The organism is Kutzneria buriramensis (genome assembly GCF_003387475.1).
GTDB lineage: Bacteria > Actinomycetota > Actinomycetes > Mycobacteriales > Pseudonocardiaceae > Kutzneria > Kutzneria buriramensis.
Genome location: NZ_QUNO01000003.1, coordinates 568,109 through 683,451, shown reverse-complemented (window position 1 = coordinate 683,451; position 115,343 = coordinate 568,109). Strand labels below are relative to the sequence as shown.

95 protein-coding genes (1 of these 95 cut by a window edge) are annotated in these 115,343 nt (G+C 71.1%); 60 read left to right on the top strand and 35 right to left on the bottom strand.

The genetic code is table 11. The annotated features are described in order from the left end of the window. From thpR to BCF44_RS11500, 7 genes are all read left to right on the top strand, one after another. Nucleotides 1-461, top strand: the 3' portion of a protein-coding gene (gene thpR, locus BCF44_RS11530) for an RNA 2',3'-cyclic phosphodiesterase (RefSeq protein WP_170217479.1). The gene continues 43 nt to the left of window position 1, outside the view; only the last 461 of its 504 coding nucleotides appear in the window; the start codon falls outside the window, past its left edge; its stop codon occupies nt 459-461. Between the two features lie 115 nt (nt 462-576). Next, the gene (rpsO, locus tag BCF44_RS11525; protein WP_116174156.1) at nt 577-846 is read left to right on the top strand and encodes a 30S ribosomal protein S15; all 270 of its coding nucleotides are present in this window, start codon (nt 577-579) and stop codon (nt 844-846) included. A gap of 210 nt (nt 847-1,056) precedes the next feature. After that, entirely contained in the window at nt 1,057-3,297 is a 2,241-nt protein-coding gene (locus BCF44_RS11520; protein ID WP_116174155.1) for a polyribonucleotide nucleotidyltransferase, read from the top strand. Continuing rightward, the gene (locus BCF44_RS11515; RefSeq protein ID WP_116174154.1) at nt 3,294-4,679 is read left to right on the top strand and encodes a M16 family metallopeptidase; all 1,386 of its coding nucleotides are present in this window, start codon (nt 3,294-3,296) and stop codon (nt 4,677-4,679) included. Before BCF44_RS11520 ends, BCF44_RS11515 begins: the two co-directional genes overlap by 4 nt. A 76-nt stretch (nt 4,680-4,755) precedes the next feature. Continuing rightward, nucleotides 4,756-5,523 carry a 4-hydroxy-tetrahydrodipicolinate reductase gene (gene dapB, locus BCF44_RS11510; RefSeq protein WP_281283097.1) on the top strand — a complete coding sequence of 256 codons (768 nt, stop codon included), beginning with the start codon at nt 4,756-4,758 and terminating at the stop codon, nt 5,521-5,523. Beyond that, on the top strand, nt 5,520-5,957 hold the full coding sequence (locus tag BCF44_RS11505; protein ID WP_116174153.1) for a tetratricopeptide repeat protein: 438 nt from the start codon (nt 5,520-5,522) through the stop codon (nt 5,955-5,957). The genes dapB and BCF44_RS11505 overlap by 4 nt, the downstream gene beginning before the upstream one ends. 52 nt (nt 5,958-6,009) lie before the next feature. After that, a complete protein-coding gene (locus BCF44_RS11500; protein ID WP_116174152.1) occupies nt 6,010-6,819 on the top strand; it encodes an SAM-dependent methyltransferase in 810 nt (269 codons plus the stop codon). A 128-nt stretch (nt 6,820-6,947) separates the two neighbouring features. On the opposite strand, the gene BCF44_RS11495 is transcribed toward BCF44_RS11500, so the two are convergent. Beyond that, nucleotides 6,948-8,315, bottom strand: a complete 1,368-nt coding sequence (locus tag BCF44_RS11495) for a glycoside hydrolase family 27 protein (protein WP_116174151.1) — start codon at nt 8,313-8,315, stop codon at nt 6,948-6,950. Nucleotides 8,316-8,439: 124 nt separating this feature from the next. Between BCF44_RS11495 and BCF44_RS11490 the strand changes: the two genes are divergently transcribed. Further along, on the top strand, nt 8,440-9,582 hold the full coding sequence (locus BCF44_RS11490) for an ROK family transcriptional regulator (protein ID WP_246014949.1): 1,143 nt from the start codon (nt 8,440-8,442) through the stop codon (nt 9,580-9,582). Here BCF44_RS11490 and BCF44_RS11485 read toward each other — a convergent pair. The 3 genes from BCF44_RS11485 to BCF44_RS11475 all read right to left on the bottom strand — a co-directional run bounded on the left by BCF44_RS11485 (nt 9,524) and on the right by BCF44_RS11475 (nt 12,411). After that, nucleotides 9,524-10,072 carry a hypothetical protein gene (locus BCF44_RS11485; protein WP_246014948.1) on the bottom strand — a complete coding sequence of 183 codons (549 nt, stop codon included), beginning with the start codon at nt 10,070-10,072 and terminating at the stop codon, nt 9,524-9,526. The genes BCF44_RS11490 and BCF44_RS11485 overlap by 59 nt on opposite strands. 86 nt (nt 10,073-10,158) lie before the next feature. After that, a complete protein-coding gene (locus BCF44_RS11480; protein WP_116174149.1) occupies nt 10,159-11,784 on the bottom strand; it encodes a transglycosylase domain-containing protein in 1,626 nt (541 codons plus the stop codon). 72 nt (nt 11,785-11,856) lie between these two features. Continuing rightward, complete coding sequence (locus BCF44_RS11475) at nt 11,857-12,411, bottom strand: GNAT family N-acetyltransferase (protein WP_116174148.1); 555 nt, start codon at nt 12,409-12,411, stop codon at nt 11,857-11,859. 244 nt (nt 12,412-12,655) lie between these two features. Between BCF44_RS11475 and BCF44_RS11470 the strand changes: the two genes are divergently transcribed. Beyond that, nucleotides 12,656-13,864, top strand: coding sequence for a winged helix-turn-helix domain-containing protein (locus BCF44_RS11470; RefSeq protein ID WP_116174316.1), 1,209 nt, complete (start codon nt 12,656-12,658; stop codon nt 13,862-13,864). 214 nt (nt 13,865-14,078) lie between these two features. Here the strand turns inward: BCF44_RS11470 and BCF44_RS11465 are convergent, their stop codons facing one another. Continuing rightward, nucleotides 14,079-14,984, bottom strand: coding sequence for a DUF4097 family beta strand repeat-containing protein (locus BCF44_RS11465; RefSeq protein WP_116174315.1), 906 nt, complete (start codon nt 14,982-14,984; stop codon nt 14,079-14,081). A 12-nt stretch (nt 14,985-14,996) separates the two neighbouring features. Then, nucleotides 14,997-15,605: a toxin-antitoxin system HicB family antitoxin gene (locus tag BCF44_RS11460; protein ID WP_116174147.1), complete on the bottom strand. Its 609-nt coding sequence runs from the start codon at nt 15,603-15,605 to the stop codon at nt 14,997-14,999. A 129-nt stretch (nt 15,606-15,734) separates the two neighbouring features. On the opposite strand from BCF44_RS11460, the gene thyX reads away from it, so the two are divergent. The 4 genes from thyX (at nt 15,735) to BCF44_RS11440 (ending at nt 19,951) form a co-directional block, all read left to right on the top strand. Continuing rightward, nucleotides 15,735-16,487 (top strand): FAD-dependent thymidylate synthase, encoded by a 753-nt coding sequence (gene thyX, locus BCF44_RS11455; RefSeq protein ID WP_116174146.1) that lies wholly within the window; start codon nt 15,735-15,737, stop codon nt 16,485-16,487. A gap of 3 nt (nt 16,488-16,490) precedes the next feature. Continuing rightward, nucleotides 16,491-17,117 carry a TIGR03085 family metal-binding protein gene (locus BCF44_RS11450; protein ID WP_116174145.1) on the top strand — a complete coding sequence of 209 codons (627 nt, stop codon included), beginning with the start codon at nt 16,491-16,493 and terminating at the stop codon, nt 17,115-17,117. Between the two features lie 228 nt (nt 17,118-17,345). After that, nucleotides 17,346-18,257 carry a 4-hydroxy-tetrahydrodipicolinate synthase gene (dapA, locus tag BCF44_RS11445; protein ID WP_116174144.1) on the top strand — a complete coding sequence of 304 codons (912 nt, stop codon included), beginning with the start codon at nt 17,346-17,348 and terminating at the stop codon, nt 18,255-18,257. Continuing rightward, nucleotides 18,254-19,951: a ribonuclease J gene (locus BCF44_RS11440; protein ID WP_116174143.1), complete on the top strand. Its 1,698-nt coding sequence runs from the start codon at nt 18,254-18,256 to the stop codon at nt 19,949-19,951. The genes dapA and BCF44_RS11440 overlap by 4 nt, the downstream gene beginning before the upstream one ends. 4 nt (nt 19,952-19,955) lie before the next feature. On the opposite strand, the gene BCF44_RS11435 is transcribed toward BCF44_RS11440, so the two are convergent. Next, nucleotides 19,956-20,870, bottom strand: coding sequence for an EamA family transporter (locus BCF44_RS11435; protein ID WP_116174142.1), 915 nt, complete (start codon nt 20,868-20,870; stop codon nt 19,956-19,958). A gap of 72 nt (nt 20,871-20,942) precedes the next feature. Between BCF44_RS11435 and BCF44_RS11430 the strand changes: the two genes are divergently transcribed. Further along, nucleotides 20,943-23,378 (top strand): FtsK/SpoIIIE family DNA translocase, encoded by a 2,436-nt coding sequence (locus tag BCF44_RS11430; protein ID WP_116174141.1) that lies wholly within the window; start codon nt 20,943-20,945, stop codon nt 23,376-23,378. 3 nt (nt 23,379-23,381) lie between these two features. Here BCF44_RS11430 and BCF44_RS54715 read toward each other — a convergent pair whose 3' ends face one another. The 4 genes from BCF44_RS54715 to BCF44_RS11410 are packed head-to-tail and all read right to left on the bottom strand — an operon-like array spanning nt 23,382 to nt 28,179. Continuing rightward, nucleotides 23,382-24,476, bottom strand: a complete 1,095-nt coding sequence (locus BCF44_RS54715; RefSeq protein WP_147328465.1) for a wHTH domain-containing protein — start codon at nt 24,474-24,476, stop codon at nt 23,382-23,384. A 39-nt stretch (nt 24,477-24,515) separates the two neighbouring features. Beyond that, a complete protein-coding gene (locus BCF44_RS11420) occupies nt 24,516-26,765 on the bottom strand; it encodes an HD domain-containing protein (protein ID WP_116174139.1) in 2,250 nt (749 codons plus the stop codon). 56 nt (nt 26,766-26,821) lie between these two features. Continuing rightward, nucleotides 26,822-27,622, bottom strand: coding sequence for a MerR family transcriptional regulator (locus tag BCF44_RS11415; protein ID WP_246014947.1), 801 nt, complete (start codon nt 27,620-27,622; stop codon nt 26,822-26,824). Nucleotides 27,623-27,675: 53 nt separating this feature from the next. Next, nucleotides 27,676-28,179 carry an amino-acid N-acetyltransferase gene (locus BCF44_RS11410; protein ID WP_116174137.1) on the bottom strand — a complete coding sequence of 168 codons (504 nt, stop codon included), beginning with the start codon at nt 28,177-28,179 and terminating at the stop codon, nt 27,676-27,678. Nucleotides 28,180-28,275: 96 nt separating this feature from the next. Here BCF44_RS11410 and BCF44_RS11405 point away from each other — a divergent pair, with 96 nt between their 5' ends. From BCF44_RS11405 to BCF44_RS11370, 8 genes are all read left to right on the top strand, one after another. After that, entirely contained in the window at nt 28,276-33,156 is a 4,881-nt protein-coding gene (locus BCF44_RS11405; protein WP_116174136.1) for an AAA family ATPase, read from the top strand. Next, complete coding sequence (locus tag BCF44_RS11400; RefSeq protein WP_116174135.1) at nt 33,153-33,911, top strand: S41 family peptidase; 759 nt, start codon at nt 33,153-33,155, stop codon at nt 33,909-33,911. Before BCF44_RS11405 ends, BCF44_RS11400 begins: the two co-directional genes overlap by 4 nt. Nucleotides 33,912-34,034: 123 nt before the next feature. After that, nucleotides 34,035-37,211: a S8 family serine peptidase gene (locus BCF44_RS11395; protein ID WP_379798204.1), complete on the top strand. Its 3,177-nt coding sequence runs from the start codon at nt 34,035-34,037 to the stop codon at nt 37,209-37,211. A 16-nt stretch (nt 37,212-37,227) separates the two neighbouring features. Next, complete coding sequence (locus tag BCF44_RS11390; protein ID WP_116174133.1) at nt 37,228-38,352, top strand: winged helix DNA-binding domain-containing protein; 1,125 nt, start codon at nt 37,228-37,230, stop codon at nt 38,350-38,352. Then, nucleotides 38,349-38,639, top strand: coding sequence for a nuclear transport factor 2 family protein (locus BCF44_RS11385; RefSeq protein WP_116174132.1), 291 nt, complete (start codon nt 38,349-38,351; stop codon nt 38,637-38,639). The genes BCF44_RS11390 and BCF44_RS11385 overlap by 4 nt, the downstream gene beginning before the upstream one ends. An 18-nt stretch (nt 38,640-38,657) precedes the next feature. Continuing rightward, complete coding sequence (rimO, locus tag BCF44_RS11380; RefSeq protein ID WP_116174131.1) at nt 38,658-40,079, top strand: 30S ribosomal protein S12 methylthiotransferase RimO; 1,422 nt, start codon at nt 38,658-38,660, stop codon at nt 40,077-40,079. Further along, complete coding sequence (gene pgsA, locus BCF44_RS11375) at nt 40,076-40,669, top strand: CDP-diacylglycerol--glycerol-3-phosphate 3-phosphatidyltransferase (protein WP_116174130.1); 594 nt, start codon at nt 40,076-40,078, stop codon at nt 40,667-40,669. The genes rimO and pgsA overlap by 4 nt, the downstream gene beginning before the upstream one ends. Continuing rightward, nucleotides 40,666-41,133 carry a CinA family protein gene (locus BCF44_RS11370; protein WP_246014945.1) on the top strand — a complete coding sequence of 156 codons (468 nt, stop codon included), beginning with the start codon at nt 40,666-40,668 and terminating at the stop codon, nt 41,131-41,133. The genes pgsA and BCF44_RS11370 overlap by 4 nt, the downstream gene beginning before the upstream one ends. Here the strand turns inward: BCF44_RS11370 and BCF44_RS11365 are convergent. Further along, a complete protein-coding gene (locus BCF44_RS11365; protein WP_170217477.1) occupies nt 41,123-41,554 on the bottom strand; it encodes a GtrA family protein in 432 nt (143 codons plus the stop codon). The two genes, BCF44_RS11370 and BCF44_RS11365, sit on opposite strands and share 11 nt — an antisense overlap. Nucleotides 41,555-41,564: 10 nt before the next feature. Continuing rightward, a complete protein-coding gene (locus BCF44_RS11360; protein WP_116174128.1) occupies nt 41,565-43,103 on the bottom strand; it encodes a DUF2142 domain-containing protein in 1,539 nt (512 codons plus the stop codon). Nucleotides 43,104-43,486: 383 nt separating this feature from the next. Here BCF44_RS11360 and BCF44_RS11355 point away from each other — a divergent pair, with 383 nt between their 5' ends. The 6 genes from BCF44_RS11355 to BCF44_RS11330 all read left to right on the top strand — a co-directional run bounded on the left by BCF44_RS11355 (nt 43,487) and on the right by BCF44_RS11330 (nt 49,970). Continuing rightward, the gene (locus tag BCF44_RS11355; RefSeq protein ID WP_116174127.1) at nt 43,487-43,915 is read left to right on the top strand and encodes a helix-turn-helix domain-containing protein; all 429 of its coding nucleotides are present in this window, start codon (nt 43,487-43,489) and stop codon (nt 43,913-43,915) included. A 39-nt stretch (nt 43,916-43,954) separates the two neighbouring features. Further along, on the top strand, nt 43,955-44,515 hold the full coding sequence (locus BCF44_RS11350) for a hypothetical protein (protein ID WP_116174126.1): 561 nt from the start codon (nt 43,955-43,957) through the stop codon (nt 44,513-44,515). A gap of 127 nt (nt 44,516-44,642) precedes the next feature. After that, the gene (locus tag BCF44_RS11345) at nt 44,643-45,479 is read left to right on the top strand and encodes a PspA/IM30 family protein (protein ID WP_116174125.1); all 837 of its coding nucleotides are present in this window, start codon (nt 44,643-44,645) and stop codon (nt 45,477-45,479) included. A 24-nt stretch (nt 45,480-45,503) separates the two neighbouring features. Beyond that, entirely contained in the window at nt 45,504-46,322 is an 819-nt protein-coding gene (gene pspM, locus BCF44_RS11340) for a phage shock envelope stress response protein PspM (RefSeq protein ID WP_116174124.1), read from the top strand. 229 nt (nt 46,323-46,551) lie between these two features. Beyond that, nucleotides 46,552-47,805, top strand: a complete 1,254-nt coding sequence (locus BCF44_RS11335; RefSeq protein ID WP_116174123.1) for a uracil-xanthine permease family protein — start codon at nt 46,552-46,554, stop codon at nt 47,803-47,805. A gap of 179 nt (nt 47,806-47,984) precedes the next feature. Continuing rightward, on the top strand, nt 47,985-49,970 hold the full coding sequence (locus tag BCF44_RS11330; RefSeq protein WP_170217475.1) for a S53 family peptidase: 1,986 nt from the start codon (nt 47,985-47,987) through the stop codon (nt 49,968-49,970). Nucleotides 49,971-50,030: 60 nt separating this feature from the next. Here the strand turns inward: BCF44_RS11330 and BCF44_RS11325 are convergent, their stop codons facing one another. Next, nucleotides 50,031-51,050, bottom strand: coding sequence for a quinone-dependent dihydroorotate dehydrogenase (locus BCF44_RS11325; protein WP_116174121.1), 1,020 nt, complete (start codon nt 51,048-51,050; stop codon nt 50,031-50,033). Between the two features lie 115 nt (nt 51,051-51,165). Between BCF44_RS11325 and BCF44_RS11320 the strand changes: the two genes are divergently transcribed. After that, nucleotides 51,166-52,359: a tetratricopeptide repeat protein gene (locus tag BCF44_RS11320; protein ID WP_116174120.1), complete on the top strand. Its 1,194-nt coding sequence runs from the start codon at nt 51,166-51,168 to the stop codon at nt 52,357-52,359. Here the strand turns inward: BCF44_RS11320 and BCF44_RS11315 are convergent. From BCF44_RS11315 to BCF44_RS11300, 4 genes are all read right to left on the bottom strand, one after another. After that, nucleotides 52,344-52,757: a hypothetical protein gene (locus BCF44_RS11315; protein WP_116174119.1), complete on the bottom strand. Its 414-nt coding sequence runs from the start codon at nt 52,755-52,757 to the stop codon at nt 52,344-52,346. The genes BCF44_RS11320 and BCF44_RS11315 overlap by 16 nt on opposite strands. A 184-nt stretch (nt 52,758-52,941) precedes the next feature. Then, nucleotides 52,942-54,417: a peroxidase family protein gene (locus BCF44_RS11310; protein ID WP_211352977.1), complete on the bottom strand. Its 1,476-nt coding sequence runs from the start codon at nt 54,415-54,417 to the stop codon at nt 52,942-52,944. A gap of 264 nt (nt 54,418-54,681) precedes the next feature. Continuing rightward, nucleotides 54,682-55,479: an Fpg/Nei family DNA glycosylase gene (locus BCF44_RS11305; RefSeq protein ID WP_116174118.1), complete on the bottom strand. Its 798-nt coding sequence runs from the start codon at nt 55,477-55,479 to the stop codon at nt 54,682-54,684. A gap of 1 nt (nt 55,480) precedes the next feature. Beyond that, nucleotides 55,481-56,416 carry a ParA family protein gene (locus tag BCF44_RS11300; protein WP_116174117.1) on the bottom strand — a complete coding sequence of 312 codons (936 nt, stop codon included), beginning with the start codon at nt 56,414-56,416 and terminating at the stop codon, nt 55,481-55,483. A gap of 68 nt (nt 56,417-56,484) precedes the next feature. Here BCF44_RS11300 and BCF44_RS11295 point away from each other — a divergent pair, with 68 nt between their 5' ends. After that, the gene (locus BCF44_RS11295) at nt 56,485-57,204 is read left to right on the top strand and encodes a class I SAM-dependent methyltransferase (RefSeq protein WP_116174116.1); all 720 of its coding nucleotides are present in this window, start codon (nt 56,485-56,487) and stop codon (nt 57,202-57,204) included. 22 nt (nt 57,205-57,226) lie between these two features. On the opposite strand, the gene BCF44_RS11290 is transcribed toward BCF44_RS11295, so the two are convergent. Further along, nucleotides 57,227-58,471 (bottom strand): S53 family peptidase, encoded by a 1,245-nt coding sequence (locus BCF44_RS11290; protein ID WP_116174115.1) that lies wholly within the window; start codon nt 58,469-58,471, stop codon nt 57,227-57,229. A gap of 176 nt (nt 58,472-58,647) precedes the next feature. Between BCF44_RS11290 and BCF44_RS11285 the strand changes: the two genes are divergently transcribed. After that, nucleotides 58,648-59,907, top strand: a complete 1,260-nt coding sequence (locus BCF44_RS11285; RefSeq protein WP_116174114.1) for a DNA polymerase IV — start codon at nt 58,648-58,650, stop codon at nt 59,905-59,907. 9 nt (nt 59,908-59,916) lie between these two features. Here the strand turns inward: BCF44_RS11285 and BCF44_RS58495 are convergent, their stop codons facing one another. Next, nucleotides 59,917-60,048, bottom strand: a complete 132-nt coding sequence (locus tag BCF44_RS58495) for a hypothetical protein (protein WP_281283096.1) — start codon at nt 60,046-60,048, stop codon at nt 59,917-59,919. 196 nt (nt 60,049-60,244) lie between these two features. On the opposite strand from BCF44_RS58495, the gene BCF44_RS11280 reads away from it, so the two are divergent. Further along, nucleotides 60,245-62,938, top strand: a complete 2,694-nt coding sequence (locus BCF44_RS11280) for an ATP-binding protein (RefSeq protein WP_116174113.1) — start codon at nt 60,245-60,247, stop codon at nt 62,936-62,938. 144 nt (nt 62,939-63,082) lie between these two features. Here the strand turns inward: BCF44_RS11280 and BCF44_RS11275 are convergent, their stop codons facing one another. The 6 genes from BCF44_RS11275 to BCF44_RS11250 form a co-directional block, all read right to left on the bottom strand. Further along, entirely contained in the window at nt 63,083-63,742 is a 660-nt protein-coding gene (locus BCF44_RS11275; protein ID WP_246014944.1) for a DUF6328 family protein, read from the bottom strand. Between the two features lie 270 nt (nt 63,743-64,012). Beyond that, the gene (locus BCF44_RS11270; protein WP_116174112.1) at nt 64,013-65,515 is read right to left on the bottom strand and encodes a sugar ABC transporter ATP-binding protein; all 1,503 of its coding nucleotides are present in this window, start codon (nt 65,513-65,515) and stop codon (nt 64,013-64,015) included. Continuing rightward, nucleotides 65,512-66,468, bottom strand: coding sequence for an ABC transporter permease (locus BCF44_RS11265; RefSeq protein ID WP_116174111.1), 957 nt, complete (start codon nt 66,466-66,468; stop codon nt 65,512-65,514). Before BCF44_RS11265 ends, BCF44_RS11270 begins: the two co-directional genes overlap by 4 nt. Then, the gene (locus BCF44_RS11260; protein WP_116174110.1) at nt 66,465-67,511 is read right to left on the bottom strand and encodes an ABC transporter permease; all 1,047 of its coding nucleotides are present in this window, start codon (nt 67,509-67,511) and stop codon (nt 66,465-66,467) included. Before BCF44_RS11260 ends, BCF44_RS11265 begins: the two co-directional genes overlap by 4 nt. Before the next feature lie 2 nt (nt 67,512-67,513). After that, on the bottom strand, nt 67,514-68,551 hold the full coding sequence (locus tag BCF44_RS11255) for a sugar ABC transporter substrate-binding protein (protein WP_116174109.1): 1,038 nt from the start codon (nt 68,549-68,551) through the stop codon (nt 67,514-67,516). A 24-nt stretch (nt 68,552-68,575) separates the two neighbouring features. Beyond that, nucleotides 68,576-69,667, bottom strand: a complete 1,092-nt coding sequence (locus BCF44_RS11250; RefSeq protein WP_116174312.1) for an enolase C-terminal domain-like protein — start codon at nt 69,665-69,667, stop codon at nt 68,576-68,578. A 78-nt stretch (nt 69,668-69,745) separates the two neighbouring features. On the opposite strand from BCF44_RS11250, the gene BCF44_RS11245 reads away from it, so the two are divergent. The 3 genes from BCF44_RS11245 to BCF44_RS11235 all read left to right on the top strand — a co-directional run bounded on the left by BCF44_RS11245 (nt 69,746) and on the right by BCF44_RS11235 (nt 76,593). Next, nucleotides 69,746-70,486, top strand: a complete 741-nt coding sequence (locus BCF44_RS11245) for a FadR/GntR family transcriptional regulator (RefSeq protein WP_116174108.1) — start codon at nt 69,746-69,748, stop codon at nt 70,484-70,486. Nucleotides 70,487-70,614: 128 nt separating this feature from the next. Then, a complete protein-coding gene (locus BCF44_RS11240) occupies nt 70,615-73,587 on the top strand; it encodes a glycosyl hydrolase family 95 catalytic domain-containing protein (protein WP_147328464.1) in 2,973 nt (990 codons plus the stop codon). Nucleotides 73,588-73,704: 117 nt separating this feature from the next. Next, complete coding sequence (locus BCF44_RS11235) at nt 73,705-76,593, top strand: CARDB domain-containing protein (RefSeq protein WP_116174106.1); 2,889 nt, start codon at nt 73,705-73,707, stop codon at nt 76,591-76,593. Between the two features lie 35 nt (nt 76,594-76,628). Here the strand turns inward: BCF44_RS11235 and BCF44_RS11230 are convergent, their stop codons facing one another. The 4 genes from BCF44_RS11230 to BCF44_RS55410 all read right to left on the bottom strand — a co-directional run bounded on the left by BCF44_RS11230 (nt 76,629) and on the right by BCF44_RS55410 (nt 80,169). Next, nucleotides 76,629-77,708, bottom strand: coding sequence for a sensor histidine kinase (locus BCF44_RS11230; protein WP_116174105.1), 1,080 nt, complete (start codon nt 77,706-77,708; stop codon nt 76,629-76,631). Next, nucleotides 77,701-78,372, bottom strand: coding sequence for a response regulator transcription factor (locus BCF44_RS11225; protein WP_116174104.1), 672 nt, complete (start codon nt 78,370-78,372; stop codon nt 77,701-77,703). The genes BCF44_RS11230 and BCF44_RS11225 overlap by 8 nt, the downstream gene beginning before the upstream one ends. A gap of 43 nt (nt 78,373-78,415) precedes the next feature. After that, nucleotides 78,416-79,123, bottom strand: coding sequence for a hypothetical protein (locus BCF44_RS11220; protein ID WP_147328463.1), 708 nt, complete (start codon nt 79,121-79,123; stop codon nt 78,416-78,418). 86 nt (nt 79,124-79,209) lie between these two features. Continuing rightward, nucleotides 79,210-80,169: a helix-turn-helix transcriptional regulator gene (locus tag BCF44_RS55410; RefSeq protein WP_170217473.1), complete on the bottom strand. Its 960-nt coding sequence runs from the start codon at nt 80,167-80,169 to the stop codon at nt 79,210-79,212. Nucleotides 80,170-80,397: 228 nt separating this feature from the next. Here BCF44_RS55410 and BCF44_RS11210 point away from each other — a divergent pair, with 228 nt between their 5' ends. Together BCF44_RS11210 and BCF44_RS11205 are read left to right on the top strand one after the other, a co-directional pair. Continuing rightward, a complete protein-coding gene (locus BCF44_RS11210) occupies nt 80,398-80,736 on the top strand; it encodes a hypothetical protein (protein ID WP_116174102.1) in 339 nt (112 codons plus the stop codon). A 209-nt stretch (nt 80,737-80,945) separates the two neighbouring features. Further along, nucleotides 80,946-81,329, top strand: a complete 384-nt coding sequence (locus tag BCF44_RS11205) for a DUF3040 domain-containing protein (protein WP_116174101.1) — start codon at nt 80,946-80,948, stop codon at nt 81,327-81,329. Between the two features lie 403 nt (nt 81,330-81,732). On the opposite strand, the gene BCF44_RS11200 is transcribed toward BCF44_RS11205, so the two are convergent. From BCF44_RS11200 to BCF44_RS11190, 3 genes are read right to left on the bottom strand one after another with little or no spacing between them, the layout of a single operon-like run. Then, entirely contained in the window at nt 81,733-84,153 is a 2,421-nt protein-coding gene (locus BCF44_RS11200) for a transglutaminase TgpA family protein (RefSeq protein WP_147328462.1), read from the bottom strand. A 5-nt stretch (nt 84,154-84,158) separates the two neighbouring features. Then, complete coding sequence (locus BCF44_RS11195) at nt 84,159-85,433, bottom strand: DUF58 domain-containing protein (RefSeq protein WP_116174099.1); 1,275 nt, start codon at nt 85,431-85,433, stop codon at nt 84,159-84,161. Beyond that, nucleotides 85,430-86,497, bottom strand: coding sequence for an AAA family ATPase (locus BCF44_RS11190; protein WP_116174098.1), 1,068 nt, complete (start codon nt 86,495-86,497; stop codon nt 85,430-85,432). Before BCF44_RS11190 ends, BCF44_RS11195 begins: the two co-directional genes overlap by 4 nt. Nucleotides 86,498-86,899: 402 nt before the next feature. Here BCF44_RS11190 and mraZ point away from each other — a divergent pair, with 402 nt between their 5' ends. From mraZ to BCF44_RS11160, 6 genes are all read left to right on the top strand, one after another. Further along, nucleotides 86,900-87,331, top strand: coding sequence for a division/cell wall cluster transcriptional repressor MraZ (mraZ, locus tag BCF44_RS11185; protein WP_116174097.1), 432 nt, complete (start codon nt 86,900-86,902; stop codon nt 87,329-87,331). 197 nt (nt 87,332-87,528) lie between these two features. Continuing rightward, nucleotides 87,529-88,488: a 16S rRNA (cytosine(1402)-N(4))-methyltransferase RsmH gene (rsmH, locus tag BCF44_RS11180; protein ID WP_116174311.1), complete on the top strand. Its 960-nt coding sequence runs from the start codon at nt 87,529-87,531 to the stop codon at nt 88,486-88,488. Continuing rightward, complete coding sequence (gene ftsL, locus BCF44_RS11175; protein ID WP_147328461.1) at nt 88,485-89,141, top strand: cell division protein FtsL; 657 nt, start codon at nt 88,485-88,487, stop codon at nt 89,139-89,141. Before rsmH ends, ftsL begins: the two co-directional genes overlap by 4 nt. Beyond that, nucleotides 89,142-91,094, top strand: a complete 1,953-nt coding sequence (locus tag BCF44_RS11170; RefSeq protein ID WP_116174095.1) for a peptidoglycan D,D-transpeptidase FtsI family protein — start codon at nt 89,142-89,144, stop codon at nt 91,092-91,094. 29 nt (nt 91,095-91,123) lie between these two features. Next, nucleotides 91,124-91,516, top strand: coding sequence for a hypothetical protein (locus BCF44_RS11165; RefSeq protein WP_116174094.1), 393 nt, complete (start codon nt 91,124-91,126; stop codon nt 91,514-91,516). Further along, nucleotides 91,494-93,515, top strand: a complete 2,022-nt coding sequence (locus BCF44_RS11160) for an ATP-binding protein (protein WP_147328460.1) — start codon at nt 91,494-91,496, stop codon at nt 93,513-93,515. Before BCF44_RS11165 ends, BCF44_RS11160 begins: the two co-directional genes overlap by 23 nt. On the opposite strand, the gene BCF44_RS11155 is transcribed toward BCF44_RS11160, so the two are convergent. After that, nucleotides 93,503-94,636: a Fic family protein gene (locus BCF44_RS11155; RefSeq protein WP_116174092.1), complete on the bottom strand. Its 1,134-nt coding sequence runs from the start codon at nt 94,634-94,636 to the stop codon at nt 93,503-93,505. The genes BCF44_RS11160 and BCF44_RS11155 overlap by 13 nt on opposite strands. 120 nt (nt 94,637-94,756) lie before the next feature. Between BCF44_RS11155 and BCF44_RS11150 the strand changes: the two genes are divergently transcribed. The 10 genes from BCF44_RS11150 (at nt 94,757) to BCF44_RS55405 (ending at nt 108,083) form a co-directional block, all read left to right on the top strand. Continuing rightward, a complete protein-coding gene (locus tag BCF44_RS11150) occupies nt 94,757-95,980 on the top strand; it encodes an MFS transporter (protein WP_116174091.1) in 1,224 nt (407 codons plus the stop codon). A 116-nt stretch (nt 95,981-96,096) separates the two neighbouring features. Further along, on the top strand, nt 96,097-97,470 hold the full coding sequence (locus BCF44_RS11145; RefSeq protein WP_116174090.1) for an FAD-binding oxidoreductase: 1,374 nt from the start codon (nt 96,097-96,099) through the stop codon (nt 97,468-97,470). 94 nt (nt 97,471-97,564) lie between these two features. After that, complete coding sequence (locus BCF44_RS11140) at nt 97,565-99,187, top strand: UDP-N-acetylmuramoyl-L-alanyl-D-glutamate--2,6-diaminopimelate ligase (RefSeq protein ID WP_116174089.1); 1,623 nt, start codon at nt 97,565-97,567, stop codon at nt 99,185-99,187. Continuing rightward, nucleotides 99,184-100,635 carry a UDP-N-acetylmuramoyl-tripeptide--D-alanyl-D-alanine ligase gene (locus BCF44_RS11135; protein WP_116174088.1) on the top strand — a complete coding sequence of 484 codons (1,452 nt, stop codon included), beginning with the start codon at nt 99,184-99,186 and terminating at the stop codon, nt 100,633-100,635. The genes BCF44_RS11140 and BCF44_RS11135 overlap by 4 nt, the downstream gene beginning before the upstream one ends. After that, nucleotides 100,632-101,723 (top strand): phospho-N-acetylmuramoyl-pentapeptide-transferase, encoded by a 1,092-nt coding sequence (mraY, locus tag BCF44_RS11130; protein ID WP_116174087.1) that lies wholly within the window; start codon nt 100,632-100,634, stop codon nt 101,721-101,723. Before BCF44_RS11135 ends, mraY begins: the two co-directional genes overlap by 4 nt. Next, complete coding sequence (gene murD, locus BCF44_RS11125) at nt 101,720-103,090, top strand: UDP-N-acetylmuramoyl-L-alanine--D-glutamate ligase (RefSeq protein WP_116174086.1); 1,371 nt, start codon at nt 101,720-101,722, stop codon at nt 103,088-103,090. Before mraY ends, murD begins: the two co-directional genes overlap by 4 nt. Beyond that, the gene (locus BCF44_RS11120) at nt 103,087-104,532 is read left to right on the top strand and encodes an FtsW/RodA/SpoVE family cell cycle protein (RefSeq protein WP_116174085.1); all 1,446 of its coding nucleotides are present in this window, start codon (nt 103,087-103,089) and stop codon (nt 104,530-104,532) included. The genes murD and BCF44_RS11120 overlap by 4 nt, the downstream gene beginning before the upstream one ends. Nucleotides 104,533-104,546: 14 nt before the next feature. Then, a complete protein-coding gene (gene murG, locus BCF44_RS11115) occupies nt 104,547-105,629 on the top strand; it encodes an undecaprenyldiphospho-muramoylpentapeptide beta-N-acetylglucosaminyltransferase (RefSeq protein WP_116174084.1) in 1,083 nt (360 codons plus the stop codon). Then, nucleotides 105,626-106,984 carry a UDP-N-acetylmuramate--L-alanine ligase gene (murC, locus tag BCF44_RS11110; RefSeq protein WP_281283095.1) on the top strand — a complete coding sequence of 453 codons (1,359 nt, stop codon included), beginning with the start codon at nt 105,626-105,628 and terminating at the stop codon, nt 106,982-106,984. Before murG ends, murC begins: the two co-directional genes overlap by 4 nt. A 394-nt stretch (nt 106,985-107,378) precedes the next feature. Next, nucleotides 107,379-108,083, top strand: a complete 705-nt coding sequence (locus BCF44_RS55405) for a cell division protein FtsQ/DivIB (protein ID WP_170217471.1) — start codon at nt 107,379-107,381, stop codon at nt 108,081-108,083. Between the two features lie 121 nt (nt 108,084-108,204). Here BCF44_RS55405 and BCF44_RS11100 read toward each other — a convergent pair whose 3' ends face one another. Further along, nucleotides 108,205-109,293: a pyridoxal-phosphate dependent enzyme gene (locus BCF44_RS11100; protein ID WP_211352976.1), complete on the bottom strand. Its 1,089-nt coding sequence runs from the start codon at nt 109,291-109,293 to the stop codon at nt 108,205-108,207. 439 nt (nt 109,294-109,732) lie between these two features. Between BCF44_RS11100 and ftsZ the strand changes: the two genes are divergently transcribed. From ftsZ to BCF44_RS11065, 7 genes are all read left to right on the top strand, one after another. Then, complete coding sequence (gene ftsZ, locus BCF44_RS11095; RefSeq protein ID WP_116174082.1) at nt 109,733-111,061, top strand: cell division protein FtsZ; 1,329 nt, start codon at nt 109,733-109,735, stop codon at nt 111,059-111,061. 77 nt (nt 111,062-111,138) lie between these two features. Further along, the gene (gene pgeF, locus BCF44_RS11090; RefSeq protein WP_116174081.1) at nt 111,139-111,843 is read left to right on the top strand and encodes a peptidoglycan editing factor PgeF; all 705 of its coding nucleotides are present in this window, start codon (nt 111,139-111,141) and stop codon (nt 111,841-111,843) included. Next, a complete protein-coding gene (locus tag BCF44_RS11085; protein WP_116174080.1) occupies nt 111,840-112,568 on the top strand; it encodes a YggS family pyridoxal phosphate-dependent enzyme in 729 nt (242 codons plus the stop codon). Before pgeF ends, BCF44_RS11085 begins: the two co-directional genes overlap by 4 nt. Nucleotides 112,569-112,634: 66 nt before the next feature. Beyond that, nucleotides 112,635-113,294, top strand: a complete 660-nt coding sequence (locus BCF44_RS11080) for a cell division protein SepF (protein WP_116174079.1) — start codon at nt 112,635-112,637, stop codon at nt 113,292-113,294. A gap of 19 nt (nt 113,295-113,313) precedes the next feature. Then, nucleotides 113,314-113,598, top strand: a complete 285-nt coding sequence (locus BCF44_RS11075; protein WP_116174078.1) for a YggT family protein — start codon at nt 113,314-113,316, stop codon at nt 113,596-113,598. A gap of 45 nt (nt 113,599-113,643) precedes the next feature. After that, on the top strand, nt 113,644-114,447 hold the full coding sequence (gene wag31, locus BCF44_RS11070; RefSeq protein ID WP_043723091.1) for a DivIVA-like cell division protein Wag31: 804 nt from the start codon (nt 113,644-113,646) through the stop codon (nt 114,445-114,447). A 120-nt stretch (nt 114,448-114,567) separates the two neighbouring features. After that, nucleotides 114,568-115,227 carry a hypothetical protein gene (locus BCF44_RS11065; RefSeq protein WP_342775586.1) on the top strand — a complete coding sequence of 220 codons (660 nt, stop codon included), beginning with the start codon at nt 114,568-114,570 and terminating at the stop codon, nt 115,225-115,227. Nucleotides 115,228-115,343 lie beyond the last annotated feature (116 nt).

The following is a 115,343-nucleotide window of genomic DNA, read 5'->3' as shown; positions in this document are numbered from 1 at the left end:
ACCACCTGGCGGCGGCACTGGCCACAGTCGACGGTCCTCAGTGGATCGCCCGGGACAAGTGGCACATCACCCTCTGCTTCCACGGGGACGGCGACGACCCGGCGGCCCGCGCCGCCTGGCTGCGGGAACGGGCCGCCGACCTGCGGCCCATCCGGCTCCGGCTGGCCTCGGCCGGCACCTTCCCCGGGGTGCTGTGGATCGGCGTCGAGGCCGACGACGGGCTGGCCGCGGCGGCGGCGGCCGTCCGGGACCACACCTCCGTCCACGTCGAGCGGCACGAGTTCGTGCCGCACCTCACCGTCGCCCGGTCGCCCCGCAAATCGCTCGACGCCATCCCCCTTGTGGGTTACAAAGGACCTTGGTGGACGTCGAGCGAGCTGGTGCTCATGCGAAGCGAGCGGACCCCGGACGGGTACCGCTATTCGGCCCTCGACGCGGTGCTGCTGCGCGGCCTCCCGTGAACACCTGCTAACCTCGGTGTTTGGGTCCGGCTGCGGTCCGTGGCGGCCGGTACCGACAACCCCCTTCGCGAAGGGGGCCCCACGGGACGACCGCAACAGAGATGAGAGCGAACAAGTGGCACTGTCCACCGAGCAGAAGAAGACCATCCTCGCCGAGTACGGCTTGAAGGACGGGGACACCGGATCTCCCGAGGCCCAGATCGCGCTGCTGAGCAAGCGCATCAGCGACCTCACCGAGCACCTGCGTTTCCACAAGCACGACCACCACTCGCGTCGTGGCCTGCTGCTGATGGTCGGCCGCCGCCGCCGGCTGTTGAACTACCTGACCAAGACCGACATCGAGCGTTACCGGTCGCTGATCCAGCGGCTCGGCCTGCGTCGATGAGCAGCGAGGGGGAGCGGCCACCGGCCGCTCCCCCTCTCCGCACGTAACCACAACAAACGAACATCGGGACACGCGCCAGCGGCGCACGGCGAGTACGGGTACGCCGGTCCTCGGTAGTGGTCCCCGGGAGCATCCCGTGGACTTCGATCGAAGACCGGCCTCGTCGCCAGGGACCGCGGGCGTCTCCCTGTGACGAGGAGAACCAACTACATGACCGATTTCGAGGTCCACGAGACCACCGCCGTCATCGACAACGGCGCGTTCGGCAAGCGCGCCGTCCGCTTCGAGACGGGCCGGCTGGCCCGCCAGGCCGCCGGCAGCGTCGTCGCCTACCTGGACGACGAGACCATGCTGCTGAGCGCCACCACGGCGTCCAAGCACCCGAAGGACCAGTTCGACTTCTTCCCGCTGACGGTGGACGTCGAGGAGCGGATGTACGCCGTCGGCCGCATCCCGGGCGCCTTCTTCCGCCGCGAGGGCCGGCCGTCCACGGACGCGATCCTCACCTGCCGCCTGATCGACCGCCCGCTGCGCCCGTCCTTCGTGGACGGCCTGCGCAACGAGATCCAGGTCGTCATCACCGTGCAGAGCCTGAACCCGGCCGACCTGTACGACGTGGTCGCGATCAACGCCGCGTCCGCCTCCACCCAGCTGGCCGGCCTGCCGTTCTCCGGCCCGATCGGCGGCGTCCGCGTCGCCCTGATCGACGGCCAGTGGGTCGCCTTCCCGACCTACGAGCTGCTGGAGCGGGCCACCTTCGACATGGTGGTCGCCGGCCGCATCGTCGGTGACGACGTCGCGATCATGATGGTCGAGGCCGAGGCCACCGAGAACGTGATCGACCTGATCGCGGGCGGCGCCGGCGCGCCGAACGAGCAGGTCGTCGCCTCCGGCCTGGAGGCCGCCAAGCCGTTCATCCGCGCCCTGTGCGTGGCCCAGCAGGAGCTGGCCGAGAAGGCCGCCAAGCCGACCGGCGAGTTCCCGCAGTACCTGGCCTACCAGCCGGACGCCTTCGAGGCCGTCGAGGCCGCGGTGAGCGGCGAGCTGGCCCAGGCGCTGACCATCGCCGGCAAGCAGGAGCGCGAGTCCCGGCTGGACGAGATCAAGGCCGCGGCGCTGGAGAAGCTGGCCGACCAGTTCGAGGGTCGCGAGAAGGAGATCGGCGCCGCGTTCCGGTCGCTGACCAAGAAGCTGGTCCGCCAGCGCGTGCTGCGCGACAAGATCCGCATCGACGGCCGCGGCCTGACCGACATCCGGCAGCTGTCCGCCGAGGTGGCCCTCGTGCCGCGGGCGCACGGCTCGGCGCTGTTCGAGCGTGGCGAGACCCAGATCCTGGGCGTCACCACGCTGAACATGCTGCGCATGGAGCAGCAGATCGACTCGCTGTCCCCGGAGACGCACAAGCGCTACCTGCACCACTACAACTTCCCGCCCTTCTCCACCGGTGAGACCGGCCGGGTCGGCTCGCCCAAGCGGCGCGAGATCGGCCACGGCGCGCTGGCCGAGCGGGCGCTGGTGCCGGTGCTGCCGAAGCGGGACGAGTTCCCGTACGCGATCCGCCAGGTCTCCGAGGCGCTGGGCTCCAACGGCTCCACCTCGATGGGCTCGGTCTGCGCCTCCACCATGTCGCTGCTCAACGCCGGTGTGCCGCTGAAGGCCCCGGTCGCCGGCATCGCCATGGGCCTGGTGTCCGACGAGGTCGACGGCGAGACCCGCTACGTCGCGCTGACCGACATCCTGGGCGCCGAGGACGCGTTCGGCGACATGGACTTCAAGGTCGCCGGCACCAAGGAGTTCGTGACCGCGCTCCAGCTGGACACCAAGCTGGACGGCATCCCGTCCGAGGTGCTGGCCATGGCGCTGGGCCAGGCCCGCGACGCCCGGCTGACCATCCTCGAGGTCATCGAGGAGGCCATCGACCGGCCGGACGAGATGTCCCCGTTCGCGCCGCGCGTCACCGCGATCAACATCCCGGTCGACAAGATCGGCGAGGTGATCGGCCCCAAGGGCAAGATGATCAACTCGATCACCGAGCAGACCGGCGCCGACATCTCCATCGAGGACGACGGCACGATCTACGTCGGCGCGGCCGACGGCCCGTCGGCCGAGGCGGCCATCGGCCTGATCAACGCGATCGCCAACCCGCAGCTGCCCAAGGTGGGCGAGCGCTTCCTGGGCACGGTCGTGAAGACCGCCGCCTTCGGCGCGTTCGTGTCGCTGCTGCCCGGCCGCGACGGCCTGGTGCACATCTCCAAGCTGGGCAACGGCAAGCGCATCGCCAAGGTCGAGGACGTGGTCAAGGTCGGCGACAAGCTCCGCGTGGAGATCGCCGACATCGACAACCGCGGCAAGATCAGCCTGATCCTCGTGAACGAGGACGAGGCCGCCGCGGCGGACGCCCCCAAGACCGACGGTGTCCCCTCTGGGCAGCCGGAGCCGGCCGCCCAGTGAGTTCCAGCAACTCGAGGACGGCCGCGGGGGTTTCCCGCGGCCGTCCTGGCTATCGGCAACGTCCGGGCAGCACGCTGACCCTGGAGCGCACCGCCGGCGGCGGCGCGGTCCGGCGCAGCCTGCTGCCGGGTGGCCTGCGCGTGGTCACCGAGCAGATCCCCGGAGTGCGGTCGGCGTCGGTGGGCATCTGGGTCAACGTCGGCTCCCGGGACGAGCTGCCGCCGGTCGCCGGCGCCGCGCACTACCTGGAGCACCTGCTGTTCAAGGGCACCGACCGGCGCACCTCGGCGGGCATCTCCGAGGAGATCGACGCGGTGGGCGGCGAGCTGAACGCGTTCACCTCCAAGGAGCACACCTGCTTCTACGCGCACGTGCTGGACCAGGACCTGCCGCTGGCGCTGGACCTGGTCAGCGACGTCGTGTTCCACGCCGTCTGCGCCGAGAAGGACATGGAGACCGAGCGCAGCGTCGTCCTCGAAGAGATCGCCATGCGCGACGACGACCCCGAGGACCTGCTGCACGAGGCGTTCTGCGAGGCCCTGATGGGCGATCACCCGCTGGGCCGGCCGGTGCTGGGCACCGAGCAGTCCATCGGGGCGATGAGCCGGGACGCGCTGTTCAACTTCTACAAGCGGCGCTACACGCTGCCGCGCATGGTGTTGGCAGTGGCCGGCAACGTCGAGCACACCCAGGTGCTGCGGCTGACCCGCAAGCTGCTGGGCGACCGGCTCAAGGGCGAGGTCGCGCCGGTCGCGCCGCGTGCCGGCCGGGCCCGCATGGGGGTGCGGCGTGAGTTGGTGCTGTGCCCCGACGACACCGAGCAGGCGCACCTGATGCTGGGCATGCGCGGCCTCGACCGGCACGACGACCGCCGGTTCGTGCTGGGTGTGCTCAACGCGGCGCTGGGCGGCGGCATGAGCTCGCGGCTGTTCCAGGAGGTCCGGGAGCGCCGGGGCCTGGCCTACCAGGTGTATTCGTCGACGGCCGCGTACGCCGACACCGGCAACCTGTGCGTGTACGCGGGCTGCACGCCGGACAAGCTCGGCGAGGTGGCCGGCGTGATCCGGGGCGTGCTGGACGACGTGGCGCGGCACGGGCTGTCGGCGGCGGAGGTGGCCCGGGGCAAGGGCCAGCTGCGCGGCGGCCTGGTGCTGGGGCTGGAGGACACCAGCTCCCGGATGTCGCGGATCGGCAAGGGCGAGCTGAACTACGGCGACCACCTCACCGTGGAGCAGACGCTGGCGCGGATCGACGCCGTCACCGACGAGGAGGTCGCCACGCTGGCCAGGGAGCTGCTGCGACGCCCCGTCTCGGGCTCCGTGGTCGGACCCTACGATCACCGTGACGACCTGCCTTCCGAGGTGCACGAGGTGATTCAGTGAGGGAGCTTGCGACCTCACCATTCAACACAGCGACGTTCGGACTCTCGCTTCCTCCGAGCGTCAGCGAGGAGGAAGCGTGAGTCGCGACTACGCCACCGAGCCGCTGCGCGTCGGGGTGCTCGGCGCCAAGGGCAAGATGGGCGCCGAGGTCTGCAACGCCGTCGAGCACGCCGACGACACGGTGCTGGTGTCGGCCATCGACCAGGGCGACCCGCTGTCGGCGCTGACCGACGCGGGCGCCGAGGTCGTCGTCGACTTCACCCACCCCGATGTGGTGATGGGCAACCTCGAGTTCGCCGTGAACAGCGGCATCCACTGCGTTGTCGGCACCACCGGCTTCACCGAGGACCGGCTGGCCACGCTGCGCGGCTGGCTCGACGTGTCGCCCGGCCTCGGCGTGCTGATCGCCCCGAACTTCGCCATCGGCGCCGTGCTGACGATGAAGTTCTCCGCGATCGCGGCCAAGTACTACGAGTCCGTCGAGGTCATCGAGCTGCACCACCCGCGCAAGGCGGACGCCCCGTCCGGCACCGCCGCGCGCACCGCGCAGATGATCGCCGCCGCGCGGGCCGAGGCCGGCCTGCCGGCCAGCCCGGACGCCACCAGTCAGGAACTGGACGGCGCCCGTGGCGCGCTCGTCGACGACGTGCGGGTGCACTCGATCCGGTTGTCCGGGCTGATCGCGCACCAGGAGGTGCTGTTCGGCACCGAGGGCGAGACGCTGTCCATCCGGCACGACTCGATGGACCGCAAGTCGTTCATGCCGGGGGTGCTGCTGGCCGTGCGCACCGTGCCGACGCTGCCCGGCCTGACCGTCGGCCTGGACTCGCTGCTCGGGCTATGAAGGCACTGTGGACCTCGGTCCTGCTGACGGCCGCGCTGGTCGTCTATCTCGTGCTGCTCACCGACCGGGCCGTGCTGCTGATCCAGTCCGGCAGCGCGGTCGGTCTGGGGCTCGGGATCGCCGTGCTGGCGCTGCCGCTGATCGGCGTGTGGTTCGTGGTGGCGCAGTGGCGTAACGGGATCCGCGTCGCCCGGCTGGCCAAGCGGCTGGCCGCGGAGGGCGGTCTGCCCGACACGTCCGACCTGCCGCGCCGGCCGTCCGGGCGGGTCGACCGGGACGCCGCCGACCAGTGGTTCGCGCAGCGGCGGGTCGAGGTGGAGGAGTCGCCCGGGGACTGGCGGGCGTGGTTCCGGCTGGCCCACGCCTACGACGTGGCCGGCGACCGGGGACGGGCGCGGGAGGCCATGCGGAAGGCGATCGAGCTCGGTGGCTGATCGGCCGATCTCCGGTAAGGTCTACGCGGGGGCAGAGAGTCGTGGGGCCACTGTGGGATTACGGAGTTGGGTACCGGCCGAGGTCGACACCACCAAGCCGAGTGCCGCGCGCGTGTACGACGCTTACCTGGGCGGCGGCCACAACTTCGCCGCCGACCGCGAGTTCGCCCGGCGGGCCGAGGAGGTCCTGCCCGGCGTGACCGCGGCCAGCAGAGCCAACCGCAAGTTCCTGCGCCGGGTCGTCGGCTTCGCCGCCGAGCGGGGCATCCGGCAGTTCCTGGACATCGGCTCGGGCATTCCGACCGCGGGCAACGTGCACGAGATCGCGTTGCAGGCGAGCAAGGACAGCCGCACCGTCTATGTGGACAACGAGGCCGTCGCCGTGGCCCACAGCGAGCTGATGCTCGCGGACGTGCCCCAGGCCGCCGTGATCGACGTCGACCTCCGGTCGCCCGGCGAGGTGTTCAGCCACGCCGTCACCCGCGAGATGCTCGACTTCGACCGCCCCGTCCTGCTCCTCATGCTGGCCGTCCTGCACTTCGTCCCCGAACCCGCCGACCTCGGGCCGCTGATCTCCAAGTACCGCAACAAGCTGGCCCCCGGCAGCATGCTCGCCATCAGCCACGCCACCGGCGACCACCGGCCGCGCGCCGAGGAGGAGGGGCTGGTCAACCTGTACGCGACCAGCACCAACACCGCCGTAGGCCGGTCCCGCAAACAGATCACCGCCCTCTTCGGCGATTTCGACCTGGTCGCCCCCGGCGCCGTCTACGTCCCCGAGTGGCGTCCCGATGACGGCGAGGCCGAGGAACACCCCGAGCGCTACCTCTTCTTCGGCGGCGTAGCCGTGAAGACCCCCTGACACCCCCGCGAGTCGCGCTCTCAAGCACACCGAATGTAAGTCTCAGGCACATGCCTGAGACTTACATTCGGTGTGTCCCAGAGCGCGACTCGCGGGGGTTCAGCGCCAGGGCGGGCCGCTGGGGGTGGTCATCGCCAGACCTTGATCAGCTTCGCCGAGTGCGGGGCGAGGTTCACGCTGTATGAGTTGGTGAACTTGCCGACCTGCTGGTGTGACCACATGTCTCGCACCTCGGCCTTGCCGTGGAAGCCGAAGTCGGACCAGTTGGCGGTCACCGTCGCCGGCGAGGTGTCCAGGTTGAACAGTGCCACCGTGTACGAACCGTCGGCGTTGCGCACCCACCAGGTCTGCTGCGGGGTGTGCGCGACAACGGGCTTGGCCACGCGACCGGCCTGGTCCTGGGCGATGACCTCGTCGTTGGTGAGCAGGGACAGACCGTACGAGTCGAGCTTGGTCAGGTCGTCGCCGGTGTAGAGCGGCGCGGCCTCGATCGCCCACAACGTCATGTACAGCTGGCGCTCGTCGTTGCTGAGGCCGTCCATGGAGCCGACGCCGACGTCCAGCGAGTCGAGGTTGTTCCAGCCGCCGGGGCCGGCGTCGCCGACCCACGGCACGACGTCGTCGAACCGCTTGACCAGCGAGTTCTGCCACGTCACGAGCGTGCCGCAGTAGCACTCGACGTCGGTGTCGACCCGCCAGCCGTTGCTGTACCGCTGCCACGTGCTGACGTAGTTGTGGTCCAGCGACCAGGAGAGCAGGAACTGGATGTCGCGGCCGGTCTGCACCAGGGCCTTGGACCAGGCGGCGACGTCGGCGGTGTTGTCGTAGTTGGGGCCGGACTTGTCCGAGCCCGGACCGACGCCGTCCAGCTTGAGGAAGTCCACGCCCCACTTGGCGAACATCTGCGCGATGGAGCCGATCCACTTGGCGGCGCAGGGGTTGTCGAAGTTCAGCTTGTACGAGCTGTCCCAGCCGTTGGTGGTGCGCAGGTCGGGGTAGACGACGTCACGCGTGTAGCAGCCGGGGGCGCCGTAGATCGGCGAGTTGCCGCCGTTGTACGCCTCCTTCTCCATGCCCACCGGCATGTAGATACCGACCTTCAAGCCCATCGAGTGAATCTTGCGGGAAGTCGCGGCCATGCCGTCGGGGAAGCGTGCGGCGTCGGTCAGCGGCCGGGCGTACTGGTCGTACTCGGGCCTCCAGTCCCACTTGCGCCACCAGCCGGCGTCGATGTTGACGTACTGGTAGCCGTGCGAGCGGAGCTTGGTGGCCATCACCCGCGCCTGCTCCAGAACGTGCTGCTCGGTCAGCCAGCTGTAGTCGCCCTGGGTGTTCACCCCGGGGTACTTGGTCGACTGCAGGCTCCAGCTGCTCCACCCCAGGTACGGTGTGGGCGCCGGCGGTTTGCTCGGGGTTCTGGCGGCCTGCGCGGGCGCGAGCCCGGCCAGCATCGTGAGCAGCGCGGCGAGCAGGATGACCAAACGGGAACGGCGCATGGCGGCGCACTCCTGTCGAAAGGGGCTCATCACGGCGGCGGGATGCTGGCATGAAACTCCGCCACCGGTCGGGTGTCAAGGCTGTTAATTTCTGAAGGAAACAATGTTTGCTATGGTCAACGTCGTGTCAGCCGCGGTGCAGGTGTTCGCCGCGGTGCTGCGGCACGGCCCGATCTCGCGTGTCGAGGTCACGGCGCGGACCGGCCTGTCGCCCGCGGCGGTGACCAAGGCGGTGCGCCCGCTGGTGGACGCCGGCTACCTGGTCGAGCGCCCCGACGACCGCGCGCCGGCCCGGCTGGGCCGCCCGGCGATGCCGCTGCACGTGGTGGCCGAGCGCGCGTACTTCCTCGGCGTGAAGCTCACCGCCGACGAGGTGATCGCGGTGCGCACGGATCTGTGCGGCGTCACCCGCGAGGCGGTGCACCGCCCGTTGACCTCGACCGCCGTCGCCGACGTCATCGAGGTCGTCGCCGACGTCTGCCGTGGGCTGGCCGTCGGGCACGACGTGGCCTGCCTGGGCGTCTCGCTGTCCGGCGACGTGCTGCGCGACACCGGCATGGTGCGCTTCTCGCCGTTCCTGAACTGGCGGGACGTGCCGCTGGCCGACCTGGTCTCGGCCGCCACCGGCCTGCCGACCCTGATCGAGAACGATGTGCGGGCGCTGACCGTCGCCGAGCACTGGTTCGGCGCGGGCGTCGGCGTGTCCTCGTTCGCGCTGGTCACGGCCGGCACCGGCATCGGCTGCGGGCTCGTCGTCAACGACGTGCTGCTGCCGGCCGGCGAGCTCGGCCACGTGGCGATCGACGTGGACGGGCCCGAGTGCTACTGCGGCGGGCGGGGCTGCGTCGAGGCGCTCGCGGCGGATCGCGTGGTGCTGGCCGGCTGCTCGGCGGTCGTCGGGCGGCAGTTGACCATGGCCGAGGCGATCTCGCTGGGCCGCAGCGGCGATCCGGCCGTGCACGCCGTGTTCGAACGCGCCGGTCGCGCCCTCGGGCTGGCGCTGGCGGCGGTGGCGAACTTGGTCGGCCCGGAACGGATCGTGCTCACCGGCGAGGCCGTCGGCGGCTACGACCTGTACGCCGACCAGATCCGGCAGGCCCTGGCCGCGCAGGCCTTCGGCGCCGCCGCGGCGTGCGAGCTGGTGGTCCGGCCGCTGCCGTTCGACGAGTGGGCGCGCGGCGCCGCCGTCGTCGGCATCCAGGACCTGATCACGCGAAGTGGGGCAGCACGTGGCTCAACAGGTGCGGTGACGCTGCCAGCGCGGTGAACCGGATGAACCGGCCGGCCAGGGTCACCCCCACGAACACCAGCACGGACATCCGCGCCACGCCGGCCAGCACGGTGGTCGCCATGAACGGCGGCATGCCGACCACGGAGCTGACGCCGGTGGTCGCGATCATCAGCTTGGGACGCTTCTCGCACTGTGCCCGCAGCGCCCCGAACCACACGCCGACCTTGGCCCACGCGGTCGTCCACCAGGTCTGGCGGCGGGGTTTGTCCTTGGGCTGCAACCACGTCGGCAGCGTGATCCGGCCGCGGGCGGCGAAGAAGTAGAGCAGCTTGCCGACGACCTGGCCGACCGCCACCACGCCGCCGAGGATCCAGCACGCGATCGGCGGGTGGTGCCCGTTCGCGATCATGCCGACCAGGAACAGCTCCACGCTGATCAGCGGGCACAGGGCCGAGCCGACGGCGACGCCCAGGGAGAGCAGCAGCCACAGCAGCACGGCGCTTTCCTCCCCGGACCGGATGATCACTTCCCGGACCGAGGTTACCGGAGTCGCGCTGGCATCGGAGTCGTGCTACGGGCCCATTCCCGGTGGGTTTTCCTCCACCTGGAGGACTACCTCTGGGTCGCCTCGAAGTACTCGTTCAGGACCCCGGCCAGGTTCTCCGACGCGCCGCCGGTCATGCCGATCAGGGCCTTGTTGCCCTTGCCGTCGGCCGGCACGGCGAACATGTTGATCGCGGTGGTCACGTTGTTGTAGTCCAGCAGGTTCCACGCCCACCACTTGGGCACGTCGGTGCCGCTGACCCCGGCGTACTTGCGCTGGGCGACCGGCGCGATCGTGGCGTCCTCGCCGTAGAGGTCGATCGTGTTGGGCTGGGCCCGCCAGATGACCTCGCCGTTCTGCATGATCTCGGAGACCTCGAACGGCTGGTTGTACCGGCCGAAGTTGTCCACGGAGCTCAGCGCCGACGCCGCCCGCAGCGGCGTGGTGGCCAGCGCCTTGGTGCCGGGGATGAAGTCGAAGCCGGTGTCCTGGTAGTGATCGGCCGGAATGGCCTTGCGCAGGAAGCTCTCCACGTCGTCGCCGAGCGGGCCGGCGGCGGAGAAGGCGTCGTTGAAGGCCTGCTTGAGGTAGTCCGGCCCGCCGTAGAAGCCCAGCACCGCACCGGTCTTGTCGTCGACCGAGGCCAGTCCGATGTGGACGTTCTGGTCGGCCGGCCTGCTGGAGTCCAATTTGGACAGTTGGTCGCTCGCGGCCTTCTGCGCCGCCTGCATGTAGTCCTGACGGAACGTGGTCACCACGGTGTAACCGCCGCGGGCCACGGTGTTGGAGTCCGGCACGTTCGGATCCTGAGCGTGCAGGCGGTCCAAGTTCTGCATCGCCGCGTCGACCATGTAGCCGTTCATGCCGCCCATGTCGTCCGGCTCGTACTTGACCGGCGTCGGGAACTGCATCGAGGCCCGCTGCTGCGCGGAGATCTCGTGCTCGGCGACCATGCCGTCCAGCACGTACTTCCACCTGTCCTGCAACGCCTTCGCGGCCTTCGGGTCCTTGTCCGCGGTCGCGTAGTAGTACGGCGACTGGATGATCGCCGCGATGTAGGCGGCCTTGGCCGGGTCGGTCAGCTGCGTGATGTCGACGCCGAAGTACGCCAGCGAGGCCGATTCGATGCCGTAGGCGCCGCGGGCGAAGAAGATGGTGTTCAGGTAGTCGACCAGGATGGCGTCCTTGGACTTCACCTGGTCCAGTTTGATCGAGACCAGCACCTCGTTCAGCTTGCGGGACAGCGTCTGCTGCTGGGTGAGGTAGTAGTTCTTGACGAACTGCTGGGTGATCGTCGAGCCGCCCTGGAGGTTGCCGTCGCCGCTGCTGGTGACGTCGTTCTTGAGGGCCCGCAACAGGCCCATCGGGGAGACGCCCGGGTCGCTGTAAAAGGTGCGGTCCTCGGCGGCGAGCACGGCCTGCCGCACCACCAGCGGGATCTGCTCGAAGGTGACCGGCCGGCGGTTCACGCCGACGTGCGTGATCTGGGTGGACGCGTCGGCGTAGGTGAAGATCGTGGCCTGCTGCAACGCATCCTTGTTGGGCTCGGGGATCTGGACCGTGGCCACCGCCACGAAGAAGCCGGCGACCAGGCCGACCACCACGGTCATCGAGGTGCCCAGCACGAGCTTCCACGAGGGCAGCCAGCGGCGGATGCCCCGCTTGTTCCGCCGCGGGTAGTCGATGAGGCGCACTCGGTTGTCCTTCCCCAATCCCGACTGTTCGGGGGGTACGACTCCGTTGACGCCTCGGGGGTTGTCCCGGGTTCAGGAATTGATCAGTTTCAGGTCGACGGGACCGGTCACGCGGGCCTCGCGCAGCGGCCGGCCACCGGCGTCCAACGTGCGCACCACGCCGTCGGTTTCCCAGCCCACCGAGCGGTAGAAGCCCAGCGACGCGCGGTCCGCCTCCGGCACCCAGCTCACGCCCCGTGTCGCGCCTCCGTTGCGCAGCGTTTCCGCCGCCGCCGCGAGCAGCCGGCCGCCGTGGCCCCGCCTGCCCCAGCGGGGTTCCACCAGCAGCGTCGCCACCAGCCCGGTGGTGTCCGCGTCCGCCGGCAGCGTGCCGTCCGCCTCCGCGACCTCGCTGTCCGGGGCCGGGCCCACCACGCAGAAGCCCACCGTCCACTCGCCCTCGGTCGCAACGTGCACCGTCGCCGTGCCCTGCTCCACCAGCTCCCGGACCGCGTCCACCGGGTCGAGCCCCGCCAGCACCTCCGCCGGCAGGAGATCCCGGTAGGCGGTGCGCCAGGTGTCGCGCTGGATCCGCGCGATCTCCTCGACGTCGGCGAGCACGGCAGGTCGGACAGACGCTTCAGCCACGGAGAAAACCTAGCGGCCGGCGCAGGCGCCCCGGTCGGTGGTGTCCCGTGAGGCCGCGCCGGTGCCTGGAGCGGTTGCTGGATTTCGATCGTGCGCCGTCCGACGCGCCCCACCACCCAGGCGGACGCGCGCGATCGAAATCCAGCAAGCGAAGGCACCGGATCAGAGCGGCCGAACCGCCCCGCCGAAGGCGGGGCCAAAGAAACTGTCAGGGGTGCGTGGCAGCATCTTTCGGGTGCTCAAGATGTCTCACTTGGCGGCCCGGCGGACCGCTCTCGCCGCGCAGGGGTTCGCCCAGGCGCGGCCCAACGGCGCGGTGACCAGGCGACACCTCCAGGGGGTGCTCGCCCGGACGCAGGTGCTCCAGCTGGACTCGGTGAACGTCGCGGTGCGCGCCCACTACGCCCCGCTGTTCAGCCGGCTCGGCAACTACCCGGCGGGCCTGCTGGACGAGGCGGCGTGGTCGCACAGCACGCGGCGGCCGCGGATGCTCGTCGAGTACTGGGCGCACGTGGCGTGCCTGATCCCGGTGGCGGACTGGCCGCTGCTGCGGTGGCGAATGCGTGCGCACAAGGAACACCCGAACGCGTACTGGCAGAGCGCGGGCGGGGAGCGGCTGGCCGAGGAGGTGCTGACGGCGGTGAAGGACCTCGGCCCGATCACCGCCGGCGCGCTGGAGGACGAGCTGGGCCTGAAAGTGGCGCGGGAGAAGGCGCGCGGCGGCTGGTGGAACCGGTCGGACGTGAAGCGGACCTGCGAGTACCTGTTCGCCACGGGGGAGCTGACCACCGGCACGCGCCGGGGCTTCGAGCGCTACTACGACCTGACGGAGCGGGTGCTGCCGCCGGAGGTCTACTCGGCGCCGGAGATCTCGGGGGAGGACGCGGCCCGGCAGCTGATCGCGAAGTCGGCCGCGGCGCTGGGCGTCGCGACCGAGCCCGATCTCCGTGACTACTACCGGCTCAAGCCGTCGCGGTCGCAGCAGGCGGTGGCGGATCTGGTGGAGGAGGGCGTGTTGGAGCCCGTCACGGTGGACGGGTGGCGGCACCAGGCGTATCGGCACGTCGATGCGCGCACGCCGCGGCGAGTCGAGGCGCGGGCGCTGCTCTGCCCGTTCGATCCGCTGATCTGGGAGCGGGACCGCACGGAGCGGCTGTTCGACTTCTTCTACCGCATCGAGATCTACGTCCCGGAGCCGAAGCGGGTGCACGGCTACTACGTGTTCCCGTTCCTGCTCGGCGAGGACCTGGTGGCCCGCGTCGACCTCAAGGCCGACCGCGCCGCCGGCGTGCTGCGGGTGCCGGGCGCCTTCGCGGAGATCGGCGTCGATCACGCGCACGTGGCGCACGAACTCGCCGAGGAGCTGCGGCTGATGGCCGACTGGCTCGGCCTGGACGGCGTCGTCGTCGGGAAGCGGGGTGATCTGGCGCCCCGCCTGGGCGCCCTGGTCTGACCCCCCACTCAATGCGGTCGGGCCGCACAAATCCCGGGTGTCTGGGTGCCGACTCCCTGGCACCCGGGAATCCCCTCCCCGCACGATGGACGGGCTGGGGAGGGGATGCGGCCCGGGACCGCCCCACGGAGGTTGGGCGGCCCCGGGAGCCTGGGCGGGGTACGCCTTCCACCTCCCCCCGGTGGAAGCCGTACCCCGTCACCCCCAGCGCCGGTCAGCCGACCGCGGTGGTGATCACCGCGTTGCCGGAACCGGTGCGTCCCCGGATGGTGAGCTTGGGCTCCTGGGCCGGCGGCGTGGACGACACGTCCAGCTCGCTGCGCGCCTGGCCGGCATGCGACACCAGGTCGACCTGGGCGGCGGTGCCGGACCGCACCGCCACCCGAAGCTCCCCGCTGCCGGTGACGAGCTCGATGGCGCCGCAGGCGGCATCGGCCACGGTGACGTCACCGGTGCCGGTGCGCACCATGACGTCGGACTGCACGGCCCCCAGCCACACGTCGCCGCTGCCGGTGAACAGGGCGCTGCGGCCGCCGACTGACGACACCTCGATGTCGCCGGAGCCGGACTTCACCCGGACGCCGCCCATCATCGGGCCGAGGCGGACGGCCGCCGAGCCGCTGTTGACGCTGGCGACGCCGTCGGCGCGGTCGACGCTGACGTCACCGGTGCCGCTGATCACGTTCAGCCGGCCGGCCGACCCGGTGGTGACCAGCGACGCGGAGCCGCTCTTGGACTCCACGTGCGAGCCGTTGGGCGCCTCGATCACGATCGCCAGCGGCACGGCGCGCATCGGCAGCGGCTTCGGCGAGGCCACCACCAGGCGGCTCGCGGTCAGGTCGATCCGGGTCTGCCGCACGGCGTCGTCCGGCGAGCCCTCGGCCGGCGTGCCGAACTGGCCGCTGACCCAGTTGATCAGCCCGGACAGCCCCGGCACCCACTGGTCGGCGGCGTCCGCGTCGTGCCGCACGGTCACCCGCACGCCGGTGCGCTCGGTCAGCCGCACCTCGATCCGGCCGGCGCCGATCGCGACGTCGATCTCGATCGGGCCGGACGCCTCGAACTCCTCCTCGCGGACGAACCAGCCGTCCTCGCCGGGTGCGCTCTCGGTCTCGGTCATCGTCTCCACCCCTCAGCCCTCGACCCAGCCGCTGACGCGCGAGCCGCCCTGGCCGCCGCGTCCCTGGCCCGGGCCCTGGTCGTTCCATCCCGGCCAGCCGCGGCCCCCGCCGTGGCCGCCCCAGTTCCGGTTGTCGTCCCACCACTGGCCGCGGTTGCGGCCCCGGCCGCGCCCGCCCCGGTGCTGGTTGTTCAGCGCCCCCTGCACGGCCTGCGCCACGAAGGCGTTCAGCGACTGCCCCTGCGCGGAGGCGGCCTGCTCGGCCTTGGCCTTCAGCTCCTCCATGAGCCGGACCGTGATGCGGCTGATGTCGCCGGTCGGGTCGCCGATGAAGGCGGCGCTCGCGGCGGTGTCCTCGGCGGTGGGCTCGTCGGCCGGCGCGGTGGAGGTGACCACCACGTTCACGTCCCGGCCGTCCAGCCGCAGGCTGACGACGTGGTCGTCGAGCGACGCGGTGACCTCGGCGGCGAGGTCCGACAGCGCGTTCATGATGGCCAGCCGGACGGCCGGCTCCAGCGCGGCGGACAGCACGGCTGCGGTGCGGCGGGTCTGGTCGTCCCCGGCTGCGGCGGCGGTCGTGAGGTCCTCGCGCAACGTTGCGATGTACGGCGTGAGATCCATGACGTCACTCTGACATCACTCGTGACGTCAGTCAAGGGTTGTGACGTCAGTGGTGGTGTCGCCATGATGTCACGGTCACGGTCGTCTACGCTCGGGTGAATCGCCACCGGGGAGTAGGAGACACAACTCGTGACCGAGACGGTGCCGCTGAAGGTGCAGCTCATCGCCAAGACGGAGTTCTTCCCGCCGGCGGACGTGCCCTGGTCCACCGACGGTGACGGCGGCGAGGCGCTCGCCGAGTTCGCCGGCCGCGCCTGCTACCAGTCGTGGTCCAAGCCGAACCCCAGGACCGCCACCAACGCCGGCTACCTGCGGCACATCATCGAGATCGGCCACCTGTCCGTGCTGGAGCACGGCACGGTCAGCTTCTACCTGAGCGGGCTGTCCCGGTCGCTGACCCACGAGCTGATCCGGCACCGGCACTTCTCGTACTCGCAGCTGTCCCAGCGCTACGTGCCCGAGCGCGACGCAGCCATGGTCGAGCCTGACGTCATCGCCAACGACCCGGAGCTGCACGCCAAGTTCGTCGAGGCGGCCGAGGCCAGCGTCAAGGCCTACAACGAGCTGCTGGAGGGCCTGGAGAAGAAGTTCGCCGACGTGCCCAGCGGCACGCTGCGGCGCAAGCAGGCCCGGCAGGCCGCCCGCGCGGTGCTGCCCAACGCCACCGAGACCCGCATCGTGGTCACCGGCAACTACCGGGCCTGGCGGCACTTCGTCGCCATGCGCGCCACCGAGGGCGCCGACGTGGAGATCCGCGCGCTGGCCATCGAGTGCTTGCGCCAGCTCAAGAAGGTCGCCGCGAACGTGTTCGAGGACTTCGTCATCTCCACGCTGGGCGACGGCACCGAGGTGGCCTCCAGCCCGTTCGTGACCGAGGGCTGACCGATGGGCGTGGCGAGCGAGGAACGCCGGCTGATCTGCGAGGCGTTCGAGGACCTGGGGCCGGACGCCCCGACCCTGTGCGAGGGCTGGACCGCCCGCGACCTGGCCGCGCACCTGGCCGTCCGGGAGCGGCGCATCGACGCCTCGCCGGGCATCGTGCTCAAGGCGTTCGCCCCGCACACCCAGCGGGTGCAGGACTCCTACGCCGAGAAGCCGTGGCCGCAGCTGATCGACCTGGTGCGCAGCGGCCCGCCGGCGCTGTCGGTGTTCGCCATCCCCGGCTTCGACGAGCTCGCCAACACCGTCGAGATGTTCGTGCACCTGGAGGACCTGCGGCGGGCCCAGCCCGACTGGGAGCCGCGGGCCCCGGAGCCGGTGCGCGACGCCGCGCTGTGGAAGATGCTGTCCCGCAGCAGCAAGCTGACCTTCCGCAACAGCCCCGTCGGCGTGATCCTGCGCCGTCCCAACGGGAGCGAGGTCGTCGCCAAGCGCGGCCCGAACACCGTGACGATCACCGGCGAGCCCGGTGAGCTCGTGCTGTTCCTGTCCGGACGGGACCAGGTGCGCCTGGAGTTCGACGGCGAGCAGACCGCGGTGGCACGGGTCAAGGGCCTCGATCGCGGCGTGTGACTGTGTGTTTGGCGCCGCCTTCGGCGTCGCGGCTCGGCCCCTTGGGGCCGGGGCCTCGCCCTTGCTGGATTTCGATCAGCCGCATCGGGCTCGGTGGTGGGTGCGGTGGGTGGCGGCCGATCGAAATCCAGCAACCGTGCGAAGCATCGGCGGGGCCTCGCGACCGGGTCGGAGGGCTCCAAGGCCTCGCGATGCTGGTCCGTGACCTGACCGGGTAGCGTCTTGGCCATGACCGGGAGTCCCACCAGCGCACCAGGACGGCCCTTCGGCCGGGTGCTCACCGCCATGATCACACCGTTCGACCGGGACGGCGCGCTCGACCTGGACAAAGCCCAGGAGTTGGCGGCCCGGCTGGTGGACCTCGGGCATGACGGGCTCGTGGTCAACGGCACCACCGGCGAGTCGCCGACCACCACCGAGGGCGAGAAGGCCGAGCTGGTGCGGGCCGTGGTGGACGCCGTCGGCGACCGCGCGACCGTGGTCTCCGGCGCCGGCAGCTACGACACCGCGCACTCGGTGCGTCAGGTGCAGCTGATCGAGAAGGCCGGCGCGCACGGCATCCTGTCGGTGACGCCGTACTACTCGCGGCCGCCGCAGGCCGGTGTCTACGCCCACTTCCGGGCCGTCGCCGACGCCACCGGCCTGCCCGTGATGCTGTACGACATCCCGGCGCGCGCGGTGGTGCCGATCGAGGTGGACACCATCCGCCAGCTCGCCGACCACCCGCGCATCGTGGCCGTCAAGGACGCCAAGGGCGACCTGCTGGCCGGCAGCGAGGTGATCTCCGGCACGGATCTCGCGCTGTACTCCGGCGACGACCCGCTGAACCTGCCGTGGCTGTCCGTCGGCGCCGTCGGCATGGTCAGCGTCATCGGGCACGTCGTCGGCCACCGACTGCGCGCCATGGTCGAGGCCGTGGAGGCCGACGACCTGGCCGGCGCTCGGGCCGTGCACAACGAGCTGCTGCCGCTGCACCGCGCGATGGCCGCGATCGGCGGCGTGATCTTCGCCAAGACCGCGCTGCGGCTGACCGGCATCGACGTCGGCGAGCCGAGGCTGCCGCTGGTGCCGGCCACCGCGGAGCAGACCGCCATGCTCGCCGATGTGCTGCGCTCGCTGGGCCTGGAGGTGGCCGCATGACCGACGTGATCATTCCCTCTCGTCCGAGCAACAACCCGCCCCCGCTGGCCGACGGCGGCCTGCGCATCGTCGCGCTGGGCGGAATCGGCGAGGTCGGCCGAAACATGACCGTGTTCGAGCACGCCGGCCGGCTGCTCATCGTCGACTGCGGCGTGCTGTTCCCCGAGGACATGCAGCCCGGCGTCGACCTGATCCTGCCGGACTTCCGCGCCATCGAGGACCGCCTGGACGACATCGAGGCCATCGTGCTCACGCACGGCCACGAGGACCACATCGGCGCCGCGCCGTTCCTCCTGCGCAGCCGCCCCGATGTGCCGGTCATCGGCTCCAAGTTCACGCTCGCGCTGCTGGCCGCCAAGTGCAAGGAGCACCGGCTCTCGCCCGTGCTGGTCGAGGTGGCCGAGGGCGAGCGCACCCAGCACGGGCCGTTCGAGCTGGAGTACTTCGCCGTCAACCACTCCATCCCGGACGCCATCGCGATCGCCATCCGCACCGCGGCCGGCCTGGTCCTGCACACCGGCGACATCAAGCTCGACCAGCTGCCGCTGGACAACCGGCTCACCGACCTGGCCGGCTTCCACCGGCTCGGTGACGAGGGCGTCGACCTGTTCCTGGTCGACTCCACCAACGCCGAGGTGCCCGGCTTCGTCACCCCCGAGCGGGAGATCGGGCCGGTGCTGGACCAGGTCATCGGCAAGGCGACGCAGCGGGTCATCGTGGCCTGTTTCGCCAGCCACGTGCACCGGGTGCAGCAGATCCTCGACGTCGCGGTGAAGCACGGCCGCCGGATCGCGCTCGTCGGCCGGTCCATGGTCCGCAACATGGGCATCGCCGCCGACCTGGGGCTGCTGCACGTGCCGGACGGGCTGCTCGTCGACCTCGACGCCGCGATGCTGATGCCCGAGGACGAGGTCTTGTTCGTGTCCACCGGGTCGCAGGGCGAGCCGCTGTCGGCGCTGTCCCGGATGGCCCGCGGCGAGCACCGGCAGATCTCCATCCGCTCCGGCGACACCGTCGTGCTGGCCAGCTCCATGATCCCCGGCAACGAGACCGCCGTGTTCGGCGTCGTCAACGGCCTCGTCCGGCTAGGCGCGCACGTGGTGCACCAGGGCAACGCCAAGGTGCACGTGTCCGGCCACGCCGCCGCCGGTGAGCTGCTGTTCCTGTACAACGCGGTGCGGCCCAGCAACGTGATGCCCGTGCACGGCGAGTGGAAGCACCTGCGGGCCAACGCCGAGCTGGCCATCCGCACCGGCGTCGCCGCCGAGCAGGTGGTCATCGCCGAGGACGGCGTCGTCGTCGACCTGGTCGACGGCAAGGCCGCCATCTCCGGGCGGGTCGAGGTCGGGCACGTCTACGTGGACGGCCTGTCGGTCGGCGACGTCGGTGAGTCCACCCTGTCCGACCGGCTCATCCTCGGCGAGGGCGGCTTCATCAGCATCACCGTCGCCGTGGACACCGCTAGTGGCCGGGCCGTCGCGCCGCCGACCATCTCCGGCCGCGGCTTCTCCGACGATCCCAAGGCCCTGGACCAGGTCGTGCCGCTGGTGGAGATGGAGCTGTCGCGGACCGAGGCCGAGGGCATCACCGACACGCACCGCATCGCCCAGGCCGTGCGCCGCGTCGTCGGCCGCTGGGTCGCCGAGTCCTACCGCCGCCGGCCGATGATCATCCCCACGGTGATCCCGGTCTGAGTTCTCACAGCGCCGGCGGGGTGTCCGGCTCGATGCGACGGCCGGCGGCGACCTGCACGATGGCGGCGCCGGCCAACAGCACGACGGCCCCGACGACCTGACCCCAGGTCAGCACCTGGCCCAGCACCCACCACGCCGCCAGCGTGGCGACGAGCGGCTCCACCAGCCCCAGCACGGACGCCGCGGCCGACGGCAGGTGTCGCAGCGCCACGACCCCGGCGACGTACGCGAAAGCCGTGCTGACCAGCGCCAACAGCACCAGGCCCAGCCACACCGGGCCGATCACCGTGGGTGTCGTCATGGCGTGCCACGGCAGCGCCCACGGCGGGCTGACCAGGCTGATCAGCACCGCGCCGACCACCATGCCGCCGGTGGTCAGCGCCAGCGGGTCGCCGTCCTTGGCGGCGTGCTCGCCGATCAGGTAGTACGCGGCCGTGCCCACCGCCGCGCCGAGCCCGGCGAGCGTGCCGACCAGGTCGAACCGCACCCCGTCGAAGAGCTGGGCGATCATCGCCAACCCGACCAGCGCCAGCACGGTGCCGACCCACATCGAGGCGGGCAGGCGGGTGCGCCGCACGAACCGGATCCACAGCGCGACCAGCACCGGGGCGAGGAACTCCAGCACCATCGCCACGCCGACCGGGATGCGGGAGACCGCCACGAAGTACAGCAGCGGGCTGCCGATCACGCCGAGCAGGGCGTAGCCGAGCACGAGCCGCCACGACGCCGGCCTCGGCAGGCCGGTGAACGGGGCGACGAAGGCGAGCAGCACGAGCGCCGTCAGCACGATGCGGACGGCCGTGACCTGGAGCGGCGTGAAGCCGGCGTCGTAGGCCACCTTGGCCGGCAGCCCGGAGAAGCCGAAGGTGATCGCGGAGAGCAGGCTGGCCAGGGTGGCGCGGACACGTGCGGTGGTCACGGGGCCAGTCTCGATCAGCGAGTTGCGCTGCCGTGACGTATGTGACGGAAGTGAAAGGGCTACCGTAGGGGCATGGCAGGCCGGACGACGACTTCGAAGCGGACCCCCACGCGCGGGAGAAGCACGTCCAAGCCCCGTCCCGCGACCAAGCCCCGGGGCAAGGCGGCGGCACGGAAGCCCGCCGCCAGCCCGGCGAAGGCGAGTTGGGGCGTCGTGGCCAAGGGCCTCGGCGGCATCGCCCGCGCGGTCGGGCGGACCAAGGAGCTCGACCCCGCGCACCGCCGGGACGGCCTGGCGATGGTGATGATCGGGCTCGGCGTGATCTTCGCCGCGGGCGTCTGGTGGCACGCCGGCGGCCCCGTCGGCGGCTGGCTGGACATGGCGGTGCGCAGCGTCATCGGCGCCGCCGCCTACGTGCTGCCGCTGGTGCTGCTGTTCATCGGCGTCGTGCTGATGCGGTCCGACCCGCTGCCCGAGGCGCGGCCCCGCATCGTCTTCGGCATGGTGCTGCTCGGACTGTCCGTGCTCGGCCTGCTGCACCTGTTCCTCGGCGCGCCCGAACTCGCCTCCGAGAGCGGCGACGCCGGCGGCGCGCTCGGTTGGCTCGCCGGGCATTTCCTCGCCCAGGGCCTCACCGGCTGGGTTGCCGTGCCGCTGCTCGGACTCGTCGCCGTGTACGGCGTGCTGCTGCTCACCGGCACGCCCATTCGCGAGGTGCCGAACCGACTCCGTGCGCTGGTCGACCAGTCGGCCACGCCGTCGACTTCGACGTCGCCGTCGGCTTCGGAGGCCACACCCACCGACGACGTCACCGAGAAGGACAGCTCGGCTGTGCGGCTGCGGCGGCCGTCGCGACGCCGTCAGGCCGCCGACGCCGAGGAAGCGCCGCAGCAGCTGGAACTTCCGACCGACGAGCCCGAACCGGTCGCCCGGCCCGTGGCCAAGCCCGCCGCGCCGCGCAAGGCCCCCGCCGCGGCAGAGAAGCCTGTCGCGCCACGAGCCGTCGAGGGCGACTACACCTTGCCGTCGCTGGACATGCTCCAGGCCGGGGATCCGCCGAAGTCGCGTAGCCGGGCCAACGACTCCATGATCGAGGCCATCACCGGCGTGCTGGAGCAGTTCTCCATCGACGCGCAGGTCACCGGCTTCACCCGCGGCCCGACCGTCACCCGGTACGAGGTCGAGCTCGGGCCGGGCGTGAAGGTCGAGAAGATCACCGCCCTGACCAAGAACATCGCGTACGCCGCCGCCACCGACAACGTGCGGCTGCTCGCGCCGATCCCCGGCAAGTCCGCCGTGGGCATCGAGGTGCCCAACAGCGACCGCGAGATGGTCCGGCTCAGCGACGTCCTGAAGGCGCCCAGCACCGTGCAGGACCAGCACCCGCTGATCGTCGGTCTGGGCAAGGACATCGAGGGTCACTTCGTGACCGCGAACCTGGCGAAGATGCCGCACCTGCTGGTCGCCGGCTCCACCGGCTCCGGCAAGTCGAGCTTCGTCAACTCGATGCTGGTGTCGCTGCTGGCGCGGGCCACGCCCGACGAGTGCCGGATGATCCTGATCGACCCGAAGATGGTCGAACTCACGCCGTACGAGGGCATTCCGCACCTGATCACGCCCATCATCACCCAGCCGAAGAAGGCCGCCGCCGCGCTGGCCTGGCTGGTGGAGGAGATGGAGCAGCGGTACCAGGACATGCAGGTCAACAAGGTCCGGCACATCGACGACTTCAACCGCAAGGTGCGGTCCGGCGAGATCACCGCGCCGCCCGGCTCCGAGCGCGAATACCGGCCGCGGCCCTACATTCTCGCCATCGTCGACGAGCTCGCCGACCTCATGATGACCGCGCCCCGCGACGTCGAGGACGCCATCGTCCGCATCACCCAGAAGGCCCGCGCCGCCGGCATCCACCTGGTGCTCGCCACCCAGCGGCCGTCGGTGGACGTCGTCACCGGCCTCATCAAGACCAACGTGCCGTCCCGGCTGGCCTTCGCCACGTCGTCGCTGACCGACTCCCGCGTCATCCTCGACCAGCCCGGCGCCGAGAAGCTCATCGGCATGGGCGACGGCCTGTTCCTGCCCATGGGGGCGGCGAAGCCCGTCCGCATCCAGGGCGCCTACGTCGGCGACGACGAGATCAACAACATCGTGGCCTTCACCCGGGAGCAGGCCCAGCCCGACTACACCGACGGCGTCACCTCGGCGAAGTCCGCCGAGAAGAAGGAGATCGACGCCGACATCGGCGACGACCTCGACCTCCTCGTGCAGGCCACGGAGCTCATCGTCACCAGCCAGTTCGGCTCCACGTCCATGCTCCAGCGCAAGCTCCGCGTGGGCTTCGCCAAGGCCGGCCGCCTCATGGACCTCCTCGAGACCCGCGGCGTCGTCGGCCCCTCCGAGGGCTCCAAGGCCCGCGAGGTCCTCATCAAGCCCGACGAACTCGACTCCGTCCTGTACACCATCCGCGGCGGCGGCGTCCCCGGCGACGACCCCGAGGAAGAGGAGTAACCCTCAGTTCTCGCGCGGAACCCTGGCCATGGCGTTTCTGACGGTCGTGGCCAGGTCCGGCACCTTCATGCCCAGCTTCTGCAACCGTTCCGCTACGTCGGTGATTGGTTCGGAGCGACGACGGCTGGCGTGTACCAGATGGGCCAACGTGACCGGCTTGTCCGGATCTAGATAAAGACCTGTGGAAGCCTGGCGAAGCAGTGTCAGATCGGGGAAGCCGGTGAGATCGGGTAGCTCTGCGAATGCCATTCTGAAGCCTAGGCTCGTGAGCCTGGCGACCACTTGCTCGGGTGGCAGGTACAAATCTGCGTAGGCTTTGATCAAATGGTGCGGCTGAACCGGTAGTCTGGTGTCGAGCCAGGGGCCGCGGCCGTCCAGGTCGACGCTGATGAGTTCCAGGTCGTCGGTCGACAACTCCCTGCGAACGTTTGGAGGTGTCAATCCTACGTTTACTACGTACTGTGTGACTTCGTCGATGTCGAGATCGAGCTCTTGGGCGATGTAGTGCAGGTGTCCCAGGGCGATCGGCTTGTTTGTGTCATCGATGTCCTCCAGGAGTAGGTTATCTATGCGGTCTGCAAACTTGATCTCCCCGGTGTACGTGACGAATTTATCCAGTCCGACACCCATGTGACGTGCTGCGGCAATCACGTCGCCGATCGAATTGCTGGCCTTAATTGGGCCATCTGGTGGTGGTGGTGACACCCTGATGTCATAGTGTTCCGCCACTTTGATCGCGTCGGCCAGGGGGAGTTGTATCCTTCTTGCCGTTGTTGCGAGGTGGTGATACGGCATGACCTCGGACTGTGGGTGCCAGCCGGTCGAGTGGGGATCGGTGGTGGCGAGTAGGGCTATTTCGGCTCGGTATGTGCGCCAGTGGTCGTTTGAGTACAGCCCGGCTTCAATACCTTCGATACCCAGCTTGCTCAAGCGTAAGGCGATCTCCTGGGCTGACCTTCCGAACTTCTCGGCAGTGGAGACGATGTGTCCCGGCGTCCTCAGTTGCTTCGTTGACCGCCAGTTGGGGCTGCCGAGGAGAAATGCGTCGGACGGTCTTGGTTGGAGAAGTGTGCCGGCCGGCATGGCGTCCGGTGCCAATGCGGCAAGGCTGTCCGGATCGCCGTTTGCGAGCAGTCGTCAGAGTAGTATATGGTCCAGTATGGTGTCATGCACGGATGTTTTGGTGAGCTGTCGCCCGAATTTGGGGGCGATCGTGCGGTCTTCAGAAAATCGGCGATGTTCGGGGTAGTGGTCGGTAATAAGATCCGCGAGTTGGGGGTTTTGTCGCCCGAGGCGGTCTATCCAATCTTTCGAAAGGAGGAGTTTTGAGTCGGCGAGGTAGGCGAGTGCGGCCTTCTGTAATTTGGTGACGCGAGGGCCGACGTGTTCCAGGATCTCCTTTCGATCTGTCGACGGGGATGGTGCCTCGCGGCCCGTCAGATTGACGAGCGTACCCAGTTCCTCGTACGTCGGATCGTCCGATTTGGGTGTGACGTGCAGACCGTCGATAAGTAGGCCACCGCCTTTCTCGCACCAGAGAACCTGGCCGCCGGTGGTGGATGCGGTTTCTCCGTGTGCGTTGTAACCGCCGTCATCGCGAAATCCTTCACGGGGCTTGAAGATGCCAGGATCCCACCGCTGGTTGAGCTCCCCGTCCTCGGCGGTGGTCTCAAACTCCGCGACGGCCAGCAGGCGGGTCAGAATGGCGACGCAGGATTCGGGAAGACTGCGGTTTAGGTGCAGGCGGACCTTGGTGCCGATGGTTCCCCGTTCAGCGGTCTCTTTGATCTCGAAGAGCTGACCGGGACCGATGATCTTGACGGTCAGCTCCGCGCCCGCGTGCCCGGTTTTCCTGTCCATGCGGCACGTGGTGACGGTGATCTCGTTGGCCAGCATGAAGTAGCTGTGCACGCCGATGCCGAAGCGGCTGTTCGGGTGCAGCTCGATCGGCGGGTTCGCGCGTGACCACTCCACCTGCTCACGCCGGAACTCGTCGAGGTCGGCGAAGCGGGCACCGGCCTGGGCGAAGGCACCGACAAGTTCCGCGTGGCCCATGCCGATGCCGTTGTCGACGCAGTCGAGGTAGGGGCCAGAGGCGTCGACACCCTGCTTGAAGGCGATCTGACCGATCCAACGCGACTCGCGGTCGTCGGTGGTCGCGTCCAGGTACATCTCCCGCGCCCGGCGGTAGCGGCATGCGTCGAGAGCGTTCTGGTACATCTCACGAATCGCCAGACTCCGGTCGTGGTAGAGCTGAACGCCCATCACCAGCTCCCGCAGCCGCTCCTCGTCGATGGTGAACCGGCTCCAGCCGCTGAACGCCTCCTTGCCGTCCGGCCCCTTGGCGGCGCGGATGCTGCCGCCGATGGCACGCCCCGGCAGTCGTCGCAGGGGATGGAGGACGGTGGGGTCCTCTGCGGCGCGGCGAACGGCGTGCAGGAACTCGTCGAGGTGGTTTGTGTGTTCGTGTAGTGCCGCGGCAACGGCGGCGTGATGACATTTCGCGAACGGCAGCAGGCAGCCGGCATGGACCTGCCAGAACACCGCTGACACGGTTTCGTGTAGATGGTCGAGCACCGTCGGACCGTGCCATGTGATGACGCTGGACAGGTCGGTCGTGTCGATCGTCTTGCGATACGCGATGGCGAGGACGAGGCTGAGGAGCGGAAGACTGAGTGGTTGCTCGTCGCCGGTTCCGCCGTGGATCGTCTGCTGCTCGTTCAGTTCGTTGATCCGCGACCCCTCGCAGAGTTGGTGCGTGTCAAGGCGAAGGCCTTGCAGGAGTACTGCCGCCCGCTCGGACTTGAACTCCTCCAACCCGTCGATCTCCTCGAGCACGGTGTTGATCGCGTCGGTGGCGAGCACGTCGGCCTCGAGCCACAGCCAGCGGTGCCGCAGCCACCATCGGATCTCTTCGTGCTCCTTCATTCGGGCGGCAAGCCGGCTGTCGACCTTTGCCAGCTCCTTGTCGGGAACGGCGGGCAACCTTCTCTCAGCGGCGCGCCGCCACACTACTTCGTGCAGCAGCGGAATCAGTGCGAGCAGGGTCGCCTCGGCCTGGCTGAACATGTACTCCTCGCTGAGTCTGTTGACGACCCAGTCAACGCTCTGGGAGAAGCGCGTGACGAAGGAGTCGTCGAGCCAGCGGTCCTCGGCGGGAAGAGCGGGATTCAGCGCGGCCAGTTGGCCGGCGACAGCGATGGCGGGGGAGCGGTCGTGCGAGGGCTGCCAGGCCTTGGAGTCGTGGACCAGCCGGCCCCATGGATCGGTCGGCGGCGGGGCGGCCTGCGGCGATGCGTACTGGTGGATGCCCCCGTACACCGTGTGTGCCTGCACGGCGTTGGAGACGTGCCCGGAGATCGAGTTGTCGTTGCCACCGCTGGCCATCCGACGAGACTAGCGGCTGGGCGCGCCGCACCCCCTGGTTACGGCGCGCCCAGCCGCTAGTCCTCGCCGGCGAGGAATCCCTCGATGTCGGGCTCCTCGCCGCCGGGCTCGGTGAGCCGCTCGGCGATGGCCGGCACGGGCTCGGCGAGCCAGGCGGGGTCGTCCTCGAGCAGCCCGTGGGTGGCGGCGAACTGCTCGGTGGCGTCGCGAATGGACTCCCGCAGCGCGCCGACGACGACGCTCTCGGCGGTGCTGGTGAGCTCGATCAGCAGCGACCGGACCTGGTCGAGCTGGTCGGCCTGCCCGCTGGTCTCGGCGATGGACGGCCACACGTGCCGCTGGAAGACGTCGACGAAGTCGGCGGCGACGCGGTCGGTGGCCTCGCGCAGACGCTCGTACTGGCCGAGCACCTCCTGCGGCCCGATGGTGAGCTGGCAGAGGCGGGAGCCGCTCTCGAGGGCCCAGCGGCGGGTGTGCGGCCGGCCGTGCCGCCACTTGACGAGACCGAGCTGGGTGGCCCGGCGCAGCAGCGACGGTCGCAGCTCCCGTACGGACACCAGCGCGCGGATCTCGTTGATGCCGATGGGAATCCAGTCCTCGGGACCGTCGGGGGCGAGCCCGAGGACGTCGGCGACGGTGTCGCCGCGGTCCCGGGCGGCGAGCAGCTGCGCGATGGCGGGCAGGGAGAAGCCCCGGTCCTGGAGCCGCTGCACGAGCCGGAGCCGCTGCACGTGACTGGCGTCGTAGCGGGCGGTGCGGCCGACGCGTCGCGGCGCATGCAGCAGACCCTTGGTCTGGTACATGCGGATCGTGCTGGTCGGCAGGCCGACCTCGGCAGCGAGCTCCTCCACGGACACACGACGATCCTCGCGTGCCCGGACTCGTCCGGTCAATACTCTTCTAGTTGTAATTAGAAGAGTTGCAGCAACATTCGGCTGTTCCCGAGCGTGTTCGGCTTCACGTACGTGAGGTCGAGGAACTCGGCGACGCCCTCGTCGAACGAGCGCAGCATCTCGTCGTACACCTCGGGCGACACCGGGGTGCCCTCGATCTCCACGAAGCCGTGCCGGCTGAAGAACTGCGTCTCGAAGGTGAGCACGAAGATCCGCGCCAGGCCCAGCTCCCGGGCGAGCTCCACGAGCCGGCCGACGATGGCGTGCCCGATGCCGCGCCCGGACGTCAGCGGGTCGACGGCGACGGTGCGGATCTCGGCCAGGTCCTCCCAGAGCACGTGCAGCGCCCCGCAGCCGACGAGCTTGCCGTCGAGCTCGGCCACCCAGAACTCCTGCACGGACTCGTACAGCGTGACCAGCTGTTTGGCCAGCAACACCTTGCCCGCGTAATGGTCGACGAGCGCCTTGATCGCGCGCACGTCGGCGATGCGAGCCCGCCGCACGAGAAGACCGTTGTCCACGTCGTCAACCTAGTCGGTCACGCCCGCACGCCAGCGCCCCGGTGAACGGCCGCCACCGTAAGCTGCCAGGCGAACACAGGCTGCGGAGGGGGAGCGATGACGGGCGCGGGTTGGGACCCGTTCGCGGAGGCCGAGCGCGGGGCCGCGATGGGCCGCACGACCGTCCTGACCACACCGGACGGCGCGTGGTGGCTGCTCAACCCGGGCCAGCCGTGGCTGTGGTGGCGCGGAGTGGGGCAGTGGCGGGCGATGTCCCCGCCGATGGACCCGGGCTTCCGCGCGACGGCCCGGCCGTCGCAGCTGCCGGGCAGCGCGGCGCCGCAGCAACCGATGTCACAGCCCATGCCGCAGCCGGCGTCGCAGCCCGTGGCCCAGCCGCAGATGCCACAGCCGGTGCCCCGGCCGATGCCGCAGGCCGGCTCGCTGTATCCGGAGCAGCCAGGCTCGCCGTACCCGGCGGTGCCGGCGTCTCAGCCGATGCAGCAGCCGGGGTCGCCGTACCCGGCGGTGCCGGCGTCTCAGCCGACGCAGCAGCCGGGGTCGCCCTACCCGGAAGCGCCGGTGTCGCAACCGTTTCCGCAGCCGGGATCGCTCTATCCGCAGCAGCCGGCATCACAGCCGTTCCCGCAGCAGCCGCAATTCCCGGCGCCGCAAGCCTTCCAGCCGCCGCCCAACGCGCAGCCGACGCAGCAGTTCCAGCCGGTGCCACAGCAGGCGCCCCCGCCGCTGCCCCAGCAAAGCCCGCCACCGCTTCCCCAGCAGGGACCGCCGCCGCTGCCGCAACAAGGTCCGCCTTCGTTGCCGCAGCAGCCACAAGGTCCCGCCGCGGTGGCCGAGCCGCTCTACGGCGGCGGCCACTTCGTGCGCACCGGCGAACCCGTGGCGGCCTTCTTCGAGAAGGCCAAGCGCGTGATCATGTGGGCGGACGGCATCCGGCACGCGGAGAACACCGCCGGCCAGGCCAACCCGGTCATCCTGCTGATCGGCCAGCAGCACAGCGGCCAGCGCCGCCTGGTGCGCTCGTTCGCCCCCTTCATGAAGGTGACGGAGGCGATCTCCGAGAGCGAGCCGGTGATCAAGACCGCGGCGAGCCTGATCCTGTCGGCGAAGGAACAGGAGAAATCACTCGAAGCGGTGACGCGGGCGGCGCTGACGGCGGAGTTCAAGAAGACGCCGGTGCTGATGATCGAGAATGCCGACGCGCTGCTGGCCGACGCGGGCGAGCGCGGCAGCATGATCGACATCATCGTGGACGTCGCGCACGACCAGGACGAGTGCTCGGTGCTGGTGCTGGCCGGCACGCCGGCGTTCCTCAAGCAGCTCACCGACGCGGCGCCGGCGGTGGCGCAGCGCGCGCTCGTCTACCACCTGCCGGACTTCGAACAGCGGGCCGCCGCCGAGGTGCTGCTCGACGTCCTGGCCGCGGAGCGCCAGGCGTCGATGACGCCGCAGGCCCGCGCCGGCATGGCCGACCTGATCACCGGCGGCCGCGCACACCGCACGATGGGCGGCGCCCGCCGGGTCGAGGCGGTGATCGAGACCGCCTGCCAGAGCGCGATCATGCGCAGCGCCATGCCTGGCATGGTGCGCATCGACGTGCCGGACCTGGAGGAGCTGCGCAAGGCGGCCGGCAACAGCGACCGCAAGTCCGCCGCCGAGCTGCTGGCCGAGCTGAACGGCATGGTCGGCCTGGACTCGGTGAAACGCCAGGTCAACGCGCTGGTGTCGGAGCTTCAGGTGGACGAGCGCCGTCGCGCCGCCGGCCTGCCGATCCCGCAGCGCAGCCGGCACCTCGTCTTCACCGGCAACCCCGGCACGGCGAAGACCACCATGGCCCGCGTGATCGCCGAGCTGTACCGGGAGCTGGGTGTGCTCGCCGGCGGTCAGCTCGTCGAGTGCATGCGGGCCGACCTCGTCGGCGAGTACATCGGCGAGACGTCCGGCAAGACGCGCAAGCTGATCGAGCAGGCCTACGGCGGCGTGCTGTTCATCGACGAGGCCTACAACCTGGTGCAGGGCGGCGACGAGGACTACGGCCCCGAGGCGGTCGCCGAACTCCTCGCGCAGATGGAGAACCATCGCGACGACCTGATCGTCATCGTCGCCGGCTATCCGCGGGAGATGAGCACGTTCCTCGACTCCAACCCCGGCCTGCGCTCGCGATTCCAGACCCGGATCGAGTTCCCGGACTACAGCAACGAGGAACTGGCCCGGATCTTCCAGCTGATGGCCAAGGCACAGGGCTATGAGCTGGGTCCGGACCTGCTGGCCGCGCTGCCGGTGCGGATGAGCCGGGTCAACCGTGGCAAGGGTTTCGCCAACGGACGGTCGGCGCGGCAGCTGCTGGAGGCGACGATCAGCCGGCAGTCGGCGCGGCTGGCCGCCAACCCGAACGCGGACGTGGCGTCCCTGAACCGCCTGGTCGCCGCGGACATCCCGGCTCCGGGCGACACCGGCGTGCGGATGGGAGCCGTTGGCAGGCAACGGAATCTGCCTGAGCTGCTGTCCGAGTTGGACAAGATGATCGGCCTGGAGCCGGTGAAGCGCCGGGTGCGCTCGATGGTCGCGGAGATGGACATCGACCGCCAGCGTCGTCAGCAGGGGTTGCCGATCTCGCCGCGCAGCCGGCACCTGGTGTTCACGGGCAATCCCGGCACCGCGAAGACCACCGTGGCACGGTTGATCGGCGAGATCTACCGCGAGCTCGGCGTCGTCACCTCCGGGCACGTGATCGAGGCGCAGCGGTCGGACCTGGTCGCCGAGTACACCGGCCAGACCGCGCCGAAGACCCGCGCCGTCTGCGAGGACGCCCTGGGCGGCATCCTGTTCGTCGACGAGGCGTACACGCTGGTCAGCGACAAGCAAGGCGACTTCGGCGGCGAGGCGGTGGCGGAACTGTTGGTGCAGATGGAGAACCATCGCGCCGACATGATCGTGATCGTCGCCGGCTACCCGAAGCTGATGGACGACTTCATGGAGGCCAACCCCGGCCTGCGCTCGCGATTCGCCAACCGCGTGGAGTTCCCCGACTACAGCAACGAGGAACTGGCGAAGATCTTCCTGGCGATGGCGCACGACCAGGGCTACACCGCGTCCGGTGACCTGGTCGCGGCGCTGCCGGACCGGATCCGGCTGATCCCGCGTGGCCGCGGCTTCGCCAACGGCCGGTCGGCGCGGCAACTGCTGGAGGCGACGCTTACCCAGCAGGCGGCGCGGCTGGCCGGGGCCGGTCAGGCCGATGCGGCGACGTTGAACGCCCTGACCGCCGCCGACCTGCCCGCGCCGGACGAGGCCGGTGTGTCGCAGGGAAGTGGCGGCCGGCGCAAGACCTTGCCGGAGCTACTGTCCGAATTGGACACAATGATCGGGCTGGAACCCGTGAAGCAGCGGGTGAAGGCGATGGTCGCCGAGATGGACATCGACAGCAAGCGGCGCGCCGCCGGGATGAAGACCGCGGAGCGCAGCCGGCATCTGGTGTTCACCGGCAATCCCGGCACCGCCAAGACAACCGTGGCCAGGCTGATCGCCCAGATCTACCGCGAGCTCGGCGTGGTCAGCTCGGGTCACGTCGTCGAGGCGCAGCGGTCCGACCTCGTCGCCGAGTACCTCGGCCAGACCGCGCCGAAGACTCGCGCGGTGTGCGAGAGCGCGATGGGCGGCGTGCTGTTCGTCGACGAGGCGTACACGCTGGTCAGTGGCACTCAGGGCGATTACGGGCCCGAAGCGGTCGCGGAGTTGTTGGTGCAGATGGAGAACCACCGTGACGACCTGATCGTGATCGCGGCCGGCTACCCCAAGGAGATGGACGACTTCATGGAGGCCAACCCCGGCCTCCGATCCCGTTTCGCCAACCGTGTCGAGTTCCCGGACTACAGCAACGAGGAACTGGCGCGGATCTTCGAGGTCATGGCCCAGGGCCAGGGTTATCGCCTCGCCGAGGACCTGCTTTCCGCGCTGCCGCAACGGATCACACGCATCCCGCGCGGCCGCGGCTTCGCCAACGGACGGTCCTCGCGGCAGCTGCTGGAGGCGACCATCACCAAGCAGTCCGGACGGCTCGCCGCCGCCGGAAACGTCGACGCCTCGGTGCTGAACCTGTTGGTGGCAGCGGATTTGCCGGCGCCCGAAGACAGTGGCGTGCAGCAGGGCGACGGCGGCAAGCGGCGTAGCCTCGCCGACTTGCTCGCCGAACTGGACGGCATGATCGGGCTGGCACCGGTGAAGGAGCAAGTGCACACGCTCGTCGCCGAAACCCGGGTGGACGCGCGCCGCCGGTCGGCCGGGCTCAAGGTCGCGCCACGCAGCCGGCATCTGGTGTTCACGGGCAATCCGGGCACCGCCAAGACGACCGTGGCGCGGCTGATCGCCCAGCTGTTCCGGGAGATGGGCGTGCTGTCGTCCGGGCACCTCGTGGAAACCAGCCGTCCCGACCTGATCGCCGAGTACCTCGGGCAGACCGCGACCAAGACCCGTGCCGTCTGTGAGAAGGCCATCGGCGGCGTGCTGTTCATCGACGAGGCGTACACGCTCGTCGGCGCCACGCAGGGCGACTACGGCCCGGAGGCTATCGCCGAAATCCTTGTGCAGATGGAGAATCACCGCGACGACCTGCTCGTGATCGCCGCCGGCTACCCCGCCGACATGGACCGCTTCCTGGACGCCAACTCCGGCCTGCGGTCGCGGTTCGGGGCGACCGTGAACTTCCCCGACTACAGCAACGAGGAGCTGACCGGCATCTTCGAGGCGATGGCCAGGAGCCAGAGCTACCTGCTCGCCGACGACCTGCGCGCCGCCCTGCCGGCCGCGATCGCCGCCATCGACCGGGGCGTCGGCTTCGCCAACGGCCGCTCGGCGCGGGGCCTGCTGGAGCGGACCATCGCCCGGCAGGCCGTCCGTCTTGGTGGTCCGGACGTCGACCTCGACGCGCTGCCCGACGAGGAGTTGCAGACCCTGCACGCCGTCGACCTGCCGGCGTGAGCCCGGTCGAGGAGGCGCTCGAGCTGCTGCGGACGCGGGCGTACTACGCGGACCGTGTCGACTGGGAGTCGGTGACCGACGCCGCGTTGGCCGTCATGAGCAGCGGCGGCACGCTCCGCGAGGCGCTGCGGCTGGCGTTCGCGTCGCTGGGCGACCGGCACAGCAGACTGGTCGGCGCCGGTATGCGCGCGCAAGGGGAGTTGCCGAGCGGTGAGGTCGTGAAGGGCGTTGGTGTGCTGCGGCTGCCGGGCGTGAGAGGCGAGGGCGGCGACTACGCGCGGGTTGGTCGCGAGGTGCTGCGACGTCCGGCGAGGGCCTGGGTCGTCGATCTGCGGGGCAACACCGGCGGCAACATCCGGCCGATGCTCGCCGTGGTGGATCCGCTGCTCGGTGACGCGGATTTCCTCTCGTACGAAAGAAGAACCGGCGAGCGTGTGCGCTTCGGCAACCGCACCCAGGCCGTCGACCTCACGGATCTGCCCGTCGCGGTTCTGCACGACGGGCGCACGGCGAGCTCCGCGGAGGGCGTCGTGGTGGCGTTCCGAGGCCGGCCGCTGACCCGGTCCTTCGGCGCCGCGACCGCCGGCGTGCCCACCGGCAATGTCCTCTGCCGACTCTCCGACGGCTCGGCGCTGGCGATCACCACGTCGGTGGCGGTCGATCGCCGCGGCCGCCGCCACGAGTCGGCGATCGAGCCCGACGAGGGTACCGGTGATCCGCTGCGCCGGGCGGTGGAGTGGCTGGGCGACATCTGATCGTGTCGACCGGCACCATTCGGCCGATCAGTTCACGACGATCGGCGGAAGATGCTCTTTATGTCCGATTGTCCGGTCAATGGTCGAAAGGTGTGCTTCGGGGGCGTTGTCCTCCAGGAAGGGATTACCCCTGTGACCGCACACCTCAGACGCCGAGTCGGGGCGCTGGCCATCGCCGGCGTGCTCGGAGCGGGCGTCTTCACGTTGGCCACCCCTGCTGCCAGCGCGGACGACACCCCGCCGAGCTCGGCCAAGCAGCTCGACAAGCACGACCGGGAACTGGTCGCCGAGGCGGAACGCCAAGGCAAGCCGACGGTCACGCTGGTGGTGGCCGCCGAGCGCGGCCGCACCGATCAGGCCGCGCAGCAGCTGCGCGACCTCGGCGGCAGGGTCGAGACCGCCGCGAAGGACGTGGACTACCTCAAGGTCGAGGTGCCGCGCGACAAGGCGGAGAAGGCGGCCCAGCTGGGCGCCGTGAAATCCGTGGACGTGGACGGCCTGATCAAGCTGGACGACCCGAAGCCGGAGGGGTCCGCGGCGCCGCTGCCGCAGAAGCCGCCGGGCAAGGACACCCCGCGGATCAACCCGTACATGCCGACCGGCGACACGGGCGCGGCGCAGTTCGCGCTGCAGGCGCCGCAGTGGGACGGCCGCGGCACGACGGTCGCGGTCCTCGATTCCGGCATCGACCTGGACACGCCGTCACTGGCCAAGACGACCACCGGCGAGCGTAAGATCGTCGACTGGTTCGACGCGAACAGCCCGACCTCGTCCGGCGACGGCACGTGGGTCGCGATGTCGAAGACCCGCTACACCGGCAAGTTCACCGCCGCCGGCCGCAACTGGACCGCCCCCGCCACCGGCGGCCTGTACACCTTCGCCACGCTGGCCGAGACCGCCGGCGACCTCGCCGCCGGCGAGTTGGGCGGCGACCTGAACCGCGACGGCGACAAGACCGACGTCTTCGGCGTGCTCCAGGACGTGACGACCAAGGAGGTGCGGGTCGACGTCGACGGGGACGGCGACTTCACCAACAACGCCCCGATGATCGACTACCGCTACAAGCAGGACGTCGGGCACTTCGGACCGGTGGCGTTCGTGGTGCAGACGAACCTCTCCAACTACAACGGCAACGACACCGCCTACGTGAACATCGGCATCGCCGGCGCGGAGCACGGCACCCACGTCTCCGGCATCGTCGCCGCGAACTCGCTGTTCGGCGGCAAGATGGCCGGCGCGGCGCCGGGCGCGAAGCTGATGGCGGTCAAGGTCTGCCTGACCACGTCCTCGTGCACGAACAGCGGCCTGATCGACGGCCTGCTCTACGCCGCCCGCAACGGCGCCGACGCCATCAACATCTCCATCGGCGGCCTGCCGGCGCTCAACGACGGCAACAACGCGCGCGCCGACCTCTACAACCGGACCATCGCCGAGTACAACGTGCAGCTGTTCATCTCGGCCGGCAACAGCGGCGCGGGCGTGAACACCGTCGGCGACCCGTCCGTGGCCACCGACGCGATCAGCGTCGGCTCGTCCATCACCGACGCGACCTGGCTCTCCAACTACGGTTCCGTGACGGCCGCGAAGCTGGGCCTGCACCCGTTCTCGTCCCGCGGTCCCCGTGAGGACGGCGGTTTCAAGCCGGACATCGTCGCGCCGGGCGCGGCCGTCTCCACGATTCCGCCGTGGCAGCCGGGCAGCCCGGTCGTCGGGACGTATCCGCTGCCCAACGGGTACGGCATGTTGCAGGGCACCTCGATGGCCGCCCCGCAGGCCACTGGCGCTGCCGCGCTGCTCATCGGCGCGTACAAGGCGACCCATCACGGCCAGCGGCCGCCGGTGGCGTCGCTGCGTGAGGCGATCAAGTCCACCGCGAGGTTCGTGTCCGGTGTCGGCGCGTACGAGCAGGGCGCCGGCCTGATCGATGTGCCGCGAGCGTTCCATCGCTTGCAGGACAACGTCTCCCCGGTTTCGGTGACGGCCAGCGTGCCGGTGAACACCGTGCTCAGCAGCCAGTTGAAGACGCCGGGGCAGGGCGTCGGCATCTACGACCGCGAGGGCGTGGCCGTCGGTAAGGCGTACACCCGCACGTACACGCTGACCCGCACCAGCGGTCCCGACCGCAACGTCCGCTACGACGTGCAGTGGACCGGCGACGACGGCACGTTCAGGTCCGCGGGCTCCGTGGTGCTGCCGCTGAACAAGCCGGTGTCCTTCGACGTCAAGGTCGATCCGCGCACCGTCGGCGTGCATTCCGCGCTGCTCAAGGTGTCCGGCACGAACCTGGTCAGCCTGAACACGGTGATCGCCGCCCAGGACTTCACCGCGGCCAACGGCTATTCGTTGTCCAGCAAGGGGAAGAGCAGCCGGAACGAGAGCACCAGCGTGTTCGTCAAGGTGCCGGCCGGGGCGTCCGCGCTCAAGGTGGACCTCGCCGCGAGCACCGGCCAGATCCGGTTCCTGCGCAACGATCCCACCGGCGTTCCGTTGGACTCCAACACATCCACCAACTGCTACCTGCCCGACGCGGGCGCCGGCTGCGCCGGTGGGACGCCGACCAGCCGCACCGTCGTCAACCCGATGCCGGGCGTGTGGGAGATCACCGTCGAGTCGCGGCGGACCTCCGACGCGGCGGTCGTGCCGTTCACGCTGACCACCTCGCTGATCGGCGCCAAGATCAGCCCGGACCCGGACACCATCGCGTCGGCGACGATCGGCACGCCGGTGGCCCGTAGCTACACGGTGGCCAACCAGCTGGCGGCGTTCACCGGCCGGCTGACCGGCGGGACGCTGGGCAGTTCGGCGATCTCCCGGCCGTCCATCGCCGAGGGCGCGAAGCAGAAGTTCGACGTGACGGTGCCGGCCGGCGCGACCACGTTCACGGCGAAGATCGGCAACCCGGCCGCCGGCGGCGCGGACCTCGACATGGTCGTCTACGACTGCACCGGCGGCAGCTGTGTGCAGGCCGGCAGCAGCGGCGGCCCGACCGCCGAGGAGCAGGTCACGATCAAGAACCCGGCCGCCGGACACTGGCAGGTGGAGATCGACGGCTTCGCCGTGCCGGGCGGCACGACCGCCTACGACTACAGCGACACCTACGTGGCGCCGTCGCTGGGCACCGTGACCGTCAACGACAGCAACGCGCTTCGGTCGTCCGGCGGCTCGTGGACGGTCACCGGCGCGGTCACCGCCGGCGCGCAGCCCGGCGCCGGGCGGGTGCTCCGCGGCGAGTTGGCGCTCGTGCTGGAGGACGGCACGGTCGTCGGTCGCTCGACGGTTGTCGTGCAGGCGGTCAGCTGACCGCCATGCTGTCCGGGTGAGACGTATCACCGATCGGCAGCGGCGGGCCCTGCTCGGGGCCCGCCAGCTGCTGGCCCGGCGCGGCGACACCGTCGCCGAGGTCGCCGACGCCGTCCTCGCCCTGCACGCCACCGACGCCGCCACCGTGTTCCTGTCGGTGTTCGCGCGGCTTCGGGAGCCGTCCGTCGCCGCCGTCGAGCAGGCGTTGTACTCCTCGATGCACCGGATGCTGGCGATGCGGCGGACCATGTTCGCCGTCGCCGACGACCTCGCGCCGGTCGTCTGGTCCTCCACCGGCCGGGCCATCGCCGCCCGTGAGCGGGCCGGTCTGGTCAAGTTCCTCGCCGACGCCGGCTACTCGGCGGCCTGGCTGGCCCGAGTCGAGAAGTCGACAATTTCCGCGCTGGCCGCCCGGGGCGAGGCCACCGCCGCCGACCTCGGCCTCGACGTCCCCGAGCTGCGGGAACAGATCGCCGTGGCCGTCGGAAAGCCTTACGAGGCAACGCAGAGCATCGGCACCCGGGTGATCCGGGTGCTCGCCGCCGAGGGCTCGATCCGGCGGTCCCGGCCCCGTGGCGGGTGGACCAGCAGCCAGTTCCGGTGGGCGCCGGCCGTGCCGTTCGAGGACGTCCCCGATGCCAAGGCCGAGCTGGTCCGGCGATGGCTCGACCGCTACGGGCCCGCGACCGCCGCCGACATCAAGTGGTGGACCGGCTGGACGCTGACCGACGTCCGCAAGGCCCTCGTCGACGCCTCACCCGTCGTGCTGGAGGACGGCGCAGCTGCCTTCGCCCCACCGGATCTCGTGATCCCGGACGTCGAGCCGTGGGCCGCCCTGCTGCCCGCCCTCGACCCCGCGCCCATGGGCTGGCAGGAGCGGTCCTGGTACCTGCCCGCCGACCCGTCGCCGCTGTTCGACCGGACCGGCAACATCGGGCCCACCGTGTGGTGGGACGGCCGAGTGGTCGGCGGCTGGGCGCAGCGTGCCGACGGCTCGCTGGCGTGGGAGGCCGTCGCCGACGTGCCTCGCGCCGCCGCTCGCGCCATCTCCGCCGAGGTCGACCGCCTCGCCGCCGTGCTCGGCGACGTCCGCGTCACTCCCCGGTTCCGCACCCCGCTCGAACGGAGGCTCTCCTCGTGATCGACCGCATCCGGGCCGCCCTCGACTCCGCCGACCCCGCCCGGTTCGCCGAGCTGCTGCACCCCGACGCCCGCTGGGGCGAGAGCTGCCGCACCCGCGACGAGGTGATCGCCTGGTACCAGGGCCTGCTCGACCAGGGCGTCCGCTTCACCGTCCAGGACATCCGGGCCGACGGCGACCTGCTGCACGTCACCCTCGACGTCACCGGCCCCGACGGCTCCTGGACCGCCCACCAGGCCGTCCGCGTCGCCGGCGACCAGGTCGTCGAGATCCAGCCCGAGGAGTGACCGGATACCCTTGAGCACGTGTCTTCCCCCTCCACGTCCCGCCGTGTCGCCCTGCTCACTCTCGGCTGCGCCCGCAATGAGGTCGACTCCGAGGAGATGGCCGGGCGGCTGACGGCCGACGGCTGGCAGCTGGTCGACCCCGACGAGGGCGGCGCGGACGTCGTGCTGGTCAACACCTGCGGCTTCGTGGAGTCGGCGAAGAAGGACTCGGTGGACACGCTGCTGGCGGCGTCGGACTCCGGGGCGAAGGTGGTGGCGGTGGGCTGCCTGGCCGAGCGCTACGGCGCGGAGCTGGCGGAGAGCCTGCCGGAGGCCGACGCGGTGCTGGGCTTCGACCACTACCCGAACCTGGGCGAGCGGCTGGACGACGTGCTCCAGGGCCGCACGGTCGAATCGCACAAGCCGGTGGACCGCCGCACGCTGCTGCCGATCAGCCCGGTCCAGCGACCGCAGAAGGCGCCGGAGGTGGCCCTGCCGGGCCACGGCACGGCCTGGGGCCCGCAGGTGCTGCGCACCCGCCTGGACAAGGCGCCGGTGGCCCCGCTGAAGATCGCCTCGGGCTGCGACCGGCGCTGCTCCTTCTGCGCGATCCCGAGCTTCCGCGGCGCCTTCGTCTCCCGCAGCGCGGAGGAGATCCTGGGCGAGGCGGCCTGGCTGGCCACGCAGGGCGTCCGCGAGGTGTTCCTGGTCAGCGAGAACTCCACCTCGTACGGCAAGGACCTCGGCGACGTCCGGGCCCTGGAGACGCTGATCCCCAGCCTGGCCCAGGTGCCGGGCATCGACCGCGTCCGTGTCTCCTACCTCCAGCCCGCCGAGACCCGCCCCGGCCTGGTCCGCGCGATCGCGACGACGCCGGGCGTGGCCGACTACTTCGACCTGTCCTTCCAGCACTCCAGCGAGGCGGTGCTGCGCCGGATGCGCCGGTTCGGCTCGACCGACTCCTTCCTGGACCTGATCAAGCAGATCCGCGACCTGAGCCCCACGGCCGGCATCCGCACCAACGTCATCGTCGGCTTCCCCGGCGAGACCGAGCACGACCTGGCCGAGCTGGAGCGCTTCCTCACCGAGGGCCGCCTGGACGCGGTGGGCGTGTTCGGCTACTCCGACGAGGACGGCACCGAGGCGCTGACCCTGGACGGCAAGCTGGACGCGGACACCATCGCCGAGCGGGTGGCCCGCTTCTCGGCCCTGGTCGAGGAGCTGACGGCGCAGCGCGCGGAGGACCGGATCGGCGAGCAGGTGGTGGTCCTCGTCGAGCACGAGGAGGATGACGACAGCGACTGCGTCGGCCGGGCCGCCCATCAGGCGCCGGAAGTCGACGGCGAGTGCGTGGTCCTCGACGCCGACGGCCTGAAGGTCGGCGACCTGGTCCGGGCCGAGGTGACCGACAGCGAGGGGGTGGACCTCATCGTTCGCCCGATCGAAGTGCTGCCGCGATGAGCTCCCCGGGCGAGGAGCCCAGAGCCGTGCCGCTGGTCAACATCGCCAACGTGTTGACCGTGTCGCGGCTGGTCATCGTGCCGTTCTTCCTGCTCGCCCTGTTCACCGGCGGTGGCACCGACCTGCTGTGGCGGCTGGTCGCGTTCGGGCTGTTCGTGCTGGCCTCGATCACCGACCGGATCGACGGCGACCTGGCCCGCAAGCACGGCCTGGTCACCGACTTCGGCAAGATCGCCGACCCGATCGCGGACAAGGCGCTGACCGGGTCCGCCCTGGTCGGCCTGTCGATCCTGGGCGACCTGCCGTGGTGGGTGACGATCGTGATCGCGGTCCGCGAGCTGGGCGTCACCCTGCTCCGGTTCTGGGTGATCCGCTTCGGCGTGATCCCGGCCAGCCGCGGCGGCAAGGCCAAGACGCTGATGCAGATCGTGGCGATCGGCTTCTACCTGCTGCCGCTGCCGCCGTGGCTGCTGTTCGTCCGCTGGGTGACGATGGGTATCGCGATCCTGCTGACGGTGGTGACGGGCGTGGACTACGTGCTCAGGGCGTTCCGGCTGCGCGCGGTGGCCCGCCGCTCCGTGGCGCCGTGACGGCCGACCTGGTGGCCCGGCTGCGACGCCTGGGGCACACGGTGGCGACGGCGGAGTCGCTGACCGCCGGCCTGGTGGCGGCGGAGCTGACGTCGGTGCCGGGGTCCAGCGCGGTCGTGCGCGGCGGCCTGATCGTGTACGCGACGGAGCTGAAGGCGAAGCTCGCCGGCGTGGACGCGGGGCTGCTGGCCGAGCACGGGGCGGTGCACCCGGATGTGGCGGCGCAGCTGGCCCGGGGCGCCCGCGACCGCTGCGAGGCGACCTGGGGCCTGGGATTGACCGGCGTCGCCGGCCCCGACCCGCAGGACGGGGTCGCACCGGGAACCGTGTACGTGGCGGTCGCCGGCCCGGCCGGCGTCGAGGTGCGCCGGCTGAGCCTGGCCGGTGACCGGCACCAGGTCCGGGCCGACAGCGTGACGGCCGTGCTGGACCTGCTGCGGGCCGCGCTGCCGGCTACTTCCTGAACACCCAGTACCGGTAGCCGATGTAGTTCAGTATCGACGCGACGCCGATGGTGAGCAGGTTGGCGATCACGTACTGGACGCCGAGCGAGACCAGCCAGGGGAACACGATCACGCCGAAGCCCCAGTTGGCGACCGCGAGGATGCCGTAGTAGACGAGCTGCTTGCCGGCCGGCAGGCTGCTGCCGAACGACCACATGCGGTTGAGCGTGAAGTTGAAGAAGAACGCCACCACGGTCGACACCATCTTGGCCGGCTGGGGATCGACGCCCAGCAGGCCGTGCAGCACGAAGACCACGCCGGTGTCGACGCCCGCGCTCAGCCCGCCGACGACCAGGAAGCGCACGAAGCTGTGCTTGGCCAACCGGACCACGAAGTTCGGTGGCGTTTCGTCCGGTTGTCCCCGCTCTGCGACGAGATCCATCATTTGTCCCCTACCTCGTCGGGATTGCCGTTGCGTCGGTGAACTTAGCCGTCCGCACGGCGACGAGCAGCACGGCCACCCCCACGACGCCGAGCGCCAGCGTCGCCGGCGATCCGATCACCGGATGCCAGGGGCCGTCGAGGGGATTCATCAGCGGGATCTCGCTGTTCAGCCCGTGCTGGAACCGGATCATCGCGTACATCAGCGCCCACAACTGCTCGAACGCCACTACCCCGGCCACGAACCCGACGGCGGCCCGCTGGTGACGGGCGCTGACCGCGCCGCTGCGGCTGATGATGTGCGTGGCCATCAGCACGATGCCGGCGGACACCGGCAGGATGTAGCGGCCCTGCATGATCATGCCGAGCGAGTGCACGGTGAGGACGTCGCCGGCGGCGATCGGCACGAACGTGACCGCCACGGTGAGGATCATTCGCCACCGGTCGGCCCGCGAGCCGACCACCATCGCGGTCAGCACGATGAAACCGGTCACCGCCAGCCACACGAAGTAGAAGGTGGCGGGCAGTTCCGTGTCCAGGTAGCCGAAGTAGCCGATCATGCCCTCGACGTAGCCGGGCAGCCGGTCGGCGATCACGACCCGCAGGGCCTGGGCGTACGTCCAGTTGTGCCCGCCGACGGCGAGCAGCTCGTTGGCCTTCAGCACCAGTGTCCACACGCCCGAGGCGACCCCGGCCACGCCGACGCCGACGATCAGGGCCCACACCTTCTTGCTGGTGAACAAGCGCTTGAGCCGCGTCCCGCCGGCGAACAGCAGCACCGCGACGGCGGCCTCGGCGACCTCCAGCGGGCCGTTCGGGCGCACCAGGGCGAGCACGGCCGCGGCGACGCCGGCCAGCCACACCAGCCGACGGTCGATCGGCCCGTCCTCGAAGACCAGCGGTATCAGCGCCGCCCACATCGCGACCGCGGAGGCGATCTCCAGGCCGTTGGGGTTGATCTCGCCGATGACGCTCAGCGCCTCCGGCGTGACCGCGAGCAGCAGGCCGGCCAGCATGAGCGGGCGGCGCACCCAGCGGACCACGGCCAGCGCGGCGAACCCGACGAAACCGGCCGACAGCAGCACGCCGATCAGCCGGGACAGCGTGAGGCCGAGGTTGTCCGGCATCCAGCTCAGCGGCCAGCCGACCAGCGCGTAGTACAGCGGCTGGTAGCGGCCGGCAGCGGTGGTCTCGTTGACCATCTGGCCGTGGATCGGCTGCTTGTCGTAGAGGCACGCGGCCGACTTCGAGGGGTCGAACGCGAAGCAGGCGTCGAACTTCAGCTCCGAAGGCACGTGCTGGGTGACCGGACCGACGGCGGTCCAACCGTCCGGCGCGATCTGCCCGCTGACGACGCCGACGGCGCGCACCATGTGGGCGCGTTCGTCCGGCGCGCCGTCCCACGGCTGGGCCATCGCCCACGCCGCGCCGAGCAGCGCGAAACCGAGAAAGATCAGCACCGGGACCAGGCGAGATCGCGACGTGGTCGGCACCGAGGTGACGACGGTGGATTCGCCGGCTTCATCCCGTGCGAGGAGAGCCTCCGACACGCCAGGGATCGTAGAGTATGCGCCGTTCACCCCCGCAGCGGTCCGCGAAACGGCGGTCCGCGCGGCTTTCGGCGCGGCGACAGGTGAACAGCGGGTAGCCGGCCTTGCCCGAATCGCCCGTCTCGAAGTGTGGCGAGCCGCTCGATCGTGTGGTGAACCGGAGCGCACCGCGACGCGTTGCCAAGATCGCGGGAGAATGGACCTGGAGCCGCTCGAGCGCTGGTCAACGGCCTGTCGGAGATCTTGGCCGGTCACCGTGGCCCGGGGAACATCCGGGACCTTTCACTCGTTCGCCTTGGGCGTACGTGGTGAGAAGTCGGTGCCAGCGGGGGTGCCGTCTGGGTAACGTGGTCGGTACGGGCCCGGCTGGAAGGAGGCGCGCGATGACTGTGCTGCTTCGCGAGGCGATCGGTGATCGGCTTCGCCACACCCGCACCACCCAACACCGCACGCTGCGTGAGGTGTCCCGCTCGGCACGGGTCAGCCTGGGCTACCTGTCCGAGGTGGAGCGCGGTCGCAAGGAGGCCTCCAGCGAGCTGCTGGCCGCCATCTGCGACGCGCTGGACCTGCCGATGGCCGATCTCCTGCACACAGTCGCCTCCGACATGAGCGCGCTGGCCGCGGTGGCCAACGCGCCGACCGCGGACGACGCCGTGAAGTCGCGGGAGCACGCCGACGCCCCGTACGAGGGCGGCCGCCTGCTGTCCGAGTCCGTGGGGGACAAGCTCAGCGACATCCGGCTCCAACCGGTGCTCACCCACCGGCTGCCCACCCTGACCCCGCCGCGGGGAGAGGTCGTGGTCGCCGCGTAGCACGGGAGGAGGCGCTCCACCCTGGACGAGTTCGAGCTGGTGGCGCTGCTGGTGGTCGTGGTGCTGCTGGCCGTCGCCGCCGGATCGCTGCTGGTGCTGACCAGGCGCAGGCCCGTCGCCCGGACGGGCCCGCCGGTCCGGGAGCGCCGGCTCGACGTCGAATGGGTGGACCGCGCCGTGGTGGCGGTCGAACAGCTGCACACCGAGGACGCCGTCGGCGTGCTGGTTGAGATGCGCGCCGCGGCGGCCGACATCGACGCGATCAACCGGACGCTGGCGGCGCTGCACGCCGCGCGCCTGCGCCGGACCCGTGACCAGTTGGCCGCCCGCCTCGCCGACGAGTCCGGCGGACCGCCGATGACCGAGGCCTATCGTGCGGTGAGTGATCGTCTGGCTACCGCGGAGCGACTGCGCGCGACCCGCGACGCGCTGACGACACGCCTGCACGCGTGCGTCACCGGGTTGGAACGAGTTCGTGATTCGGGCCACCCCGACGGTCCGAATCCGGCCGCTGAGCTGGTGGAACTGCGCGCCGCCCTGGCTCAGGTCAGGGTGCTGGCCCGGGAGCTGCCCGGGGTTCCCGCTCAGGGCCCACCCTGATATTCGGCGGGGTCGGTGGTAGCGGCCCAGCTCACCTGACACGATGGAACCCGCACCGCCACCGGCTCGTTGGCCTGGTCGCGGCGTTCGCGCACATCCAGGAGTAAGCAGAAGGCAGGCGGAGGAGATGGCCAACCCTTTCGTGAAGGCTTGGAAGTACCTGATGGCGGCGTTCTCCGCCAAGATTGACGAGAACGCCGATCCGAAGGTGCAGATCCAACAGGCCATCGAGGAGGCCCAGAAGCAGCACCAGGCGCTCTCCCAGCAGGCCGCGGCCGTCATCGGCAACCAGCGGCAGCTGGAGATGAAGCTGAACCGGCAGCTGGGCGAGGTGGAGAAGCTCCAGGCCTCGGCGCGCCAGTCGCTGGTGCTCGCCGACGAGTCCCGGTCCAAGGGCGACGAGGCCAAGGCGCAGCAGTTCGAGCAGGCGGCGCAGTCCTTCGCCACGCAGCTCGTGACGGCCGAGCAGAACATCGAGGACCTCAAGACCCTGCACGACCAGGCCCTCCAGGCGGCCGGGCAGGCGAAGACGGCCGTCGAGCGCAACGCGATGATGCTCCAGCAGAAGCTGGCCGAGCGCACCAAGCTGCTCAGCCAGCTGGAGCAGGCCAAGATGCAGGAGCAGGTGTCCAAGTCGCTCAACCAGATGAGCGAGCTGGCCGCCCCCGGCAACGTGCCGTCGCTGGACGAGGTCCGCGACAAGATCGAGAAGCGGTACTCCACCGCGCTGGGCTCGGCCGAGCTGGCCAGCAACTCGGTGCAGGGCCGCATGCTGGAGGTCCAGGCGTCCACCACGGAGATGGCCGGCAACGCCCGGCTGGAGCAGATCCGCGCCTCGCTGCGCGGCGGCTCGGTGGCCGGCGAGGTCACCGGCGGCGCCTCGACGCCCGCGGTCAGCCCGGCGACGGCCAGCATCCAGCAGGAGATCGCCGCGCGGGTGCAGCAGGAGAAGCAGCAGTCCTGAGCGGCATGACGGGGGAGTAGGGCGATGGCGGCCGGACCGCGCAGGCGCGACCTGGGCGAGCTGATCAGGCTCGGTCAAACGGTCGGCGAGCAGCTGCGTGGTCCGGTCGCCGATTCCGTCCGCACCAAGGTGGCGAGCTGGCGCGACCCCCGCGCCAAGCTGCTGCGTCGCCGTCGCCGGGCCAAGCGGTCCACCGCCGCGTGGACCGGCACCACCGCCCTCGGCGGCCTCTGGATCGGCATCGACGCGGCCGGCAACTCGCTGCTGTCCTTCAACGGCATCACCGCGATGGCCGTGACCGCCGTGTTCGCCTTCTGCACCACCGGATCCGTGCGCAAGCTGGTCGCGCTGCACCGCCAGCCGCTGCCGGCCGCCATGCCGCCGCCGGTCCGGCTGCCCGCGGCCGGGTCCGCCGCCCGCGAGCCGATGCGCCGGCTGGCCGAGGCCGAGGCCGGCCTCGCCGAGCTGCTGGTCCAGCTGGGCACGCCGCGTCCCGGCGGCCTCGCCCCGCTGCCGGCCCAATCGCTGGCCCACGCGCAGGAATCCGCCACCGAGGCCGCGACCGCGCTGCGCGCCGTCGCCGCCCAGCTGTCCGCCGTGGAACGGGCCCGGGACCTCGCGCCGCTGTCCCAGCGCGGCCCGCTCGACCAGGGCGTCGCCGACCTGCGCCGCCGCCTCGACGAGGGCCTCGACGGCTATCTCGCGCTGATCGGCACCGCCGGCCAGGCGGTCATCGCCAGCGGCTCCGTCACGCCCAACGACGCGCTGCTCGACGCCAGCGACCGGCTGTCCGGGCTGGCCTCGGCGCTGCGTGAACTGTCCGGTTCGGACGACTTCCGCTGATCGGTGCCGTCCTGCTGCGCCGTTCGGGCTCAGGGGTGGCCACTATCCCGTGACTGGTGACCGCACGTGACTGATTTGTTGGCACATTGTGCGTGCCGGCGGAGATTCTTCAGGCAAATGTGTGATTATCAGTTCGTTACCTAGCCGAGACCACTACCCGCCGTGGCAGGATCGGGCGAGGCAGCGTAGCCCAGGCCCTTGGGCAGGCCAGACCCTCGGGGAGGTCGACGTGGCGTTGTGGACCGTGCACGGCGACGGGCGTCGTGTGACGGACGGCGAGGTGGTGGCCCCCGAGGAGCGGCTGAGCTGGCCGCTGACCGCGGGTTTCGGCCTCCAGCACGTCGCGGCCATGTTCGGCGCCACCGTTCTCGTACCGGCCAGCACCGGCTTCCCGGTCGCCACCACGCTGCTGTTCTCCGGCGTGGGCACGCTCATGTTCCTGGTGCTCACCCGCAACCGGGTGCCCAGCTACCTCGGCTCCTCGTTCGCGTTCATCTCCCCGCTGGCCGCCTCCCGGATGGACGGCCTGGCGGCGCAGCTCGGCGGCGTGCTCGCCGCGGGTCTGCTGCTGGTGTTCGTCGGCATCGCCGTCAAGGCGCTCGGCGTGCGGCTGCTGGAGTCGCTCATGCCGCCGGTGGTCACCGGCGCCGTCGTGATGCTGATCGGGCTCAACCTCGCGCCGACCGCCACCCGCAACTTCCAGGACCAACCCTGGCTCGGCGTGATCACGCTGGCCGTCATCCTGCTCTGCGGCGTGCTCGGCCGCGGCCTGCTGTCCCGCGCGTCGGTGCTGATCGGCATGCTCGTCGGGTGGCTGGTCGCCGCGGTGACCGGCGGGCTGGACGCCGGTCGGCTGGGCGAGGTGGCCAACGCCGCCTGGTTCGGCTTTCCCCAGCTGACGGGGCCGGAGCTGCGGCCCAACGTGGTGCTCGCGGTGCTGCCGGTAGTGGTCGTGTTGGTCGCGGAGAACGTCGGGCACGTCAAGGCGGTCGCCGCGGTGACCGGCCGTGACCTGGACGGCAGCGTCGGCGACGCGCTGATCGCCAACGGCCTGTCCACGGCCCTGGCCGGGCTCGGCGGCGGCTCCGGCACCACCACGTACGCCGAGAACATCGGCGTGATGACCGCCACCAAGGTCTACTCGACCGCCGCCTACGTGGTCGCCGGGGCAGGGGCGATAGTGCTGTCTTTCTGCCCGAAATTCGGGACGCTGCTCAACACCATGCCGGCCGGCGTTCTCGGCGGCGCGATGGTTCTGCTCTACGGCTTGATCGCGTTGGTGGGCGTGCGCATCTGGTTGGACAACCGGGTCGATCTCCTCAATCCCGTGAACCTGATGATCGCGGGCGCCGCACTGGTGGCCGGCGTCGGCAATCTGACCGTGTCCGTCGGAGGCGTCGCGCTCGGGGGCATCGCCTGGGGTTCGCTGCTCATCGTGGTCGGGCACCCCCTGCTCCGAACGCTGAGGGCCGCTCGCGGCTGATCGATTGGTTCTGTTAAAAACCGCGATCACATTGAAAATCTCCCTGTTCTCCTCAGGTTCCCCTCAGGGTTAGCCTTCCTGGCGTCCCGTGTTGGGTGGGCCGCGGGAACCCATTCCGCCCGGGGGTTGATTTCCGTCCCGCGGCTTTTGCCGCGGGTTCTTGGAGAAGGGGCGTTTTCGTGCGAAGAACTCCAGCGTTCCTGCTCGCGCTGACGATGGCCGGGGCCGGCATGACCAGCCTCGTGCCGTCGGCCGCCGCGGCGGGGCAGTCCGAGATCCCGGACTCGCACCCGGTGTGGGCCACCCCCAACGCCAAGGTCGGCACCGCCGCCGCGGCGAGCAACGTGACCTTCCGGGTGTACCTGAAGCTCGCCGACCAGGCCGGGCTGGAGGCCGCGGCGGCCGCCGTGTCCGACCCGACCAGCGCGTCGTACAAGCACTTCCTCACCGCCGACCAGGTGCGTTCCCGCTTCGCGCCCACCGCAGCCACGGTCGGCGCGGTCCGCAACTGGCTCACCTCCGCCGGCTTCACCGCCGGCTCGGTGCCGTCCAACAACGCCTACATCGAGGCCTCGGGCTCGGTGGACCAGGTCCAGAAGGCCTTCGGCGTCCAGCTGGGCGAGTACAGCGTCAAGGGCAAGACCCTGCGTTCGCAGGACCGCCCGCTGTCGGTGCCGAACTCGGTCGCGTCGCTGGTCTCCGGCATCGTCAACATCGACCAGGCCACCGCGCTGCTCAAGCCCCAGCACGTGGGCGCCGCCGGTGACGCCGCGCCGAACGCCGTCGCGCAGCCGAAGGCCGCCTCGCCGGCGGTCGCGCCGCCGCCCGCCGCGTTCGTGAACGCGCGGCCGTGCTCGGACTACTTCGGGCAGAAGACCGACACCACCGACCCGGCCTACGGCGGCAAGCAGCTGCCCTACGCCGTGTGCGGCTACACCCCGGGCCAGCTGCGTGCGGCCGACCAGCTCGACGTGGCCGGTCGTTTCGGCCTCGACGGCCGTGGCACCACGGTGGCGATCGTGGACGCGTTCGGTTCGCCGACGCTGTACCAGGACGCCGCCGAGTACGCCAAGCGCAACGACCCGGCGCACCCGCTCAAGCAGTCGCAGTACAGCCAGTTCGTCTACCCGCCCACCCCCGGCTCCGAGGACCCGTCGCAGTGCGACGCCTCCGGCTGGTACGGCGAGCAGAGTCTGGACGTCGAGGCCGTCCACGCCATGGCGCCCGCTGCGAACATCCTCTACGTGGGTGGCGCGGACTGCTCCTCGCTGGACGCGGCGCTGAACCGGATCGTGGCCGGCAACCTGGCCCAGATCGTCTCCAACTCCTACGGCGACCAGGGTGAGGACATCCCGGCCGACGAGGTGAAGGCGTTCGAGTCGATCGCCACCCAGGCCGCCGCCGAGGGCATCGGCCTGTACTTCTCCTCCGGCGACAGCGGCGACGAGAGCCACGCGCTGCCCAAGCCGTCGGCGGACTTCTCGGCATCCAGCCCGTGGGTGACCGCGGTCGGCGGCACCAGCCTCGGCATCGGCCGCGACGGCGACAAGGTGCTGGAGACCGGCTGGTCCACCGGCAAGTCCACGCTCACCAACGGCGCCTGGGCCCCGGCCGCGCCGGGCAAATGGCTGTACGGCGCGGGCGGCGGCACCTCGGTGCTGTTCCCGGAGCCGAACTACCAGAAGGGTGTCGTGCCGGACGCGCTGGCCAAGCAGAACCAGACCGGCAACGCCCGCGGCCGTGTCGTGCCGGACATCTCGATGGACGCCGACCCGACCACCGGCATGCTGATCGGCCTCACGCAGACCTTCCCGGACGGCAGCGTCAAGTACGGCGAGTACCGCATCGGCGGCACCAGCCTCGCGTCGCCCCTGATGGCCGGCCTGATGGCCGTCGCCGACCAGTTCGGCGGCCGGCACGGGTTCATCAACCCGTGGCTGTACAAGGCGCTGTCGCACACCCCGGCGGTGACCGACGTCAAGCCGATCACCGGCGCCGGTGAGGTGCGCGTCGACTACGCCAACGGCATCGACGACTCGAACGGCTTCGTTCGCACGGTCCGTTCGTTCAACAACCCCGACCAGACGATCCAGACCGCTCGCGGTTACGACAACGTCACCGGTCTGGGCACGCCCAACGGCCTGCTGTTCCTGGGCCTGATCTGACGCATCGCCTGACCGTGTGGCGCCTGCCCGACTCTCCCGGGGCAGGCGCCACACGCATGTTCAGCGCAGGGAACGGTTGATCTTGCGGATGAGGCCGGGGCCCTCGTAGATGAAGCCGGTGTAGACCTGCACCAGGTCGGCGCCGGCGTCGATCATCCGCTGCGCCGAGTCCGGGTCGAACACGCCGCCCACGCCGATGATCGGCAGCCGGCCGCCGGTCTCCTTGTGCACCAGGCGAACCACCTCCAGCGCGCGGGCGGCCAGCGGCCGTCCGGACAGCCCGCCGGCCTCGCCCGCCCGGCCCTGGTCGGACGCCGCCAGGCCGTCCCGGGACAGCGTGGTGTTGGTGGCGATCACGCCGCTGATCTCGTGCTCGCCGCAGACCTCCAGCAGCTCGCCGATGGCGCTGTCGGTCAGGTCGGGGGCGATCTTCACCAGCAGCGGCTTGCGGTCGGAGTTCTCGTCCTGGACGCCGGCCAGCAGCTCGTTCAGCGCGGCCCGGTCCTGAAGCGACCGCAGGCCCGGCGTGTTGGGGGAGCTGATGTTCACGGCGAAGTAGTCGCCGTGCCGGCCGAGCACCCGCATCGAGTGCCGGTAGTCCTCGACGGCCTGCTCCACCGGCGTCACCTTGGACTTGCCGAGGCTGACGCCCAGCGGCACGGGCAGCGGCCCGAGCCGGTCAAGCCGGTCCGCAAGCGCTTGCGCGCCCCGGTTGTTGAAGCCCATCCGATTGATCACGGCCTCGCTGTCCGGCAGCCGGAACAGCCGCGGCCGGTCGTTACCCGGCTGGGCGTGCCGGGTGACGGTGCCGACCTCGACGAAGCCGAAGCCGAGCGCCGGCCACGCCGGCAGGGCGACGCCGTCCTTGTCCATGCCGGCGGCCAGCCCCACCGGGTTGGGGAAGCGCACGCCGAACACGGTCCGCGGCGCCACCACCGCGTACCGGGCGCGCAGCGCCGACAGCACCGGCGGCATCGCGCCGACCCGGCGCAACACGCCCATCGTGCGCTCGTGGGCCACCTCGGGGTCGCCCCCACCGAACCGGAACAGCGTCCTGCGGACCAGTTGCTTGTACACCACGGCTCCTATCGTGCCTGGTCACGGGCGGCCCGTGGACACCGCCTCCGGTGCTGTGACGCAGCAGACCTTTTCAGAAGGGTCGATCGCCTCGGTCGGGGGAGCGCAGACTGTCGGGGTGTCGTACCTGAGCCTGCCGCCCGCCGCCGCCCGCCTGTACCGGCTGCTCGCCATGCACCCCGGCGCCGACTTCGACGGAAGGCTGGCCGGCGCGCTCGACCCGCAGGGCGAGAACCTGCTCGGCACGCTGGAGGAAGCCGGGCTGCTGCGGGCGGCGCACGGCGGCCGCTACTCGTACAGCGCGCTGGCGCACGGACATGCCTTGCAGCAGTCGGACCGCACCGACAGCAACGCCGACCGGCTGGCTGCCCTGACGTCGATCGTCTGGTGGCACGTGGACCGTGCGACCGCCGCGGACAAGGTGATCTCGCCGCACCGGTGGCGGCTGAGCCCTCGATACGCGCACGTGCCGGCCTTTCCCGGCGACGAGAGCGAGGCGATGGACTGGCTGGAGCCGGACCGGGCCAACTTCGTGCAGGTGGCCACGGCCGCGTACGAGTCCGAAATGGACGATGCGGTGCTGGCGCTGGCGGAGGCGTTGTGGGGCCTGCACTTCCACCGCGCGCTGTACGCGGACTGGAAGGCGGTGGACGAGATCGCGGTGCGGGCGGCGATCCGCCGCGGCGACCGGCGGGCCGAGGCCCGGATGCGCTGCCAGCTGGGATTGCGCCACTGCGAGCTGGACGATTTCGCCGCCGCCAAGGAGGAATTCACCGCTGCCATAGCCGTTGAACCGCCCGACCACCAGCAGGGACTGGCCACCGACCTGGAGTCGCTCGCGCTGGCGCACTACGGCCTCGGCGAGTACGACGAGGCGCTGGCTTGCGTCGAGCGGGCGGCCGCCCTTGCCCCGCACGACCGGTTGCTCAGCCACCTCCGCGCCCGGATCCTGGCCGCGCTCGGCCGTCACGACGAGGCGTTCGCCGACCTCGGCACGGCGTTGAAACACGTGCAGGACAAGGAGGACCGCTACCACGAGGCGCTGGTGCTGACCAGTGTCGGCGAGACCTTCCTGCGTGCCGGCGAGCCGGCCAAGGCCGCCGCCGAGCTGGCCCGGGCGTTACGGGTGATGGTGGAGATGCACCGGATGGTGCCGGAGGCGGTGGTGCGCGGCCTGCTCAGCCAGGCCCACGAGCGGCTCGGCGACCGCGCCGTGGCGCGGGACGAGGCCGGCCGGGCGCACGCCATCCTGCACGTGCTGGAGCATCCTCGCGAAACCGTTGCCCGCCAACGACTTCACCAGCTCGGCTGATCAGTCCCGGCCGTGCCGTGTATATCGCCGGTGATCTTGTAGGCCTGCACGACGTTGCCGATGACCTTGCCGCTGATGGAGTTGGAGTTGTTCACGCCGTGACCGCTCGCGGTCTGCTCGACGGAGTGGACCTCCGGCTTGGCCGCCGCCCACAGCTCTCGCAGCTCCGCCGCGAACTCCGGATCCGCTTCACCCGTCCGGTCCAACACCCTGGCCAGCGCGTCGACCCACTTGGTGTCGTCCGGGTTCTCCTGCGCGGAGGCCAGCACGATCTCCGAGCCGGGGTCCTTCGCGAACCGCTCCTTCACCCGTTCGAGGAGTTTGCCCAGTGCCTGCTTGCCGGAAGTGACGGCTTCCTTGGCCAGCGCGGCGGCGATCGTGGTCATGATCGGGTCCATGCGGTCACCCCTCATCACGGCGATCAGATCACCGTAGCAGCGGGGAGGCGAGGCCAGTGGTGGCAAACCTCGCCCCCCGAGGCCCTTCAGTCGACCGCCATGCCCTGCGCGCCGGCCGGCACGTCCAGCCGGCCGTAGTCGTCGAGCCGGAAGCCGAACGGCGCGAACAACAGCTCCCGGGACATCACTCCACCACACCCGCGAAGCGGAGCAGTTGGGCCATGCCGAACCGGCCCTCGCTGTCGGCCAGCGTCGGCGTCCAGATCGGGTACGTGGAGCGGTACGAGGTCGGGTCGGCGTCGAGCAGGCCCACCAGCACCTCGCTGACGATCAGGCCGCCGACCGCGCCGAGCCGGCCGCCGCCGTGGCGGACCTCCGCCTCCTTGAGGATGTAGTACCAGAGGTAGATCGGCCCGGTGGTGGCCAGTTCGGCGTCGGTCAGCGGCACCTGGCCGATCTTGCGGCTGATGTCCTGGCCGGACGGCAGTTGCTGCACCTCGCTGCGCAGCAGGTTGCGCACCACCAGCGAGCGCAGCTGGCGGCCGATCTCCACCGGCACGTCCGTGATCGGCGGCAGGTCGAGCAGCCGCACGTTCAGCTTCGCCTCGATCCGCTTGGCTCGCTGCGGCCGCGAGCCGTCGATCGTGTAGAAGTGCCGGAAGTCCAGCGCGAACTCCGGGGCCACCGGGCCGCCGCGCAGGTCGGTGCGCTGCTGCGGATCCGTCGGGGCGGGCTCGGTGAAGTCCGACGGGAACAGCGGCAGCGTGAACTTGTCGTTGACGGCGTAGTCGGAGCGGATCGTCGGGTGCATGAAGCGGAACGCCGCCACCGCGAACTCCACCGGGATGAACGGGTGGCCGCCCGGATCGAAGAACCGCAGGCCGTGCCGGTCGATCCGGTCCACCGCGTCCTGGCCGCAGACCAGCGGCAGGTACTCGTGCACGATGATCCACTGGTAGTGCCAGCGTACGATCTGCTGCGCCGCCGCGAACAGGTCGTCCCAGTAGGTGCGCACGCTCAGCAGGTCGGCGATCGACGCGTTGGCCGGCGGGTTCGGGTCGTCCGCGGGCGGCGGCGGGAACCGGTTGCCGAACACGTCGGTGATCTCGCCGTCGCGCAGCCCGTCCACCACCCGGTTGTGGAACTTGATGAACGCCAGGTGGGTCTGGTTGAGCAGCAGGTTCTCGTCGTTGCGGGGGTCGCCGATCAGCGCCACCCCGGCGGCGGTGCGGCCCAGGTCGACGCCGTCCGGCGACAGCACCAGCTTCGTGTTGTGCGAATCGGTGTCGTACAGCAGCGGGCTCGCGAACGGGCCCGAGCCGTACAGGTGGTCGAGGTCCAGCATCGGCGGCCGGAAGTTGGTCGTCGCCTCCGGGTCGACCTGCCGGCCCAGGTTGCCGGTCACGTCGAAGGTGATGTTGTGGTCGATGAACTGGCCCAGGAACGTGAAGCCCGCGTCCAGCGTGGGGCTGTCCTGCTGGCTGGTCGTGTCGCCGCCGTCCATCAGCCCGCCCGGCAGGCCGAACCGCTCCGCCATCTCCAGGCCCGTCGGCGGGCGCCCGGGCAGCGTCGGGAACATCCGGCCGAACCGACCCGTCGGCGGCGCCGCGCCGCGGGGCACGTCCAGACCGCGGACCTCGAAACCATGTTGCGTCGTCACGGAACCCCCTAGAACCGTGCGCCGACGACGCCCTCCCCCAGGGCGCGCGTCATCGGCGTGCGTGTGCGAACTCGTGTCGCGGACCTCCGGCCGGTCACCCCCGTGGTCATCGGCCGTGCAGGAAAGATCCCCCGTGACGTCAAGAGTACACGCGGCGGCGGTGGATACATGTGGATACGCTGAGAACCGGGAGGCACACAATCGTTGCCGCCCAGGGGAGACAAATACCGTCCATTGTGGACTTCGTGACCTGGTTTCCCGTGCTCAGGAGGTGGGCCCCGGCTGGCAGTGCGGGCAGTACCAGGTCGGGCGCTGCTGGAGGCCGCTGCCCTGGACGGCCCGGACGATGGTGTGGCCGCACCGCAGGCACCGCTTGCCCTGGCGTTCGTAGACGAAGTGCTGCCGGCCCCGGGCCAGTTCGCCGGTGGTCGACTGCTCGGGACGCCAGGCGTTGCGCAGCAACAGCTTGTGGCTCAGGGCGACGGCGCGGGCGGGGTCGGCGGCGGACACCGGGGACCAGGGAGAGACGCCGAGCAGGAAGCAGACCTCGGCCTTGTACAGGTTGCCGACCCCGGCCATCACCCGCTGGTCGAGCAGCGCCAACCCGATCTGGCGGGACGGGTCGGCGGCCAGCCGGCGGGTGGCCTCCGCGGCCATGTCGGCGTCCCAGTCGGGGTGCAGGAGATCGGGTCCCAGGTGGCCGACCAGCCGAGACTCCTCGGCGGTCGGCAGCAACTCCAGATCGTGCAACAGGAATCCGACGGCGACACGGTCCGAAGTGGACAGAATGGCCCGGATCTGGTGGGACGGCCGGCGCCAGGACTCGCCGGGGCGGTAGAGGTGCCAGCTGCCGTCCATCCGCAGATGGCTGTGCAGGCTGAGGCCGTCCTCGAGGCGGGTGAGGATGTGCTTGCCGACGGAGCCGACTCCGGCGACGACCCGGCCGGCGAGGTCCACTGTGGACAGAGAGGGGTGGCGGATCTCCCCGCGCGTCAACGTGTTGCCGGCGAGTGCGTCGTGCAGCCGGTGCGCGGTGAGGAAGACCGTGTCCCCTTCGGGCATGTCAGGGCAGGTGCGGTTCCATGAACTGCGGCCGGCCGACGGGGCCCGGCTCGGCGGCCGGCCCAGGGGCCTCGACGGTCTGCTCCTCCACGGTTTCGACCTCTTCGACGGCCTCCTCCTCGGCCTGGGCGAAGACCGAGCGGGTCCGCCTCCGGCTTGACCGGAGCACCCGCGCCAGCAGCAGGTTGAACGCCAGGGCCACTTCCCGCGCGCCGGGCGTGTTCCACATGTGGATCGGCATGCACGCGCCCTGGGCCTGCTGCACGGCGAGCCGGTCGGGCAGCGCGACCGGCATCACCAGCGGCCCGAAGATGTCCCGCAGCTCGTCGATGCGGAACTGGTGCTCGTGCGACCGTGGCCGCACCCGGTTGACGACCACGCCGAGCGGCTGGAGGTCGGGGTTGTGCTCCTCCCGCTCGGCCTGCACGGCCTCGAACGCCCGCTGCACGCCCGACACCGCGAACATCGTCGGCTCGGTGACGAGCAGCGCTCGGTCGGCGGCGACCAGCGCGGACCGGGTGAGCTGGCCCAGCGAGGGCGGGCAGTCCAGCAGCACCAGCTGGTACGGCTGCTCGTCCTCCTCCAGCATGTCGTGCACGGTGGCCAGCGCCTTCTCCAGCCGGCTGAGCTTGTTGGTGCCGGGGTCGGGGTGGTTGAGCCCCTCGACCTCCTCGGCGCCGACCAGCACGTCCACGCCCTCGCCCCAGCCGCTGGGCGCGATCGCCGCGCGCACGACCTCCAGGGTCGGCTTCTGGAGCACGTGGAACAGGGTGGCCTCGGTCTCGGCCGGCTCCAGTGTGGCCGTCGAGTTGCACTGCGGGTCCAGGTCCACCACCAGGGTGCGCACACCCCGGCGCAGCGCCGCCGAGGCCAGGCCCAGGGCAACCGTGGTCTTGCCGACACCGCCCTTGAGGCTCAACACCGCAACCGTATGCACACGGGCAGCCTACGGTCTCCGACAAGCCGCGCAGATCACGACACCGGCACACCCATAGACTCGGGCCCATGCGACCCGATGCCGTCCGTCTGGCGCTCGACACCGAGCTGGCCGCGGTGCGCCGCCGCCACGCCGAGCCGCCCCGCGTGCTGGACGTGGGCGGCGGTTCCGGCATGTGGGCCGTGCCGCTGGCCGCGGCCGGCTGCCTGGTCACGGTGGTCGATCCGAGCCCGAACGCGCTGGCCACGCTCCAGCGCCGGGCGGCCGAGGCCGGTGTGGCCGAGCAGGTCACGGCGGTCCAGGGCGACAGCGACGCGCTGTCCGAACTGGTCCCGGCCGGCGGCGCGGACCTGGTGCTGGGCCACGGGGTGCTGGAGGTCGTGGACGACCTCGCGGCGGCACTGTCCCAGCTGGCCGGTGCGGCCGCCCCGGGCGGCGCGGTGTCCGTGTTGGTGGCGAACCGTTATGCGGCGCTGATCAACCGGGTGCTGGCCGGCCGGCTGGTGGACGCCCGGCAGCTGCTGGACGACCCGGAGGGCCAGCTGCCCGGCGACACGCTCAAGCGCCGGTTCGATGTGGACACCCTGCGCACGGCGCTGAGCGCCGCGGGCCTGGACGTGGAGCTGCTCCAGGGCTACGGCGTGGTCTCGGACCTGGTGCCGGGCGCGGTCCTGGAGGGCAGCCCGGGCACGGCGGAGGCGTTGGCGCAGTTGGAGGTGGCGGCGGCGACGCAGCCGCCGCTGCGGGACGTGGCGTCCCGGCTGCACGCGCTGGCCCGCCGGCCGTGACGGCCGGCGGGCACAGCCCGCGTCAGAACCCGGACGTCCCGTTCGGGGTGCCCAGGCCGGTCGGCCCGTCGTAACCGGGGCCCGCGGTGCACAGGTACGTGCCGCCGCAACTGCCGTTGTTGCCGGTGGTCACGTCGTTGAGCCCGGACGTGTGCGCGTACGGGTACGAGCCGGCGTTGACCGAGGTGCCGGCCAGCGCGTACACGCTGGCGATGATCGGCGACGACAGGCTGGTGCCGCCGACCTGCACCCAGCCGTCGGCGCCCTGGGCCAGGCCCAGCGCGATCAGGAAGTCGCAGAACGAGCTGGTGCCGCAGCTGTTGTACGTGTCGTAGATGCCCAGGCCGGACGCCGGGTCGGCGTCGGCGGAGACGTCGGCGACGGTGCGGTTGGCACAGCCGGTGTCGTGCTGCCACGCCGGCTTGGGCTCGATCGTCGAGCAACCGCTGCCGGCCCCGGACCAGGTCTTCTCGGTCCAGCCGCGCGGGGTGCCGGCGGCCTTGGTCAGCGTGGTGCCGCCGACCGCGGTGACGTACGGCGAGGAGGCCGGCCAGCTGACGCCGTAGCCGGAGTCGCCGGACGACGCCGTGACGGCGATGCCGGGGTGGTTGAGGTGCACGTCGGCGGCGGTGATGGTGCCGTCCTCGGCGCCGCCGTAGCTGTTGGAGATGGCCACCACGCCGGGGGTGTTGGCGGCGGTGTCCACCGCGGTCATCAGCGGGTCGGTGTCCGCGGAACTGGCCTCCACCAGCAGGATGTGGCAGTCGGGGCAGGTCGAGGAGACGGCGTCCAGGTCGAGGCTGATCTCCTCGGCCCAGCCGTAGTCGCCGGCCGGCAGCGGGCTGGTGGCGCCGTTCTGGTTGACCTTCTTGAAGCAGCCGTTGGCCGTGGTGCACGGGGCCAGCCCGCGCTTGCTGCGGAACACGGCGAGGTCGGCCTCGGCGGTGGGCGCGTCCATGGCGTCCACGATGGCCACGGTGCGGCCGCCGGAGGTCTTGCCGGCGAGGCCGTAGGCGGACTGGATGTCGGCCGGCGCGAGGCCGACGGGGGTGGTCACGGTCATCGGGCCGGGGCCGTTGGGCGACTTGATCGCCTTGCCCAGGCAGTGGAAGTGAGCGTGGCTCGCCGTGGCGCAGCCCAGGTCGACCAGGCCGCCGGAGAGCAGCGGGGCCGCCTGCGCGACGGGCGCGGCGAAGGACAGGGGTATCAGCGCGGCGGCGGCCAGCGCGAGGACTGCGAGGAATCGGGATCTGCCGCAGGGTGACATTCCGCCTCCTAGGTGACTCGCGTCACGTACCGAAACTGGATCGTCTCGTGTCGCCCTCACGGGTGACACTCCGCCAAACGACTGTTGGCACTCACAGTTACGACCTGCGTTTTTGTCAGTCCCCGACGCTAGACTCGGCGCGACAACGTCGAACGTGTGATCGAGGGGTGTGGGCAATGGGGCGCAGCGGGAACCTGCCGCGCGGCCTGGTGGAGCGGTTCCGAGTCTCGGACACCGTGTGGCCGGACGACGACGGCTGCCCGATCCTGCACGTCGACATGGACGCCTTCTACGCGTCGGTGGAGATCCGGGAGCGGCCGGAGCTGAGGGACAAACCGGTGATCGTCGGCGGCACCGGCAACCGGGGCGTGGTGTCGTCGGCCAACTACATCGCCCGCGGCTTCGGCGTGCGCTCGGCGATGCCGACCACGCGCGCCCGCCGGCTGTGCCCGCACGCGGTGTTCATCCCGCCAACCTTCTCCCTGTACACCGAGGCGTCCCGCACGGTCATGAACCTGTTCCGGGAGATCACGCCGCTGGTCGAGCCGCTCAGCCTGGACGAGGCGTTCCTGGACGTCTCCGGCGCGCTGCGGCGGCTGCGCACGACGCCGTCGCGGATCGGCGCGAAGCTGCGCGAGGACGTGCTGGCCGGGACCGGGGTGAACTGCTCGGTCGGAGTGGCGTCCACCAAGTTCGTCGCCAAGCTGGCCTCGGGCCTGGCCAAGCCGGACGGCATGGTGGTGGTGCCCAAGCCACAGATGCTGGAGTTCCTGCACCCGCTGCCGGTGTCGGCGCTGTGGGGCGTCGGCGGCCGCACCGCCGAGGCGCTGGACCGGATCGACCTGAAGACCGTCGGAGACGTGGCGGCCGCGCCGGTGACGCGGCTGCGGCGCGTGGTCGGGGTGGCGGCGGCCGATCACCTGTACGCGCTGGCCAACGGGTTCGACTCGCGGCCGGTGGTGCCGGACTCGGCGGAGAAGTCCATCGGCGCCGAGGAGACGTTCGAGGTCGACCACCACGACCGGGAGCTGCTCAAGCGGGAGCTGCTGCACCTGTCCGAGCGGACCGCGACGACGCTGCGGGCGCGGGGGCTGCGCGGCCGGACCGTGTCGATCAAGGTGCGGTTCGAGGACTTCACCACCATCACGCGATCGCGCACCCTGCCGGTGGCCACGGATGTCACCCAGGAGGTCTATCAAGCCGCCGTGAAACTACTCCTCGAGAACGTTCCGTATGGCGCCGTTCGGCTGATCGGCGTACGGGTGGAGCAATTGGCGCAGGCGTCCGAGATCGGTGAACAACTGCTCATCGACGCGCCCGAGCGGGGCTGGCGGGAAGCGGACCAGGCCGCCGACTCGGCACGTTCCCGATTCGGCGGCGCGGCCGTTCGCCCAGCGTCATTGCTGGGGCGCACAACGTCGAAAGATCGTGGTTGAATTCACCGACTAGTCGTACGGGGTGCCGATGGCGGGCGCCGCGGAAACGGCGGCCTGGTGCGTCGTCGCCGCGGCGGCGACAGCACCTGCACCAGCGAAGATGGCGAGCGCGAGCGCCACGACGGCCATGGTGAAGCGCATTGTTCCTCCGTGGTGATTACAAATCAGTACACAGGTGGTGCGCGATTCATCGCTAAGGGTGGCAGTAGTCGCGTGACGCTCGAACCAGCGGGGCGTGAACAGTCGGCAGCAATTGTGTCGCCCGGCGTTCACCTCGAATAGTTCTGATAAATGAAATGCCTTGTTCAACTCGCGTTTTTGTTGTATTCTGGCGCGCATGCTGATCGGGCGGAGTCGCGAGCTGGCCCGGCTGACCGCCCGAGTGCGTGAACTCGCCGGTGGCCGTGGCGGCGTGACGCTCGTCGACGGCGAGCCCGGCATCGGCAAGACGACCCTGCTGCGCGCGGTGTGCGACGCCGCCCTGGACAACGGCAGCCGCGTGTTCTGGGGCGCGGGCGACGAGTTGGGGCAGCTGCTGCCCCTGTTGCCGCTGCTGGAGGCGTTGCGGGCGGAGCGCTCCGACGAGGGGCAGGCGGTGCTGCGGCTGCTGCGGGGCGAGGTGCCCACCGTCGTCGACCCGACCGCGGTGGCGGCGGAACGCGTGCTCGGCATGGTCGAGGAGCTGTGCGCCGACGGCCCGGTGGTGCTTGCGCTCGATGACCTCCAGTGGGCCGACAAGGTCACCGTCACGGTGGTCAGCCGGCTGGTGAAGCTCGTGGACCAGCTGCCACTGCTGCTGATCGGCACGCTGCGGCCGGTCCCGGTGCGGGACGACCTGGCCTTGCTGTGGCGGCAGCTCGGCGCCGACGGCCAGGTCAGCCTCGGTCCGCTGCCCGCGGACGCGATCGGCGAGCTCGTCGCCGCGCTGGTCGGCGCGCAGCCGTCGGGCGAGTTGCTCACCCACGCCGAGGGCGCGGCCGGAAACCCCTTGTACGCAACGGAACTCGTCACCGCGGTGGCGGGCGGCGCGGCCCGGCCGGGCTCGCTGGCCGCCGCCATCGACCACCGGCTGGACTTTCTGTCCGAGCAGACCAGGCACGTGCTGCGCGCCGCCACCCTGATCGGCGTCGTGTTCTCCGTGGCCGACCTGGGCGTGGTCCTCGGCCGGTCGGTGGTGGAGCTGCTGCCCGCGCTGGACGAGGCCATCGCCGCCGGCGTGCTCGTCGAGTCCGGCGACGGCCTGTCCTTCCGGCACGGGCTCGTGCGGTCCGCGCTGTACGAGCGGATGTCGCCGCCGGTGCGCGCCGCCTGGCACCTCGAGGCGGCGCGGCTGCTGGCCGACGCCGGCGCGCCCGTGGAGCGGGTCGCCAAGCAGCTGCTGGTGTCGTCCGGCCACGACGACTGGACCGTGGAATGGTTGTGCGACAACGCCGGCGCGCTCATCGGCCAGTCCCCGTCGGCGGCCGTGGACCTGCTCCGTCGGGTGCTGGGCGCGCCGCGCTGGGGTCCCCGGCGGCTGTCGCTGGCCAGCCGGTTCGCCGACGCCCTCTACAAGACCGGCGACTTCGACGAGGCCGAGCAGATCGCCACCCGGGCGCTCGCGCTGTCCGCCGACCCGGTGCAGATCGTGTGGCTGCACCACATTCTGTTGCAGTGCCGGAGCATGAGCGGCCGGGTCGCGCAGTCGCTGGTCGAGCTCGACCGCGCGCTGTCGGATCCGGAGACCACCGGCCGCGTCCGCGCGCGACTGCTGGTGCTGACCGCCCGTGCGCACTGGAATCTCGGCGATGCCGACGCGGCCGAGAAGGCCGCCCTCGACGCCGCCGACGCCGCGCCCGGCGACGAGTGGGTCGTCGGCTGGTCGCTGCACGTGCGGAGCATCGTGCTCATCGGGCGCGGCAACATGTCGGCCGCGCTGGAGCTGCTCGACCACGCGGTGCGGGTGATCGGCCGGGACGGCGCGACCGCCGAGTTGAGCCTGCTGCTGCGGATCAACCGCGCGGTGGCGCTGGGCGGCGTCGACCGCTGCGACGAGGCGGTGGCAGCCGCCCGGGACGTCCGTCAGCTGGCCGAGCACGTCGGCAACACGGTCCGGCTGGCGCAGGCGCAGAGCGCCCTCGTACAACTGTCGTACGACTCGGGCTGCTGGGACGACGCGCTGGTGGACGTGGACCTGGTCGCCGACGAGTTGAAGAACCCAGTGGTCGCGGCCTGCGACCACGGCATCGCGGCGCTGATCCAGCTGCACCGCGGCGATCACGTGGCCGCCGCGCGGCACCTGGACATCGCCCGTGCCAGCGGTGCGCAGCTGGGCGAACGGTCCGTGCTGCAACTGGTGCTGCTCACCGGCCTGGAGCTGGAACAGGCCGGACGGCCGGCCGACGCGCTGGCCGCGTTGCGCGGCTCGGCCGAGGACGACGTGCTGCCGGAGATCGTCCGGCTCGCGATGGCCGTCGGCGATCTCGACACCGCGCGGACGACGACCGAGCGGGTCGTCGCGCTCGCCGCCGATTCCGAGGTGAGGCACCGGATCGGGGCCGCCGCGTACTGCCGCGGCCTCGTCGACGGGGACGGCGAGGAGCTGCTGCACGCCGCAACCGCGTACCGGGAGTGCGGACTGCCGCTGGCCCGGGCCAAGGCGTTGGAGGCGGCGGCGACCGCGTTCGTCCACAATGGACAATCGAGCTCGGCGCGGGCGGCCGCGTCCCGGGCGCTGGACCTGTACGCCGAACTCGGCGCCGAGTGGCAGCTGGCGCGGGCGCAGTCGTCGCTGCGTGGGCTGGGCCTGCGCCGTGGGCCGAAGGTCAAGCACCGCCGGGCCAAGACCGGATGGGACAGCCTCACCCCGGCCGAGGCGACCGTGGCCCAGCTGGTGGTGGCCGGCCTGTCCAACCCGCAGATCGCCGAGCGGCTGTTCGTGTCGCGCCGCACCGTGACCACGCACGTCTCGCACATCCTGGCCAAGTTGCAGGTGCGCACCCGTACGGACATCGCCCGCGAGGCGAGCCTGCGGCAGGCGGCATCGGGCTGACACGACGACACACCGGCGCCGGCCAGGTCGGAGGCTTGACCTGGCCGGCACCGGCTCCGCTTGCCCGAACATCGCGCGACGGCGGGGCCGCGCCGCAGCACCGCCGCGCGGGTCGGGGTTTCGGGCGAGCGGATTCGGGTGGTCTCAGCGCTGCCCGGGCAGCGTGTGCTGGCCGTGGTGGCCCGGCGGGACGGGACCGGGCGTCAGGTGACCGGGCGCGACGTGCTGGCCGGGCCGAACCCGCTGGCCCCGCACCGGATGCGGGGCGGGGGTCGTGCGGCGGCGCACCCTGGGCGACTGCCCCCGGCACCAGCGCAACCAGAGCGGCACGATGTACCACCACACGCAAAACCAGCTGACGATCGCCGCGGTGAGGATGCCGGCCCATTCCTGGCCCAGCACCACGTCCAGGATCAGCATCAGCGCCGACGCCAGCGACAGCATCAGCAGCACCAGCCCGCACAGCGCCAACCCGCTGGCCAGGTGCACCAGTTGGCGCTTGAGCCGGTGCTGGAACACCAGGCGGTGCACCGGCGCCGGCGCGATCAGCAGCGCCGTCGCCGCCGCGCCGAGCACCAGGCTGGCCACGAATGCCCCGCGGTCGAACGGCCCCAGCGTGCCGAACTTCGGCGTGAACGCCAGCGACAGCAGGAACGCCAGCAGCAGCTGCACGCCGGTCTGGGCGACCCTGATCTCCTGCAACAACTCCGCGTAGTTGCGGTCGAGCCGCTGCGTCGGTGTCTCCCCGCGGGCCGCGAGATTCCAGCTGTCATGGGTCTCGTAGCTGACTGGCGTGTGGTTCATGGCGAGATCCGTTCATCACGGGGACACCGGCCGTTCAACATTCGCGCACGGACCGTGATGAGTCATCGGAGAGGTGACGTATCTATGCCGCGCGTGCCGCGCGGGGCGAGGCCGCTCGTGACCGGTGCCTGGCCCTTGCTGCATTTCGAGGGCCGCGTCGGCTCGGTGATGGGGCGAGTCGGGTGGCGGCCCTCGAAATGCAGCAACCGGGCCAAGCACCGGCGCGGCCTCGCGGGAACCGGCGATCAACTCGCCGGGCGGCGGATCACGTCACCGCGCCTGGTGCAGCAGCCGGCCCACCTCCTGCGATGTCCGGTCGTAGTCGTGGTCGTTGTCGACCTCGCCGACCAGACGGTGGTCGCGCATGACCAGGACGCGGTCGGCGAGGGTGACCATCTCGGGCAGGTCGGAGGAGATCAGCAGGATGGCCAGGCCGTCGGCGGCGAGGCCGACGATGAGCTCGTGGAAGGCGGCCTTGGTCCGCACGTCGATGCCGACGGTCGGCTCGTCGATGACGAGGATGTCGCAGTCGGCGGCGAGCCACTTGGCCAGGCTGACCTTCTGCTGGTTGCCGCCGGAGAGCTCGCCGGCGAGTTGCGCCGGCCCGGACAGGCGCATGCCCAGCCGCTCACGGTAGGTCGCTACCAGGGAGTTCTCGTCACGTTCGCGGACCAGACCGGCCCTGGCGAGTCGCCGCCAGACCGTGACGGCGATGTTCCGGCTGATCGGCTGCGTGAGGAAGACGCCCTCCTCCTTGCGGTTCTCGGTGACGTAGCCGATGCGGTAGCGGCGCAGCGCCTCGCCGACGTCCCGGATCCTGGCCTGCTCGCCGCGGATCCGCACGGTGCCGGCGGTGATCTTGTCGAGGCCGAGAACGGCCCTTGCCAGCTCGCTGCGGCCGGCGCCGACCAGGCCGTAGAGGCCGACGATCTCGCCCGGGCGAACCGCCAGCGAGACGTCCTCGTGGCCGTCGGCGGTGCCGATCCCGTCGAGTTCGAGCGCCGGCGTGGCGGTGCGGTCGACCGGCGTGCGGGCCAGTTCCAGCACGGCGTGCGCGCGGCCGACCATGAGGTTGACGATCTCGTCGTGGTCGAGGTCGGCCAGCGGCTGGGCCTCGGCGACGCTGCGGCCGTCGCGCAGCACCGTCACGGTGTCGGCGATGGCGAAGACCTCGTCGAGCTTGTGGCTGACCAGCACGATCGCGTGCCCCTGGTCCCGCAGCTCCCGCATCACCGTGAACAGGCGGTCCGCCTCGTCCGAGGTGAGCGACGCCGTCGGCTCGTCGAGCAGCAGCACCTGCGAGTCGACGGCCAGCGCCTTGGCGATCTCCACCAGCTGCGTCTGCGCCACCGACAACGTCGAGACCGGCCGGTCGACGTCCAGTTGCACCTTCAGCTGCGCGAGGCAGCGTTTCGCGAGGGCGCGGGCGGCCGCCCGGTCCACGAAGCCGAATCGCTGCGGTACCGCCGGCAGCGCGATGTTCTCCGCCACCGAGAACGCCGGTATCAGGTTGCGTTCCTGGTGCACCACGCCGATGCCGGCGCGCTGCGCGTCGTGCGGGCCGCCGAAGTGCGCCTCGCCGCCGTCGGCCAGCACGATCCGGCCGCCGTCCGGTCGCAGTACGCCGGTCATGATCTTGATCAGGGTGCTCTTGCCGGCGCCGTTCTCGCCCAGCAGCGCGTGCACGCTGCCCGGCGCCAGCCGCAGCGTCGCCTCGTCCAGGGCCCGGACCCCCGGGAACTTCTTGACCAGCTTCTCCGCCGTGACGGTCATGTCGCCGCCCTCCCACGCAGTTGCGTGATCAGCACCGCGCCCAGCACCACCGCGCCGACGATCAGGTCCACCCAGTCCGGGTTGATCGAGTACTGCGCCTGCGCCACGTCGACCAGCCGTACGATCAGCGCCGCCAGGCAGGTGCCGACCACGCTGATCACCCCGCCGGCCAGCGCCACCCCGCCGATGATGGGCGCCGCGAAGCTCGGCAGCAGCAGGTCGTCGCCGATGGTCGCGTTCACCGAGCCCGACAGCGCCACCACGATCACCCCCGCCACCCCGGCCAGCAGCCCCGACAGCAGGTGCGCCAGCACCAGCGACCGGTCGTTCGACACCCCGGAAAGCCTTGCCGCCAGCGGGTTTCCGCCGCTGGCCAGCAGCTGCCGGCCCACCGTCACGTGGCGGAAGAACACCGCCACCGCGATCGCCACCAGCACCGCGAACAGGAACACGGTCGGCACGCCGAGCACCGATCCCTGGCCCAGCCGCACCAGCCCGGGCGAGTAGCCCTGGTAGGTGGCGGTGCCGTGCACGCCGTAGCGGAGGCCGTCGATGATCGTCATGGTCGCCAGCGTGACGATGAAGCCGTTGATCCTGGTCAGCACCACGATCAGGCCGTTGACCAGGCCGATCGCCGCGCCGGTGGCCAGGCCCGCCAGCAGCGCGAGCCAGGCCGGCAGGCCCACGTCGACCATCAGCCAGGCCGTGACCATCGCGCAGAAGCCCGTCACCACGCCGACGCTCAGGTTCATCTGGCCGACGCCGAGCACCGCCATCTGCGCCAGGCCGATCACCATGGGGACGGCCAGGAACTGGAAGATCGCGGTGAGGGTGTCGCCGTGCAGGACGCTGCCGTGCGTGGTCAGGGCGAGCACGACGAAGGCCAGGACCGCGAGGACGGTCAGGGTGAACTCGGTGCCACGGAAGGAGATCTTCAGGGAGGGGGTGGTCATGCCACACCTTCCTTCTGTTCGACCGGTTCCGGGACTCTCGGCACTTCCTGTTTCCTTCGTTCCGCCAGCACCTGCCTCAGCCGGTCCAGCGACAGCGCCACCAGCAGCACGATCCCGATGTATATCTTGAACTTCTCCACCTCGAACTGGAGCAGGTTCAGCCCGGTCTGGATCACCTCGGTCAGCGCCGCCCCGAACACCGTGCCCAGCACGCTGACCGCACCGCCGGCCAGCAGCGTGCCGCCGAGCACCGGGCCGAGGAAGGACGGCAGCAGGAACGAGCCGCCGATGTCCGCGGAGAAGGCGCCGTTGGTGACCGCCAGCAGGAAGCCGGCCAGCGCCGCCAGCAGGCCGGACAGGGTGTGCGCCTGGATGATCCGCCGGCTGGTGGGGATCCCCGAGAGCCGGGCGGCCTGGAGGTTCGACCCCGTCATGAGGATCTCCCGGCCCAGCCGGGAGTTCCGGAAGAACACGCCGACGGCGAGCGCGGCGACCAGGGCGATCGGCACGACCAGGGGGATCGGCGGCCCGCACAGGTCGCCGGCGCAGTAGTCGGCGAACGTGTCGCCGCGCAGGATGTCCATGCCGGCCGGGGCGACGTGGAACGCCACGCCGTCGCTGAACGTGCTGTACAGCAACGACACCAGGCCGATCAGGGCGAAGTCCAGGGCCAGCGTCACCACGAACGAGTTCACGCCGGTGGCGGCGATGGTCCAGCCGGCCGCGGCGCCGACCAGGGCCCCGACGGCCAACCCGATGAGCAGCCCGACGACCAGCGGCACGGCCAGCTTGTCGTAGGCCCAGCCGGCGGCGAAGGCCGACACCGCGGCCATCCGCCCCACGGCCAGGTTCATGTGCCCCAGCGACAACACCGCGAGCTGGGCCAGCCCGACCACCACGAACACCGTGAGGTCGGACTGAATGGGCACGATCGTCAGGTCGACGTCGAGGAAGGCCGGTCGCAGCGCGGTGAACACCGCGACCAGCACGACGATCACGACCAGCAGGCCGAGGCGGGGATCCGCCCAGATGCGTCGCCTCATCCTCACGCCTTGGGGCAGTTCAGATACTTGTCGTCGAAGTCCTTGCGCAGCTGGGTCGTCTCCTGCTGGCGCTGCGTGTCGTAGGTGTCGACGTCGTCCCTGGTCACCACGAACGAGCCGGAGTCGATCACCTGGCCGGACGTCTTCATCGCGCAGCCACCGGCCAGTCTGGACAGTGCGTACGAGCCGATGTAGGCCTGGCCCACCGGGTTCTGCACCACCGACGCCGTCACCGAGCCGTCCTTGATGTCGCCGAGGATGGTCGGGTCGTCGTCGATGGCGACCACCTTCACCGGCAGCCCGGCCGCCTTCACCGCGGCCGCCGAGGCCACCGCCGGGTTGTACGCGGTGGTGACGATCCCGTTGATCTGCGCGCCCTTGGCGGCGATGAGGTCGGCCACAGCCTTCTGCGCGGTCTGGAGGTCGGTGTCGATGTCGGTGACGGTCTGGATCAGCTTGACCTTGCCGCCGGTCTCGTCGATCGCCTGCTGCACGCCCTGGATCCGGCGGGTGGTGTTGGAGTCGGTCTTGTTGCCGGTCAGGTGCACCAGGTTGCCGGCGCCACCCATCGCGGCGATCGCCGACTTGGCCGCCTTGTACGCCGCCTGCCGCACGTCGGTGGCCAGGCAGAAGTCGGCGTTGTCGGTGTCGCCGGCCGGGCAGGAGCCCAACGACGCCAGATGGAAGCCCTGCTTGCGCAGGTCGCCGAAGGTGGAGTTGATCGTGTCCGGCGACACGCCGAACACGCCGAAGGCGTTGAAACCCTGCGCCGCCAGCGACTTCAGCACCGAGTTCTGGGTGGTCTGGTTCCACGCCGAGGTCTCGTTGAACGTCACGTCGCCGAGCTTGAAGTCGGTCTTCGCCTGCTGCAACGCGGTTTTCCACGGCTGGAAGTACGGGTGCGGCCCGCCCGGCACCAGCGCGACCTTCACCTGCCCCGGGGAGAGCGCGGACTGGTCACTGTGGACGGTGTTGCGGCTGCAACCGACCACGCACAGCGCGATCGCCAGGACCGCGACGGTCAGTCTTGGTGTGCGCATTACGTCCTTACCTCTCTGTAAGAACTACGTTTCTACGTAAGGCTCCAGGGCGGACGGGTAGTCCAGTCCCGCCGGCAGCGCGATGCCCGGCCCGGTGGGGGCGTGGACGAACCCGTCGGCATCGACTTCTGGCCGGCGCCGCACGGGATTCGCGGTGATCAGCGACTCGTAGTAGGTCGTGTTGGAGATCGCCATCGCCAGGTGCCGGCTGGGGATCTCGTCGCCGAGCACCTCCGCGCGCAGCCGGTAGGCGTCGGCGAGGTGCGCGGTGCGCATGGCGCCGGTGATGCCGGCGCGCATGGTCGCGCTGGCCCGCACGCCGAAGGTGGCCGCGCCGGCGGCGATGAAGTCGGCGGTGTTCATGTGCGCGCCGTCCGAGGTTTCGGCCACCAGCAAGGGAATCCGTACGGATCGCGCGAGCTGCCCGTACGCGGTGACGTTGAACTCGCGCATCGGCTCCTCGTACCAGAGGAAGCCGGCGTCGTGCAGCGCCCGCCCCAGGTAGACCGCGTCCGGCAGATCGAAGCCGGCCGAGCCGTCGTACATCAGCGGCACGCCGTCGCCGACGTGCGCCCGCAGCTTGTGTCCCAGTTCTGCGTCCCGGCGGGCGTCGCCCCACGCGTGCAGCTTGATCGCCTGGTACCCCAGCTCCAGGCACTGCGTCGCGACGTCCAGGTACTCGTCGAGGTCCCGGAAGGTCGCGGTGGAGGCGTACGCGGGGATCTTGGTGCGAAAACCTCCGAGGACTTGCCACGCCGACTGGCCGCTCCGCCGCCCGGCCAGGTCCCACAGCGCGATGTCGACCAGCCCCAGCAGCGGCAGCGGGAACTCCTCGGTGCGGTCGAGCTCCCACATGTGGTGCCACAGGAACTCGCGCTGGCGCGGATCGCGGCCGGTCAGCGCCTCGCGCAGGACCCGGTCGACGGCGTCCTCGACGGCTGCGGCCATGCCCGGCCGCGTCGCCAGCGCCACGCCCGAGGCGCCGTCGTCGGCGCCGATGCGCAGCACCGCCGCGTGCCCGTCCGGGCTCGACCCCAAAAGGCCCCGCCGCCAGGCGAAAGGCGGCTCCGCCCCGGGTAGCGGGAGGCGGAAGGACTCCACGTGGGTGATGCGCACGGCCGGCAACATAATTCGTAATACGAATGCCGTCAAGGGTATGCTGCGTGGATCTTCCGACCGACGAAACGGACTCCCGTGAGCCTCGAGCAGCCGGCGGCGCAGCCGCTTCCGGGCTGGCCCCGCCGGCCCCGCAGACTGGCCACCGCGGTGGTCGAGGACCTGGTCGACCGCATCGTCGGCGGCGAGATCTCGGCGGGCAGCGCGCTGCCGATCGAACCGGTGCTGTGCGAGATGTTCTCGGTCAGCCGCACCGTGATCCGCGAGGCGGTCAAGTCGCTGGAGGGCATGCGGCTGGTCAAGGTCCAGCAGGGGCAGGGCACGACCGTGCGCGCCACCGAGGACTGGGACCTGCTCGACCCGATCGTGCTCGCCGCCAGCATCCGGCACGACGCCGAGCGCTCCATCCTGGAGGACCTCGTCGACGTGCGGCGGGCGCTGGAGTCACAGATGACCGCCCAGGCGGCGGAGCGCGCCGACGCCGAACACCTGCGGCGGATCGGCATCGCGCTGCGGCACGTCACCGACGAGGTGGCCGACGCCTCCCGGTTCTTCCGCGCCGACATCGAGTTCCACGACGAGATCATGGCGGCGTCGGGGAACCGCCTGGCCCGGGCGGTGATCCGCACCGTGAACGCGGAGGCGTTCCGCAGCCTGCGCTACATCGGCGAGCCCACGCTGGCCGACTTCGAGCAGTCCAACCGCGAGCACCGGGCGATCTACGAGCGGCTGATCGCACGGGACGCCGAGGGCGCGGCGCAGGCGATGAACGAGCACATCAGGGACTCGTGGGAGAAGCGCCGGCCGCGGCAGCGCTGAGGCCGTTCACACCGTGAAGCGTGGCGCGGGGTCCCGGCGTTGACACGTCCTTGCGGGTTGTTGTCCACTACTTGCGGCTAACATCATACCTCGGATGATTGCTGTCCCCACCTGTCAAGGGAGACACGGTGTCCACCAGCAGCCGCTTACGAGTCGCCCTCATGGCGACCACCCTGACCGTAGCGGGCCTCGCAACCCCTGCCCATGCGGCAACCCCGACCACCGCCTGGCAGAACGGCTCCTTCCAGCTGGACCGCCACGCCGTCGTGAGCCGATCGAACATCGTGCTCGGCGCGCCCAACTCCGCCGCCACCCAGTCCCTGCCGCTGGGCAACGGCTCGCTCGGCGCGGCGGTGTGGGCCGCCGGCGGCCTCACCGCCCAGCTCAACCGGGACGACACCTTCCCGGACCGCAAATCCCCGGGTCAGGTCACGATTCCCGGCCTGGCCAAGCTCACCTCCGCCGGTGACTTCGCCGCCCACCTCGACCTCTACGACGCCGTCCTCACCGAGACCGGCGCCGGCCTGACCGCCCACATCTACGTGCGCGCCGACTCCGACGAACTGGTGGTCGACGTCTCCGGCGCCGACCCGAACAGCACCCAGACCGTCCAGGGCAACCTGTGGTCCGGGCGGTCGCCGCAGGCCCAGGCATCCGGCCCGATCGCCGCCCTCGCCGAGACGTGGGTGGACAACCCGACCGGCGGCTCCGGGCAGACCTTCGGCAGCCTGCTCGCCGTCACGGCCGGCGGCCGCAATGTCGGATCCTCGGTCGTGGACGGCCAGACCGTCAAGGTTTCCTTCAACCCCAACACGGACGGCACGTTCCGCGTGGTCGTCGGCGCGCCGCGCTGGACCGGCGGCAACGCGCTGACCACCGCCGCCCAGCTGTTCGGCAACGACGCGACTGCGTCCACCGTGGAGACCGGGCATCTCAACTGGTGGCACAACTTCTGGGCCGCCGCGAACCTGATGGAGGTCAACTCCAGCGACGGATCGGGGCAGTACCTGGAAAACCTCCGGACGATCTACCTGTACCAGGAGGCGAGCCTCAACCGCGGCCAGTATCCCGGCACGCAGGCCGGCGTCGCCGACCTGTTCGCCTTCTCCAAGGACACCCAGGACTGGGTGCCGGCCGACTACTGGTTCTGGAACCTGCGCATGCAGCTGGCCGCCAACCTCAGCTCGGGCGTGCCCGCGCTGAACACCGGCTTCCTCAACCTGTACACGTCCAACCTGGGCAACATCCAGTCCTGGACGTCCGCGCACGTGCCGGGGACCAGCGGCGCGTGCGTGCCGGAAACCATGCGCTTCAACGGAAACGGCTACTACGGCGGCGGCAGCGCCGCGAGCAATGCCTCCTGCGACACGACCATCGCGCCGTCATACAACTCGCAGGACCTGTCCAGCGGGGCCGAGGTGAGTCTGTGGATCTGGCAGACGTACCTCCAGAACCGGAGCCAGTCCTTCCTGCAGAGCGGCTACCCGCTGATGAAGGCAGCGGCCCAGTTCCTGTTGTCCTACGCCAAAGTCGGCAGCGACGGCCTGCTGCACACCACCGCCAACGCCCACGAGACGCAGTGGCAGGTGACCGACCCGGTCACGGACATCCTTGCCATGCAGGCATTGTTCCCGGTGGTGGTGTCGGCGGCGCAGACCCTCAACACCGATCAGGCGTTCGTGAGCCAACTCCAGGCGGCGGAGAAGAAGATCCCGCCGCTGCCCCGCACCGACGCCGCCACCCACAAGCAGGTGCTGACGGCCAGCGCCGACGCCGGCGGCCAGGACGTGATCGCTTACTCCACCCAGCCGGCGGCGACGCTGCACAACGGGGAGAACCTGGACCTGGAGGCGACCTTCTCGTACGGGCTGATCGGCGACAACTCCGGCCCGCTCACGGCGCTCGTGCAGCGCTCCTACAACGCCCGCCTGTTCCAGAACAACGCCGACTGGGACTACGACGCCCTGTACGCGGCGCGGTTGGACCTGGCGTCGGAGGTCAAGAACAACCTCGTCAACAACGTCAAGAAGTACCAGCTATACCCGTCCGGCATGGCGAGCCTGTTCGGCACGGTCGGCGACGAGCCGTACAACGAGGAGACCGGCATCGTCGCCGCCAGCATGAACGAGGCGCTGGCCCAGGACTACGACGGGCTGCTGCGGATCGCGCCGGCCTGGCCTGCGGACTGGGACGGCGACGGCACGGTGTCGGTGCAGAACAACAGCAAGGTCGACGTGCAGGTGCGCGGCGGCGTGCCGGTGACGGTCGTGCTGGAGGCCGGCGGCAACGCGGCGATGAACGTCCGCAGCCCGTGGTCGGGGCAGTCGGTGGAGGTGATCGACGCCAACACCGGCTCGACGGTGGTCGCGCCGAACGCGAACGCGCAGTTCACCGTCAACACCGTGTCGGGGCACAAATACCTGATCGAGAAGACTGCCGCCCCGTTCACGAACCTGCCGTTCGCGCCGGTCACCGGCACCGCGGCGACCTCGTCGAAGCACTTCGGGCCGGTGCAGATCGGGCTCGACAAGGCTGCCGTCGCGGCAACGTTGTCGGCCACGTACGACAACGTCGGCGTCACCGCCGACAACAACACCAATCCCGGCAACATCGACGGCGGCGGGGCGAGCATGTCCGCCACCGCGCTGGCCAACGCCGGCGCGCATGCCGGCGGCACGCTCAGCCACGGTGGGTTGACCTTCACCTGGCCGTCGCAGGCCGGCACGGGATCGGCGGACAACACCGTCGCAAATGGACAGACGATCGCGCTGGGCGGATCCGGCAACACGCTGGGCTTCCTGGTGACCTCCACCTACGGCACGTCCGGCGGCACCGGCACGATCACCTACACCGACGGCAGCACCCAGGACTTCACGCTGTCCAGCTCCGACTGGTTCGGCGGCCCGGGGGACGTGGCGATCGCGGCGGCGTACCAGAACCGTCAGGGCAACACGACATACCAGGGCGGATCGGACGTCTACTACGTCGGAGTGCCGTTGCAGGCGGGCAAGACCACGTCCTCCGTCCGGCTACCGGCAGTGAGCGCGGCGGCTACCGCCGGCACACCGTCGCTGCACGTCTTCGCCATGGCCAGAGGCTGAGCAGGCAGAAGGGGCACACCCTGCCGGCAAATGGTGTCACGGGGCTGCAAGTTATTGACACCGTGACGCAGAATTGCGGCCAACCTGGCGCAAATTCGGCAGATAGGGTGCCTCCTGATGCTCCTCAGCAGATTACTGCCCGCGCTGACCGCGGCCGGACTGCTCCTCGCGAGCGGTCCGGCCGTCGTCCCGTCCTTCAACAGCCCGTCCTTCAACAGCGCTGTCGGGGCCGACGCCACCAACCTCGCGCTCGGCAAGCCGATCACCGCCTCCTCGGTGATCGGCAACTTCGCCGCGACCAACGCCGACGACGGCGACCCCACCACCTACTGGGAGGCCGCCGGCAACAGCTTCCCCAACACCCTGACCGTCTCGCTCGGCTCCAACGCCGACGTGACGTCGATCGTGCTGCGGCTCAACCCGTCCACCGACTGGGGCGCCCGCACCCAGACCATCGAGGTGCTCGGCCGCGACCAGGACAGTGGCTCCTTCGCCAGCCTCGTCGCCGCGACCCCGTACGTGTTCGACCCGGCGACCGGCAACACCGTGACCATCCCGGTGACCGCCCGCGTCGCGGACGTGCAGCTGAGGATCACCTCCAACACCGGCTCCGGCGGCGGCCAGATCGCCGAGTTCGGCGTGTTCGGCACCCCGTCGCCCAACCCCGACCTGACGATCACCGACGCCGCCTGGACGCCCGGCGCGCCCACCGAGACCGACGACGTGCATGCCAGCGCCACCGTGCGCAACGTCGGGCAGCTCGCCACCAGCGCCACCACCAACGTCACCTTCTACCTGGGCGACACCAAGGTCGGCACGACCCAGGTCGGCCCGCTGGCGATCGACGCCTCGGCGACGGTCGCGGCGGACATCGGCCGGCACGACGCCGGCTCGTACCGGCTGACCGCCAAGGTCGACGAGGCCAACCGGATCATCGAGAAGGACGAGACCAACAACGCCTTCACCGACCCGACGCCGCTGGTCGTCGCCCCGGTCGCCAGCGCGGACCTGGTCGCCACGGTCAGCCCGACGCCGGACGAACCGGCCGCCGGCGACACGGTGAACTTCGTTGCCACCCTGAAGAACCAGGGCACGCGCGCGTCGGCCGTGGCCCACACGATCAAGACCACCATCACCGACGCCAACACCGGCCGGTTTCAGACGGTGCTGATCGGCGTGCACATCGGCACCCTCGCGCCGGGCGCGTCGGCAACGGTCCAGCTCGGCAAGTGGTGGGCCGCAGCCGACGGCCGTTACACCGTGAAGACCGAACTCTCCAACGACGCCAACGAGGTCGCCATCAAGCGGGCCAACAACGTCAGCAGCCAGGACCTGTACGTGGGGCGCGGCGCGGCGATGCCGTATCGCACGTACGAGGCGGAGAACGGCGTCCTGCGCGGCGGCGCCGCGATCGTCGGGCCCAGCCGAACCATCGGTGACCTGGCCGGCGAGGCCTCCGGCCGCGAGGCCGTCACCCTCAACCAGACCGGCGCCTCGGTCGAGTTCACCACCCACGAGCCGACCAACACCCTCGTCACCCGGTTCTCCGTCCCCGACGGTAATCCATCCACTCTGGACGTCTACGTGAACGGCCGCTTCCTCAAGCCGATCACCCTGAACCCCAAGTACGCCTGGCTCTACGGCCCCGAGGCGTCGCCCAGCAACGAGCCGACCGCCGGCCCGCCGCGCCACATCTACGACGAGGCGAACCTCCTGCTCGGCGCCACCGTGCCGGCCGGCAGCCGGATCCGGTTGCAGAAGGACGCCGCCAATACCGGCACCTTCACCATCGACTTCGTCAGCCTGGAGCAGGCCACCCCGATCGCCAACCCGGATCCCGCGCACTACGTCACGCCCGCCGGCTTCACCCAGCAGGACGTGCAGGCCGCGTTGGACAAGGTGCGTACCGACATCACCGGCGCCTACACCGGCGTCTACCTGCCGGCCGGCGACTACCAGACCACCGACAAGCTCACCGTCACCGGCACCGCCGTGAAGATCGTCGGCGCCGGCCCGTGGTTCACCCGGTTCATAGCCCCGCAGGACAGGACGAACGTCGACGTCGGCTTCCGGATCGACGGCTCCGCCAACGGTTCCACCTTTGCGGGCCTGTCCTTCTTCGGTGACTACGACACCCGCCTGGACGGTCAGGGCCGTGTCTTCGACCTCGCCAACGTGTCCAACCTGACCATCGACAACGTGTGGGTCGAGCACTCCGTGGTCATGGTGTGGGGCACAAATGTGCACAACGTGACGGTGTCCAACTCGCGGGCCCGGGACCTGATGGCCGACGGCGTCAACATGACCAACGGCAGCACCGGCAACCACGTGGTCAACGACGAGGCGCGCAGCACCGGCGACGACAGCTTCGCGCTCTGGGCCGCCACCGACCTGCACAACGGCGACCAGCGCGACAACCTGTTCGAGCACCTCACCGCGCTGACCCCGTGGCGGGCCGCCGGCGTCGCGGTCTACGGCGGCCAGGCCAACGCGTTCCAGGACGTCAAGGTCGCCGACACGCTCGCCGGCAGCGGCGTGACGATCAGCTCGCTGAACTTCGGCGTCACCCTGCGGGACTTCGGCCCGGACACGACCTCGCTGCACAACTTCGAGATCGTGCGGGCCGGCGGGCACTTCTGGGGCGCTCAGACGTTCCCGGCGATCTGGGTGTTCTCCGCCACCAACGCGTTCCGGGCGATCCATGTGTCCGATGTGGACATCGTGGATCCGACCTACAGCGGCATCATGTTCCAGACCGACTACATCAACGGCCAGCCGGCGTTCCCGATCACGGACACGGAATTCGACCACGTGTCCATCAGCGGCGCGCAGCTGTCCGGCGACGCGTTCCAGGCGAAGTCCGGATTCGGCCTGTGGGCCAACGAGTTGCCGGAACCCGGTCAGGGGCCGGCGGTCGGCTCGGCCACCTTCCACGACCTCCGGCTGTGCGACAACCACCAGGACGTCAAGAACACGACGTCCACCTTCACCATCACCGTCAAGTGACGCCTCGTGGGCGCCGGCGCGAGCCGGCGCCCACGTCAGGCCTTGCCTGGCAACCGAATCGTGACGATGAGACCGCCGGCGGGTCGGGGCGTGAGATCCAGGACTCCGTCGTGGGCCTGCACGATGCTGTGCACGATGGCCAGCCCGAGTCCGACGCCGGCATGCTCGTCGGTGCGGACGCGATCCGTGCCGCGTCGGAACGGTTCGGTGAGCGTCGGCACCAACTCCGGCGCGAGCGGCTGCCCAGTGTTCTCCACCCGCAACACGCTCCGCCCGCGCACCGATTCCGTGTGGACGGTGACCGTGCCGTCGACGGGCAGGTTGTGCACGATGGCGTTCTGCACGAGATTCGTCACCATGCGCAGGATGAGCGGCCCGGAGCCGACGGTCTGCGTCGGCTCGCCGGTGACGTCGAGCGTGATCCGGCGCTGTTCGGCAAGGGGGAGCAGCGTCTCGGCGGCCTCCTCGGCGACGAGCGAGAGGTCGACCGGTTCACGGGTGAAGACGCCGCGATCGGCGCGGCTGAGAAGCAGCAGGGCCTCGGTGAGGTCGATCGACCGCGTGTTGACGGTGTGCAGCCGTTCCAGGAGCTCGCCCTGATCCCGGCTGGGATCGCTGCGGGCGACATCCAGCAGCGTCTGGGAGATCGCCAGCGGCGTGCGCAGCTCGTGCGAGGCGTTCGCGGCGAACCGCCGCTGCTCGGCGACGTGGGACTCCAGCTGTTCCAACATGGTGTCGAAGACGTCGGCGAGTTCACGGAACTCGTCGTGGCGGTCGGTCAGCCGGATCCGGTGGGACAGCGAGCCGTTCGAGGCCAGCCGCGCCGCGTCGGCGATCCGCCGCAGCGGCGAGAGCATCCGGCCGGCGAGCAACCAGCCGCCCACGAGACCGAACACGAGCAGGAAGGCCAGCGCCACCCCCGCGGCCCGGCCGAAGATGCGCGACAGCAGGTAGCGGTTGGGGGAGGTGAAGAGCAGGCCCTGGGGGCTGTCGGGCACGTAACGCAGCAGGAACAGCCACACCACGGCCAGCATGACGGCCCCGGCCACCATGAGGAACCCGGCGTAGCTCAGGGTCAGCTTCAGCCGGGCGCTGAACCGGGGACGCCTAGGCATCGGCGCCGGCGTCGATCCGGTAGCCGACACCGGCCACGGTCGCGATGATCCACGGCTGGCCGAGGCGCTTGCGCAGCGCCGAGACGGTGATGCGCACGGCGTTGGTGAACGGGTCGGCGTTCTCGTCCCACGCCCGCTCCAGCAGCTCCTCGGCGCTGACGACACCGCCCTCGGCGGCGACGAGGACCTCCAGCACCGCGAACTGCTTACGGGTCAGCGCGACGAAGCGGCCGTCGCGGAACACCTCCCGCCGGAACGGATCCACCCGCAGGCCCGCGATCTCCCGCACGGGCGGCCGGGCGTGCGCGCGCCGACGGTCCAGCGCCCGCAGCCGCATGACCAGCTCCCGCAGCTCGAACGGCTTGGTGAGGTAGTCGTCGGCCCCGAGCTCGAAGCCCGACGCCTTGTCGTCGATCCGGTCGGCCGCGGTGAGCATGAGGATGGGCATGCCGCTGCCGGAGGCGACGATCTCCCGGGCGATCTCGTCGCCGGACGGGCCGGGAATGTCCCGGTCGAGCACCGCGAGGTCGTAGGAGTTGACGCGCAGCAGCTCCAGCGCGGTGTCGCCGTCGCCGGCGATGTCCGCGGCGATCGCCTCCAGCCGGAGGCCGTCACGGACGGCTTCGGCCAGATAGGACTCGTCCTCCACGATCAGCACCCGCATGCAAGCAGCCTAGGCAGCGGGACATATCGCCGTCATATGCGCGCTACCCCTGGTAGCAGTGCCCGTTCGAGTAGAGGTCGCCCGGCGACACCGGCAGTCCCGCCGGCGGGTTCAGCTGGTACGGCCGCGATCCGTTGCGGGTCAGCGAGTTCTCGCAGCGCACGATGCCCCGGTCGGTGGCCGCGCCCGTCCACAGGTCGATGTGCGGGCCGCTGCAGTCCGCACAGGTGTCCTCGAGGATGAAGTACCGCTGCACGTCCGGCACGTAGATCTTGGTTCCGGGCGCGAACCGGCCCTGCTGCGCGGCGAAGGTGATCGGGTCGGCGAAGGTGCCGGTGCCGCCGGCCTGGCCGTGCATGACGTTGGGGAACGCGATCTGCCGGCTGCCGGGCGGGTCGTTGTCCGCGGCCCCGTAGAAGGTGATCGGGCCGGACGCGTTCGGGCTCGGCTGCCGCGCCGGCGGCTGTTGGGCCGGCGGGGGAGCAGCAGGCGGCGGGGTGGTGCTCGTCGACGGCTTGCCGGCGGTCGTCGGCGCCGTGCTGGACGTGGTCCTGGTGGCCGCCGCGGTGGTGGTCGTCGTAGCGCCGGACGACGTCGTGACGTACGTGGCGCCGCCGATGATCGGCGGGCCGGCCGCGCCGGCGACGGAGACGCCCGCGACCTGGCTCGGCGAGGAGACCAGCCAGGCCACGGCCCCGAGGACGAGCAGGGCGACGGCAGCCGCCGCCCCAACGATAAATCTCGACCGCATAAGTAAAGGTCCTTGACGTTCAATGACAGTGACCGGAACCTATCGGCGGTTCGACCGTCGTCAAGGGGCTGAATGCGCCAGTGCCGCTAGTCCCAGTCGACGGCGATCCCGGCCAGTCCCCGGCCCACCCGCGAGAAGTACGCGCTGGCCACGCCGCCGATGCCGCACACCAGATCCTCGGACTGGGTGGGCTCGGCGTCGTCGCGCAGCCGGAAGTAGCTGGTGCAGCGGGCCGGCATCGCCTTGCGGTGGAACGCGATCTGCAACAGGTACTCGCCGGAGGGCTCGCGGAAGGTGCGGTTGCTGCCCGGCGTCGGCCCCACCGGCTCGTCGTGCAGGCTGAAGCAGAACACGTGCCGCTCGCCCTCGGTGAGCCGGCGGTCGAACAGCAGCTCCACCACCATCGTCGAGGACTCCACGTGCCGGCGGATCCGGCCGGTGCGGCAGCCCTCCGCGGTGCGCACCAGGCACTTGTCCACCGAGCTGCCGTCGTCGGCGTGGTACATGGCGATGTAGCGATCCGGGCCGGCGCCGTTGGCCTGTACCACCATCCGGGTCGTCACCCCGCGCTGGGACCGGCGCTGGTCGACGGTGATCATGTCGTGCACCGACAGCACCTGGAGCTCGGCGTTGCAGCGGGCGGCCGTCGGATCCACGTCCAGCTCGCTCAGCAGCGCGTCCGAGCCCGACCACAGCGAGCCGAACTCCACGAAGGACCCGACCGGCTGGCGGTCGGCCGCCGGGCGGGTGCGCGGGCCGACCAGCACCACCAGCGAGTCCGGCGGCAGTGTGAGGACGCGCTCCAGCGCCCGTAACGCCGACAGCGCGCGCGGCACCTCGGGGTGGCGCAGGCCGCGCTGCCAGTAGCTGAGCGTGGACTGGCCGACGTGAACGCCCATTCGGTCCAGGTGGGCGCCGAGGCGGGCCAGCGACAGGCCGCGGTGGGCGATGGCGGTGCGCAGGGCGTGCGGGAAGGGGCCGTAACGCAGGGCCTCGACGAGAGTCGCGTCGAGTTCCGGTGCTGAGGGTGTCGAGTCGGTGCTCATCCGTCCCGGGGCGTTCGCAGGGTGTGAACGGCGTGTGAATGTTCACGGTAGGTGGCCGACGGGCATGGCGGAAGGCCCGGATGGGCGGGGAACGCTCCGCCCGACTGCCGGACACTCTTGTCCGCTGTCGTGACGTCACGTACAGTCATCGGGGCCGCTGGTCGCGGTGCCCTGCACCCCGCGACCGGCGCGCCATCGAACTCCGTACCCGCCAGGAGGTCGAGACCCGTGCTCGCACTACCCGCCGCCGCCCTCGCCGCGGCGCTGGCCGCCGCGCCGGCCGTGTCGGCGGCCGACCACGCCACCCGGCCGTACCAACAATCCCTCGAAGGGCGGAAGGGTGCTGCCGCCCCGCCGTCGTCGGTGACACAGAGATACGTGCTGACCCTGCCCGGATCGCCACGGCAGGTCACGGCCCGGCCCGCGAGCTACGCCGGCCGCGACGATCCCGCGCCCACGGGCGAACCCGTGCCGCCCAGCCCCGGCATGATCGTGCTGGTGGCGGTGTTGGCGCTGGTCGGGGCCGGTGCCATGCTGGTCGCGCCGCGGTGGCTGCGGGGCCGCTGAGGGCCCGTCCGGCCCACCCCGCGCGGGGGCGGCCGCTACCCCTAGTGGATGATCGTAAGAAGCGCCACCGGTTCAGGCGGCCCGACCGGCTAGTGGACAAGCCTCGCGGATCGTATCCTGGTTGGTGACGCCCCAAAGTGGGCGTCCGCCGGGTTCGGCGGCAACCGTGACCCTGGCGCCCGCGACCCCACTGTGCCGGAGGAGGAGTCATGCCACTCTCCGAGCACGAGCAGCGACTGCTCGACCAGATCGAGCGTGCGCTCTACGCTGAGGACCCGAAGTTCGCCTCCACTGTGCGTGGTGCTCGTCTCCGCCGGCCGTCCCGACGGCGCAGGCTGTACGGCATCGTCGCCTTCCTTGTTGGTGTGGCTTTGCTCGTATTCGGTGTGATCGTGCCGCTCAAGCTCGCCAGCATCCCGATTGTCAGCGTGCTCGGCTTCCTGGTCATGTTCGTCGGTGCTCTGCTGACGCTGACAACACTGACCAAGGGCGGTTCCTCCGCCGAGGGCTCCGCCGCCGGCGGAACCCCGCACCGCTCCGGCTTCGCCCAGCGCATGGAAGACCGCTTCCGCAAGCGCTTCGAAGAGGAGTGACTCCCTAACCCCCGACACCCACCCGCTACAAGGGCTCCCTCCCCGAGGGAGCCCTTAGCGCGTTCTGGGGCGCAGGGTGCGGGTTGCCTGAAGCCACCGGTGAGTGCCCTACCGACCGCGCCCCACCGGCGACCCGTCTAAAGCCCCGGTGAGTGGTGTACCAACATGGTGACCACCCTTCCCGCGAGTCGCGTTCTCGTGCCAGCGAGTCCCGTCCTCGGGCCAACAGCGAAACGCACCACGCCGGAAATGGCCCGAGGGCGGGACTCGCTTGCGTCACGAGAACGCGACTCGCGCGTCGGCAACCACCACATCCGAAAAGCCCCGGCCCCACCCACCCGCACCCGCACCTACCCCAAACCAACATTCGCCCTGCCTGAGAGCGCGACTCGCCGGGGTCAGCTCACCGCCGTGGAACCACCGACCGAGGCAGCACCTTCGCCCCGAACGCCAACGGCGCCGTCCGGTGCAGGCTGGCCCGCAGCTCCTCCACCGCCGCCACCAGCTTGGGATCCGGCGTCTCCCGCCCGCCGTACCAGGCCCCCTCCACAGCGGTGATCACCTGCCGCAGGGCCTCCCGCCCGGCCTCGTCCAGCTCATGGTCCCGAGCCAGCCGCCGTCCCGCCGCCCGGATGGTCTCCGTGGGCGACACCGCCGACCCCCGGTCCATGGACTCCGCCAGCACCTCTTCCCACGCCGCACTCGCCGCCGACGCCCCCAGCAGCGCGATCTCGTGCAACCGAGTCCGCCGCCGCCAGGCCCGTATCCCCGCCGGCGCGGCACACACCGCCACCACTATCAGGAACCCGCTCAGCCACCACGACAGGTACGACGCCAGCAGCACCGCCACCACGCCCCACCCGACCACCGCCACCGGCGCCAACCGAACCGGCAACTGCCGGAGACGCACCAGCACCGTCAGAGCCAGCGCGATCAGCAGCACCAGCGCGGTCACCCAGATGGGCGGCGCCGTCGGATTCAAGATCGACCCGTCCCCACCCGACTGCGCGTTCACCGGGGCCGCCACGGACGGCGCGGTCGACTCCGGCTTGACGGTGCTGGTCGGCCCGGTCGAGTTCTTGGCGCTGGGCAGCGAGTTGGGGTCGCCGGACGTGCTGGTGTCGGACATGTACGGCGGCGGCACGACCCGGGTGCCGGCCGGCGTCGGGTCGAAGGTCATCCAGCCGTAGTCCGGGAAGTCGATCTCCACCCAGGCGTGCGCGTCCCCGCCGGTGATGGTCTTGACGTTGGGGTCGCCGTTGTACGGCACGCCCGGCGTGAAGCCGATCGCCACCCGGGTCGGGATGCCCATCGACCGGGTCATCGCGGCCAGCGCGGACGCGTACTGCTCGCAGAACCCGGTCTTGGTGTTGAACAGGAAGTCGTCCAGCCGTGGCGCCTTGTCGTCCTGCACCGGCGCGTCCAGGCTGTACTTGAAGCCGTTGGCCCCGCTGTTCAGGTACGTGGTCAGCGCCCGCACCTTGTCGAAGGTCGACTCCATGCCGCCGGTCAGCTGATTGATCAGGTTCTTGACCCGCGGGCTCACCACGATCTGCTGCCGGTACCGCTGGTCCACATGGGACTCGTCGACGATGCCCTCGGCCCGCAGCTGGTCGGCGGTCGGCACGGACAGCCGGGCCTGCTCGACGTAGCTGCCGAACTGCTGCGCCCCGGGCGCCCAGACGGTCTGCGCGGTCGGGTCCCAGCGCCACTCCGAGCCCAGCCCGTTGATCGCCGACGGCTCGCCGTAGACCGGCGCCCACTGGTCGTCGAACTGGTTGGGCTGGATGGACACCGACGTGACCGGCCCGGAGCCCTGCACCAGCTCGTGCGCGCCGAGCTGGTCGCCGCCGATGATCGGGGCGCCGACCTGCCAGCCGTCGTTCTCCACGAACTTGTCCAGCGTGACCAGCCGCAGGTACTGCTCGGACTTGAGCCCGGTGACGCGGAAGAACTCCACGTTGACCTGGCCGGTGAGCAACCCCTGGAGCTTGGTGTACGGCTTGAGCCCGAACGGGCCGCCGCCCGTGCCGCTGTCCCCGCCGCCGGGCAGCCGGCCGACGGTGCCGATGACGGTGAAGGTGGCCCCGACGAACAGCGCCAGCACGAGCGACACCAGCACCACGGCGCTGGCCTCGTGGCTGGGGGCGCCCTGGCTGTAGCCGGGCAGCCCGGTCCGCCGGCCGCGCCACGCCTTGTGCTTGGCCCGGCCGTCCACGGTGAGCAGCACGGCGAACGCGGACGCGCCCAGCACGAAGCTCCACCACGGCAGCATCTCGTCGGCCAGCGACGCCGGCACCGCGTACACGCACAGCAGCACCAGACCGGACGCGGCGGGCGCCTCCGCCTCGACCGCGAGCAGGTCCACGACGACGGCGACCATGCCGATGGCCACCACGATCAGGCACAGGATCGGCTGGTCGGCCGGCACCGGCGGCACCTCGGTCTGCACCGCGCCGAAGGACCGGCCGAGCACGTCGAGCAGGTCGCCCAGCGCGGCCGGGCCGGGCAGCACGAGCAGGATCCCGTTGGTGCTGAAGGACATCGTCAGCAGGCACAGCAGCGCGAACAGCTCGCCCAGCGCCACCAGGGGCGGCGGCGTGCGCATCGAGCGCAGCAACATGCCGGTGCCGACCACCAGGCCGATGGCGATCACCAGGTAGAACAGCCACAGCGTGCCCTGCACGATGCCGGACAGCGCCGTCGCCGCGCACAGCACGGCGAAGCCGGCGGCGATCGGAGTGGTCGGCAGCGTCCACGCCGGATCGGCCGGGGGCGGCGGCTGCGGGCGGGTCCGGTGCCGCGGCGGCTGCACGTCCGTCATGGCCATCAGGCGATTCCCCCTTCGGTGACGGTGATCGCGCCGCCGCGAGTCCCCGCCTGGCACAGCTCCGACCACACCACGCCCATCGCCATCTCCGGACGCGCGATCACCACGCCCCAGCCGGAGCCGCGCAGCAGTCGCGCCGCGTCCTCAAGCTCGGTGGCGGCGGCGCCGTCCTGTCCGGGCGCCCACGCCGACACGTCCAGCAGCACGGCGAGGCTGCGGGTGACGCGCGGCCGGTGCCGCATGAGCTCGGTGGCGGCCACCGGGTTGGTGGCGCCGAGGATGGCAATGAGCTCCTGCCCGTTGCCGGGGTCGCCGCCGCACACCAGGTCGCGCTGGTGCGACGGGTGCAACGCGGCGAGCGGGTCCAGCACCAGCACGTCGCTGTGGCCGACGTCGTTGACGCCGCCCGCGAGCACCTTGCCGTCCTCCATGACGAGCCGCACCTGGTGGCCGTGGCGGTGCAGGTGCAGGCAGACGCTGGCGGTCATCGAGATGGCCCACTCCAGGCTGCTGGTCGGGCCGGTGCCACGGTGCGCCGCCGAGCGGTGGTCCAGCAGCACGGTCGTGCCGCCGCGCCACGGCTTCTCCTCCAGGCGCACCATCAGCTCGTCGCGGCGCGCCGACGACCGCCAGTGCACCTTGCGCAGGTCGTCGCCGTGGCGGTACTGCCGCACCACGGCGTCGTCCTCGCCCTGCCCCGAGCGCAGCCGGACCGCGCCCTCCTCGCCCGCGCCCATGCCGGCGCCGCTGGGCAGCCCGGTCAGACCGTGCACGCGGGGCACGACCACCAGCCGCGTGCTGCCGGCGAGTTCGCGGTCGAACTCCGCCATGCCGAACGGGTCGGTGATGCGGCCGAGCAGCGGTCCCACGTGCTGCACGCCGCGCAGCACCGGCCGCAGCTGGTAGCGCAGCGGGATCTGGTGGTGTCGCGGCAGGCGCTCCAGCACGAAGCGCGGGCGGCTGCCCAGCGCGTACGGCACGCCGTCCTCCAGCAGCAGGCCGCCCGTGGGCAGCCGGCCGTCGCTGCGGATGTCGATGCGCACCTCGGCGGTGCCGCCGACCGGCACCCGGTCGGGCAGCACGTGCCGCACGGCGGACAGGCCCACGCGGGAGCGGGACGTCAGCACCGCGGCCAGCACGGGCAGCGCCACCACGAACACCGCGATGCGCAGCAGGTCACGTTCGTTGAGCACCAAGGAGCAGACGCCCGCCGCCAGTCCCGCCGCCATCAGGCAGCGTCCGCGGGTCGTCAGTCCGGCGAGCACCTTCATCAACGCCCTTGTCGCAGCCAGCGGCCGTTGGGACCTGTCACGGGTTGGGACACCTGGCCGTTGCCGTGCGGGATGACCACGCGCTGCAACACACCCCGGACCAGGTCGGCGGGGGACCGCCGCGCCGCCAGCGCCTCTGCCGTCAGCACCAGGCGGTGCGCCAGCACCGGCACCGCGACCGCGTGCACGTCGTCCGGCACCACGAACTCGCGGCCGGCCAGCGCCGCCTGCGCCCGCGCGGCGCGCACGAGGTGCAGCGTGGACCGCGGCGAGGCGCCCAGCCGCAGCTCGGGCAGCCGGCGCGTGGCGGAGACCAGCTCGACCGCGTACCGCTTGATCTCCGGCGACAGGTGCACGCTGCGGACCGCGGCCACCAATTCCTTGATCTGGGCGGCGTCCGAGACCGGACGGAGGTCGGTGAGCGGGTCGCGGCCGGCGTGCTCGTCGACCATGGCCAACTCGGCCTGCGGGTCGGGGTAGCCGATGGAGACGCGGCACGTGAAGCGGTCGCGCTGCGCCTCGGGCAGCGCGTACGTGCCCTCCATCTCGATCGGGTTCTGGGTGGCGATCACCATGAACGGCGAGTCCAGCGCGTAGGTCTGCCCGTCGATGGTGACCTGGTGCTCCTCCATGCACTCCAGCAGCGCCGACTGCGTCTTGGGGGAGGCGCGGTTGATCTCGTCGCCGACCACGATGTTGGCGAACACCGGCCCGGGCCGGAACTCGAAGTCGCTGCTGTTGCGGTTGAAGATCGAGACGCCGGTGATGTCGCTGGGCAGCAGGTCGGGGGTGAACTGCACCCGGCTGACCGTGCAGTCGATGGACCGCGCCAGCGCCTTGGCCAGCGAGGTCTTGCCGACGCCCGGCACGTCCTCGACCAGCAGGTGGCCCTCGGCCAGCAGGGTGACCAGCGCTACGCGCACCACTTCGGGCTTGCCGACCAGCACGTGCTCGACATTGGCCGCGATCCGCTGCGCGATGTCGTGCAGCCGCCCGAGCGTCGACGGCGGCTCGGGCAGGCCGGCCGGGCCGGGGGCCTGAGTGGTAGGCGGGGTACTCGACGTCAACTTCGCCCTCCAAAAGCCACCGCGAGGTCCTCGCGTGGCATCAGCGTTCCCAGCAGTGTGTCAAATCGGAGCGAAGCGCCCCAAGGATTCCGGTCAATCCTCCGCCACGGTGCCCCACCCCGTCCCCCACGATGCCCCACCCGGCCGCCCGAAGGGGTGCCGGAGGGGGTCCGAGACGATCACCCGGGGTGTCGCCGGGTGGAGTGAGGCCGATCCCGCCCCACCCCCGCCCCCACCGCGTCTACCTGCGGAAACCGTCGAGAATTTCGATTTCGGCCGGGCCTGTCGCCGTTGACTGTGGCGGAAAGTGGGGTAGTGTGGCGGCCGGTGGGGCGAACGGGGGCCCCATCGCCGGTCCGGTCCCTGCCCGGGGACTTGGTTCGGGTTGGAGGTGGGCGCGCGGTGTTCCTCGGCACGCACACCCCCAAGCTGGACGACAAGGGCCGGCTGACGCTGCCGGCGAAGTTTCGGGACGCGCTCGCAGGGGGTCTCATGGTCACCAAGGGCCAGGACCACTGCCTCTACGTGTTCCCACGCGCGGAGTTCGAGCAGATGGCTCGCAAGGTCGCGGAGGCACCCCTGACCAACGAGGCGGTCCGGGCGTACCAGCGCTACCTGTTCGCGGGCACCGACGAGCAGCGGCCGGACGGCCAGGGGCGCGTCAGCATCGCCCCCGAGCTGCGCCGCTATGCCGGGCTGGCCAAGGACTGCGTGGTGATCGGCGCGATCACCCGCCTGGAGATCTGGGACGCGCAGGCCTGGCAGCGCTACCTGGACGAACACGAGGACGACTACGCGCAGGCCCGGGAGGAGGTGCTGCCCGGACTGTTCTGAGACAGGGGTCATGACCGACCCGGGTGCCGTTTGGCCTCGGTCCGCTCGGCTATCGGCCCTGGCGCACCTTCCCCGGCGCCAGGTTCGACGGGCGGGCGGGGACCTGACTGCATCCGAAGCCGGCAAGGCTCGGTTTCCAACCGACGAGAGGGGAGTGAGCGGCAACCGCGTGTGGAAGGGGGTTGGCCGTGACCGACATGTCCGACCAGCCGAGGGCGAAGCACGTGCCCGTCCTGCTCGACCGCATCGTGGAGCTGTTCGCGCCCGCGTTGTCCACGCCGTCCGTCCTGGTGGACTGCACGCTGGGCCTGGGCGGCCACTCGCACGCGCTGCTGTCCGCCTACCCGGAACTCACCGTGATCGGGCTGGACCGCGATCCGGAGGCGCTCTCCCTGGCCGGGCGGCGCCTGGCCGAGTTCGGCGACCGGGTCCGTTACGTCCATGCCGTGTACGACGAGTTGCCGACGGTGTTGGTTCAGCAGGGCATCCCCGAGGTCGACGGCGTGCTGTTCGATCTCGGCGTCTCCTCGCTCCAACTGGACGTGGCCGAGCGGGGCTTCGCCTACTCCCAGGACGCCCCGCTGGACATGCGGATGGACCCGACCACCGGGCAGACCGCCGCCGACGTGCTCAACAGCTACCCGTTCGCCGACCTGGCGCGGATCCTGCGCGAGTACGGCGAGGAGCGGTTCGCCGGCAAGATCGCCAAGGCGATCGTGGCCGAGCGGGCCAAGGAGCCGTTCACCACCAGCCCGCGGCTGGTGCAGCTGCTGCACGACGTCATCCCGGCGGCCAGCAAGCGCACCGGCGGGCACCCGGCCAAGCGCACCTTCCAGGCGCTGCGCATCGAGGTCAACGGCGAGCTGGAGGTGCTGCGGCGGGCGCTGCCGGCGGCGCTGTCCGCGCTCGCGGTCGGCGGCCGCATCGTCGTCGAGTCGTACCACTCGCTGGAGGACCGGATGGTCAAGCGGGCGCTGACGGAGCTGTCCGTCTCGACCAGCCCGCTCGACCTGCCGGTGGAGCTGCCCGGGCACGGCCCGGAGCTGAAGCTGGTCACCCGCGGCGCGGAGCAGGCGGGGGAGCAGGAGATCGCCGACAACCCACGGTCGGCGTCCGTGCGGCTGCGTGCCGCGGAACGGATCCGGAGGGCGTCATGAGCGCACCCGCACCGGTGGGCGCGCCGTCGCCCCGCACCCGCGCCAACCGAAAGGACAGCGGGCGCAGCAGCGAGCGCAAGATCGAGCGGGAGCCGGCCGAGCCCGGCTCGCGGGCCACCCGCGGCCGCACCACCGCCGCGCAGAAGGCCTACGCCCGCAAGGCCAACCGCAAGCAGCGGTGGCCGCAGCGGATGTCGTCCGGGCTGAAGTCGGCCTCGCGCACGCCGTTCGTGCTGCTGGTGATGGGGCTGCTCGCGGCCGGCGTGCTGGCGACGCTGTTCCTGTCCATCTCCGCGGTCTCCGACTCGTACCGGCTCGAGGACGCCAAGAAGAAGACCACCGACCTCACCAGCCGGGTCGAGCAGCTCAAGGCCGACGTGGCCAAGGGCGAGTCGCCGGACGTGCTCTACGACGAGGCCCGCAAGCTCGGCATGGTGCCGGCGCCGGACCCGGCCCGGATCAAGGTCAACCCGGACGGCACGGTCAGCGTCACCGGCAGCCCCGTGCCCGCCACCACGACCACCACCCCGCCGCCCTCGTCCAGCACCAGCGCGCCGCCGCCGTCCTCCGGACAGCAGTCTGGGGGCCAGCCGGCCAACTCCGCCACCACGTCGACCACCGGACAGCCGCCAGCCTCAGGGGGAGGCCACTAGATGCCCGCCAACCGCACCGCCGGCGGACGTCCGGCCACCCGGCCCCGTCCCGTCGCCCGTGGCGGGCCCGCGCCGCGCCCGGCGTCCGGACGCAAGCCGCGCCGCGGCGCGCCCGCCGGCGTCGGCAACCACCCGACCCGGATCGTGCTGAGCCGGGTGCTGATGGTGGCCGTGCTGGTGATCGCCGGCGTGCGGCTGGTGCAGGTGCAGGGCTTCCAGGCCGACGAGCTGTCCGCGGCGGCCGAGCGGCAGCGGCTCACCGAGACCACCCAGCAGGCGCTGCGCGGCCAGATCCTGGACCGCAACGGCACCCAGCTGGCGTTCTCCGTGCAGACGGTGTCGCTGTCGATCAATCCCAAGCAGCTCAAGGCGGACTGGGATTCGCAGACCGCAGTATTCAAGACGTTCAAGCTCGGCGACACCTACGAGCAGTACACGCAGGGCATGGCCGACTTCATCCACCAGCAGCTCGGCGACCAGGCCAAGGCGGCCGACATGCTGGCCAAGATCCGCGACACCGGCACCACGTACGCGCTGCTGGTGCGCGACGCCGACCCGGTGAAGGCCGGCACCATCACCAAGCTGTACACCTCGATCGCGCCCGCCCAGCGGCAGCAGCGGGTGTACCCGGACGGTTCGGTCGCCTCCAACGTCGTCGGCTACGCCAACTGGCGCGAGGACGCCAAGACCCCGCAGGGCCTGATCGGGCTGGAGAACTCGCTCGACGACACCCTCAAGGGCACCAACGGCTCCACCCTGTTCGACAGCGCCAACGGCAACGACGACCTCCAGCTGCCCGGGTCGATCCGGGAGGACCAGCCCGCGGTGCCCGGCTCCAACGTGCAGCTGACGATCGACGCCGACGTGCAGTACCAGGCGCAGAAGATGCTGAACGCGTACAAGGTCGCCACCGGGGCCGCCGACGGCAGCATGGTCGTGATGGACGCGAAGACCGGCGAGGTGTACGCGCTGGCCGTCACCGACGGCTTCGACCCCAACCACTACGGCGACTACAAGCTGGAGCAGCTCGGCGACTCCGCCGTCACCACGCCGTACGAGCCGGGATCGGTGAACAAGGTCGTCACCGCGGCGGGCGCCATCGAGTACGGGGTCGCGCAGCCGGACACCGTCGTCGACGTGCAGCCGTCGTTCAAGATGGCCGACCGCACCGTGACCGACGCGTGGGGCCACGGCGACGTGCAGATGACGCTGGCCGGCGTGATCGGCAAGTCGTCCAACATCGGCACCCTCGAGGTGGCCCAGAAGATCGGGCCGGACCGGTTCGTCGACCTGCTCACCAAGTTCGGGCTCGGGCAGAAGACCGGCATCGGGCTGCCCGGCGAGAGCCCCGGCATGGTGCCGCCGCGCAGCACCTGGTCCGGCTCCACGTTCGCCAACCTGCCCATCGGCCAGGGCCTGTCCATGACCCTGTTGCAGATGACCGGCATGTACCAGGCCATCGCCAACGACGGGCTGCGCGTGCCGCCGCGGATCATCAAGTCCGTCACCAAGGCCGATGGCACCGTGGTGCCGCAGGCCAAGCCAGAGCCGGTGCGGGTGGTCAGCCCGCAGACGGCGAAGACCGTGCGGGACATGATGCGCGCCGTCATGCAGCACGATCCCAAGGACACCAACCAGAACGGCACCGGCTACCCCGCCGATCTGCCCGGCTACCAGCTGTCCGGCAAGACCGGCACCGCGCAGCAGCCCGACCCCGCGCTGGGCGGGCGGTACAGCAGCAGCAAGTACTGGATCACCTTCGCCGGCATCCTGCCCGCCGACAACCCGCGGCTGGTCGTCGGGATCATGATGGACAAGCCGAACTACAGCATCCCCAAGATCGGCTCGTCGGCGGCGCCGCTGTTCCACGACATCGGCTCGTACCTCGTGCAGCACTTCCAGATCCCGATGTCTCCTGGCGAAGCGCCGTTCCAGCAACTCCAGCTCCCGTAACGTGGTCGGCTGACCCAGGGAGGGCGGCGATGGTCGATCCGGTGACGATCAGCGTGGCGGTGGCGCTGCTGTTGGCCCGCAAGATCGCGGAGGGCGCGGCGAGCGAGGCCGGCAAGAAGGCGTGGGCGGGGCTGTCCGGTCTGGTGCGCGGCCGGTTCTCCAGCGACAAGGAGGCGACCAGGGCGCTGGACGCCGTCGAGGCGTCGCCGACCAGCGAGGCGGCGGTCCAGGCGCTCGCCGAGCACCTCCACCAGCACGCCGCCGATCCCGGCTTCGCGACGGCGCTCAAGCCGTGGGTCGAACAGGTCTCCGGCGGCGCGACCGCCATCGTCGGCGACAACGCCACCGTGCAGGGCCACAACATCCAGAACAGCACCGTCAGCGGCACCATCTCCGGCGGTGGCAGTGGGCACGACCGGTGACCACGCTTCGGTCGGCGACCATGCCACGGTCGGCGGGCACAACATCCAGAACAGCACCATCGTCAACAGCAGCGTCACCATGGCGCTGCGCGACCCGAGCACGTTCCCGCGCCAGCTGCCGCGTCCCGTCGACGACTTCACCGGCCGGGACGCCGAGGTCGAGCGGCTGGTCGGGCTGGCCGACGCGGGCGCGGCGGTGGTCGTCACCGCCATCGAGGGCACTGCCGGCGTAGGCAAGACCGCGCTGGCCGTGCACGCCGCGCACCAGGTCAAGGACCGGTTTCCCGACGGGCAGCTGTACGCGGATCTCCTGGGCTACACCGTCGGCCGGACGCCGACGCCGCCCGGCGAGGTCGTCGAGGGTTTCCTGCGCAGCCTCGGGGTTCCCGCCGAGGACATCCCCGCCCACACCGACGCCCGCGCCGCCGCGTTCCGGGACGTCGTCAGCCGCCGGCGCTTGCTCGTCGTGCTCGACAACGCCCGTCACGAGGGCCAGATCCGCCCGCTGCTGCCGGCGTCCGGCAGTTCGCTGGTGATCGTCACCAGCCGCACCGTCCTGGCCGGGCTCGACGGCGTTTTGCGGCTGCCGCTGGACGTCCTGACCGAGGACGAGGCGCTTGCGTTGCTTGCCACCACGGTGGGTGGGGAGCGGGTCGCTTCGGAGCCCGCAGCTGCCCGCGAGGTCGTCGCCTCGTGCGGGCGGCTGCCGCTCGCCGTTCGGATCGCCGGGCGGCTGCTGGAGACCGACCCGGACCTGACCGTCGCCGACCTGGCCCAGGCCTTGGGCGACGAACGCGAGCGCCTTGCCGAACTCGCCGTCGGCGACCTGGCCGTACGCAGCGCCTTCGAGCTGTCCCACCGTGCGCTGTCGGGCGACCTCAGCCGCATGTTCTCCCTGATCGGCCTCCATCCGTGCCAGGAGATCAGCGCCGATGCCGCCGCCGCTCTGTGCGGCGACCTGACGTCCCAACAGGCCGGCCGCCTGCTCCGCGACCTCCGCCACGCGCACCTCCTGGAGCTCGCCGGCGCGGGTCGGTACCGCACACACGACCTGATCCGCCTGTTCGCCGCCGACTGCGCCGAACAAGACTTCGATCCCGACGAGCGTGACCACGCTTTCGAACGACTGGTGTCCAGCTACGTGGCAGCGGCCCGCCAGGCGATCGATGACGAAGCGATGGACTGGCTCGAAGTCGAGCGCGAGGTGCTGGAGGTCCTCCGAGACGCCGTCGATCACGTGACCGACGGGGTGCCGGACGAACGGTCGGCGTGGCTCGACCTAGCGCTGGCGACGGGCCGGAATCACCGCCTGTTGAGGGAGCGGTGGGAGGGGCGGGCGACGCTGGAGTCGTGGGCCCGCCGACTGTGCGGTGACGCGGCCGAACTCGCACTGCACAGCGCGGTTCGTGTCCACGAACTCGCCGTGGTCATGCGCCGGGCGGCGGCGGTGGCCCGATTCCTTTCCCGAGTCCGTCGGATCTACAAGCGGCAGCCGTGGGCCTTCGCCGACATGGCCGCCGGAGCCGCCGCCGACACGCAGCGAATAGCGGTGGATATGGAGGATATGGCGAAGAGGCTCGTGGCCGAGCCACGCCTTGCTGCCCTCACCCGCGCCGCCGACGAGTTCACGCGGCTCGCCGATGACTGCCGGCGGCTCGCGGAGCACTGCCGCGGAGCCCGGGATCCGTTCGCGGAGGCCTTCGACAAGTTGGCGCAGACCTGCTCGTCCGACGCCGCCCAGTGCCGTGGTTGGGGTCAGCAGCTCGACAGAATGACACGTACGGTGGCGGACTCGATGCGACTCATGGGCGAGTCCCTGGCCATCGACGAGAGATGGATCGACACCTCGACAAGGTTCGCGGCGAGGTGGGAGGAGAAGCGGGATCCCCGACGCCGCGACGAATTCCGGCAGATCGCCCGCGCGTGGCGGGACCTGGCCGACCGCACGCGGCAAGGCCTGGCGGAACTACGGGCGGCCTCGCCCGATCAGGAGGGATAGGGCTCGTCCAGCGGGCCGCGGAGCTGGGCGATGATCGCCTCGTTGACCTCGGCGATCTCGCCGTCGGCGACCCAGCGCTGAGTCCGGGCGTGGCCGACGGACCGGATCAGCGCACGCTGCCGTAGTAGCTGGAGATCGCGTACGGACTGGTCGCGGGTGAGGTTCTCGTCCTTGGCATACGTGGCCCGACGGAGCTCGCCGACGGCGGCGGCGTAGAGGGCGGAGACCACCCGCTCGTCGAGCTCGTGCTCGATGGCGACGGCTTCCAAGGCGCCCCACAGCATCCGGGCCCGGTCCACCCGCCGTTGCACGGTCTGCGCCTGGAGGTGGTGGGCCCGCAGACAGAACCGCATCCACTGGTGGGCGTCGGCCGCTTCGGGCTCCCAGGTCGGACGGGTGGTGCGCAGCGCGGCGTAGTACTCCAGTGTGTTGGTGCCGTCGCCGAGCCACTCCTCGATCGAGGAGAACTCCGGTGCCAGCACCTTGTCCTGGGCCAGCACGAGCGTGTGCAGGCAGCGCGACATCCGGCCGTTGCCGTCCCGCCATGGGTGGATGCTGACGAGATTCAGGTGGGCCATCGACGCCCGCACCAGCGCCGGCGCGTCGAGGTCGCCGGTGTTCAGCCAGTCGACCAGTTCGACCATCAACCGAGGCACCACATCCGGCGAGGGACCGGTGTACGCGGGGGTGAGCGGGTCCCGGCCGGTGACGAAGATCCCGCCCGTGCGGTAGCGGCCCGGCCACTTGCCGAGGTCGTAACTCTGGATCATGAAGTGCAGGGTGCTGAGCAGCATCTCGTGGTAGCCGAAGTTCGCCATGGCGGCCGACTGCTGCACCCACGTGAGGGCGTCGCAGTAGCCCTCGACCGCGCGCCGGGTGTGATCGTCGAGGCCGGCGGACATGTCCTGGCCCTCGACCAGCGCGGCGGCGTCGGCCGAGCTGACGTGGATGTTCTCGATGGAGTTGGAGCCCTGGATGGCGTTGGCGACCAGGCTCCGACGCAGCTGCCCCTCCCACTTCGGGTGGTCGCGGACCTGAAACCGCAGCTTGTCGCGGTACTCCTCGATCTCGGCGAGCACACGGAGATCGTCCGCGTCGAGTTCGGGCGTCGCGATGAGCATCCACAAATGCTACCAGTGTCGTAGCATCGCAGGCTTCGGGGCTGCGCTCATCGGGTGACAGGCGTCGGTTTGTTGACGTGCCGTCAGGTAGAAGGGAATGCCGGACTCGGGGAGGTGCGGATGGTCTGCGAGCAGCAAGCGGCGCGGTATTCGGACGTCTTCGCGCTCCGCGAGTTCCGTGCCGTGTTCGCGGCCCAGCTGCTGTCGGTGATCGGCGACCAGTTCGCCCGGGTCGCGCTGTCGGTGCTGGTGTTCGACCGCACGCAGTCGCCGGGTCTGACCGCCCTGGCGTACGCGCTGACGTACCTGCCGGACCTGTTCGCGGGGCCGCTGCTGGCGGGCATCGCGGACCGCTACCCGCGTCGAACGGTGATGGTGGCGACGGACCTGGCCCGGGCGATCCTGGTGGCGCTCATGGCGTTGCCGGGGATGCCGCTGTCGGTGGTGTGCATCCTGCTGGTGGGCGTGCACGCGCTCGGCGCGCCGTTCAGCGCGGCGCGGGCGGCGACGCTGGCGTCGATCCTGCGTGGCGACCGCTACGTGCTGGGCACGGGCGCGGCGGACATGGTGGACCAGCTCGCCCAGGTGCTGGGCTTCGCGGTCGGCGGCCTGGTGATCGTCGGCATGGGCGCGGGCCGCGGCCTCCAGGTGGACGCGGCGACGTTCCTGGTGTCGGCGGTGATCGTCCGCCTCGGCGTGCACGACCGCCCGGTGCCGGCGTTCCCGACGGTCCGCGACCCGGTGCAGCCGTGGTGGCCCTCGCTGGTGACGGGCGCGATCACGGTGTGGACGACGCCGAAGCTGCGGGCGCTGGTGCTGCTGGCCTGCGTCGCCGGTTTCTACGTGACGATCGAGGCGCTGGCGGTGCCGTACGCCGTGGACGTCACCGGCGGCGAAGGCGGCGTGGGCCTGCTGCTGGCCGCTGGCCCGGCCGGCACGATCGTCGGCATGTGGGCGATCAGCCGGCTGCTGCCGGGCCGTCGCCTCACCCTGCTCGGACCGCTCGCCGTGATGGCCTGCGTGCCGCTGGTGCTGAGCGCCCTGCGCCCTTCCATACCGGTGATGGTTGCCCTTCTGGTCGTGTCCGGAATCGGGTCGGCCTATCACATGGTCGCCCGCTCCGCGTTCGTGCAGTCGGTGCCGGATCACGGCCGTGGCCAGGCCTTCGGCCTGGCGGTGACGGCGCTGCGGACCGCCCAGGGCACGGGTCTGCTGCTCGCCGGGGTCTGCGCGGAGACGTTCGGCGCGCCGAACGTGTTGTCCGGTGCCGGCATCACCGGCACACTGGTCGCGGCGGCGGCGAGCCTGACCTGGTACCAGGCTCGCCGCCGCCCCGTCAGATAGCCGTCACCAGTTGTTCGCATCGTCGAACACGATGGAATTCCCTTCTGCCGTCAGGAAAAGCGTCGGCTGTTGCTACGCGTGACGCGGCGGTGACGGTTCAGCGTCATTCTGGGCCGATGCCGCCCATCACCGACACACCGTGCCCGCAGCTGGTTCCCGGCGACCCGGGCTACGACGAGGCCCGCCGCGTCTGGAACGGAGACATCGACCGCAAGCCGGCGCTGATCGCGCAGGTCACCGGCCCGGCCGACGTGGCGGCCGGCCTGGCGTACGCGCGGGCAAACGATCTTGACGTCACCGTGCGCGGCGGCGGCCACAGCCTCGCCGGCTCCGCCGTCGCCGACGGGGCCGTGATGATCGATCTGAGCGGCCTGCGGTCCGTGCGCGTCGATCCCGTCCAGCGGACCGCACGCGTCGGCGGCGGAGCCACCAACGCCGATGTGGACGCCGCCACGCAGGCCCACGGCCTCGCGGTGCCGACCGGCACGTACAGCGACACCGGCATCGGCGGCCTCACCCTCGGCGGCGGATTCGGTTGGCTGACGGCGAAGTTCGGCCTGTCGGTGGACAACCTGCTGTCGGCGGAGGTGGTTCTCGCCGACGGACGGGTCGTGCGGGCGTCCGCCTCCTCGCACCCGGACCTGTTCTGGGCGGTGCGCGGTGGCGGCGGGAACTTCGGTGTCGTCACGGAATTCGAGTACCGGCTGCACCTCGTCGGCCCGCTGGTGGACGCCGGCATGTTCTTCTGGGAGCTCGATCGCGGCGCCGAGGCCCTGCGCACGGTGCGGGATCTCGCACCGACCTTGCCCGCCGGCACCGGCATGATGACCGTCGGCATGACCGCGCCGCCGGCCCCGTTCGTGCCGGCCGAGCACCAAGGCAAGGTCGGCTACACGTTGATACTGGCCGGCTTCGACGGCACCGAGGCGTTCGCCGCGCTCGCGCAGCGGGTCCGCGGCGCGCTGCCGCCGCTGTTCGAACTGGTGACTCCGTTGCCGTACACCGAGTTGCAGAAGATGCTCGACGGCAACGGGTATCGCGGCGTGCACGCGTACGAGAAGTCCGTCTACGCCGAGGAACTCTCCGACGAGCTCATCGACGTGCTCGTGACGGCCTTGCCCGGCAAGGCATCCCCGATGACCGGCACCCCGATCGCCTACCTCGGCGGGGCGTACACCGCCGTCGGAGAGGGCGCCACCGCGTTCGGCGGCGCGCGCCGCACCGGCTACATGGTCGGCATCACCGCCCTCTGCCCGGTCGCCGAGCTGCTGCCGGCCGAACGTGCCTGGACCCGGGACCTGTGGCAGAAGCTCGTGCCGTACGCCAGCAATGCCGGCGGCTACGTGAACTTCATGGCCGAGTACGAGCAGGATCGCGTCCGCGCCACGTATGGGCCGGCGAAGTACGAGCGGCTGGCCCGGATCAAGGCCGCCTACGACCCGGACAACGTGTTCCACCACAACGGCAACATCCGCCCGGCAGTCGGCTGACCACTCCCTCTTGCCCCTGACGATGGGAGTCCCCCATCAACGCAGGGAAGGACGCCTTACCCGCATTGAACGAGGGTAAGGCGTCCTTCCCTGCATGAACGGCGCACTTCCCGGGGACGGTACAAGATCAACTCTGTGCGTTGGTGACAGGGGTGTGGCCGGTCGCGCACGGTGCGCCGGTAGCCTTCCGCGCGTGCCTGCCAACTCACTACCGGGCAAGGTCGCGCCAGCCCCGCCCCGCCCGACCAAGATCCGGCCCACCGTGCCCGCACGGCTGGCCGCGGAGATCGGCGCGCGGCTGGACCACGCCGAGAGCGCTCAGCCCGTCACGGGCCTGACACTGCGCGCCCAGCACGTGCGGCCGGGCGACCTGTTCGCGGCGCTGCCGGGCGCGCGGGCCCATGGCGCGGACTTCGCCGCCGAGGCGGTCGAGGCCGGCGCCGTCGCGGTGCTCACGGACCCGGCCGGTGCGGCGAGAGAGTCCCTGAGGGACGTTCCGCTGCTGGTGCACGACGACCCCCGAGCCGTCCTCGGCGCGGCGGCGTCCACGGTGTACGGGAACCCGTCGCAGCGGCTGAAGGTGTTGGGCGTCACCGGCACGTCCGGCAAGACGACCACGACGTACATGCTGGAGGCGGGTCTCGCGGCGGCGGGCCTGACCACGGGCCTGGTCGGCGGCGTGGAGCTGCGCATCGCCGGCGAGCGCATCACGAGCGCGCTGACGACGCCGGAGGCCCCGGACCTCCAGGCGCTGTTCGCGGTGATGCTGGAGCAGGGCGTCACGCACGTGCCGATGGAGGTCTCCAGCCACGCGCTGGCCCTGGGCCGCGTCGCCGGCACGCACTACGCGGCCGGCGCCTTCACCAACCTGTCGCAGGACCACCTGGACTTCCATCCGGACATGGAGGACTACTTCCGCACCAAGGCCAAGCTGTTCGACGGCCGCGCCGACGTGGAGGTGGTGTGCACGGACACGCCGTGGGGCGACCGGCTGGTGAAGCCGACGACCATCACGGTGTCCACCGCGCACGACGCGACCTGGACGGCCAGCGACATCGTGGTGTCGCGCACCGGCTCCCAGACCTTCTACGCCCACGGCCACGGCACCAAGCTGCCGGTGGAGATCCTGCTGGCCGGCTCCTACAACGTCGCCAACGCGCTCACGGCGATCGCCGTGCTGTCCGCGGTCGGCGTGGACGACAAGGCGATCGTGGCCGGCCTGGCCAAGGTGCAGGTGCCGGGCCGGATGGAGCGGGTCGACGTCGGCCAGGACTTCACCGCCGTCGTGGACTACTCGCACAAGCCGGCGGCGGTCGCGCAGGCGCTGGACGCGGTCCGGGCCCGCACCGAGGGCCGCGTCATCGTGGTGCTGGGCTGCGGCGGCGACCGGGACGCGGCCAAGCGCCCGCTGATGGGCGAGGCGGCCGCGGTCCGCGCCGACCTGACGATCGTCACAGACGACAACCCGCGCAGCGAGAACGCGTCTGACATCAGGGCGCAGATGCTCGCGGGCGTGCCGGCCGGCCGCCGGGACACGGTGATCGAGATCGCCGACCGCCGGGAGGCCATCCGGCACGCCGTCGGGCACGCCCGCCCCGGCGACGTCGTCCTCGTCGCCGGCAAGGGACACGAGACCGGCCAGGAGGTCGCAGGAGTGATCCACCCGTTCTCCGATCGGGACGAGCTGACCGCCGCCATCGCGGAGGCCGCCCGGTGATCGAACTGACCCTGCGCGAGATCGCCGACGTCGTCGGCGGCCGCGTCCATCACGCTTCCGGGGACGAGAAAGTCACCGGCACAGTGGAGTTCGATACCCGCAAGGTGACCGCGGGCGGCCTGTTCGTGGCGCTGCCCGGCGCCCGCGTCGACGGCCACGACTTCGCGGCCCAGGCCGTCGAGCAGGGCGCTGCCGCGGTGCTGGCGGCCCGCGAGGTCGACGCGCCGGCAGTGATCGTGCCGCCGGCGACGGCCGCGTACGGCGGCTCGTACGTGCTCAGCGGCGACACCGACGGCTCCGGCGCGGCGGTGCTCGCCGGCATGTCCCGGCTGGCCCGCCACCTCGTGGACAGCCTGCCGGACCTGACGGTCGTCGGCGTCACGGGCTCGTCCGGCAAGACCTCCACCAAGGACCTGATCGCTCAGGTGCTGGCTCCGATGGGCGCCACCGTCGCGCCGCCCGGCTCCTTCAACAACGAGCTGGGCCACCCGTGGACGGTGCTGCGCGCCGACCGCGACACCCGGCACCTGGTGCTGGAGCTGTCCGCCCGCGGCCCCGGCCACATCGCGCACCTGTGCGAGATCGCCCCGCCCCGGATCGGCGTCGTGCTCAACGTCGGGAGCGCTCACCTCGGCGAGTTCGGCTCCCGCGAGGGCATCGCCCAGGCCAAGGGCGAGCTCGTGGAGGCGCTGCCCGAGCACGGCCTGGCCGTGCTCAACGCCGACGATCCGCTGGTCGCCGCCATGGCCGACCGGACCAAGGCGCGGGTGGTTCTCGTCGGCGAGGACGACAAAGCCGAGATCCGGGCCACCGACATCGTGCTCGACGAGCAGGCCCGGGCCAGCTTCCACCTGGTCACGCCCAAGGGCGAGGCCGACGTGACGCTGGGCGTGCACGGCGCCCACCAGGTCGGCAACGCGCTGTCGGCGGTCGCGGTCGCCCTGGAGCTGGGCGCGACGGTCGAGCAGGTCGCGCAGTGGCTGAGCGCCGCCCAGCGGGTGTCCGAGCGCCGGATGGACGTCCGGACCCGGGCCGACGGCGTCACCGTCGTCAACGACTCGTACAACGCGAACCCGGAGTCGGTGCGGGCGGCGCTGAAGAGCCTGGCCGCGATGGCCCGCGCCGGCGGCGAGCCGCGGCGGTCCTGGGCGGTGCTGGGCATGATGGGCGAGCTCGGCGACTCCCACGTGAGCGCGCACGACGAGATCGGGCGGCTGGCGGTGCGGCTGGACATCAGCCGGCTCGTCGTGGTCGGCGAGGCGGCCCGGCCGATGCACCAGGGCGCGCATCTGGAAGGCTCGTGGGGAGAGGAGTCCGTGCTGGTGCCGGACGTCGACGCGGCCGTGGCCCTGCTGCGAGACGAGTTGCAAGCCGGTGACGTCGTGCTGGTCAAGGCGTCCAAGTCCGAGGCCCTGTGGCGGGTCGCCGAGGAGCTGCTCAACACATGAAGAACATCCTGGTCGCGGCCGCCGTCGCGCTGGTCGTGTCCATCCTGCTCACGCCGTACCTGATCCGGGTGTTCTCCCGGCAGGGCTTCGGCCAGGAGATCAGGGAGGAGGGGCCGGACAGCCACAAGAAGAAGCGGGGCACGCCCACCATGGGCGGCGTCGCGATCCTGGTCGCGATGTGGGCCGGCTACCTGGTCTCCCACCTGTACAGCTACATGGTGAGCAGCAGCACCCAGGCCGACGTGCCGATCAGCATCACCGGCCTGCTCATCCTGTTCCTGACCACGGCCCTGGGCCTGGTCGGCTTCCTGGACGACTTCATCAAGATCCGCAAGCAGCGCAACCTGGGCCTGAACAAGACGGCCAAGCTGGTCGGCCAGTTCATCGCCACCATCGCGTTCGCGCTGCTGGCGGTGCAGTTCCCCAACCGCTACGGCTACACGCCGGCCTCGGTGAACCTGTCCTTCGTGCGCGACGTGTCGGTGATCTCGTTCGGCGCCATCGGGTTCGTGGTCTTCTGCTACGGCGTGGTCAGCGCCTGGTCCAACGCGGTCAACCTGACCGACGGCCTGGACGGCCTGGCCGGCGGCTCCTCGGCGATGGTGCTCGGCTCGTACGTGATCATCTCGTTCTGGCAGTTCCGCTGGAACTGCGCGACGGTGTCCTCGCTGGGCTGCTACATCGTGCGCGACCCGCTGGACGTGGGCCTGGTGGCGGCCTCGGCGATGGCCGGCTGCATCGGCTTCCTGTGGTGGAACGCGGCGCCGGCCAAGATCTTCATGGGCGACACCGGCTCGCTGGCGCTGGGCGGCCTGGTCGCCGGCCTGTCCATGGTCACCCGCACCGAGCTGCTGATGATCATCATCGGCGGCCTGTTCGTGGTCGAGGTGGTCTCGGTCGGCAGCCAGATCGCGGTGTTCCGCACGACCCGGCGGCGCCTGTTCCGAATGGCCCCGTTCCACCACCACTTCGAGCTGGCCGGCTGGGCCGAGACGACAGTGATCATCAGATTCTGGCTGCTCGCCGGCATCTGCTGCATGTTCGGCCTCGGCCTGTTCTACAGCGACTGGCTGACCCTGACCGGATGAGCGAGCAACGGCGGGTTCTGGTCACGGGGGCCGGTGTCACCGGCCCGTCGGTGGTGCGCGCGCTGCTGGCCGAGGGCGCGTCCGTCACGGTCACCGACGCCGACGCGAGCCGGCTGGCCAAGCTGGCCGGCGGTGTCGATGGCTTTGGTGGAGTCGAGCTGGTCACCGGCCTGACCGAGTTGCCCGCCGGCACCGACCTGGTCGTCACCAGCCCCGGCTGGCCGCCGAGCTCGCCGCTGCTGGCCGCGGCGGCCGAGGCCGGTGTGGAGATCATCGGCGACGTGGAGCTGGCCTGGCGGCAGTGCCAGCGGATGGCGGAGCCGCCGGCCTGGCTGATCGTCACCGGCACGAACGGCAAGACCACCACCGTGGGCATGCTGGCGTCGATCCTCGACGCCGCCGGCCTGGACGCGGTCGCCTGCGGCAACATCGGCCTGCCGGTGCTGGAGGCCCTGGAGGCCGGCCATCAGGTGCTGGCGGTGGAGCTGTCCAGCTTCCAGCTGCACTGGGCGCCGTCGGTGCGGCCGGCCGCCGGCGCGCTGCTCAACATCGCCGAGGACCACCTCGACTGGCACGGCTCGCTGGAGGCGTACGCGCAGGCCAAGGCGCGGGCGTTGACCGGCGCGGTGGCCATCGGCGGCGTGGACGACCCGTACGTGGCGAAGCTGCTGGTGAACTCGCCGTCGCCGCGGAAGATCGGCGTCACGCTGGACGAGCCGCTGACCGACCAACTCGGCGTGCTCGATGGCAAGCTGGTCGACCGCGCCTTCGGTGACGCAGATCTGGTCGACGTCGCCGATGTCACGCCGGGCGGCCCGCCCGGGCTGACCGACGCCCTGGTGGCGGCTGCGCTGGCCCGCGCGTACGGCGTGTCGGCGCAGGCCGTGGCCGACGGGCTGCGCGCCTTCCAGCCGGGGGCGCACCGCGCCGCCGTGGTCGCCGAGCTGGGTGGCGTCCGCTACGTGAACGACTCCAAGGCGACCAACCCGCACGCTGCTGCGGCGTCCATGCGGGCCCACGATCGGGTGGTCTGGATCGCCGGCGGCCTGCTGAAGGGCGCCTCCGTGGACGAGCTGGTGGCCGAGGTCGCGCCGAGGCTGGCGGGCGTGGTGCTGATCGGGCGGGACCGCGACGTGATCGCGGCCGCGCTGGCGCGACACGCGCCGGATGTCCCGGTGCACCAGGTGGCCGCGGGAGACGATGGGGCCATGACTAGGGCGGTTGACCTGGCCGGCGCAATGGCACGTCCGGGTGATGTCGTGCTGTTGGCCCCGGCGGCGGCATCCATGGACATGTTCACCGACTACGGGCACCGAGGACGGGCGTTCACCGAGGCGGTGCTGACACGTCTCGGCCTTCCGACGTGACAACGTCGGTCGAGCGCCCCGCCCGCCGCACCGCGAAGGGCGGCCGAGTCGGGGCGCTGCGGCAGGGCCTGACCGCCTGGCTGGGCCGCCCGCTCGCCTCGTTCCACCTGCTGCTGGCCCTGTTCGGCCTGCTCGCGGTGATCGGCCTGGTCATGGTGCTGTCCGCGTCGGCGGTGCAGAACGCCGACAGCACCATCCTGTCCACCTTCGGCAAGCCCGTGCTGCTGGACAGCCTCGGCCTGATCGGCTTCTACATCGGGCTGCGCATCCCGATGCGCACCTGGCGCCAGTTCAGCCCCACGCTGATCCTGATCGCCGTCGCTCTGCTGGCGCTGGTGCTGACGCCGCTGGGCGCGGGCGCCTACGGCCGCGAGCACGCCTGGTTCAAGGTCGGCTCGCTGTCCTTCCAGCCGGTCGAGCTGGCCAAGGTGGCGCTGGCGCTGTGGGGCGCGCACGTGCTCGTGACCAAGCGGGCACTGCTGGGCCAGTACCGCCACCTGTTGGTGCCGATGGTGCCGGTGTCGCTGGTGCTGTTCGCGCTGATCATGCTGGAGCCGGACCTGGGCAGCACCGTGAGCCTGGGCATCGTGCTGCTGGCGCTGCTCTGGTACGTCGGCGCGCCGATGCGGCTGTTCGCCGTGGTGATGGGCAGCGCGGCCGCCGCGGTGATCGTGGTGTCCATCGGCAGCGGCTACCGCAACACCCGGCTCAGCACGTTCCTCAACCCGGGCGCGGACCCGCAGGGCGCCGGCCAGCAGCCGCTCCAGGCGCTGTACGCGCTGGCCGACGGCGGCCTGTTCGGCCGCGGCCTCGGGCAGGGGGCGGCCAAGTTCAACTACCTGTCCAACGTCCAGAACGACTTCATCTTCGCGCTCATCGGCGAAGAGCTCGGCTTCATCGGGTGCGCCGTGGTGCTGATCCTGTTCGGCGTGCTGGCCGTGGTCGGCCTGCGGATCGCCGCCCGCAACACCGACCCGTGGATCCGGCTGGTGGCGTCCGCCATCACGGCCTGGGTCGTCGGCCAGGCCGCCATCAACGTCGGCTACGTGATCGGGTTGCTTCCCGTCACGGGCATCACACTGCCGCTCATCTCGGCGGGCGGCACGTCGATCGTGGTAACCATGATGGCGTTTGGGATACTCGCCAACTGCGCTCGCAACGAGCCGGACGCGGTGGCGGCGCTGCGCTCGCTGGGCCCCGGCCGGGTCGGCGGGCTGCTGCGGCTGCCGGCGCCCGAACCGTACCGGCCGCCGGCCCGGCGCAAACCGGTGCGACCATCGACACCGCCGCGCGGCGCCGCGCGCACCGGTGGCAGCCGGGCCGCCGCGCCCTCACCCGAGGAGCGGCGACGGGTGCACCGCTCTGCCCCGCCGACCGAGTACCGGCGGCGCAGCGCCTGGCGCTCCGGCCACGGACGTTCGACAGAAGGAGGACGGCGTTGACCGCCCCAGACCGGATGGGCCCCTGCGTTGTCGTCGCGGGCGGCGGGACCGCCGGACACATCGAGCCGGCGCTGGCACTGGCCGACGCCGTGATGCGGGCGCGCCCCGACGCCCGGGTGGTCGCGCTGGGCACCGCGCGCGGCCTGGAGAGCAAGATCGTGCCGGCCCGCGGCTACCCGCTGGAGATGATCCCGCCGGTGCCGATGCCCCGGAAGCCCTCGCCCGACCTGCTCAAGATGCCGCTCAAGGTGCGCGAGGCGATCAAGCAGACTCGCGCGGTGCTGGACCGGGTGCACGCCGACGTCGTCGTCGGCTTCGGCGGCTACGTGTCGCTGCCGGCCTACCTGGCCGCCCGCGGCAAGGTGCCGATCGTCGTGCACGAGGCCAACGCGCGGGCCGGCCTGGCCAACAAGGTCGGCGCCAAGTTCGCGGAGAAGGTCGCCGCGGCCGTGCCCAACTCGGGCCTGCCGGACGCGCAGGTGATCGGCATCCCGCTGCGGCACGCCATCACGTCCATGGACCGCGCCGCGCTGCGCGCGCAGGCCCGTCAGTACTTCGGGCTGCACCCGACCGCCCCGGTGCTGTTCGTCTCCGGCGGCTCGCAGGGCGCCCGGACGCTGAACAACGCCGTGTCCAACGCGGCCGCCGCGTTCGCGCGGGCCGGCGTCAGCGTGCTGCACGCGCACGGTCCCAAGAACAGCCTCGTGGTGCAGGAGATCCCCGGCGCGCCGCCGTACGTGGCCGTGCCGTACGTGGAGCGGATGGACCTCGCGTACGCCGCCGCGGACCTGATGCTGTGCCGCGCCGGCGCGATGACCGTCGCCGAGGTGTCCGCGGTCGGGCTGCCGGCGGTGTTCGTGCCGCTGCCGATCGGCAACGGCGAGCAGTCGCTGAACGCGATCCCGATCGTGGAGGCCGGCGGCGGCCTGCTGATCCCCGACGACGAGCTCACCCCGGACCGGGTCGTGGACGAGGTGCTGCCGCTGGTCGGCGACCGCACCCGGCTGGCCGTGATGAGCAACGCCGCGCGGTCCGGCGGCCACCGGGTGGCCGCCGACGTGCTGGCGCAGATGGTGCTGTCGGTGGTGAACAAGTGAAGGCGCCCATCCACTTCGTCGGCATCGGCGGCGCCGGCATGAGCGGCATCGCCCGCATCCTGCTGGCCCGCGGCGTCGAGGTGTCCGGCTCGGACGCCAAGGACTCCCGCACCGTGCTCGCGCTGAAGGCGCAGGGCGCCCGCATCGAGCTGGGGCACGCCGCCGCGAACCTGGGCGACGCCCAGACGCTGGTGGTGTCCAGCGCCATCAAGCAGGACAACCCCGAGCTGGTGGAGGCCAAGGCGCGCGGCATCACCGTGCTGCACCGGTCGCAGGCGCTGGCGTCTCTGATGGTGGGGCGGCGTGCCGCCTGCATCGCCGGCACGCACGGCAAGACGTCCACGACGTCGATGCTCACGGTGGCGTTGCAGCACTGCGGCATGGACCCGTCCTTCGCGATCGGCGGCGACCTCAACGAGTCCGGGGCCAACGCGCACCACGGCAGCGGCGACGTGTTCGTGGCCGAGGCCGACGAGAGCGACGGCTCGTTCCTCGTGTTCGAGCCGGCGGTCGCGGTCGTCACCAACGTCGAGGCCGACCACCTGGACCACCACGGCACCGTCGAGGCGTACGTGGGCGTGTTCGACTCGTTCGTGCAGCGCATCGAGCCCGACGGCGTGCTCATCGCGTGCGCCGACGACCCTGGCTCGGCGGCGCTGGCCGACCGCGCCGAGAAGCTCGGCGTGCGGGTCCGGCGGTACGGCGCTTCCGGCGCCGACGCGCGGACCCTCTCGTACGAGCCGGTCGACACTGGCGGCCTCGCCGTCGTCGAGATCGAGGGCCAGAAGGTCGAGGTGCGGACGGCCGTCCCCGGCGCGCACATGGCCGCCAACGCCGTCGGCGCGCTGCTCGCGGGGTTGGAGCTCGGCGCCCCGCTGGAGGGCCTGCTCGCCGGGCTGGCCGCGTTCGGCGGTGTGCGCCGGCGCTTCGAGTTCAAGGGCGTCGCCGGCGGGATCCGGCTGTACGACGACTACGCGCACCACCCCACCGAGGTCGCCGCCGCCCTGCGTGGCGCCCGCCCCGTCGCCGGTGACGGCCGGCTGCTGGTGATCTTCCAGCCGCACCTGTACTCCCGGACCCGGGAGTTCTCCGCCCAGTTCGGCGAGGCCCTCGGTCTGGCCGACGAGGTCGTGGTGCTGGACGTGTACGGCGCCCGTGAGGACCCCATGCCCGGCGTGACCGGGGCGCTGGTCGTCGACGCCGTGACGCTGCCCGAGGGCGCCGTGCACTACGAGCCGTCGTTCGACCGGGTGCCGGGGTTGATCGCCGGCCTGGTCAAGCCCGGCGACCTGGTGATGACCATGGGGGCCGGCGACGTGACCATGCTCGGTCCCGAGATCCTCGCCGTCCTGTAGAGGAGACGACGTGACCGAGGAGGAGCGGCCGGATCGCCGGCGACCCGCGTCCGAACAGACCGGGTCGGACCGCGGCGGTTCCGATTGGTCTGTCTCGGAACCGGCGGATCGGTCGGCGTCGGACTGGTCGGACCGGTCCGAGGCGGATCGCGCCACCTCGGACCGGGTCGCCTCGGATCGCTATGGCTCGGATCGGTCTGCCGGGGAGCGGTCGGACCGCGCCGGTTCGGAACGGTCGGCGTCGGGTCGGCCTGCGTCGGATCGTGTCGGCTCGGATCGGGCTGCTGCGCAACGGGCCGCCGCGCGGTCCGGGGCTTCGCGCACGCGCTCCGAGCGGACCGTCTCCGACCGGCGACCCTCCTCGGAGCGGACCGTCTCGGCGCGCGGTCGCCGGGTGGAGCGGGGCCGGACCCGTCGCCACCGTCCGGGCCGCGGCAAGATCATCCGCCGGCGCGTGGTCGCGCTGGCGGTGGTCTTCGGCACGATCGGGCTGTTCTACGGCGTCTACTTCACGCCGCTGCTGGGCGTGCGGTCCGTCGAGGTGCTCGGCACGAAAGACCTGTCGCAGAAGCAGGTCCTCACCACCGCCGCCGTGCCGTCCGGCGCGCCGATGCTGACGATCGACCTGGCTGGCATCCGCGACCGGGTTGCCGCGCTCGCGCGGGTCGCCTCGGTCAACGTCTCCCGCTCCTGGCCGGCCACCGTGCGGATCGACGTCGCCGAGCGCGTCGCCGTCGGCGTGATCAAGCAGCCCGACGGGGTGCACCTGGTCGACCACACCGGCAAGGACTTCGCCACCGTGTCGTCCGAACCGGCCGGCCTCCCGGAGCTCGACCTGCCGAGGTCCGACGCATCCGATCCGACGGCGGTCGCGGTGGTGCGGGTCCTGCTGGCGGTGCCCGACAAGATCCGCGCCGAGGTCCTGTCCGTCGCCGCGAAGTCGCCGAACTCCGTCGTGCTGACGCTGTCCGCCGGCCGCCAGGTCCGCTGGGGCAGCACCGACGACTCCCCGCGCAAGGCCGCGGTCCTCGCCGCCCTCATGACCCAACCCGGCAAGATCTACGACGTCTCCAGCCCCCAACTAGCCACCATCTCCTAGCCGGAACCCCGCGAGTCGCGCTCTGGGGCACACCGAATGTGAGTTTCGGGCACATGCCTGAGACCTGCATTCGGTGTGTCCGGCTGTGCTCGATTTCTGGGCGAACTCGCCGGGGTTGTCGCTAGGCGGGGGTCCAGGCGGTTTTGAGGCCGGCGCCGGAGAGGGGGACCACGGCGTCGGGCCAGGAGGCGGCGCGGGCGGCGGCCCAGCAGACGGCGGCGGTGTCCTCGACGTACCAGCCGTTCTGAGCAAGTTCTGATCTTCCGGCGAGGACCTGCTCCTCGGTCACCGTCACGATCTCGTCCACGGCCGCCAGGATCTCCGCGCCACGCGCCGGCTCCGCGATGGCGATGCCCTCCGCGATGGTCGGCGTGGCATTCACCGCAACCGGCTCCGCCGCACCGGCACGCCACGCCGCCGCCAACGGTGCACAGTTCGCTGCCTGTACGGCCACGATCCGCGGCCTCTTGGTGATGCGCCCCGCCGCCAGCAACCCTGCCACCGCACGGGTGACTCCCAGCACCAGCGTCCCGTTCCCGACCGGCAGCACCAGCGTCTCGGGCAGCCGGCCGCCGAGCTGCTCCCACACCTCGTACGCGTACGTCGCGGTGCCCAGATGGAACACGGGGTTGTACACGTGGCTGGCGTAGAACGCCCCGCCGGCCTGCACCGCCTCGATCGCCGCGGCGGCGGTCGCCTCCCGGTTGCCGGGCACCAGGTTCACCCGCGCCCCGTGCGCCCTGACCTGCCCGATCTTCTTCGGCGACGTCGACTCCGGCACGAAGATCTCGGCCGGCAGCCCGACCCTCGCCGCGTACGCCGCGACGGCCGTTCCGGCGTTCCCGCTGGAGTCGGCGATCACCCGCGAGGCGCCGGACGCCAGCGCCTGCGCCAGCAGCAGCACGACCCCGCGGTCCTTGAACGACAGCGTCGGGCTGGCGTACTCGACTTTGACCGAGATCCCGTCCACGGCGGGCAGCAGTGGGGTGATCCCCTCACCGAGCGTGGCGGCCCGCCACGGCTCCGCCGGCACGCCGAGCGCCTCGGCGTAACGCCAGGTCGTCAGCGGCCGCCCGGCGAGCTCGGCCAGCGGCACGGGGGCGGCGGGCGGCGCGGCGAGGCGCATGGGCACGCCGCAGCAGCGCCACGCCGGATCGATGAACTCGAACTGCCGACCGCACTCGGGGCACACGCGCACAGGACCAGCCACGCGCCCACGGTACTGGCTACCCACGGTGACCGCCGTCGGCGGCGAGGTGATCTACGTCAACGACCCGCCTCGCCGTATTCCACAAGTGCGGCGGCGATGTCCGGGAACGGACCCGACCTCGCCCCACGGCACACGGTCGGCGGCCGCACAGACTACGCTCTGCATTGCGTGGTTCGGCGTGGATGCCGCACTCGGGGACATGCCTGAAATCGGGGCGGCCGGCAACGGGGGCCGTCGAAGACCTGGGTCCGTGTTCGGCGTGGCTGCTGGACCGTCGCACCTGTGGTGCATACCGTCCACCCCAATGTCGGGGTTGACATAACTTGAAGCCTTCGGTTGAGGTTGAGAGTTTGACCGGAGCCTGGCCGGGGGCGGCCAGGACGGGAAGGTGACCACCGCAGGAAGAGAGCTCGGTACCACGATCAGGAAGGCGGATCCGATGACGCCCCCGCACAACTACCTCGCGGTGATCAAGGTCGTCGGCATCGGCGGCGGCGGTGTCAACGCCGTCAACCGCATGATCGAGGTCGGGCTCAAGGGCGTCGAGTTCATCGCGGTGAACACCGACGCGCAGGCGCTGCTGATGTCCGACGCCGACGTCAAGCTGGACATCGGCCGCGAGCTGACCCGTGGTCTCGGCGCCGGCGCCAACCCCGAGGTCGGGCACAAGGCCGCCGAGGACCATCGGGAGGAGATCGAGGAGGTCCTCAAGGGGGCCGACATGGTCTTCGTGACCGCCGGCGAGGGCGGCGGCACCGGCACCGGCGGCGCGCCCGTGGTCGCCTCGATCGCCCGCAAGCTCGGTGCGCTCACCATCGGCGTGGTCACCCGGCCGTTCAGCTTCGAGGGCAAGCGCCGCGCGAAGCAGGCCGAGGACGGCATCACGCAGCTGCGCAACGAGTGCGACACCCTGATCGTCATCCCCAACGACCGGCTGCTCCAGCTCGGCGACGTGGGCGTGAGCCTGATGGACGCCTTCCGCTCCGCGGACGAGGTGCTGCTGTCCGGTGTCCAGGGCATCACCGACCTGATCACCACCCCCGGTCTGATCAACCTGGACTTCGCCGACGTCAAGAGCGTCATGTCCGGCGCCGGCAGCGCGCTGATGGGCATCGGCTCGGCGCGCGGCGAGGGCCGGGCCGTGCAGGCCGCGCAGAAGGCGATCAACTCGCCGCTGCTGGAGGCCTCGATGGACGGCGCGCACGGCGTGCTGCTGGCCATCGCCGGCGGCTCCGACCTGGGACTGTTCGAGATCAACGAGTCGGCGTCGCTGGTCCAGGAGGCCGCGCACCCGGACGCCAACATCATCTTCGGCACGGTCATCGACGACTCGCTCGGCGACGAGGTGCGGGTCACCGTGATCGCGGCCGGCTTCGACAGCGGCGGCCCCACGCACAAGAAGCTGGAGCCGACGGCGCTGACCTCGCCGCCGCGCACCACCGCGACCGCCGTCGCGGAGTCCGGGCAGCTCAGCACCCCGGCCCCGCAGCAGCAGCCGGCGCACCCCGCGCCGGTGCAGCAGACGCACACGCCGCCGACTCCGCACACGCCGCCGCCGGCCAACGGCTACACCGCCGTGCCCCCGGCCAGCGCCGGCTACCAGCCGCCGAGCTCGCCCAACTCCGGCCTGCCGCCGGTGAGCCGGCCGAGCACCGGCAACGGCTACTCGGCCCCGCCCGAGCGGCACGGCTCGCTGCCGTCCCGCGCGGTGCCGCTGCCCGAGGACCCGGACGACGAGGTGGACGTCCCGCCCTTCATGCGGCGCTGACTTGATGCAGGGAAGGACGCCTTACCCGCGGTGAACGCAGGTAAGGCGTCCTTCCCTGCATCGGGAAGAATCACCTCATGCGCGTTCGTCGAGTCGTCACGACCCGGGCCGGTGGCCGGTCCCGGGCCCCTTACGAGTCGTTCAACCTGGGTGACCACGTCGGTGACGACCCAGCCGCGGTGCGCGCCAACCGGCAGCGCCTCGCCGAGGGCGTCGGCCTGCCCGCAGACCGTCTGGTGTGGATGGAGCAGGTGCACGGCCGCACGGTCACCACCGTCGACGGCCCGCGGAGCGAGCCGGCGGAGGCGACGGACGGCCTGGTGACCAACCGCCCGGGCCTCGCGCTGGTGGCGCTCGTCGCCGACTGCGTGCCGGTGCTGCTGGCGGATCCCGACAACGGCGTGGTCGCCGCCGTGCACGCAGGCCGCGTGGGGGCTCGCGTCGGCGTGGTGCCGGCGGCCGTCGCGGCGATGGTGGAGGCCGGGGCGAAGGCGGACCGGATCGAGGTGCTGCTGGGCCCGAGCGTCTGCGGCGAGTGCTACGAGGTGCCGGCCACCATGCGTGACGACGTGGAGGCGCACCTGCCCGGCAGCGCGGCCAAGTCCCGCAAGGGCACGCCCGCCCTGGACCTGCGGGCCGGCCTCTGGAACCAGCTCTCCGACCTGGGCGTGGCCAAGATCGGCGTGGACCCGCGTTGCACGGTCGAGGACAAGACCCTGTTCAGCCACCGCCGCGACGGCAACACCGGCCGGCTGGCCGCCGTCACCTGGATCGAGGCATGACCGACCGCCGGGAGCAGCTGGCCGAGAACCTGGCGGCGGTCCGAGAGCAGATCGCCGAGGCCTGCCGCGACGCCGGGCGGCCACTCGACCAGGTGAAGCTGCTGGCCGTGACCAAGACGTTCCCGGCCTCGGACGCGATCCTGCTGGCCGAGCTGGGCGTCACCGACTTCGCCGAGAACCGGGACCAGGAGGCCGCCCCGAAGGCGGCCGAGGTGGCCCTGGCGCTGCCGGACACGCCCGTCCGGTGGCACATGGTGGGCCGGATGCAGCGCAACAAGGCCCGCTCGGTGGTGGGCTGGGCGGACGAGGTGCAGTCCGTCGACTCGCCCAGGCTGGCCGCAGCGCTCGCGAAGGCCGTCGCCGCGGCCCGCACCCACGGCCGCCGCGACGAGCCTCTCAGCGTGCTGATCCAGGCCAGCCTGGACGGGGACACGGAGCGCGGCGGCGTGCCGCTGTCCGGTCTGCTCGAGCTGGCCGACGAGATAGGCCGTTCGAGTGAACTGATCTTGCGCGGTGTGATGGGAGTCGCACCATTGTCCATGGATCCGGCGGCGGCTTTCGCACTCCTGTCGAAGGCGGCCGCGAGGGTCCGTTCCGATCATCCGACGGCTGTCGAGCTGTCCGCCGGCATGAGCGGGGACCTCGCGGCGGCGATCAGGCAGGGTTCCACGTGCGTGCGTGTCGGAACGGGTCTGTTCGGGTACAGAGGGCTAGCCTCGCCGTAGCGGTGGGGAACCGGGACGCGTCGCCGCGCGTCCAGGTCGTCGGGGAGTCGCGGAGGAAGGGCTGGCATGAGTGCGCTTCAGAAGCTGAAGGCCTACTTCGGGATGGTGCCGGCCGACGACATGGACGGCTACGACGAGGACGGCCGCTACGTGTCCGACTACCGGGACGACTACGACGACCGCCCCCGCGATGATCGTTCCGTCGGGGGCGACGACTACGATCGCTACTCGAGCGGTCGGCGACGCCCGGCCGGCAGCACGCTGTCGGCCCGCTCGTCCTACCGCGCCGACTACGACGAGGACGGCTACGAGCTGCCCGGGGACCGGTCGTCTCGGGGCCGCCGCAGTTGGGCGACCGAGGCGCCGACCCACGGCGCGCTCGCGGTCGAGCCCAAGCACGAGCCGGTCACGCGACTGCGGCCGGCCCAGGACCCGGTGGCACACCCCTTGGCCAAGATCATCACCCTGCATCCGCGCAGCTACACCGAGGCGCGGACGATCGGCGAGCACTACCGCGACGGGACGCCCGTCATCATCAACCTGACCGACATGGACAACGCCGACGCCAAGCGCCTGGTCGACTTCGCGGCCGGTCTGGCCTTCGCGCTCCGCGGCAGCATGGACAAGGTCACCAACAAGGTGTTCCTTCTCTCACCGCCGAACACGGACGTGACCGCCGAGGACCGCAGGCGCTTGGCGGAGGGTGGCTTCCTGCCCAAGTCATGAGAGATGGCACAGTGGTGGCGTGCAACCGGTCTTGGTGGTCGTCTACTACGTGCTGTTCTTCTTCTGGCTGCTGCTGTCGGCACGCCTGGTCGTCGAGTACGTCCGGGCGTTCTCCCGGGAGTGGCGACCCGCCGGTGGGGTTGCGGTCACGCTGGAGACCATCTACACAGTGACAGACCCCCCGGTCCGGTTGGCCCGTCGCGTGATACCGATGGTACGAATCGGGGGCGTCGGGCTGGACCTATCGATTATGGTCGTGTTCCTGGTCGTGTACATACTGATGCAACTGACGCAGCCCAGGTGACGGGGATCCTGGCTGTTCCGGTTGTGACTGCCGTGAGGTGATCTGATGCCGTTGACCCCCGCTGACGTGCACAACGTCGCGTTCAGCAAGCCTCCTATCGGGAAGCGGGGCTACAACGAGGACGAGGTTGACGCCTTCCTCGACCTGGTTGAGGGCGAGCTGGCCCGCCTGATCGAGGAGAACTCCGACCTGCGCGCCCAGGTCGAGCAGCTGGACTCCCAGCTCGAGGCCGCGCGCGCCGACCTGGACGACGCCCGGAGCAAGGTGGGCTCCGGCCCCATGCCCGGCCGCGAGGAACCCCGTCGCCTCGCTTCCGTCCCGCCGCCGTCGGTGATGGAGCAGACCACGCCCGGTGGCGACCACCACGTGCAGGCGGCCAAGGTCCTGGGTCTCGCCCAGGAGATGGCCGACCGGCTCACCGGTGAGGCCAAGGGCGAGGCGGACTCGATGCTGGCCGAGGCCCGCACCAAGTCCGAGCAGCTGCTCTCCGAGGCGCGGGCGAAGGCGGACACCATGGTCAACGAGGCGCGCACGCGCGCCGAGACCATGCTGAACGACGCCCGGACCCGGTCGGAGACCCTGGAGCGCAACGCCCGGGAGAAGGCCGCGGCCCTGGACCGCGACGCCCAGCGCAAGCACGCCGAGGTGATGGGCAACATCACCCAGGAGAAGAACGCGCTCGAGAAGAAGATCGACATGCTCCGCACGATGGAGCGGGAGTACCGGACCCGGCTCAAGAGCCTGCTGGAGTCGCAGCTGGCCGAGCTGAACGACCGGACCTCCGCCGCGCCGTCCGAGGGCCGTCAGAGCGGTGGCTACACCTTCGGCGCCCGCGCCGAGGCCGGCTGAGCTCGATCCGCTTCTTCCGAGGAGGCAGGCCCGGGTGGGTCTGCCGGCGATGACACGCGTCGTCGAACCGACACGCGTCATTCCGCTGTGAACGACAGCGTGGTGACGTAGGGTCGCGGCGTGTCGTCGAACAACGCAGCGTCGTCCAGCGATGCCGGACGGTCTTCCGTCGACCGCTCCGGATTGCTGTACGTCGTGCTGCTGTGCGTGCTGGCCGCCTTCGCCCTGCTCGTCGTGGCCCTCGTGTCCACCGAGACCTACTGGGCGTGGGGTTCGGTCGCGCTCAGCGTCGCCGGCGCCGTGGTGCTGCTGCTCGACTGGCAGCGCCGGCGCCGCGCCGGTGCGCGCCCGTCTGCCGGTGATGCGGCTGCCGCCGAACCGACGACCGTCGGCGGCGAGGACGACGATGCTGATGCGGGCCCCCAGGACGAAGACGAGGGTGGACCGGGAGAATCGCAGGCTACAGGTGATCTTGACAGGCCTGCCACCGGGGGTGTCCGGATCGGCACGAATCGTGATGATCAGCAGGAACCGGCCGGTGACGAGCCGGCCGAGGAGGACACCGACGCCGCCGACGCGCTGGTCGTCTCCGAGCTGAGCGACGAGGTGCTGGTGCTCGACGAGCGCCCGCGCTACCACCTGGCCGGCTGCGCCTGGGTCGGCGACCGCCCGACCATCCCGCTGCCGGTCGACGAGGCCCGCCAGCTGGGCTTCACCCCCTGCGCCCGCTGCACCCCCGACGCCAAGCTGGCCGCCATGGCCCGGAGCGCCAAGGACTGACCCGCCACCTCACGCGCGCGCGGGCTTTTGATGTCACATGCGCTTCCTAGGTGTCACCTGAGCGCAAATAGGAAGCGCATGTGGCAACGGGGGCGAGGCGATTTGCCGGCGGGCGC

What these genes read in the sequence shown, in the direction of transcription:
- BCF44_RS11430 (WP_116174141.1), top strand. Translation starts at nt 20,943, where the DNA reads ATGGCAGGCCGGACGACGACTTCGAAGCGGACCCCCACGCGCGGGAGA.
- murD (WP_116174086.1), top strand. Translation starts at nt 101,720, where the DNA reads ATGAGCGAGCAACGGCGGGTTCTGGTCACGGGGGCCGGTGTCACCGGC.
- BCF44_RS11440 (WP_116174143.1), top strand. Translation starts at nt 18,254, where the DNA reads ATGACCGACGTGATCATTCCCTCTCGTCCGAGCAACAACCCGCCCCCG.
- pspM (WP_116174124.1), top strand. Translation starts at nt 45,504, where the DNA reads ATGGCGGCCGGACCGCGCAGGCGCGACCTGGGCGAGCTGATCAGGCTC.
- BCF44_RS11365 (WP_170217477.1), bottom strand. Translation starts at nt 41,554, where the DNA reads ATGGATCTCGTCGCAGAGCGGGGACAACCGGACGAAACGCCACCGAAC.
- BCF44_RS11305 (WP_116174118.1), bottom strand. Translation starts at nt 55,479, where the DNA reads ATGCCCGAAGGGGACACGGTCTTCCTCACCGCGCACCGGCTGCACGAC.
- BCF44_RS11465 (WP_116174315.1), bottom strand. Translation starts at nt 14,984, where the DNA reads ATGACCGAGACCGAGAGCGCACCCGGCGAGGACGGCTGGTTCGTCCGC.
- BCF44_RS11270 (WP_116174112.1), bottom strand. Translation starts at nt 65,515, where the DNA reads ATGACCGTCACGGCGGAGAAGCTGGTCAAGAAGTTCCCGGGGGTCCGG.
- BCF44_RS58495 (WP_281283096.1), bottom strand. Translation starts at nt 60,048, where the DNA reads ATGCGCTTCACCATGGCCGTCGTGGCGCTCGCGCTCGCCATCTTCGCT.
- BCF44_RS11225 (WP_116174104.1), bottom strand. Translation starts at nt 78,372, where the DNA reads ATGCGGGTGCTGATCGTGGAGGACGAGTCCTATCTGGCCGAAGCCGTC.
- dapA (WP_116174144.1), top strand. Translation starts at nt 17,346, where the DNA reads ATGACCGGGAGTCCCACCAGCGCACCAGGACGGCCCTTCGGCCGGGTG.
- BCF44_RS11275 (WP_246014944.1), bottom strand. Translation starts at nt 63,742, where the DNA reads ATGAACCACACGCCAGTCAGCTACGAGACCCATGACAGCTGGAATCTC.
- BCF44_RS11345 (WP_116174125.1), top strand. Translation starts at nt 44,643, where the DNA reads ATGGCCAACCCTTTCGTGAAGGCTTGGAAGTACCTGATGGCGGCGTTC.
- BCF44_RS11450 (WP_116174145.1), top strand. Translation starts at nt 16,491, where the DNA reads ATGGGCGTGGCGAGCGAGGAACGCCGGCTGATCTGCGAGGCGTTCGAG.
- BCF44_RS11285 (WP_116174114.1), top strand. Translation starts at nt 58,648, where the DNA reads ATGGGGCGCAGCGGGAACCTGCCGCGCGGCCTGGTGGAGCGGTTCCGA.
- BCF44_RS11255 (WP_116174109.1), bottom strand. Translation starts at nt 68,551, where the DNA reads ATGCGCACACCAAGACTGACCGTCGCGGTCCTGGCGATCGCGCTGTGC.
- BCF44_RS11280 (WP_116174113.1), top strand. Translation starts at nt 60,245, where the DNA reads ATGCTGATCGGGCGGAGTCGCGAGCTGGCCCGGCTGACCGCCCGAGTG.
- BCF44_RS11260 (WP_116174110.1), bottom strand. Translation starts at nt 67,511, where the DNA reads ATGAGGCGACGCATCTGGGCGGATCCCCGCCTCGGCCTGCTGGTCGTG.
- ftsL (WP_147328461.1), top strand. Translation starts at nt 88,485, where the DNA reads ATGAGCGCACCCGCACCGGTGGGCGCGCCGTCGCCCCGCACCCGCGCC.
- BCF44_RS55410 (WP_170217473.1), bottom strand. Translation starts at nt 80,169, where the DNA reads ATGAGCACCGACTCGACACCCTCAGCACCGGAACTCGACGCGACTCTC.
- BCF44_RS11265 (WP_116174111.1), bottom strand. Translation starts at nt 66,468, where the DNA reads ATGACCACCCCCTCCCTGAAGATCTCCTTCCGTGGCACCGAGTTCACC.
- BCF44_RS11460 (WP_116174147.1), bottom strand. Translation starts at nt 15,605, where the DNA reads ATGGATCTCACGCCGTACATCGCAACGTTGCGCGAGGACCTCACGACC.
- pgsA (WP_116174130.1), top strand. Translation starts at nt 40,076, where the DNA reads ATGAGCTCCCCGGGCGAGGAGCCCAGAGCCGTGCCGCTGGTCAACATC.
- BCF44_RS11315 (WP_116174119.1), bottom strand. Translation starts at nt 52,757, where the DNA reads ATGGACCCGATCATGACCACGATCGCCGCCGCGCTGGCCAAGGAAGCC.
- rsmH (WP_116174311.1), top strand. Translation starts at nt 87,529, where the DNA reads ATGTCCGACCAGCCGAGGGCGAAGCACGTGCCCGTCCTGCTCGACCGC.
- BCF44_RS11220 (WP_147328463.1), bottom strand. Translation starts at nt 79,123, where the DNA reads ATGCGGTCGAGATTTATCGTTGGGGCGGCGGCTGCCGTCGCCCTGCTC.
- pgeF (WP_116174081.1), top strand. Translation starts at nt 111,139, where the DNA reads ATGCGCGTTCGTCGAGTCGTCACGACCCGGGCCGGTGGCCGGTCCCGG.
- wag31 (WP_043723091.1), top strand. Translation starts at nt 113,644, where the DNA reads ATGCCGTTGACCCCCGCTGACGTGCACAACGTCGCGTTCAGCAAGCCT.
- BCF44_RS11080 (WP_116174079.1), top strand. Translation starts at nt 112,635, where the DNA reads ATGAGTGCGCTTCAGAAGCTGAAGGCCTACTTCGGGATGGTGCCGGCC.
- BCF44_RS11505 (WP_116174153.1), top strand. Translation starts at nt 5,520, where the DNA reads ATGAAGGCACTGTGGACCTCGGTCCTGCTGACGGCCGCGCTGGTCGTC.
- BCF44_RS11470 (WP_116174316.1), top strand. Translation starts at nt 12,656, where the DNA reads ATGTCTCACTTGGCGGCCCGGCGGACCGCTCTCGCCGCGCAGGGGTTC.
- BCF44_RS11235 (WP_116174106.1), top strand. Translation starts at nt 73,705, where the DNA reads ATGCTCCTCAGCAGATTACTGCCCGCGCTGACCGCGGCCGGACTGCTC.
- BCF44_RS11405 (WP_116174136.1), top strand. Translation starts at nt 28,276, where the DNA reads ATGACGGGCGCGGGTTGGGACCCGTTCGCGGAGGCCGAGCGCGGGGCC.
- BCF44_RS11165 (WP_116174094.1), top strand. Translation starts at nt 91,124, where the DNA reads ATGGTCGATCCGGTGACGATCAGCGTGGCGGTGGCGCTGCTGTTGGCC.
- BCF44_RS11155 (WP_116174092.1), bottom strand. Translation starts at nt 94,636, where the DNA reads ATGCTCATCGCGACGCCCGAACTCGACGCGGACGATCTCCGTGTGCTC.
- BCF44_RS11205 (WP_116174101.1), top strand. Translation starts at nt 80,946, where the DNA reads ATGCCACTCTCCGAGCACGAGCAGCGACTGCTCGACCAGATCGAGCGT.
- BCF44_RS11150 (WP_116174091.1), top strand. Translation starts at nt 94,757, where the DNA reads ATGGTCTGCGAGCAGCAAGCGGCGCGGTATTCGGACGTCTTCGCGCTC.
- BCF44_RS11085 (WP_116174080.1), top strand. Translation starts at nt 111,840, where the DNA reads ATGACCGACCGCCGGGAGCAGCTGGCCGAGAACCTGGCGGCGGTCCGA.
- murG (WP_116174084.1), top strand. Translation starts at nt 104,547, where the DNA reads ATGGGCCCCTGCGTTGTCGTCGCGGGCGGCGGGACCGCCGGACACATC.
- mraY (WP_116174087.1), top strand. Translation starts at nt 100,632, where the DNA reads ATGAAGAACATCCTGGTCGCGGCCGCCGTCGCGCTGGTCGTGTCCATC.
- BCF44_RS11145 (WP_116174090.1), top strand. Translation starts at nt 96,097, where the DNA reads ATGCCGCCCATCACCGACACACCGTGCCCGCAGCTGGTTCCCGGCGAC.
- BCF44_RS11230 (WP_116174105.1), bottom strand. Translation starts at nt 77,708, where the DNA reads ATGCCTAGGCGTCCCCGGTTCAGCGCCCGGCTGAAGCTGACCCTGAGC.
- ftsZ (WP_116174082.1), top strand. Translation starts at nt 109,733, where the DNA reads ATGACGCCCCCGCACAACTACCTCGCGGTGATCAAGGTCGTCGGCATC.
- BCF44_RS11295 (WP_116174116.1), top strand. Translation starts at nt 56,485, where the DNA reads ATGCGACCCGATGCCGTCCGTCTGGCGCTCGACACCGAGCTGGCCGCG.
- BCF44_RS11520 (WP_116174155.1), top strand. Translation starts at nt 1,057, where the DNA reads ATGACCGATTTCGAGGTCCACGAGACCACCGCCGTCATCGACAACGGC.
- BCF44_RS11200 (WP_147328462.1), bottom strand. Translation starts at nt 84,153, where the DNA reads ATGACGGACGTGCAGCCGCCGCGGCACCGGACCCGCCCGCAGCCGCCG.
- BCF44_RS11420 (WP_116174139.1), bottom strand. Translation starts at nt 26,765, where the DNA reads ATGGCCAGCGGTGGCAACGACAACTCGATCTCCGGGCACGTCTCCAAC.
- BCF44_RS11140 (WP_116174089.1), top strand. Translation starts at nt 97,565, where the DNA reads ATGAACGGCGCACTTCCCGGGGACGGTACAAGATCAACTCTGTGCGTT.
- BCF44_RS11170 (WP_116174095.1), top strand. Translation starts at nt 89,142, where the DNA reads ATGCCCGCCAACCGCACCGCCGGCGGACGTCCGGCCACCCGGCCCCGT.
- BCF44_RS11290 (WP_116174115.1), bottom strand. Translation starts at nt 58,471, where the DNA reads ATGTCACCCTGCGGCAGATCCCGATTCCTCGCAGTCCTCGCGCTGGCC.
- BCF44_RS11495 (WP_116174151.1), bottom strand. Translation starts at nt 8,315, where the DNA reads ATGCGCCGTTCCCGTTTGGTCATCCTGCTCGCCGCGCTGCTCACGATG.
- BCF44_RS11355 (WP_116174127.1), top strand. Translation starts at nt 43,487, where the DNA reads ATGACTGTGCTGCTTCGCGAGGCGATCGGTGATCGGCTTCGCCACACC.